The sequence below is a fragment of the Amorphus sp. MBR-141 genome, assembly GCF_053628695.1.
On sequence record NZ_JBRJGW010000017.1, the window covers coordinates 1 to 111305 of the forward strand.

The following is a 111305-nucleotide window of genomic DNA, read 5'->3' on the forward strand; positions in this document are numbered from 1 at the left end:
CGACCCGCGGAGAGACGGCCACCTGACCGCGTCGGGAGGCGTCGCCACGCCTCCCGACGCTCAATCAAACCACACAAATCAGACACAAGCGGAGAGTGGGGAAGCGCGCGAAAACCTACCGCCCGATCCAGGTCCCGTGCAGTCCTTGGGGGACTCTCTGGGGCATGCGGATGACGGCGACCGGTTCGCGGCTGGGGTCCGTGGCGTCGAGGAGGACGAGGTCGCTGGTCAGGGCGGCCGGGTCGGTGGCGAAGACGGCGAGGTAGCCGTCGTCCTCGGCCGCGGCGCCGGGCCTCGGGATGAACACCGGCTCGCCCGCGACCCGCTCGCCGAGATCGTGGGTGAGGGCGGCGCCGCTCCGGGTGTCCACCCTGGTGATGGCGTTGAAGGTGGCCGTGGGGTGCGGCCCGTGCGTCAGCGTGCCCGTCAGCTGCGGCACGTAGACGAAGCGCGTCGCCTGCGCCTCCTGCCGGTCGTTGATGCGGGGAAACTCGGTGGCGAAATCGGCAAGCGGCGCGTCGCTGATCCGCCGCGTTGCCGGATCGAGCACCAGCCGGTGCAGCTGCGGCGGACGGTCCGACCCGTCGGGGCCCAGGCTGAACCGGGCGTGGCGCACATAGTCGATGACGATGTCGCCGCCGCGCTCGAAGCCGTTGGCGAAGTGGTAGACGAAGAAGGGCTCCGCCTCGAACAGCGTCGGGGCGCCGCCGTCGAGGTCCATCACCGCGATGGTGGTGCCGAGCTCCGGCCGCCAGGCGAGAACCGGGCCGCCGCGCTGGGCCGCCTCGATGTCGAACACGGCGGGGCCGACGAGCAGGACGACGTGTTTTTCCGTCAGCACGAAGTCGTGGATCATGCTGGAGGCGGGAAGCGTCACGGCGAAATTGGCGGCGAGGCGCCCGGCGGGATCGATCCGGCGGACCTGAACCTCGGGGCTGCCGGGGTCGTAGGCGATGGCGAAGAGGTCGCCGGTGGTGGGATGGCGGCGATTGTGGGCGCCGATCGGCAGCGGGGCGTCGGTGCCGGCGGTCCATTCGCCGAGCGTCTCCAGCTCCATCGTCATCTCGTAGGCCGCTTCCGCCTCGCCGAGCGCCAGCAGGTGGCCGCCGTGTGCCAGCACGTTGATGAAGGCGCCGTTCTTGAAGGGCGAGCCGGCCTCGTCGGGCTCAAGCAGCGACGGGTCGATGGGCCTCGGCGCCATCAGCCCGCCCCAGACGGCGCGTCCGGCCCGCCGCTCGACGGCGAGTTCGCGCGTCTCGACGAAGCGGTTGCGGTAGCGGGCACGGCCGTTGTCGAACGTGACGGCATGGACCATGCCGTCGCCGTCGAGCGGATAGGTGTAGGAGAGCGGCTGGAACAGCGGGTTCGGGCCGTTGCGCATGTGGGCGCCGGACAGGTCCTCCGGGATGCGGCCCGCCACCACGGTGAGGTCGGCCACGTCGATCTCGCGCGCCACCGGGGTGAACACGCCGCTGAGGTGCGGGTCGTCGGAGTGCCAGGACGGATCCTCGGGGCGCGGCGCATCGGTCATCGGCGGGTCCTTCGACGGGAGGGACGGAACGCGTGCACGCTATCGATCTCAGGCGCGCCATAGCATACGCGGCCCTCGCGCGCCAAACGCGCCGCGACGAGACGGTCGACGCCAGACGGGACCGCCGAAGCGTACGGGGTCGGCGCACCCCACGCAATCTTCGATCGTGGCGGCTGCGGAATGCGCGGCCTATGGGCGGAGGCCGGTGCGCGGAGCGCCCTCGGCGTGAGCGGACCCAACCGGCCGCCCTCGCGGAGACATTGGCCGCAGGACGCGCAAGCTCCGGGCAAGTCTCGTGGCTCCAAGGTCCGGCTCCCTTCAAACTCCTTCAGGAATCGGGTCATGCGCCTCAACCTCAAGACCACCCTTCTCGGTCTCCTCGGCCTCCTCGTCGCGCTCATCATCGGGCAGGGGTGGCTTGCCCTGCAGAGCCTTCACGAGATCAATGAAAACGTGAAGAACGAAGCGACGAACTGGGTGCCCAGCATCGACCGCGTCAACAAGATCAACACCGGAACCTCCGATCTCCGCATCGAGCAGGCCGCCCACATCCTGTCCACCACGCCCGAGGAAATGCAGCGGGCCGAAAGCGAGATCGCGCGCATTCTGCAGACGCTGAACGAGGACCGGCAGGTCTACGAGAAGCTGATTTCCTCCGACGAGGAGAGGGCGCTCTACGATCGCTTCGCCGCCGAGTTCGATGCCTACATGGCGGAGCATCACCGGATGATCGATCTGTCCCGCAAGAACCAGAATGCGGAGGCGACGGACCTGTTCAAGGGCGAGATGAAGCGGCTTTTCATCGCGTATTCCGGCTTCCTGAGCCAGGACGTCGCGCTCAACAACGCCGGTGCCGCCGCCGACTACGCCAAATCGGTCGAGCGTTTCTCGCAGACCCGCCTGACCGTGTTCGCCGCGGTCATTCTCAGCACGCTCATCAGCCTCGTCGCCATGCTGTTCGCGGTGTTCGGCGTGTCGCGGCCGATCGGGCGCATCACCAGCGCCATGACCCAGGTGAGTGGCGGCGATCTGCAGGCCGACATCCCGTACACGCGCAACCGCAACGAAGTGGGCGAGATGGCGCAGGCGCTGGTCGTCTTCCGCGACAACCTCGCGGAGACCGAGCGGATGCGGGCGGAAAAGCTGGAAGCCGAAGAGCGCGCCGTTGTCGAGCAGAGGGCCGCCATGCACGCGCTCGCCGATCGCTTCGACGCAGAGGTCTCCACCATCGTCAGCACGGTCGCCTCGGCGGTGTCTCAGCTCCAGCAGAACGCCGGCAATCTGAGCGCGTCGGCCGACGAGACCTCGCGCCAGTCGACGGTCGTCGCCGCTGCCGCCGAACAGGCGACCTCCAACGTCCAGACCGTGGCGTCGGCGGCCGACGAGCTGGCTGCCTCGGTCCGCGAGATCGGCCAGCAGGTGGCGGTGTCGTCCAGGGTCGTCAGCGAAGCGACGGGCAAGGCCGAAAGCGCGGCCGGGGTCGTCCGCGAGCTGGCGGTGAGCGCCCAGCGCATCGGCGATGTCGTCAACCTGATTACCGACATCGCCTCGCAGACCAACCTGCTCGCCCTCAACGCCACCATCGAGGCGGCGCGGGCCGGCGAGGCCGGCAAGGGCTTCGCGGTTGTCGCCATGGAAGTGAAGACGCTCGCCGAGCAGACCTCCAAGGCGACCGGCGAGATCACCGCGCAGATCTCCACGGTCCAGGAGGCCACCAACGAGGTCGTCAAGGCGATCGAGGCCGTCTCGGCGACGATCCGCAAGGTGGACGAAATCTCCGCCGCCATCGCCTCCTCGGTCGAGGAGCAGGGCGCCGCCACCGGTGAGATCGCCCAGAACGTCCAGCAGGCCGCCCAGGGCACCCAGGAGGTCTCCACCAACATCGTGTCGGTCTCCTCGGCCGCCAACGACACCGGACGGGCATCGGCGGAGATCTCGACCGCCGCCACCGAGCTGTCCAGTCAGGCCGCCTCGCTGCGCGTGCAGGTCGATGCCTTCATCGACCGCATCCGGGCCGCCTGACGGCGTGCGAGCCGGCGACGGAAGCGCCGCCGGCTCCGGCGCGACTGCAGGACGATCCATCGACCCGGCCCGGGCGCTGCCCGGGGCCGGGTCGATCCCGTTTCCGCCGATCCGGCTGTGAGCCCCGCGCCATCGGAGCGCACGCGGAGGCGACGACCGTCGCGGTCTGTGCGACACTCGCGTCCGGATTCGCGCGCCTGTGCGAACCGTACCCTGGCCCCATCGCAGGACCCTTCCCATGGCCCGACGCCCGATCAATCCCCGCGACGCCGCCGAGGCGCTGTTCAAGCCGGCCCAGCCGAAGGCCGAGCCGGTCGCCCGCCCGGCGCCGGGCACGCTGCCGCCGGGGCGCGAGATGGTGTCGTTCCGCATCGACCGCGACGTGCTGGAGCATTTCCAGGAAGGCGGGCCGGGCTGGCAGGACCGCATGAACGCGGCGCTGCGCAAGGCCGCCGGGCTCTGATCCTGCGCCGCGGCCGGAGCCGGCCGCGGCGTCGGGAAGCGTTTTCGCACAGCCGTCATCGAGCCATGCCAGACTGGACAGCCGTGCTGGTGCAACCGGACCGGCGGTCCGCAGGCTGACGTGCGCCGCGGTCCCGGAACCGGTTGGCGGTCGGGTCCGGTGCGCGCGCCTGTCCGAAGGGGTCACGGGGATGGAGCTGGGATGAAGCGGATCGCGTTTCGCGCCTTCAAGTGGACGGTCTACGGCCTGCTGGCGCTGGACACGCTGCTCTTCCTGAGCGTCGCCGGAAAGGTCAACGCCTTCGTCGACAGCGCCGCCTGGCTCGTGCTGCTCGGCGTGATGGAATACGAATCCAGCACGCTGGGGGAGGGCTATTCCGGCCGCTGGGAGAAGGTCATCCTCACCGGCCTCAACCTGTTCGCCTACTCGATGATCCTCACCGCGCTGTACGGCTACGCGACCGCCGGGGAATGGCTGGACGCCGTCAATGCCGGCGCCTGGCTCGGCGTCTGCGCGGTGCTCGTCTACCAGATGTACGCGCCCGGCGAATACGAGGGCGCGGAGTACCGCGCGATCACCGCCATCAAGGTCGGGCTCTACCTGGTGCTGATCACCTGCGCGGTACTGTGGACCATCAGCAGCCACAAGACGCTGGACGCCACCGACGCCTGGCTCTGGCTGCTCTGCTTCGCGGTGATCGAGCTCAACGTCTTCGGCTTCGAGGCGCACGAAGAGGCGCTGGCCGAGGAACAGCCGCTGACGGAAACGGCACCGTCCTGACATCGGCCGACCGTCAGCCTTGTCCGCCGCCGCACAGGCGGGTGGAGCGCCACGGCACGGCAGCGGCGCCGGGGGGCACTGTCAGGTCGGGAGAGGGTCGGGGGAGAACCGGATCGGGGCGCCGTGCGGCGGGAACGCGGTGCGTCTCGCATCGGCCGGCGGACGGAAACGGGTCCACCCGGGCGGCGGTCGGCTACGCGCTCGGCCATGCGGCGTGCCGCAGCCCCTGCCGGTCGCAAGGGCGCGAGGATTTCGACGCCGGCCGAAGCCGGCGTCCGGGCGATCTGACCGCGGAGCGATTAGGCCGCGAGGCGGGCCGTCTCGTCGTGGGCGGCGGTGGCCGGCGCCAGGGTCTTGCTGCCCTCGATGGAGGTGAGCTCGACCGGGCGGCGGAGCGTGCCGGCAACGGCGGCGGGGATGTCGGAGCGGCTGAGGCCGATGTCGCGCAGCTCCTTGTCGGAGAGTCCGGTCAGCTCGCCGTAGACGCGCTGCATCTGGCGGGCTTCGGCGATGCTGGCGGCCAGCGTCCGGAAGCCGGACACGATGGAACGGCCGAAGGCGCGGGCGAGCCGGGCGGTCTCTTCGGCGCGCAGGATGCGGGCCTGGGCTTCGATGCGGGCGGTGTCGAGCGGCTGGGCAGTCGTGTTGGTCTTCATGGGGATCATCAGTCTTCGGTTCGGAGCGTCCGCGTCGGTGCGGACCGGATGGGGCGCGTGCCCCTCTGGAACAGGAGATAGTGCCGCTCCGAGCCATGCGGTACCGTGAATTGTTGCAATGCAGCAATGCGATGGAGGAGACGCTCCGGGGATGCATGGCCGGGTCGCGCCTGGTGCGTGACGCAGTGCAGCAGAAGCAAGCCCCGCACAGGCCTGGGCCCGGGCGGGGCCATCCTTGCGTGCGGGGGCGGGTCCGAGAGCGCCGTCGCCCGGCAGCGGGCAAGACACAAAAAGGGCCCAGGATGCGGGACCCTGAGCCTGTTGTCGTACTGAACGGACGGCTGAGGCGTCGTCCGTCTGCCTGGCGCGCCTCGGCGCGGGCTGGTCTTAGCGCTGGCGGGCCTTGCGAGCGGCGTATTTGGCGTCGCGCGCCGCCTTGCGGGCGGCCTCGTCCTCGACCACGCGGGTCAGGAGACGGTTCTTCTCCGCGAGCTTGGCCTGTTCCTCGGCTTCCTTCGCGGCGACGAGCGCCGCTTCTTCGGCAGCCTTTTCGGCGGCGAGGGCGGCCTCGCGGGCAGCTTCCTCCGCCTTGATCCGCTCCTGCTCTTCGCGCTTGGCCTTCTGGCGCTCTTCGCGTGCCGCCGCAATGGCGGCCCGCTCCTGGCGCTTTTCTTCAAGCGCCGGGTCGTTCAGCTTCGCCTTGGCCTTCTCCAGGAGAGCCGCCTTGGCGGCATTCGCGTTGCTGAGACGATCCTGGAAGTCGTTATTGTTGTGCTTCAAACCGTATTTCACCATGTCTGTAAGATGTGACCGGACCCCCGTCCGGCAATTGCCCACTGGAAATGGGCCTTGTTGAAGAAAAGGTCAATCCGCCCGAAGAGCGCGGCGGCGCTTCTGGGCGTTTTTGATGGTCCTATCCGCCCGCCCGCTGGGCCGTCTGTCCCGGTGGCTTGCGGGTGAGCGGCCAGATCAGCCGCCGCCAGGCAAGCGACAGGCCGGTCCAGACCAGGAACAGCGTCGCGAGGGAGGCGAGGCCGGCGACGGTCTGGCCGATGATGCCGTAGATCTCGCCGGTGTGGATGAAGCGCAGCCAGCCGCGGGCGCGGCGGCCGGCAGAGGACTGGTCGCCGCCGATGGTCGACACGATGCTGCCGTCGGCGCGGGAAATCGCCAGCTTGGTCTTTGCCGCCGGCTGGACGCCGTTCCCGGTGTCGACGGTGGCCGTCACCGTCGGCGCGCCGGCCGCCGGGAGCGCCAGCGCAATGGTCCGCCAGGCGGGATCGGCGGCGCGGGCGGTCGCGAACACCGCGTCGAGAGAGACGGGTTCGGCAAGGGTCGCGGCCCGGCCGGCGTCGGTCCGGCTCGCGCTGCCCTGGGCCTGCTGTGCCTGGCCGTTGCCGGGCGGCGGCGGACCGCCGGGTCCCTGCGGCGTCGCTTCGCCGTAGAGGGCGAACACCAGGCCGTTCGCCCAGGAATAGGAGAACACCACGCCCGAAACGACGATCAGCACCAGCGGCAGCAGCGCCCAGATCCCGAACACCTGGTGCCAGTTGTAGTCGCGGGCCTTGGCCGTCGGGAGGCCGCGGCGGAAGAGCAGCTTGGTCTTCAGCAACGGCCATCTCCAGCGCTTCGGCCACCAGAGGAACAGGCCCGAAGCGAGGATGAACAGGAAGAGCAGGTTCGCCGCGTCGATGATGAAGCGGCCGATCGTGCGGGCGTCGCCGGTCAACGCGAACCAGCGGTGGAGCTGTTCGGCGGTGCCGAAGAAGGTTTCGACGCCCTCGACGCCACTGCCGAGTGCGGCGCCGGTGTAGGGGTCGAGGAATACGCTGTCCCGGCGGCCGGCGGTTGCCTGGACCGGTCCCTCCGGATCGTTGGTGAGAACGAGCGATGCGCTGTCGCCGAGGGCGTCGCGGGCGTGCGCGGCGAGGGCGTCGAGGTCGAGGCGCGCGCGGCCGTCCGCCGCGACCGTGAACGTCTGCCGCTCGGCGAAGGCGACGATCTGCCGTTCGTAGGTGAGCGCGACGCCCGTTGCGGCCAGGAAGAAGACGACGAGGCCGACGACGGTACCGGCAACGAGGTGGGACCAGAAGACGATGCGCCGCAATGGCATGACGGACAAGCTCAACAGGGTGAAGGGCCGGACGGGTCCGTCTGGCGCGCAGGGCTGAGCCGCGTTTACGAAAATTGCGGCGCTGGAACCTTGATGAAACGCAAGGATCGCGCGTCGCCTACGCCGCCATCCACCTGCGCGGGTCGGTGTCCCGGGTGCCGCGCTCGCGGCCCAGCGCCTCGACCAGGTCGGCGATCGTGTCGAGCGAGTGGATGGAGCGGAACTCGTCGACGTGGGGCAGCATCGCGCGGATGCCGCGAGCCTTGGCCTCGAAGCGGTCGTAGCGCAGCAGCGGGTTCAGCCAGATCAGCCGCCGGCACGAGCGCTGCAGCCGGTCCATCTCGTGGGCGAGGTCCTCGTCGGAATCGCGCTCCAGCCCGTCGGTGACCAGCAGGACGATCGGCCCGCCGTGCATCACCCGGCGCGACCACAGCCGGTTGAAGTCGTGCAGCGCCGCCGCGATCCGCGTGCCGCCGGACCAGTCCTCCACCGAGCCCGCGCAGGCGGAAAGCGCCTCGTCGGGGTCCTTCATGCGCAGCTGGCGGCTGACGTTGGTGAGCCGCGTGCCGAACAGGAAGGTGGTCACCCGGCGCCGTTCGCCGAGCGCGTGCAGGAAGTGCAGGAGCAGGCGACTGTAGGGGCTCATGGAGCCGGAGATGTCGAACAGGGCGACGATCGGCGGGGCGATCTCGGCGCGCTTCTTGAAGGCGAGCGTCATCGACTGGCCGCCACCGCGCAGGCTCTGGCGGATCGAGCGGCGCATGTCGATGCGGCGGCCGTGCGCGGCGGTGACGAACCGGCGCGTCTTCACGGTGTCCAACGGCAGCACCAGGGAGCGCAGGGCGATCTTCGCGGCGGCGATCTCCGCCGCGGTCATCTGGGCGAAATCCTTCTGCTGCAGCACCTCGGAGCCCGAGACGGTGTGGCGGGCGTCGATCTCCACCTCGGGCCGCTCGGTCTCGGTGTTGCGCTCGCGGCCGGCGTTGAGCGCCTGGGCGACGCGCAGGGACCCGGCCTTCGCCTTCGGTGCCGACTGCCGGGGAGGGGCGACCGGCGAGAGCAGCTCGATCATCTTCTGCAGCAGCCCGCGGGCGCGCCAGAACTGCTCGAACGCCTCGTGGAAGACGACGTGGTGCTCGCGCTTGGAGACGAACACGGCGTGCAGCGCCCAGTAGAAGTCGTCGCGCCGGGTGATGCCGGCCGTCTCGACGGCCGCGACCGCATCGAGCACCCGCGCCGGGCCGACCGGCATGCCGGCGGCGCGCAGCAGGCGGGCGAAGTGGGTGATGTTGTCGAGCAGCCGGCCGCTCGGGTCGCCGTGCGCCGCTGCCTCGCGCACTTGCCGGAGGTCCTCTGCCGGCGTGTCGTCGGACGGTTCTGGCGGGCTCATAGGGTTGGCTGGGTCTCGTCCGGTTTCGTCTTGATCTGCTCCAGCAGCCGGGTCAGCTCGCTCGCCTGCACCCGGGCGATGTCGTCCTGGTATTTCAGCAGGACGCCGAGCGTGTCGGAGACGACCGCGGGGTCGAGGGCGATCTGGTCGAGCTCGCAGAGCGCGGTCGCCCAGTCCAGCGTCTCGGCGACGCCGGGCGCCTTGAAGAGGTCGTCCTGGGCGCGCAGCGCCTGGACGAAGGCGACGATCTCCCGCGACAGCGTCTCGCCGGCCTGGGGCGCCTTGAGGCGGACGATGTCGAGCTCGCGCTCGGCCGAGGGATAGTCGACCCAGTGATAGAGGCATCGGCGCTTCAGCGCGTCGTGGATCTCGCGGGTCCGGTTGGTGGTGATGATGACGATCGGCGGCTCGGCGGCCCGGATGGTGCCGATCTCGGGGATCGTCACCTGGCTGTCGGAGAGCACCTCCAGCAGAAACGCCTCGAACGCCTCGTCGGCGCGGTCGAGCTCGTCGATCAGCAGCACCGGCGGGCCGTTGAGGTCGGGCTCCAGCGCCTCCAGCACCGGCCGCTTCACCAGGAAGCGCTCGGAAAAGATGTCCGAGGCGAGCTCGGTGCGGTCGGTCTGGCCGGCGGCTTCGGCGATGCGGATCTCGACCATCTGGGCCGGATAGTTCCACTCGTAGACGGCGGTGGAGACGTCCAGGCCCTCGTAGCACTGGAGGCGGATCAGCTTGCGGTTCAGGCCGGAGGCGAGAACCTTGGCGATCTCGGTCTTGCCGACGCCGGCCTCGCCCTCGAGAAACAGCGGCCGCTGCATCTTGAGCGCCAGGTAGAGCACCGTCGCGAGCGAACGGTCGGCGACGTAGTTCGCCGTCTGCAGGAGCGCGAGCGTGTCGTCGATCGAGGCGGGGACGGGCGTGGTCGTCATACGCAAACTCCAAGCGAGGGCAGGTCGGCGCGAGGCGGCGCCGGCGGTCCGGGGCGGCGCGTCGGCGCAGGCGGATGTCTGCCCGGCTCTCGCCGGGCGGGGGCGGCCGGGCCGGGGACGCCGCCACCATGACGCTCCCGCGCGGACGCTTCAAGCACCCGGGACCCCGGAAAGCAATTCGGCCGCGGCGCATCTTTCCTCGGCGCCCGGCCCAGACTACGTTTCGCCGCTGCTGCTTTCCGGCCCGTTCCGTTCTCTTCCGTCCGCGAGGCTCGACCGATGACCACCATCACCACCGACGACGGCATTTCGCTGCATGTCCGCCGCGACGGCGATCCCGGCAAGCCGGCGGTGCTGCTGTCGAACTCGCTCGGCACCGACCTCACCATGTGGGACGACCAGATCGCGCCGCTCGTCGAGCACTTCCATGTGGTCCGCTACGACGTGCGCGGCCACGGCAGGAGCGACGCGCCGGACGGCGACTACACCATCGATCGGCTGGGCAAGGATGCAATCGCGGTGCTGAAGGGCTTCGGCATCGAGAAGGCGGCGTTCTGCGGCGTGTCGATGGGCGGCATGGTCGGCATGTGGCTCGGGGTCCACGCGCCCGGCCGGGTGACGCGGCTGGCGCTCTGCAACACGGCCGCGATGATGCCGCCGAAGGAGGCCTGGCAGCAGCGCATCGAGGCGGTCCTGTCCGGCGGCATGGAGGCGGTCGTCGACGCGGTCGTCGCCCGCTGGTTCACCCAGCCGTTCATCGAGAACGAGCCGGACAAGGTCGCCCGGGTCCGCGCCATGCTGCTGACGACGCCGCCCGCCGGATACGCCGGCTGCTGCGCGGCCATTCGCGACATGGATCAGCGTGCGGCGCTCTCCGGCATCGCGCGGCCGACGCTGGTGGTGGCCGGCGCCGACGATCCGGCGACGCCGCCGGAGCGCGGCGAGGAGATCGCCGCGGCGATCAAGGGGGCCGAACTGGAGATCCTGCCCGCCTGCGCCCACCTCTCCAACATCGAGCAGACCGAGCTCTTCAATCGGCGTGTGATCCCGTTCCTCGGCCAGCGCTGATCAGCTCTGCGAGAAACCTCATTCCAACATGGCGGATTGGGGAGTAGATGATTGCGTGAGAAGGGGCGATGTCGCCCGATTGCGCAATTGGATGCTCCAATGATCACTCTGGACCGCACCGACAAGAAAATCCTCGGCATTCTCCAGGAAGACTGCACGCTGCCCGTCGCCGAAATCGGCCGCAAGGTCGGCCTGTCCACCACGCCGTGCTGGCGCCGGATCCAGCGGCTGGAGGAGGAGGGCGTCGTCACCCGGCGGGTGGCGATCCTCGATCCGGCGAAGGTCAACGCGAAGGTCACCGCCTTCGTGGCGATCACCACCAACCAGCACACCGAGGACTGGCTGGACCGGTTCGCGAGCGCCATCAAGGCGCTGCCGGAAGTCGTCGAGTTCTACCGGATGGCCGGTTCAGTCGACTATCTGCTGCGCGTCGTCGTCGCCGACATCGAGGCCTACGACGCCTTCTACAAGAAGCTGATTTCCAAGATCGACGTGGCCGACGTGTCGACGACCTTCGCCATGGAGCGGATCAAGTCGACGACGGAGCTGCCGCTCGGCTTCATTCAGCTCGAGAAGGACAAGAACCGCCCGTCGGCGTGAGTCGGGAGGCGGGCCGCCGGCTCAGCCGAGCTTGCCGGGATCGTGGGTCACGTGGGCCGTCTCGGCGTTCGGCCGGCGCGGCAGCGGGCCTGCGGTCTCGGCCAGGTCGGCGCCGGCCTCGTCGCTGGTGGTGGCCGGCTTGGGGAACAGGAACGACAGCACGATCGCGCCGCCGATCAGGAACACCGTGACGCCCAGGCTCATCAGCGCCTCGGTCTCGCCGATGAAGGCGTCCCAGAGGATCTTGCCGCCGATGAAGATCAGCACGGCGGACAGCGCCGGCTTCAGGTAGCAGCAGCGCGCGACCAGGGCGTCGATCACGAAATACAGCGCCCGCAGGTTCAGGATCGCGAACACGTTCGAGGTGTAGACGATGAACGGGTCGCGGCTGATGGCCAGCACGGCCGGGATCGAATCGACCGCGAAGATCAGGTCGGAGATCTCCACGACGATCAGCGCGAACAGAAGCGGCGTGGCCACCAGGGCCATGCGGCCGGTGCCCGGCTGCTCTTCGCGCACCAGGAACCGTGCGCCGTGCATGCGGTGCGTCATCGGAATGTGGCGGGCGAGGAAGCGGAACAGCCGGTTGTTGGCGATGTCGATCGTCTCCTCCTGGTCATGCAGGAGGAGCTTGATGCCGGTGAAGATCAGCAGCGCGGAGAAGAACAGCAGCACCCATTCGAACTTGTGGAGCACCGCGGCGCCGGTTCCGATCAGGATGGCGCGGAAGACCATCGCGCCGAGAATGCCCCAGAACAGCACCCGGTGCCGATGTTCGCGGGGAATTCCGAAATAGACGAAGATCACCGACATCACGAACACGTTGTCGAAGGACAGGCTCTGTTCGACGATGTAGGCGGTGAAGAACTTGGCGCCGGCGTCCACCCCTGCGGTCAGCCAGACGCCGATGCCGAAGAGGACCGCGAGGCCGGCGTAACCCGAGGCGAGCAGCAGGCTCTCCTTCATGCCCACGACGTGGGCCCGCCGGTGCAGGACGCCCAGATCGACGATCAGGATGATCGCAACCAGCGAAAGGAAGACGGTCCAGAAGAGCGGGGACGCGCCGATCGTGTCTGATTCGGGAATCATGCGGGTTCGCTTTTACGCAGCCGGCGAAGGGGCGTGACCGTGACGCACGTCCTGCTTGGTGTGCTTCGGAAGATCGGTGCGCCGGGACCCATATGCAAGGGCCGGGGGCGACATCCCGCTGGATGATGCGTAGATTGGAATAGGATCGGATTCCGCTGCCGTTGGACGTGCCGTTTGGGCGCCGTCTGCGGGTCGGGGGCGATCCCGGGTAGGTTGGCGGTCCCGGCCGCCGTGCGTCACAATCGATGCCTGCTTGCCGCTCAAGGCCGAAAACCACCGCGTGATCCGATGAACAAGCCCGTCGTCCGCCGTTCCGCCTGTCCCCACGATTGCCCGTCCACGTGTGCCCTGGAAATCGATGTTCTCGATCCGCGGACGATCGGGCGGGTGCGCGGGGCGAAGTCGAACGACTACACGGCCGGGGTCATCTGCGCGAAGGTCGCGCGCTACGCCGAGCGCGTGCACAACCCGGACCGGCTGACGAAGCCGCTGCTGCGGACCGGGCCGAAGGGGTCCGGCCAGTTCGCCGAAATCGGCTGGGACGAGGCGCTCGACCGGGTGGCCGAGGCGTTCCTCGATGCCGAGGCCCGTCACGGCGCCGAGAGCGTCTATCCCTACTACTACGCCGGCACCATGGGGCTCGTGCAGCGCGACGGCATCCATCGGGTCCGCCACCTGAAGCGCTACTCGCGCCAGTTCGACACCATCTGCACCAATCCCGCCTGGACCGGCTACATCGCCGGCACCGGCAGGCTGGCCGGGCCCGACCCGCGCGAGATCGACAGGTCCGACTGCGTGGTCATCTGGGGCACCAACGCCGCCGCCACCCAGGTCAACGTGATGACCCACGCCATCGCCGCCCGGAAGGCCCGCGGCGCGACCATCGTGGCGATCGACGTCTACGAGACCGAGACCGTCCGCCAGGCCGATCTGAAGCTGGTGCTGCGGCCGGGAACCGATGCGGCGCTCGCCTGCGCCGTCATGCACGTGCTGTTCCGCGACAACCATGCCGACCGCGCCTACATGGCCCGCTTTGCCGACTGCCCGGACGAGCTCGAGGCGCACCTGGCCGACCGGTCGCCGGCCTGGGCGGCCGAGATCACCGGGCTCGCGGTGGAAGACATCGAGGCGTTCGCCCGGCTCGTCGGCACCACCCCGCGCACCTTCCTGCGGCTCGGATACGGCTTCACGCGCCAGCGCAACGGCGCGGTGGCCATGCACGCTGCCGCCTCGATCGCCACGGTGGCCGGCCTCTGGCAGCACGAGGGCGGCGGCGCCTTCCACAACAACGGCGCCATCTACCAGCTGAACACGTCGATGGTGACCGCGGCCGACGCGGTCGACCGGTCCACGCGGCGGCTCGACCAGTCGCGGCTGGGCGCGGTGCTGACCGGCGATCCGGACGTCCTGTTCGGCGGCCCGCCCGTCGCCGCGATGCTGATCCAGAACACCAATCCGGTGTCGGTCTGCCCGGACCAGGAGCGCGTCAAGCGCGGCTTCGCCCGCGACGACCTGTTCGTCTGCGTCCACGAGCAGGTGATGACCGAGACGGCCCGGATGGCCGACGTGGTGCTGCCGGCGACGATGTTCGTGGAGCACGACGACATCTACAAGGGCGGCGGCCACCAGTACCTGCTGTTCGGCCCAAAGCTGATCGACGGGCCGGACGGGTGCCGCTCCAACCACGAGGTGAACACCGCACTCGCGGCGCGTCTGGGCGTCCACCACAAGGGCGACGACATGAGCCCGCGCGAGCACATCGACTGGATGCTGCGCCACTCCGGGCACGGGACGCTCGCCGAGTTCGAGGAAAAGGGCTGGATCGACTGCCAGCCGCCGTTCGACGAGGCGCATTATCTGGATGGCTTCAACCATCCGGACGGCAAGTTCCGCTTCAAGCCGGACTGGACGAAGGTCAAGGCGAACAACAACGGCCCGATGGGTCCGTGGGAGGCGATCCCGGCGCTGCCCGACCACTGGGGCGTCATCGACGGCGCCACCGAGGCGTTCCCGTTTCGGCTGGTGACGGCGCCGGCGCGGTCGTTCCTGAATTCGACGTTCAACGAGACGCCCGGATCGATCGCCAAGGAGAAGCTGCCGACCGTGATGATCCATCCCGACGACGCCGTGGCGCTCGGCCTGGGGGAGGGCGGGCGCGTTCGCGTGTCGAACCGCCAGGGTGCGGTGGTGGTGGCGGCCCGGCTGTTTGCCGGGGTGCAGCGTGGCGTCGTCATCTCCGAGGGGCTGTGGCCGAACGCCGCCTTCGAGGACGGCCGCGGCATCAACACGCTCACCTCGTCCGAGCCGATCGCGCCCTATGGCGGTGCCGCCTTCCACGACACCCGCGTCGCCCTTGCCGCGGCGCACGCGCCGGCCGGCGCCAATCTCCAGGCGGTGGAACGCGCGTGATGGACGCAGGGTGATCCTGCCATCGACGGTCCGGACGGGGTCCTTTTGCTCGAAACCCCTTCGAACCGGCCGGAAAATGCTCTAAGTCGAACCCGCATCGAGACAGTGCGGGAGTGCGGGAATGGGTGAGGGGTACGTGAGGCGGGCCGGCCGGCTTCTGGCGGCCGGCGGGCTGCTGGCCGCGACGTTGGCGGCGACGCCGGCGATGGCGCAGAGCGGATCGGCAAACAGCGGCGCCCTGGCCCGCAAGCTTGTCGATGCCTGCGTCTACGATCAGTACCGGGTCCAGGGAAGCAGCGACGGCGTGCTGAAGCGCTGCCAGTGCGCGGCGCGCAAGGCGGGCCCTTCGATCAACGCCGACCAGGTCGCCAGGCTTCAGCTCGGCGCCCCCCTCACGGGCTCCGTCCGCGACGAAATCTACAAGGGCATTGCCGCCTGCCAGTGAGCGGTCAGCCGGACGCGGGCCAGATCAGCGGCGCCGCGGGCTCGGCAGCCGATGTGTACCGGACGCGTCCGTCGACCAGCCGCGCCGCGCCGCTGGCGAGCGCGGCGAGTGCGGCCGGATAGATCCAGTGCTCGCAGGCGAGCACCCGCGCCGCCAGCGTGTCGGCGGTGTCGCCGTCGAGCACCGGCACCGCGGCCTGCATCACCAGCGGGCCGGCATCGAGCTCGGCGCTGACGAGATGGACGCTGCAGCCGTGGATGCGCACGCCCTCGGCCAGTGCCCGTTCGTGGGTGTCGAGGCCCTTGAACGACGGCAGCAGCGACGGGTGGATGTTGAGGATGCGGTCGGCGAACCGGTCGACGAACGCGCCGCTCAGCACGCGCATGAAGCCCGCCAGGCAGACGAACTGCGCACCGCTGGCCTCGATGGCCTCCGCGACAGCCGCCTCGAAATCGGCCTTCGATGCGAACGCCTTGTGATCGATGACGGAGGTGGCGATGCCGGCGGCCGCAGCGGTGTCGAGCGCACCCGCGCCCGGCCGGTTGGAGATGACCAGCACGATCTCGGCCGGATAGTCGGGTGCCTTGGCGGCCTCGATCAGCGCCGCCATGTTGGAGCCGCGCCCCGACACGAGCACCGCAACGGGAGTCCGGCCCGTGTTCATCACAGGGCCAAATCGCCGCTGTAGACGACTTCGCCGTCCCCCTCGACCAGCTCGCCGAGCGGGAAGACGGTTTCGCCGGCGGCGCGCAGAAGTTCGGCCACCGCGTCCTCGTCCTCTGGCGCGACGATCACCACCATGCCGACGCCGCAGTTGAAGGTGCGCAGCATCTCGCCGGCTTCGACCGGGCCGGCGGACGCCAGCCACGCGAACACCGGCGGCACCGGGATGCGATCGAGGGTGATCGCCGCCGAGCAGGTCTTCGGCAGCACGCGCGGCACGTTTTCGGTGATCCCGCCGCCGGTGATGTGGGCAAGCGCCTTCACCGCGCCGGGGCGGTCCCTGAAGACCCGCTTGAGCGCCTCGACGTAGATCCGGGTCGGCTCGAGGAGGGCGGTGCCGAGCGGCTGCGATCCATCGAACGGGGCAGGGGCGTCGAGGGCGGCGCCCGCCTGCTCGACGATGCGCCGCACCAGGGAATAGCCGTTGGAGTGGACGCCGGAGGAGGCGAGGCCGAGAAGCCGGTCGCCGGCCGCCACGTCGCCGCGCGGTAGCACGCCGTCGCGTTCCACCGCGCCGACCGCGAAGCCCGCCAGGTCGTAGTCGCCGGGCGCGTACATGCCCGGCATTTCGGCCGTCTCGCCACCGATCAGCGCCGCACCGGCCTGCCGGCAGCCTTCGGCGATGCCGGCGACCACGTCGCGGGCGACCCCGACCTCGAGGCGGCCGCAGCCGAAATAGTCTAGGAACAGCAGCGGCTCGGCGCCCTGGACGACCAGGTCGTTCACGCACATCGCCACCAGGTCGATGCCGATCGTCGTGTGGATGCCGGTGTCGCCCGCCAGCTTGAGCTTGGTTCCGACGCCGTCGGTGGCGGCGACGAGGAGCGGATCGGTGAAGCCGGCCGCCTTCAGGTCGAACAGGCCGCCGAAGCCGCCGAGCGAGGCATCCGCGCCGGCGCGCGCCGTCGCCTTGGCGAGCGGTGCGATGGCGCGGACGAAGGCGTTGCCCGCGGAAATGTCCACGCCGGCATCGGCATAGGTGACGGACGGGCGGTCCGGGGTGCTGGTCATTGCGAGGGCAGGCTCCGTTGGGTTCGGCCGCATCCAATCCGGCCGGGGCGGCGAATGCAATCTGGTTTTCATGTTCGCGGTGCGACGATCCGCAGATGCGCGCGCCCCGGACGCATGTCATAAATCGCTCACAAAAACAGCAGCGAAGGCATGGTCGGTGTCGTGACGATCCCCAATCTCCTGACGGTTCTGCGCTTCCTGCTGGTTCCCGTGGTGGTCTGGGCCATCGCGGAAGGCCACCACATTCTGGCGTTCGCGGTCTTCGTCATCGCCGGACTGACCGATGGCCTGGACGGGTTCATCGCCAAGAAGTGGAACCTTTCCAGCAGCTTGGGGGCATATCTCGACCCTCTCGCCGACAAGGCGCTTCTGGTCTCCATCTTCGTTGCGCTCGGCGTGGTCGGCGCCCTTCCGATCTGGCTGGTGGCGGTGGTCGTGGCGCGCGACGCGCTGATCCTGGCGGCCGTGGTCGTCTCCGGCCTGATGGGGCGGACCTTGCCGATTCGCCCGCTGTTCGTGAGCAAGCTCAACACCGTCGCGCAGATTCTGCTGGCGGCGCTGGTGCTCGCCGACCTCGCTTTCAACTTCAACCTCAACCGCCCGATCGCGGTGATGGTGCTCGTCGTGGCTGCCTTGACGGCGGCGTCGGCCGGGGCCTATCTCGTCGCGTGGCTGCGGTACATGAGCGAGCGGACTGCCGCGCATTGAGCAGGAGAGGATCCCCCACCGTGAGCCTGGGTCGCCAGATCGCCTTCTGGGTAGCTGCCGCCATCGGCTTCCTCCTGCTGCTCCGGCTGTTCCAGGGTATCCTGCTGCCGTTCGTCGGCGGCATGTTCCTGGCCTATCTCCTCAATCCGATCGCCCGCTGGCTGCAGCGGCGTGGCCTCAACCGCATCATCGCGACCAGCCTCATCCTCATCGTCTTCCTGATCGTCGGCATCGTCGGCATGGTCGTCATCCTGCCTGCGGTGTTCAACCAGATCACCGGCTTCCTGGAACGGGTGCCGAGCTACATCGCGCATCTGCAGGCCTTCCTGAGCGAGCACGCGGAAACCAACCGCCTGGCGGACGCCATCGGCGTCGACGCCAGCGAGCTGCAGTCGGCGGTCACCAACCTCGTCAGCCAGGGTACGAGCTGGGCAGGTAGCGTGATGAAGTCGGTGTGGTCCGGCAGCCAGGCGCTGATCTCCATGCTGTCGCTCATCGTCGTCACGCCGGTGATCGCCTTCTACCTGCTGATCGACTGGGATCGGATGGTGAAGACGCTCGACAACCTGCTGCCGCGCGAGCATGCCGACACCATCCGCGAACTCTTCCGGGAGATGGACCGGGCGGTCTCCGGGTTCATCCACGGCCAGGTGTCGCTGTGCCTGATCCTCGGCCTGTTCTACGCGGTGGCGCTCGTGGCCGTCGGCCTCAATCACGGCCTGATCATCGGCCTGACGGCCGGCCTGATCTCGTTCGTCCCCTATCTCGGCTCGGGTCTCGGATTCGCCATTTCGGTGGGCGTCGCGTTCAACCAGTTCTGGCCCGACAGCATCATGGTGGGCATCGTCGTCGCCATCTTCCTGGTCGGCCAGTTCCTCGAAGGCAACGTCCTGCAGCCCAAGCTGGTGGGCGGGCGGGTCGGCCTGCACCCGGTGTGGCTGATCTTCGCGCTGTTCGCCTTCGGCTACCTGTTCGGCTTCGCGGGCATGCTGATCGCCGTGCCGGCCTCCGCGGCCGTCGGCGTCCTCGTCCGCTTCTTCGTGCGGCGCTACCGGGAAAGCCGGATCTACCAGGGGGAGGCTGACGACCCGCCCGAGGACCCGTCGCGGCCGGCCGTCGCCCTGTCGGGCGGCGCCGGCGACCGCCGGGACCTGGCCTATGGCCCCGCCGCGGCGCCGGCGGTCTCCGGCCGCCATCCGACCCGCGAAGGAGGGGCGTGATCGGCGGTCCGGACGAGCGCCCACGGCAGCTGCCGTTCTCTCTCGCGCTGGCGCCGTCCTTTCGACGCGAGGATTTTGTGGTCGGCGCCTCCAACGGCTCCGCCTGGGCGCTGGTCGAGCGCTGGCCCGACTGGCCGCACCGCGTCGCGCTCGTCGTCGGCGGCGAGGGCACCGGCAAGAGCCACCTGGCCAGCATCTGGGCGGAAGCGGCCGGCGCGGGCGTCGTTTCGGCCCATGATCTCGCCGACCGGGATCCGGTCTCGCTGGTGCACGCGGGCGCGCTCGTGGTCGAAGACTGCGACCGCTTCGCCCTCGACGAGGCGGCGCTGTTCCATCTCCTCAACGCGGGCCTTTCGGCCAACGGCTTCCTGCTGCTGTCGGCCCGGGTCCCGCCGTCTGAGTGGACCATCGCGACGCCCGATCTGGCCTCCCGGCTGCGGGCGATTCCGCCCACCTTCATCGGCGAACCCGAAGATGAGCTCCTGCAGAGGGTGCTGACGAAGCTGTTCCGGGACCGCCAGATCGCCGTCGATCCGACCGTGGTGGACTATCTGGTGCGGCGGATGGAGCGGTCGTTCCGGGCCGGGCTGCGGGTGGTCGAGGCCCTCGACCGGGAGGCGCTCGCCCGCGGCCGCGCCATCACCCGGCCGATGGCCGCGGAGGTCCTGTTTCGCGAGGGGCTGGGCGACGCCGATGGCGACGACGACGATCCGGCGGCGTGAGGGCCCATCGAACACCGGTGGAAAGGGAGCTTTCTTCGGGGCCGAGAGAAAATTCCGTCATACTCGCAGTGTAGGACCGCGCGATGAACCAGGGAGGGGCGTATGGACGCGACCACTGAACAGGCAGCGGCGACGGCCGAGAGCAACGTCGAGGGGATGACCGGCGAGGAGCTGCGCACCCAGCCGGAGCGTTTCGTCAATCGCGAGCTTTCCTGGCTGCAGTTCAACGTGCGCGTTCTGGAGGAATCGGAGAATGCGAACCACCCTCTGCTGGAGCGGCTGCGCTTCCTGTCGATCTCGGCGAACAATCTCGACGAGTTCTTCATGGTGCGCGTCGCCGGCCTGAAGGGGATGCAGCGCGAAGGCGTCGAGACCCGCAGCGACGACGGACTGACCCCCGGCGACCAGCTGGCGCGCATCGGCGATGCCGTCAGCAAGCTGCAGCGGGCCCAGCAGCGCCAGTGGGCGGAGCTGTCGCGCGAGCTCGAATCCTCCGACATCTACCTCTGCGAACCCGAGCGCCTGTCCCACGACGACCAGGAGTGGCTGGAGCGCCATTTCCTCAGCCACATCTTCCCGGTGCTGACGCCGCTGGCCATCGATCCGGCGCATCCGTTCCCGTTCATCCCGAACCTCGGCTTCACGCTGGTCTTCCATCTCGACGCCGAGGGCGCTGAGCCGATGATCGCGCTCATCCGCGTGCCGGCGCAGGTCGACCGCTTCATCCGCGTTCCCGCCGCCGCCGACGACAATTCGGCCCGCTTCGTGGCGCTGGAGAACGTCATTGCGCTGTTCATCGGGCGACTGTTCCCGGCCTATGAGGTGAGGGGCAAGGGAGCCTTCCGGGTGATCCGCGATTCCGATCTGGAAATCGAGGAAGAGGCCGAGGATCTGGTCCTCACCTTCGAGACCGCGCTGAAGCGCCGCCGCCGCGGGTCGGTGATCCGGCTGGAGATCGAATCGTCGACGCCGGAGACGCTGCGGCAGTTCGTGGCGTCGGCGCTGGGCGTCGCCGGCGACGAGATGTTCCTCGTCAACGGCCGGCTGGCGCTGAAGGATCTCTCCCAGCTGGTCGGCGTCGACCGGCCCGACCTCAAGTTCAAGCCCTACACGCCGCGCTTTCCCGAGCGCATCCGCGAACACGGCGGCGACTGCTTCGCGGCGATCCGCCAGAAGGACATCGTCGTCCACCATCCTTACGAATCGTTCGACGCCGTGGTGCAGTTCCTGTCCCAGGCCGCACGCGATCCGGACGTCGTCGCCATCAAGCAGACGCTCTACCGCACCTCCAACGACTCTCCGATCGTGAAGGCGCTGGGCGAGGCGGCGGAAGCCGGCAAGTCGGTGACCGCGCTGGTCGAGCTCAAGGCGCGGTTCGACGAGGAAGCCAACATCCGCTGGTCGCGCGACCTGGAGCGCGCCGGGGCCCAGGTGGTGTTCGGCTTCATCGAGCTGAAGACCCACTCGAAGCTGTCGATGGTGGTGCGCCGGGAAGGCGGCCAGCTGGCCACCTACTGCCACATCGGCACCGGCAACTATCACCCGATCACCGCCAAGATCTACACCGACCTGTCGTTCTTCACCGCCGACGCGGTGATCGCCCAGGACGTCGCCCGGATCTTCAACTTCATCACCGGTTATGCCCGCCCGGCCGAGCTGTCGCGCATGGCGGTGTCGCCGGTCAGCCTGCGCAACCGCCTGCTCGAGCACATCGAGGGCGAGATCGAGCACGCCCGGGCCGGCCGCCCGGCCCAGGTATGGATGAAGATGAACTCGCTGGTCGACGCGCGCATCATCGACGCGCTCTATGCGGCGAGCCAGGAAGGCGTCGAGGTCGACCTCGTCGTGCGCGGCATCTGCTGCCTGCGTCCGGGCGTTCCGGGGCTTTCCGACAACATCCGGGTGAAGTCGATCGTCGGCCGTTTCCTCGAGCACAGCCGCATATTCTGCTTCGGCAACGGCTTCGGCCTTCCGTCGCCCCAGGCGATCGTCTATATCGGCTCGGCCGACTTGATGCCGCGCAACCTCGATCGCCGGGTCGAGGCGATGGTGCCGATCGACAACCCCACGGTCCACGCCCAGATCCTCGATCAGATCATGGTTGCGAACATCACGGACAACCAGCAGAGCTGGGAGCTTCTGGCCAACGGCGGTCACCGCCGCATCATTCCGGCAGAGGGCGAAGAGCCCTTCAATGCGCACGAATACTTCATGACCAACCCGTCGCTGTCAGGCCGTGGACAATCCATTCAGACCGACTCCCCCCGTACCTTCGCCACTCCAATTCAGCGGCCCCACTGACATGAGCGATTCCGGTGATCCCCTCCGTCCGTATTCCTTGGAGGAGATCACCCCGGGGCGCCTGCCGGGCTACGGTCCGGTCGGCGTCATCGACATCGGCTCGAACTCCGTCCGTCTGGTGCTCTACGAGCGGCTGTCGCGCGCGCTGACCCCGCTGTTCAACGAGAAGGTCCTGGCCGGTCTCGGCAGGGGGCTTTCGGAAACCGGAAAGCTCGCCGACGAGTCCGTCGACAGCGCGCTCGCCGCCATCCGCCGCTTTCGCCAGCTCGCCAGCCAGAGCGGTGCGACCCGGCTGGACGTGATCGCCACCGCGGCCGTGCGCGATGCCGACAACGGTGCCCCGTTCATCGAGGCGGTGAAGGAGATCTGCGGCGGCGACCTGCAGGTGCTGACGGGCCAGGACGAGGCGAAGGTGTCGGCGCTCGGCGTCGCCTCCAGCTTCTGGAAGCCCGATGGCGTCGTCGGCGACCTCGGCGGTGGCAGCCTCGAACTCATCGATCTCAAGGGCGACCGGCTCGGCGTCGGCGAAACGTTTCCGCTCGGTGGCTTGCGCCTCTCGGAAGTGGCCAAGGGCTCCACGCGCAAGGCCGGCAAGATTGCCGCCGATGCGCTGGAACAGTCCGAGGGGCTGAAGGGCGCGGCCGGCCGGACCTTCTACGCCGTCGGCGGCACCTGGCGCGCGCTGGCCAGCCTGCACATGCACCGGACCAACTATCCGCTGCACATCATGCATCACTACGCGATCCCCGCCGACGAGGCGTTCGAGCTGTGCCGCATGGTGGTGCGCTCGGACGTGTCCGCCATCGAAGGGATCGACGTCGTCTCGCGCGCCCGCCGCCCGCTGCTGCCGTTTGGTGCGGCGGTGCTGGAGCAGGTCCTGAAGATCGGCCAGCCCGACGTGGTGCTCCTGTCGGCGCTGGGCCTGCGCGAAGGCCATCTCTACGAGAAGCTGTCGCCCGAGGCACGCGCCGAGGACCCGCTGATCGTCGCCTCCGCCGAGTTGGCCGACCTGCGGTCGCGCTCGCCGGGGCATTGCCGGGAGCTCGCGCCCTGGACGGCCGGCGTCTTCGAGGCGCTGGGCATCTCCGAGACCGAGGACGAAGCGCGCCTGCGCGTCGCCGCCTGCCTGCTGGCCGACATCGCCTGGCGCGCCCACCCGGACTACCGGGGCGACCAGGCCGTCGCGATGATCGCCAACGGCGCGTTCATCGGCGTCGACCACCCGGGGCGCGGCTATCTGGCGATGGCGATCTTCCACCGCTACGCTGGAACCGTCTCGGAATCCCAGCTGCCGCCGATCCAGCGCCTGATGTCGTCCCGCCTGAAGTTCCGGGCCCGCATCCTGGGAGCGGCGATGCGGCTCGCCTACGGCCTCTCGGCGGCGATGCCCGGCATCATCCCGCGCACGGAAGTGGTGCGGGAAGGCGAGCGGATCGTGCTGCACATCCCCCGCGATCTGCAGGCGCTCGATGGCGAGGCCATCCGCCGGCGCCTCGACCAGCTCGCCGACCTGGCGGACCAGGCGAGCACGGTGGTGGTCACCTAGAGCCTTTTCCGATCAGGTGGACTCACCTGATCGATCAGACATGGCTCCAGCATAAGACCCTCGAGCAGTTCCTTTTCGTTCAGATCGCTTCGATCCGAACGGAAGGAACGCTGTATCCGGCCAGCGGTCGGGGTGAGAGTTTCGGAACAACTGGCTGTCCCGAAACGACTTTCAGGATCAGTGTCGGCTTTCGGCCTGGCGTTCGGCGTCGATCGCGGCGGCCAGCGCCAGCAGCGTCCTGTCGGCGCCCGGCGCACCGATCAGCGACAGGCCGACGGGCGCACCGTTCGGCGCGGTGCCGAGCGGCATCGTCACCTGGGGCAGCCCGCCGATACCGGCCACGCAGGTCAGCGCGATCAGCTTGTTGCGGAAATCCTCCAGATCCTCGTCCCGGGTGGTGAGCAGGGGCGCCGCGGCCGGGGTGGTGGGCAGCACGAACACCGTGTCGGGTCCGATGCGGGCCCGCAGCTGGGACCGGATCGTTTCCCGGCGCTCCCGGTGGAACGCCACGTCGTCCGGCAGCAGGCTGCGCGCCCACTGCATGCGTTCGCGCACGCCCGGGCCGAACTCCGGCTTGCGGTCTTCCACCCACGGTCCCATCGCCGTCCAGATCTCGGCCCCCTGGCTGATCCGGAACGTCAGGCTCCAGTCTTCTTCGACCAGGAGGATGTCGGGGACGGAGAACACGCGCCGGAAGTGACGGGTGACGCGCCGCAGCGCCGCCGCAATGGTCGCGCGCGTCCGGGCCTCCACCAGGTCCAGCGTCGTCGTCAGCACGAGGCAGTGCGGCGCCGGCGGATGCGGGTCGTTGGCCAGCAGGACGTCGCCGACCGCCTCCAGCAGGGCGCCGGTGCGGGCGAACCATCCGACGGTGTCGTAGGAGGGAGCCAGGGGCATGCAGCCGTCGAGGGCGAGGCGGCCGTGGGTCGGCCGGATCCCGAACAGGCCGCAATAGCTGGCCGGAACGCGGACCGAGCCTCCCGTGTCCGTCCCGATCGCGAAATCGACCAGCCCCGCCGCAGTGGCGACGGCGGGCCCACTGGAGGAGCCGCCCGGCACCCGGTCGGGGGCGGCAGGATTGACGGGGGTGCCGTAGTGGGCGTTGCGGCCGTTCAGGCTGTAGGCGATCTCGTCGGTGACCGCCTTGCCGCCGAACGCGGCACCGGCCTCCAGGAGCGTGGTCACCACCGCGGCCGTGGCCAGGCTGGGGGCGTCGAGGCCCGGCCAGTTCGGATGCCCGCAGCCGGTCGGGTAGCCGGCCACGTCGAACAGGTCCTTGACCGCAAAGTCCATGCCGGCGAGCGGGCCGGACGTGGCGTGCGCCACGTCGACGGTGGGGTAGTCGCAGAAGCAGCGGAAGTCGCTTGGGTCGGCAGTCGTTGTGGAGGTCATTCCCGGTCGAACTCCCGTTCCCGCGCACGATGCGGGTACGCTCGGGTGTCAGGCGCCTTCAGCCGACGCCGGCCCCACCGGTCAGCGGCGTCTCTGAAGCGCAAGGCAGATGCGGGCGGAGTGCCCTCCCGCTTTCCGTCATCCGAACTCTCGTTCCGTGCTTAAACGCGCGTGATCAGCCTTTGGTTTCCGGCGGCGCTGCCGCCTCGGCCGTCTCCGCGTCGGCATTGTCGGCTCCGGGCTTGCGGCCCCGGCGGCGCGGCTTGCGCTTTTTCGCCGGCGAGGCGACGAACGGCGTGTCGGAATCGAGCGTGACGACCCGTCGTCCATCGAAGCTGAGCGCCAGCTTTCCTTCCTTGAGGGCCAGCGCCTTCTCGCCGAACAGTTCGCGCCGCCAGCCCGAAAGCGTCCCCAGTCCCTCGGTGTCGTCGCAGGCGAGGCGCTCCAGGTCGTCCGAGGTGGCGATGACCTTGGCGGCCACGCCGTTGGCTTCGGCCACCTGCTTCAGGAGCACCTTCAGCAGCTCCGTCGCCGCGCCCGCGCCGTCCGGCGCCTGGCGTGGCTTCGGCACTTCCGGCCACGTTTCCTTCGGGCTTGCCAGGGCCTCGACCACGATCGTCACGATGTCGCGGCCCGACTTCGACCGTTCGAAGCCGCGCGGGATTGTCCGCAGGCGGGACAGCGCCGCCTCGTCCTTCGGCTTCTGCGCGGCGATCTCGTAGATCGCGTCGTCCTTCAGCACCCGGCCGCGGGGGATGTCGCGGCTCTGCGCCTCGCGTTCGCGCCACGCGGCGATCGCGCGCAGCACCGCCAGGTCGCGCGGCTGGCGCACGCGAAGCTTGAGCCGGGTCCAGGCGAGCTCGGGCGCAAGCTGGTAGGTGTCGGGAGAGGTGAGGGTGGCCATCTCCTCCAGCACCCACTCGGTCCGCCCCTGGTCGGCGAGCGCCGTGTTCAGGTAGGCGTAGACCTCGCGCAAATGGGTCACGTCGGCGAGCGCGTAGTCCAGCTGATTGTCGGAGAGCGGGCGCCGCGCCCAGTCGGTGAAGCGGTGCGACTTGTCGATGGCGGCGCCGGTCACCCGCGCGACGAGCTGGTCGTAGGAGATGGAGTCGCCAAAGCCGCAGACCATCGCGGCCACCTGGGTGTCGAACACCGGGTGCGGCACCAGCCCGCCCAGATGGTGCACGATCTCGATGTCCTGGCGCGCGGCGTGAAAGACCTTGGTGACGCTCTCGTCGGCCATCAGCTTGAAGAACGGCGCGAGGTCCATGTCCTCGCCGGCGACCGGATCGATGATCACCGCCTCGTCGGGGCTGGCCAGCTGGATGAGGCAGAGCTTCGGCCAGAAGGTCGTCTCCCGCATGAACTCCGTATCGATGGCGACGAAGTCGGCGACGGCGAGCCGTTCGCAGGCGGCGGCAAGTTCGGCAGTGGTGGTGATCAGGTTCATCTGGGGGCGGGGACAGGGACGCGTTTCTGGGGACGGGCGCTGCGACGGTCGGGCTGGCGGGACCGCCTAGACCGTCGGATTGCTCGGATCGGAGGTGGTGGGTGCGGCATCTTCCATCGGTTGCGAGGGAAAGCCAAGCAGCGAACCGACCGGTTCGGCGTCGCGCTGGATCTCGACGGGGCTCGTCACGTACGCGGTCGCCAGTTCCGCGAGCGAACGCAGCGCGTGGAGATGGATGCGCTCGTAGCCGTGCGAGGCGTCCACGCCGAAGGTGATGAGGGCGGTGCGGACGTCGGCACCGGCCTCCAGGGCGGCGGCGCTGTCGGAGCGGTAGTAGCGGAAGACGTCCTTCTGGTAGCGGATGTCGTTCTCCTTGCAGAGCCGCACCAGCTTGTCGGTCAGATGCCAGTCGAACGGCCCGGTCTGGTCGGCCATCGCGACGGTCACGCCGAACTCGCTCGAGTTCTGGCCCGGCGCCGTGGTGCCGTTGTCGATCGTCACCATGGAGGCGATGTCGTGGGTGAGGATCGACGAGCCGCCGTAGCCGACCTCTTCGGCGATGGAAAACAGGAACACCGTATCGACGGCCAGTTCGGGCTTCTCGCGGACCAGCGCCTCGATGGTGGCGAACAGCACCGCCACGCCGGCCTTGTCGTCGAGATGGCGGGAGACGATGAAGCCGTTGTCGATGAATTCCGGCTGCGGGTCGATGGCGACGATGTCGCCCACGGAGAAGCCGAGCCTTTCCAGGTCACGCTTGCTGCTGGCCAGCGCGTCGACGCGCAGTTCCACGTAGCGCCAGCCGACCGGAAGCTCGTCGACCTCGTCGCCGAAGGTGTGGCCGGAGGCCTTCAGGGGCAGGATGGTGCCGCGGTAGGCGCCGCGCTCGGTGAAGATGGTGCAGCGTGCGCCTTCGGCGAACCGCGCGGACCAGTGGCCGATCGCCACCAGCTCCAGGCGGCCATTGTCCTGCAACGCCTTCACCTGGGCACCGAGCGTGTCGAGGTGGGCGATCATCGCGCGGGCCGGCTGCCGCTTCTTGCCGGGGATGCGGGCCCGGATGGCGCCGCGGCGGGTGATCTGCGTCTCCAGGCCCAGGCGGCGCAATTCGGTCACGGCGGCGCGGACAATGGTGTCGGTGTAGCCGCTCGGGCTGGCAATCGACAGAAACTCGGCGAGCATGTCCTTGAGGTACTCGGTGTCGATGGTCAGGCGGGGCACGGTTTCTCCGGTTCTGTTCGTTTGGCCTGTCGTGCAGCATGGGGGATCGAGAGCGGAAAGAGAAGGTCCACGAAGCGTTCCGCCGTCGGCTGCGGTTCGTGATTGGCAAGACCGGGCCGTTCGTTGGCCTCGATGAAGACGTAGTCCGGCTTCAGATGCGACTTCACGAGCAGGTCGATGCCGACCACCGGGATCTCGATCGCCCGCGCCGCCTTGACCGCCGCGTCGATGAGGGTGGGGTGAACGTGGTCGGTGACGTCGTGGATGGTGCCGCCGGTGTGCAGGTTGGCGGTCCGCCGCACGGCCACTTCCCGGCCGTCTTCGATCACGTCGTCGAGCGTGCAGCCGGCCTCGCGCAGGGCGCGCTCGGTCTCCGAATCGAGCGGGATCTTCGATTCGCCGCCGGTGGCGGCGGCCCGGCGGCGGCTCAGCCGCTCGATCAGCTCGCGCGCCGTCGACCGGCCGTCCCCGACGATGCGGGCAGGGCGGCGCACCGCCGCGGCCACCAGCCGGTAGTCGATGACGATGAGGCGCAGATCGTCCCCCTCGACGAACTCCTCCACCAGCACGCGGTCGGAAATCTGGCGCGCACGCTCGATCGCCCCCTCGACGTCGTCGTCGGCGGTCAGGCCCACGGCGACGCCGCGTCCCTGTTCGCCGCGCGCCGGCTTGATGACGATCGAGCCGTGCTCGGCGATGAACTCGGTCACGGCCTCGGCGCTGGTGGTTTCCATCTCGGCCGGCACCCGGACGCCGGCGCGCTCCACGGCCCGGCGCGTCACGGTCTTGTCGTCGCAGATCGACATCGCCACCGCCGACGTCATTTCGCTCAGCGATTCCCGGCACATCACCGAGCGTCCGCCATAGGTGAGCCGGAAGAAGCCGCCCTCGGCGTCCACCACCGTCACGTCGATGCCGCGGCGGCGGGCTTCCTCCACGATGATGCGGGCGTAGGGGTTCAGCTCGGACTCGGGGCCGGGGCCGGCAAACAGCCGCTCGTTGATCGGGTTCTTGCGCTTCAGCGCGTAGACCGGGATCTGGTAGAAGCCGAGCTTCTCGTAGAGCGCGATCGCCTGCTCGTTGTCGTGCAGGACCGACAGGTCGAGATAGGCGTTGCCGCGCGCCTGCAGCACTTCCGCCAGGCGCCGCACCAGCGCCTCGCCGATGCCCGGGTGGCGGGCCTGGGGGTCGACCGCCAGGCACCACAGCGAGGCGCCCCGGTCTGGATCGCCGAAGGCGCGGACGTGGTCGACGCCGGTGACGGTGCCCACCACGGCGCCGGACGCGTTGTCTTCCGCGATCAGGTAGACCAGCGCGCGATCCTTGCGGTGCCAGAAGAAGTCGGGCCGCACCGGCACCATGTTGCGCGACGCGTAGATGCGGTTCACCGCCTCCGCGTCGTCCTCGTTGGTCATCCGCCGGACCGTGAACCCCTGCAGCTTGCGGCGCGACGAGCGATACGTCGACAGTTCCAGCCGGTAGGTGTGGGAGGGGTCGAGAAACAGCTCCTGCGGCGCCGAGGCGAGCGCCACGTGCGGCTCGCTCACATAGAACGCGATGTCACGCCGGCCCGGGCCTTCCTTGCGCATTCGCTCGGCAAGGGCGCTCGGGCTCTCGAAGGTCTGCGCGAAGTGCAGGTTGCCCCATCCGCAATCGACGGAGATGCCGCTGTCGCCGTAGCGCTCGGACGAGGTATGCCCGTCGCGTCCGGGCAGCGGCTTCGTGCCCTGTTCGCGCATCCGTCGAAGGCGCTGGGAGTAGCCGCGTTCCCGGCGTGGATCCGGCGGGGTGCTCATGGAAAGTTTTCTCCGTCGTCGATCGGACGTCGTATCGCACGCGCTTCCCGTCGATGCGGGTCCCGCACGAGGTGGTGATCGGCCCGGACCCCGGCAATGCCGGAGCCCGCTCTACACGCCGTTCGTCTGCAGCCACATTTCCAGAACCGCGACCTGCCATAACTCGTTGCCCCGCAGCGGCGTGATGTGGGCGGACGGGTCGGCGAACAGGCTGTCAAGATAATCCTGCCGGAACAGGCCCCGTTCCCGCGCCCTGTCGGTGGACAGCACGTCGCGGCAGAGATCGAGGGCCGGGCCGGAGATGTATTTCAGGGCGGGCACGGGGAAGTAGCCCTTCTTGCGGTCGATCACCTCGGCCGGCACCACCAAGCGCGCCACGTCCTTCAGGATGCCCTTGCCGCCCTCGCGCAGCTTGTGGTCCGGCGGGATCTTGGCGGCGAGCTCCACGAGCTCGTGGTCGAGGAACGGCACGCGGGCCTCCAGCCCCCAGGCCATCGTCATCGAATCCACCCGCTTCACCGGGTCGTCGACCAGCATCACGGTGGAATCGATGCGCAGCGCCTTGTCGACCGGGTCGGGCGCGCCCGGCAGCGCGAAGTGGTCGCGCACGTAGGCGAAGCTCGGATCCTCGTCGAGCATGTAGTCCGGCGACAGGTGGCGGCCCATCTTGGCGTGGTCGCGGTCGAAGAACACCCGGGCATATTCGGCCAGCGGATCGTCGGTCTGGCCCATCGGCGGGTACCAGTGATAGCCGCCGAACACTTCGTCGGCGCCCTGGCCGGACTGGACCACCTTGATGTGCTTGGCCACCTCCTTCGACAGCAGGTAGAAGCCGACGTTGTCGTAGGAGACCATCGGCTCGTTCATCGCCGCCACGGTGCCGGGCAGCGCCTCCATCATGTTGGCGGAGGGCACGTGGATCTGGTGGTGGTCGGTCTCGAATTCCTTGGAGATGATGTCGGAATAGATGAACTCGTTGCCGACCTCGCCATGGGCGTCCTCGAAGCCGATCGAGAAGGTCTTCAGGTCCTTCTGGCCGGCCTGGGCGAGGAGCGCGACGATCAGGCTGGAATCGACGCCCCCCGACAACAGCACGCCGACCGGCACGTCGGCCACCATGCGCCGGTCCACCGACAGCCGCAGCGCCGCCAGCAGCCGTTCGCGCCACTCGTCGGCCGACATGTGGACGTCGGCGTCGGTGCGCTCGTAGTTCACCTTCCAGTAGACGTGGTCCTTCACGCCGCCGTCCGGCTCGATGACTCGGATGGTGGCCGGCGGCAGCTTCTTGACGCCCTTGAGGATCGTCCGCGGGGCGGGCACCACGGCATGGAACGACATGTAGTTGTGCAGGCCGACCCGGTCGATCTCGGTGTCGACACCGCCGCCGGCGATGAGGGCGGGCAGGGACGAGGCGAAGCGCAGCTTGCCGGGCGTCTCGGCGATGTAGAGCGGCTTGATGCCGAAGCGGTCACGGGCCAGCACGACGCGGCCGCTGTCGCGCTCGAGGATGGCGAAGGCGAACATGCCGTGGAAGCGCTCCACGCAGGTCGGCCCCCACGCGTGATACGCCTTCAGGATCACCTCGGTGTCGGAGTGCGCGAAGAACGAATAGCCCTGGGCTTCCAGCTGCTGGCGCAGTTCCGGATAGTTGTAGATGCAGCCGTTGAAGGCGATCGTCAGGCCGAGATTAGTGTCCACCATCGGCTGTTCGGCGCGCGGCGACAGATCGATGATCGACAGCCGCCGATGGCCGAACATCACCCGCCCACGCCCCACGATTCCCTCGGCATCGGGCCCGCGTGGCGCCATCGCTTCGGTCATGCGTGCAAGTGCGGCGGCGGACGCCATCGTCCCGTCGAAGGTCAATTCGCCGCAAATGCCACACATACGTCCGTCTCCTGATCATCCTTTGGGGGCGGATCTCAGGCCCGGCGGGCGGCTCGATCCAAGAGATGTTTACAACTCAAAAGATTTGAGTGCAAATAAGTTCCATGACCATCGGTTCCGGTGCCTTCCCTGCGGCGTCATTGCAAGGACGGGACCAGGGCCGGATGCCGGACCGGGATTTGTCGAGCGCCCGGCCGGTCGTGCTGGCCATTTCGCTCGACGGACTGGCGAGATGCAGACGGACAGCAAACACGGGCGGACGAACGACGAACCGGTCCAGGCCGGCGGCGACAGCCGCAGCCGGGCGGTGCTCATCGTCCTGCGCCGGATCATCCGGTCGGTGGACCTGCAGTCGCGACAGGTCGCCCGGACCGTCGGCCTGACCATCCCGCAGCTGATCGTGCTGCAGGCGGTGCGCGATCTCGGTGAGGTCACCTCGACGATGCTGTCGGCGCATGCGTCGCTCAGCCCGGCAACGGTCACGACCATCCTCGACAAGCTCGAGCTCCGCGGCCTCGTCGAGCGGTACCGCAGCGCCAACGACCGGCGGGTGGTCCACACGCGGCTCACCGCCGAGGGAGCCGGCGCGCTGTCGAAGGCGCCGCCGCTCCTCCAGGAGTCCTTCGTGCGCCGGTTCGACAGCCTCGACGTGACCCGGCAGGACGCGCTTCTGGCGGCGCTCGGCGACATCGCCGACATGATGGACACCGGCGAGGCGGAGGAGGCACCCTGGTTTGTCGAGGGCGATGGCGATCCCTGAACCGCCCGAATCTGTACACGCGTGACTGACGGCCGCTGTCGGCACTCGACAGATCGCTCGAGCGCGGCGAAAAGAGCGCTGCGGAGCGGGTCGCCATGAACAATGTCACCGCAGATTTGATGCTGCAGCTGATAGGCCCGACGATGTTGGGCCTGATCGTGCTGGTCTGCTTCGGCGCTTGGCTGCTGTTGGGGCGACGGCCCCATCTTCTCATCTTCGCGTCCGCTCCGCTCCTCGCCGCCGTTGCCGCCGTCCTGCAGATCGTCCCCGTGTTTCCGGTTCTCGGCGTGAACGTCGTTCTGTCGAACCTGTTCGTCATCGCGGCCTACCTCGCGGCGGCGGAAGGTGTGCTGGCCCGGTCGGGAAAGCGGATCGGGCTCATCTGGGACGCCGCGATCCTCGTCGGCCTGTTGGCGCTGATGGTGTATTTCTATTTCGTCGCGCCCAACTTTCACGCGCGGGTCTACCTTCAGAGCTCTCTGGCAAGCGCGATCCTTTTGGGCGCGGCCGCCCGGCTGAGACATCTGCTGCGCGGCCACATCGGCGAGCGCCTGCTGTTCGGGACGATGCTGGTCTACGGCGTCGCGCTGTTTCCCCTTGCTGTCGTCAGCACGCTGCATTCGTCGCCGCTGACCGCGAGCGGGTTTTCGGACCCGGCCTACTGGCAGATGCTGCAGCTGACCAACACGGTGCTCGGCGCCGCGTTCATCGTCTCGTTCATCGTCGCCGTCCTGATCGACTTCATCGACGACCTGCGGGTGGAGCGCGACCTGGACACGCTGACGGGGGTCTTCAACCGGCGCGGTTTCGAGGAGCGCACCGCGGCGGCGATGAAGCGCCCGGCGACATACCCGCTCACCCTCATCGTCTGCGACCTCGATCACTTCAAGCGCGTCAACGACACCTACGGCCACAGCACGGGCGACGAGGTGCTCACCCTCTTTGGCGGGGTGCTGAAGAGCATCGCGCGGGATCAGGACCTTGTCGGCCGCCTCGGCGGCGAGGAGTTCGCGATCGTCCTCCCGGACGGCGGACTGGCCGAGGCGGGCAGGTTCGTCACCGAGCTCCAGCGGAAGATCAGGGAGGCCAGCTTCCCGCTTCCCGACGCCGCCGAGCCCATCGCGGCCAGCCTCGGCGTGGCGGAGCGGCTGGGGGAGGAGAGCTATCAGGCGTGGTTCCAGCGGGCCGACGGCGCCCTCTACCGGGCGAAGGTCGAAGGCCGCAACCGGGCCGTCTTCGTCGGCGAGATCCCCCGTGGCGCCGCGGCCATCGCGCTCGCTACGGTGCGGACGTTCTAGAGCCTCTTCCGGTCAGGCGGAATCACCTGACAGACAAGAAATGGCTCCAGAATCAATACCTTGAGCATTTTCCGCTGATCCGGATACCGGTTCAGCGCAGGGAACCTGGCTGAGACAAACAGGCGCCCTACGACGTCCCCGCCATCAGCTTCTCGGCGTAGTCGTCCATGGTGATCGTGCCGCCTTCGGCTGCCGTCCTCTCGCGGTCGGCCGCGCCAAGCGCCCCCTGCACGATGTCGATCCGCTTCCACGAGGGATGGGGCTGGGCGCCGGACGCGTCGGGGACGTACGGGCTCGTCTCGACGCGGGTGTGCTTGTGGATGTAGCGCGCGCAGTTGAGGAAGCAGTGCTCCACCGCCACCCGGGCGACCAGCGATGCCCCCGGATAGCGACCCATGTCCGGATCGGTGTCGGACACCGTCACGCTGCCCTGAACCCGCACGCGGTTCGGCGTCACCATGTCGATGAACAGGAGCCCGACCTTGCCGGTGTCGACGGCATTGCCCATGCTCTTGAACATGCCGTTGCCGTCGTAGCTCGGAAACACTAGGGTCCGCTCGTCCACCACATGACAGACGCCCGGCGGGCCGCCCTTGTAGCTCACCGTCGGCCGACCCGCGCCGTCGACGGTTGCCAGGAAGAAGAAGTCCCGGCTTTCGATGAACCCGGCCGTCTGCGCGTCGATGGCATCCCAGACGATGGCATCGAAGACCGTCCTGGCGAGCGTCTCGGTGCCCTGAACCTCCTGCAGCCGCTGCTGGGCGGGCGTGTAGAAGGCGGTGGGGTCGAGGCTCATTCCGCCGCCTCGTCGGTTGCGACGGCGGGATGTTTTGCCGGCTTCGGGTTCGCCGCGACCGGGCCGGAGTACCCTTCCAGCACGTGGCGGGCGAGGTCGGGGCGGTAGTAGTGGCCGGCCGGGTCGGCGAACACCTTGGCGCCCTCGATCATGGCCAGGTCGATGTCGGCGATGGCGAACCCGTCGGTGAACTCGTCGATCGGGTCGGTCAGCCGGTAGCCATCGGGACCGAACACCGCCGCCGCGCCGCCGCCGGCGCTCACCAGCTGCCGGAGCCTCTCGTCCCCGAGCGTGATGGCGTCGAGGCTTTCCTCGGTGATGATCGAATTGGCCGCGAGCACGAAGCAACCGCCCTGCAGGGCGTAGCTCTGGCTCTCCATCAGGTTGGCCTCCGCCGACAGCGCGTAGGCCTGGCGGACGCCCTTGAACATGCCGAAGCTCGGCCAGGAGGCCACATGGATCTGCTCGCCGAGCTGGTACATGCCCTGCCGGTTGATGGGCTGGATGTTTTCCCAGCAGCACAGCGCCCCGATCCTGCCGAGCGGTGTGTCGGCCACCGTGATGTCGGTCACCGGGCCTTCGCCCCAGACGGTGCGCTCCATGTGGGTCGGGCGCAGCTTGCGCCGGCTCATGACGACCCTGCCGCGATCGTCGATCAAGACCTGGCTGCAGTAGATGCTGCCGCGGTCGCGCTCGGCGAAGCCCATGGCGACCCAGATGCCGGCCTTGGCGGCGGCCGCGCCGATGGCCCGCATCTCCGGTCCGTCGACGGTGATGGCGTTCATGCGGTGGGCCATCACCACGTCCATGGCCGCCATCGGCGCCGTCAGCCAGATGGTGAAGGGGTAGCCCGGCAGCCACACCTCGCCGAACGCCAGCAGTTCGATGTCCTGGCGGCCCGCGTCGGCGATCAGCGAGACCGTCTTGTCGAGGGTGCCCTGGGCATCCATCCACACCGGGGCGGCTTGTACGGCGGCGACCTTGACCATGAGACCTCTCCTCGCGTGATGATCGCAGAGGCTAGGGGCGGGTGAGGCGCGCCGAACAGTCCCCGTTCGGGGACCCTGCAGCGAAAACGCGGGCGGCGGAAGCGCGTCAGGCCACGCCGGCGCGCCACGCAGCCGCCATGGCCGTCCGGTTGGAGGTCCCGAAGGTCACGTTCAGGGCCTTGAGGTGCTTGCGCACCGACGCCTCGCCGGTGCCGAGCTCCTCGGCGATCTCGCGGTTGGCGAGCCCCTGGGCGGCGAGGCGGGCCACGGCGTTCTGGCGCGGGCTGAGACGCGGATGCCGGCGCGGCAGGCTTATGAGCTCCGTCGACACGCTGGTCGCATGCACGGTCATCTCGCACAGCCCGCCGGTCTCCAGGCGGGCCGCCGCCGCGCGGGTCATGGCGCCGAGGTAGAGCACGCCGGCCAGCACGGTGCCGCGATAGAGCGGCAGCGTGGCGAACCCGGTCAGGCCGAAGCGTCCAGACACCCGCCGGTAGAGCTCGCTGTCGGTCCAGCGGTCGCCCAGGCAGGTGACGGTGGAGCAGGGCGTTCCGCTGGTGCGCACCCGCGCCAGCACCGGATCGATCGGAATGCCGCTGATCTCGTAGGCCCGGACGAAGGCGTCCGGCATGCCGAGGATGATGCCGCGCTCGAAGCGCCGTGCTTCGTCGAAGGTGTAGAGGCCGACCGACTGCATTCCGGACGCGCGCAGCGCCCGTTCGGCAATCGGTGCAAGATCCCGGGCAAGTTCCATGTCGGCGGTTCCCGGTGGAGCCGTGACCGATCGGCACGAACCGTCTGGTCGAGATCGATGGCTCCCGGTTCGATGGGTCGCGTGCCGCTTCTCGCGCAGATCGGTGCGCCCTGAACGCTCCATCCCAGCGCGTATCCGCAAAGATTACGGCCGGTACGCTTGCTGGCGCAAGCACCGACGGACTCTGGAGAGGACGAAAGTCTGCTTGCCGGGACCCGAAATGTCGGAGCGGGGAGCCGGTGATTACTTTGTGGGCAACTTGCCGCGCCCGCCGGAGCGGTTTCCCACCGGCTGCACCGACTACGCCAGGCGTTTGCCGTCGCGCCGCGAGGCGGAGCAGACCCCCGAGTAGGAGCGGACCATCCGCCGCGTTTGGGCTCCGGCAAGGTTCGCGCAGGCACGGACGGATATGGCGCCCGGGGGCGGCATCCCGTAAAACCAACAGGATTCGTCGCCCGAGGGCGCCGATCGGGACAGAGTGACGGGATGCACGGGGACTTGCAGAACTGGACCTTGGACCTGATCGGGCCGGGGACCTTCCTTGTCTTTGCCGTTGCTTTCGTCTGGGCCTGGGTGATCTCGGCCGGGCGGCACTATCTGCTGCTAATCGCAGGCTGCTGCCTGCTGGCTTCGGCCGGAGGCGTCTTCCGGCTGGCCGTCGGCTGGCCGAGCGACGCCGGGATCAACATCCTGATTTCCAACATGTTCTACGTCGGGACGACGCTGGCCGGGTGCGAGGGCATCCTGCGCCGGTACGGGCATCGCATTGGCCTCGCCGCCGACCTGGCGATCCTGGCGGCGTCGGCCGGCCTGACGCTCTGCTTCGTCTACGTCGAACCCAGTTTCGTCATGCGCATCTATATCCAGAATTTCGTGCCGGGCACGATCTTCCTGGTCACCGGGCTGCGTCTGCGCCGGCTGGCGCGCGCCAGCCATGCCGAGCGGGTGATGTTCTGGGTCCTGATCGTCTTCGCGGTGCAGTTCTATCCGCGCACGATCCTGACGCTCGCGTTCGCCCCGGAGCCGGACCTGCTCGGGTTCGACCGGTCGGTGTTCTGGCAGGTCCTTCAGTTGACCAACGCGGTTATGGGAACGGCGCTGCTGCTGGCGGTTCTCGTCGCCGAACTGTCGACGATCATCAAGCGCCTGCAGGTCGAGCGCGACGTCGACCGGCTGACCGGCATTCTCAACCGGCGCGGCTTCGAGGACCGGGCCGAGGCGATCCTCGCCCAGGGGCCGCTTCGGGACTTCGCGCTGATCCTCTTCGACATCGACCACTTCAAGGGCGTCAACGACACGTTCGGACACGCCGCGGGCGACGAGGTGCTGCGCGCGCTCGGGGGGCTGCTGCGCGCGACCGTGCATCCGGACGAACCGATCGGGCGCATCGGCGGCGAGGAGTTCGCCCTGCTGCTGCCCGACGGCAACGCCGACAGCGCGCGAACCGCCGTCGTCCGGCTGCAGCGGGCGATCGAGAGGGCGGACTTCGCCTTGCCCGCCCATGCCGTGCCGATCGCTGCGAGCTTCGGCATTGCCGTGCGGCGTCCGGGCGAGCCCTATCTGGACTGGTTCAAGCGGGCCGATACGGCGCTCTACCGCGCCAAGTCCGAGGGACGGAAGAAGGCGGTCTTCGCGGCACGGTGAGCCCTCGAGACAAGCCTTGCGGCGCCCGGTTCCGCGCGCCCAGGCGCCCCGGCGGATCGGCAATCAGCAGGGGCGGGCGGGCCGAAATCTGGTGCGGACGGCGGGGATCGAACCCGCATAGCCAAAGGCCGAGGGATTTTCGTACCAGCTACGGCTTTCGCCGCCGCCTCGCGGCGTTTGTGGTCTGGACTATACCTTCACCGTAGCGGAGACGCCTTAGGTGCTGCCCGTCTAGTCTCTACACCTTCCCCGAGAGGGGCTTGGCTCGGGATCGCCATCTGACAGGTTTCCCCGAGTTTGAGCAGTTCTACGTCCGGCGTTTCCGCCGGCGCACTCAACTTTGGTTCAAGTCCCTTGTGTCTACCAATTCCACCACGTCCGCATGGGCTTTCCTGCTAGCAGGGAGGGGGGGCGCGCTCAAGCCGGTTGTCCGGTGGCGAGGGGAGCCGAGACCGCGCGCTGAACCGGCTCGCTTTGCGCCTCGAAAGCGCTGGCACAGGCAACGGGCACGTCCGGCTCCAAATCAAACGCCTGCCGGTCGGGGCTGCGGCCGCCGTACGGAGCCCGAACCGGAGCACGGGACTGTACACCCCGCGAACCTCCCCGGTCAGCCTGGTCGTTAGCCCCGGAGAGACCCTCGCGTTCAGGTTGCGGGCGTGGCGGATCTGGCGTAAATCACCGATTTCCCAGACTCAGGGGAAGGTCCGCACGCCCCCGCGTTGCCAGACTCCATCGGAGTGATCTACCTTAGATCGATCTCGCTCCGGCAGCCGCGATGGCCAAGGGGCTTGCCGCGCCCCGGCCTGGCCGGTGTGCAGCCTGGTTGTTCAGCGCGTCCGCGTCGATCAGGGAGCAATTGCGGTGATACAGACACACGGGGAAAACGGGGGCGCCATGCCGTCTGCGACGATGTGGCGATCGCGGGCGGCGGCCATCCGTGACAAGGGGCCGGAAGGTCGTTCGCTGGGATGGGTCGCGCCGTTTGCCGTGTTGCTCGACGATCGGAATGCAGACCGATGATCTCGGACACGGGTGCTCTGCTCCACAGGGGGCGCCATTGCCTCGTCCGGCCGGCGCTCGCGCGGCTGCTCGCGACGGGGCTCGGGGTGTTCGGATCCAGCGAGCCTGGCCTCGCGAACGGGTGTCCGCCCAACCCGGTCGACACCACCGGAGAGACGTTCAGTGGCGCTTGCGATTTTGGCAACTCTGACTTCACCGTTGGCGATTCCGCGACCGGCTCTTTGACCATCCAAGCCGGCGGGACCTTGGCAAACGGATATGGCGTCGTTGGCGACCAAGGCTCCGGGAACGGCACGGTGACCGTGACCGGCTCTGAATCGATCTGGACGATCAATTCATCCCTGACTATTGGTGACGAAGGATCGGGCACGCTTACGATTGCAGACGGCGGCAGTGTATCGGTCGGCAGTGGAAGCGGTACGGTGAGCGGTGCGGTGTTCTCGGGTGCGATCGGCACGCTGAACATCGGCGCCCGAGCGAGCGACGCTGCGGCGGCACCGGGCACGCTGGCGGCGGCGACGCTTGCATTCGGAGCGGGTGCCGGCACGCTGGTTTTCAACCACACCGGCACCGCCTATACGTTCGCGCCGGCGATAACGGGCGGGTCAGGGTCGACGGGGAGCGTCCGGCATTTTGCCGGCACGACGACGCTGAGCGGTGACAACTCGAGCTTCGCGGGACGGGTGAGCATTACCGGCGGAACGCTGGCGGTCTCGTCGGCGAGCAACCTCGGGACCGGCGATGTCGCGATTGCGGGCGGCACGCTCGCGACGACCGCTTCCTTCGAGATGCCCAACTCCGTCGGCTTGGGCGGTTCGGCAACCATCGACGTCGCCGACGACACCACGTTCGTCATCAGCGCTGAGCTGTCGAGTATCGCGTCGACCTCGACCCTGACGAAAAGTGGCGGCGGTACGCTCACCCTTTCCGGTGGGTATTCGGGTTCTGAAATCAGCACCGTCGTCAATGCCGGCGTCCTGAACCTGGACGGCAGAATTTCCGTCTCGGGTGATCTGTCGGTCGCCGCGACTGGCGAACTGAACATTTCGGGCGGGGCAGAGGTCGACGTCAGAGAAGCGACCCTGTCAGGACCCACCACGATCTCCCGATCCGGGTCGGCGCTTCTGCCCGTCTCCCTGAACGTGGCCGGTGGAACAACCACCGTCGAGGCTGGCGGCCAGGTCAGGACCACGTATTTTTCTGCGGCGGAGTTTTCGGGCGACGTGTCGGTCGTCACCGTCACAGGTAACGGGTCGCAGCTCACTGGCGTCGCTCTGGTGCGTGTTGGTAACAACACTGGCAACGGTACGCTGATTATCTCCGACAATGGGCAGGTGTCCGCAGGCGATGGTACCGGCACCGCAGGTACCGGTACCGCAATCCTCGCGCAGTCTTCCGGAAGCACAGGTCTTCTGGCGATCGGCGCTCAGCCATCATCCACGCCTGCCGCTCCGGGAACGCTTTCGGCTGCAGCGCTGAATTTCGCAGCGGGCGCCGGCACGCTGGTATTCAACCACACCGGCACGGCCTACACCTTCGCGCCCAGCATAACGGGGGGATCGGGCGTTTCGGCCACAATCAACCATTTGGCCGGGACGACGATGCTCACGGGCAGCAGTTCGACCTTTACCGGCGCGGCGACGGTGTCGGGCGGCACGCTTCTGGTGAACAACGCGTTTGGCAGCGGATCGTCGACGGTGACGGTCGCGTCCGGCGGGACGCTGGGCGGTACCGGCACGCTCGGTGGCACGGTGACGGTGCAGAGCGGCGGCACGCTGTCGCCGGGGGCGAGCCCGGGCACGCTGACGATCGACGGTGATCTGACGCTCGCATCCGGCTCGACGAGCCGGTTCGAACTGAACACGCCACAGGTGCCAGGCGGAGCGACGAACGATTTCGTCTCCATCGGCGGCAACCTGACGCTCGGCGGCACGCTGCAGGCCACCGTGGCCTCGGCCGGCTACTACAATCTCTACGACTATGGCGGGGCGCTCTCGGGCGCGTTCAATTCGGTGAACGTGAGCGGGCTTTCCGGCGGGATCGGTTCGACAACCACGGCGGTTGCGGGCGAGGTGAATCTGGTCGTCGGCAGCGATGGCCAGATCCTGGAGTTCTGGGACGGGTCGACCACCACTGCCAACGGAACCGTCGACGGCGGCGCCGGAACCTGGGACGGGACGAGCGCCAACTGGACCAATGCCACGGGGATCTCAAACGATCAGTGGCTGAAGTCCGTCGGCGTCTTCTCCGGAACCGCCGGCACGGTGACGGTGTCGGGGACGCAGGCCTTCGACACGCTGCAGTTCAAGACCGACGGCTATCAGGTGACGGGCGGAACCCTCGCGATGTCGCCGTTCACCGGCAGCGCCGGCACGGTCAACGTGGACGCTGGCGTGACGGCGACGATCGGCTCGGTGATCGCCAACGGCACCGCCACCCAGCTCTCCAAGCAGGGTTCGGGCATGCTGGTGCTCACCGGCGCCAACACCTACGCGGGCGGGACGACCATCGGAGCCGGCACGCTTCAGGTGGCGTCGGACGCGGCGCTGGGCGCTTCGTCGGGCACTCTGTCGCTTGCCGGCGGGACGCTGGCGACGACGACGTCGCTGACGACGGCGCGGGCGATTGCGCTGACGGGCACGACGGGCGGGTTCATGCCGTCGGCCGGCACGACGCTGACGGCGTCCGGCGTGATCTCGGGCTCCGGGGTGCTCGGCAAGTCCGGCGCCGGCATGCTGACGCTGACGGGATCGAACACCTACACGGGCGGGACGCAGGTGTCCGCCGGGCGTCTGGTGGGCGACGCCGGCTCGATCCGGGGCAATATCGCCAACGCGGGCACGGTGGAGTTCGCGCAAGGCGCGAACGGCACGTTCGCCGGTACCATCGGCGGCCTCTCCGGGACCAACGGCCAGATGGTCAAGTCGGGGGCGGGCACGCTGACGCTTGCCGGCGCGAGCAGCCTCGACTGGTCGATCCTCGGCGGGTCGCTGGTGTCGACCACGGCGCTGTTCACCGGCAACGCCATGGTGGCGGCCGGCACGTCGCTCGCCTTCGACCAGGGCTTCGACGGCGCCTATGGCGGGGCCATCACCGGCTCGGGCGACGTCTTCTACAGCGGCGGTGGCCTGGTGACGCTCACCGGTGACACGTCGGGCTATGCCGGCGAGACGACGGTGCAGAACGCCACCCTGACGCTGGGCGGCAACAGGCTCGGCGGCACACTGCTGCTCGGCTCCGGTGGGCGGCTGGCCGGCAACGGCACGGTGGGGCCGACCACGGTGCAGTCGGGCGGCACCATCGCGCCGGGCAATTCGATCGGCACCGTCACCGTGGCCGGCAACCTGACCTTCCTGCCCGGCTCAACCTACGAGGTGGAGACCCAGCCGGGCGGCACGGCGGCCGACCTGATCCACGCCACCGGCACGGCGACGCTCGCCGGCCGGGTGCTGCACATCGGCTTCGACGGCGCTGACGCGCCGACCTCCACCTACACGATCCTGACCGCCGACGGCGGCATCGCCGGCACCTTCGACGGCGTCTCCTCGACGCTCGCCTTCCTCGATCCGACGCTTGCCTACTCCGCCAACGCGGTGAGCCTGCAGCTCGTGCGCAACGACACCGGCTTCGCCGACGAGGCGGAGACGGCGAACCAGCGGGCGGCGGCGAATGGGATCGAGAGCCTCGGGATGGGCAACGCCGTCTACGACGCGGTGGTGGCCCTCGACGACGGCGCCGCGCCGGCGGCGTTCGACGCGCTGTCGGGCGAGATCCACGCCAGCCTGAAGACGGGCCTCGTTGAAGACAGCCGCATCGTGCGGGAGGCGGCGATGAGCCGGATCCAGGCGGCGTTCTCGTCGCTCGGCGGGCAGGGAGCCAAGACGGTGGCCTACTCGGGCAACGGCGCGCTGGCGGCGCCCGCGCCGGCCCTTGCGGCCCCCGTCTTCGCCGCCTGGGGCGAGGCGTTCGGCTCGTGGGGCTCCACCGACGGCACTGGCAACGCGGCGAAGCTCGACCGCGACACGGCGGGCTTCCTGGTCGGCGGCGACGCGGCGGTGGGCGGCACCGGCCGGCTCGGCTTCGTGGCGGGCTACCAGTCGTCGAGCTACGACGCCGACGGGCGGTCGTCGTCGGCCGACGCCGACACCTACCAGCTCGGCCTCTACGGCGGCACCGCCCGGCGCGGCCTCAACCTGCGCGCCGGCGCGACCTATGCGTGGTCGGACATCGAAACGCAGCGGATCGCCTCCTTCCCGGGTTTCTCCCAGTCGCTCACCGGATCCACCAACGCCGGCACGGCGCAGGTGTTCGGCGAGGCGGGCTACGAGGTGACGGCTGGCGCGCTGGCGCTGGAGCCGTTCGCGGGCCTCGCCTACGTGTCGCTGCACACCGACGGCTACACGGAGAGCGGCGGATCCGCGGCACTCACCGTCGACAGCGACACCACCGAGGTGACCTACACGACGCTGGGCATCCGCGCCGGCGCCGACCTGCCGCTTGGCTTCGTCCGGGCGCGGGCCAGCGGTCTTCTCGGCTGGCGCCACGCCCTCGGGTCCCTCGACCCCACCGCCACCAACGCGTTTGCGGGCGGCACGGCGTTCACGGTGGACGGCGTGCCCATCGCCGAGGACGTGGCGGTCGTCGGCGCGGGGCTGGCATTCGACCTCGGGCCGGTCAGGTCGATGGGCATCGCCTCGGCGACGCTGGGCGTCTCCTACGACGGCCAGTTCGGCGCCGACGCCCAGGACAATGCCGCCACGGGCAGGCTGACGCTCAGGTTCTGACGGAAGGGGCAGGACGGCGGGAGCACCCGAGCGCCGCCGGCCTGCCTGACCGCGTGGCCTCGCGGCGGAGTAGCGGGATCCGCGCGAACCCGCCAGCCCACGGTAGGTGCGCTTCTCGCCGGGGCCGATCGCCCCGCTCAGAATCCTGTGGAGCGTTCGAGTGTGCACCGCACACGCTCCAGGGCGATGTCCCGCACCCCTGATTTGTCAGGGACTGCGCAGGTGCGCGGGCGTTCGCCACCCTCCTGTACGGTGTAGTTGAACGGCCGCACCCTAACCCCTTGCCACGGCAGCGTGACCGGCCGGTCGGTCGAAACTGCCGGGGGGCGGATTGATTTGAGTCCGTTTTCGGATTTTGCTGTCGGTCAGGGCGCGGCAACGATCCGCGGCAACCAGAGGGAGAATTTGATGAAGCTCCAACATGGAATGAAGGCGGCCGTGCTGGCTGCCGGGCTTGCGGCCTTCGCCGGCGGGGCCCAGGCGAAGACGTTCGTCTACTGCTCGGAAGGCTCGCCGGAAGGCTTCGACCCGGCCCTCTACACCTCCGGCACGACCTTCGATGCGTCGTCCAAGAACGTCTTCAACCGGCTCGTCGAGTTCGAGCGCGGCACCACCAAGACCGTTCCCGGCGTGGCCGAGAGCTGGGACATCTCCGACGACGGGCTGGAGTACACCTTCCACCTGCGTCCGGGCGTGAAGTTCCACACCACCGACGACTTCACCCCGACGCGCGAGCTGAACGCCGACGACGTCATCTTCTCGTTCGAGCGCCAGCTCGACCCGGAGAACCCGTACCACCAGTACGTGGAAGGGGCCTCCTGGGAGTACTTCAATGGCATGTCGATGCCGGACCTGATCAAGTCGATCGAGAAGGTCGACGACATGACGGTCAAGTTCGTGCTCAACCGGCCGGAAGCGCCGATGATCGCCAACCTGGCCATGGATTTCGCCTCGATCCAGTCGAAGGAATACGCCGACCAGCTCGCCAAGGACGGCAACGTCCAGCAGCTGAACCAGAAGCCGGTCGGGTCGGGTCCGTTCCAGTTCGTCGCCTACCAGCCGGACGCCGTCATCCGCTACAAGGCCAACCCCGACTACTGGGCCGGCAAGGCGCCGATCGACGACCTGGTCTTCGCCATCACCACCGACCAGTCGGTGCGGCTGCAGAAGCTGAAGGCCGGCGAGTGCATGCTCGATCCCTATCCGAATCCGGCCGACCTGGATGAGATCAAGTCCACGGATGGGCTCGATCTCAAGCAGCAGGAAGGTCTGAACGTCGGCTATCTCGCCTACAACACCAAGGTGGCGCCGTTCGACGACCCGAAGGTCCGCAAGGCCCTCAACATGGCGTTCAACAAGGAGGCGATCCTCGACGCCGTGTTCCAGGGCGCCGGCAAGGTCGCCGTGGCGCCGATCCCGCCGACCATGTGGTCCTACAACGCCGACCTGAAGGACGATCCGTACGATCCGGACGCCGCCAAGAAGATGCTCGAGGAGGCCGGCGTCACCGATCTGTCCATGAAGATCTGGGCGATGCCGGTGCAGCGTCCGTACAACCCGAACGCCCGCCGCATGGCCGAGCTGATGCAGGCGGATCTCGCCAAGATCGGCGTCAAGGCCGAGATCGTCTCCTACGAGTGGGGCGAGTATCTGGAACGCTCCAAGGCCGAAGACCGCGACGGCGCGGTGCTGCTCGGCTGGACCGGCGACAACGGCGATCCGGACAACTTCCTCGCCGTGCTGCTCGGCTGCGACGCGGTCGGCGGCTCCAACCGTGCCCAGTGGTGCTACGAGCCGTTCAATGACCTGATCCAGAAGGCCAAGGTCGTCTCCGACCAGGACGAGCGGACCAAGCTCTACGAAGAGGCGCAGGTCGTCTTCAAGGAGCAGGCGCCGTGGGCGACCATCGCCCACTCGCTGGTGAGCGAAGCCATGAGCGACAAGGTCGAGAACTACAAGATCGACCCGTTCGGCGGCCACATCTTCTACGGCGTCGACATCGCCGACTAGAGCCAGCTCCGGTCGGGTCGATCGGCCTGATCGATCCGAATGGCTCCTGCTGCGCGGGGCCGCTGCTTTCCGCCCGGACCGGTAAGGTCCGGGCGGGGAGGGTTCCCGCAGTTGCACCGAAACGGCCGCGGCGGCCCTGCCGCCCCGCACGCGTCCGTCACGGGGAGGAGGCCGTCCGTCCCCTTTCCGTGGCGCGATCGTCAGAGGGACCATGTTCCGCTTTTTCCTGCATCGTTTCGGCGTCCTGATCCCCACCTTCATCGGGGTATCGATCGTCACCTTCGCCTTCATCCGGGTGCTGCCCGGCGATCCGATCCTGCTGCTGGCCGGCGAGCGCAGCGTCGATCCGGCGCGCTATCTGCAGCTCGAGCATCTGCTCGGCTTCGACCGGCCGCTGATCGTCCAGTACTGGGACTATCTCTGGGGCATCCTGCACGGCGACTTCGGCACCTCGCTGGTCACCAAGCGGCCGGTGCTGGAGGAGTTCCTGGCCCGCTTCCCGGCGACGCTGGAACTGTCGATCTGCGCGATGATCTTCGCCATCGTGCTCGGCATCCCGGCCGGGGTCTTCGCGGCGGTCCGGCGCGGCTCGGTCTACGACCAGTCGATCATGACGACGGCGCTGGTCGGCTATTCGATGCCGATCTTCTGGTGGGGCCTCCTGCTGATCATCCTGTTCTCGGTCACGCTCGGCTGGACGCCGGTCTCCGGCCGCATCTCGCTGATGTACTATTTCCCGCAGGTCACCGGCTTCATGCTCATCGATTCCCTGCTGTCCGGGCAGAAGGGGGCGTTCGCCTCGGCGGTGAGCCACCTGATCCTGCCCACGATCGTGCTGGGCACGATCCCGCTCGCCGTCATCGCCCGCCAGACGCGCTCCGCCATGCTGGAGGTGCTGGGCGAAGACTATGTGCGCACCGCGCGCGCCAAGGGGCTGTCGAGCGGCCGCATCATCGGCCTGCATGCGCTGCGCAACGCCCTCATTCCGGTCGTCACGGTGATCGGCCTCCAGGTGGGGGTGATGATGGCCGGCGCGATCCTCACCGAAACCATCTTCTCCTGGCCGGGCGTCGGCAAGTGGATGGTCGATTCCGTCTTCAAGCGCGACTACCCGGTCGTGCAGGGCGGGCTGCTGCTGATCGCCGCCATCGTGATGATCGTGAACCTGATCGTCGACGTGCTCTACGGCACCATCAATCCGCGTATCCGGCAGGGGTGAGACGATGACCGATCGACTGTCCGCCGACCCCGCCGAGACCCCGAAAGCCGCCGGCTCGCCGCGCCTCGCCATGTTGCGGGAGTTCTGGTTCTATTTCTCCGAGAACAAGGGAGCCGTGGCCGGCTTCGCCGTGTTCCTGGCGCTGATCCTGGTGGCGCTGTTCGCGCCGCTGCTGGCGCCGTACGCGCCCGACGTCCAGTTCCGCGATGCACTCCTCGTGCCGCCCGTCTGGGACGAGAACGGGCGCGCCGCCTATCTCCTCGGCACCGACGCGGTCGGCCGCGATCTCCTCTCGCGGTTGATCTACGGCTCCCGCTATTCGCTGTTCATCGGCGTCGTCGTGGTGACGCTTGCGCTGGTCAGCGGCATCCTGATGGGGCTGCTCGCCGGCTTCTTCCGGGGCTGGGTCGACACCGTGATCATGCGGGTGATGGACGTCATCCTGGCGTTCCCGTCGCTGCTGCTCGCCCTCGTGCTGGTGGCGATCCTGGGACCCGGGCTGTTGAACGCGATGATCGCCATCGCGCTGGTGCTGCAGCCGCATTTCGTCCGCCTGACACGAGCCTCGGTGCTGTCGGAGAAGAACAAGGAATACGTCATCTCGGCGCGGGTGGCCGGGGCGGGCAACATCCGGCTGATGGTCAAGACGATCCTGCCGAACTGCCTGGCGCCGCTGATCGTCCAGGCGACGCTGTCGTTCTCCACGGCGATCCTCGACGCCGCCGCCCTCGGCTTCCTCGGCATGGGCGCCCAGCCGCCGACGCCGGAGTGGGGCACCATGCTCGCCGACAGCCGCGAGTTCATCACCCGCGCGCCCTGGCTCGTCACCTTCCCTGGCGTCGCCATTCTGATCACGGTGCTGGCGATCAACCTCGTCGGCGACGGGCTGCGCGACACCCTCGACCCCAAGCTGAAGCGGAGCTGAGGATGCCTCTTCTCGACATCCGCGACCTGTCGGTCACCTTCGCCACGTCGTCCGGGCCGTTCAAGGCCGTCGATGGCGTCGACATCGCCGTCGATCCGGGCGAGGTGCTGTCCATCGTTGGCGAGTCCGGTTCGGGCAAGTCGGTGGCGATGCTGGCCGTCATGGGGCTGCTGCCGCCGAGCGCCACGGTCACCGCCGCGCACATGGAGTTCGACGGCGTCGACCTGCAGGCGCTGTCCACCCGCCGCCGCCGGCGGCTGATCGGGCGCGACGTGGCGATGATCTTCCAGGAGCCGATGTCGAGCCTCAACCCGTGCTTCACGGTGGGCTACCAGATCGGCGAGGCGCTCAAGACCCATCTCGGCATGGGCCGCGCCGAGCGCAAGCAGCGCACCATCGAGCTGTTGTCGCTGGTCGGCATTCCCGAGCCGGAGAAGCGCCTGTCGGCCTTTCCCCATCAGCTCTCCGGCGGCATGAGCCAGCGGGTGATGATCGCCATGGCGATCTCCTGCCAGCCGAAGCTGCTGATCGCCGACGAGCCGACCACGGCGCTCGACGTCACCATCCAGGCGCAGATCCTCGATCTTCTCGTCGAACTCCAGAAGGAAACCGGGATGGCGCTGGTGCTGATCACCCACGACATGGGGGTGGTGGCCGAGACCGCGCAGCGGGTCGTGGTGCAGTACGCCGGCAAGCAGGTCGAGCGGCAGGAGGTGATCGGGCTGTTCGACACGCCCCACCATCCCTACACGGCGGCGCTGCTCGACGCGCTGCCCGACCGCGCCACCGGCGACCGTCTGCCCGCCATTCCGGGCGTCGTGCCGGGGCAGGGCGACCGTCCGGACGGCTGCCTGTTCAATCCGCGCTGCACCTTCGCCGACCATCGCTGCCGCACCGTCGAGCCGCCGCGCCAGCCGCCCAGCCTCGGCGAGGCGCTGTGCCACTATCCGCGCCATGCCGGCGAGGCCGCGGCATGAGCGGGATCATCGAGGCGACCGACGTCACGCGTCACTACGAGATCGGACGGGGCCTGTTCGGAGGGACCGCGGTCGTGCGGGCGGTGGCCGGTGCGACCTTCTCCGTGAAGGCCGGCACGACGCTGGCGGTGGTGGGCGAATCCGGCTCCGGCAAGTCGACGCTTGCCCGGCTGATCACCATGATCGAACCGCCGACCTCGGGCCGGCTGGTGATCGATGGCCACGTCATCGGCGAGCACGCGCCTTCGACCCGGCAGGAACGGGCGACGCTGCGCAGCACGGTGCAGATCGTCTTCCAGAATCCCTACGGCTCGCTCAACCCGCGCCAGAAGATCGGCACGATCCTGGAGGAGCCGCTCGTCATCAACACGCAGCTTTCGTCGGCCGAGCGCCGGGAGAAGGCGCAGGCGATGCTCCAGCGGGTCGGTCTGCGCCCGGAACACTACACGCGCTACCCGCACATGTTCTCCGGTGGCCAGCGCCAGCGCATCGCCATCGCGCGTGCCCTCATGCTCGATCCGAAGATCCTGGTCCTCGACGAGCCGGTGTCGGCCCTCGACGTGTCGATCCAGGCCCAGGTGCTGAACCTGCTCGCCGACCTGCAGGACGAGTTCGGGCTGACCTATCTGTTCATCAGCCACGACCTGTCGGTGGTCCGCTTCGTCGCCGACGACGTGCTGGTGCTCTATCTTGGCCGGCCGGTGGAGATCACCACGTCGGAGGCGATCTTCGCGCGGCCGCTGCATCCCTATTCGCGGGCGCTTCTGTCGGCGACGCCGGTTGCCGATCCGCGCCGCAAGCGGCAGAACATCAAGCTCACCGGCGAAATCCCGTCGCCCATCAACCCTCCGTCGGGATGCGCCTTCCACCCGCGCTGCCCCTATGCCCGCGAGGTCTGCGTGGCCGAAGATCCGCCGCTCTACCCGTACGAGGGTGCACAGGTCGCCTGCCACGGCGTCGTCGAGGGCTGGGTCGACGTCGAGGCGGGCTGGGGCACGCGCACGGAGCCGGCGACCGCGCCCTGAAACGTTGCTTGACGGGGGTCGCGTTCCGGCCGATGCGATCGGAACGACTGCAATTGGCTCTGCTCCAGGGGTACAGATGAATCCGACGGCATTCGCCGAACTCACCGAATGGCTGATGCGCGCCGGTCTCGACGGCATCAGCGAACCGGACCTCCTGGAGGGCTTCTGCCAGCGTGCGGTGAACGCCGGGTTTCCGTTGTCGGAGGTCAACGTCATCATCGACACGCTGCATCCGGTCTACGAGGGCAGGGTGTTCCGCTGGCGTCGCGACGATCCGGAGGTGCCGGCCATCATCGAGTACGGTCGCAGCGGGCCGGGCGGCGAGGAGGACGAGCGCTGGACCCAGAGCACCTTCTACCACCTGGTCCAGACGGGAGAGACGCATCTCCGCCGCCGGCTCTCGACCGGCGGCAAGGCCGAGTTTCCGGTTCTGGAGGAACTCGCCGCGCGCGGACAGACCGACTACGTCGCCCTGATCCACCGGTTTGCCGCCGACGGCATCATCGGCGAGATGGACTGCATCTATTCCTCCTGGCTTACCGATGGCGCGGACGGCTTCTCCGACGAGGCGCTCTCGGGCATGAAGGTGATGATCCTGCCGCTCGCGGTGGCAATGAAGTCCGCCTCGCTGGCGCGCATCACCCGCACGCTGGTGGAGACCTATCTCGGCCGCAACACCGGCGGCCGCGTGCTCGCCGGCAACATCGCCCGCGGCGTCACCGAGAAGATCAACGCGGTGCTCTGGTTCAGCGATCTGCGCGGCTTCACCCGGATCACCGAGACGGCCGAGCCGACCGCCGTCATCCCGTTCCTCAATTCCTATTCCGACGCGGTGATCTCGTCGATCCACGAGGCCGGCGGCGAGGTTCTCAAGCTGATCGGCGACGGCACGCTGGCGATCTTCGACGCGGCCGACCCGGCGCGCGGCTGCGCCATGGCGCTGGCGGCGGAGAAGGCGCTGCGCGCCCGCCTTCCGGCGCTGGAGGCGGAGCACCGGGAAACGGCGCTGCCGGTCACCACGCCCTATATCGGGCTGCATATCGGCGAGGTGTTCTACGGCAATGTCGGCAGCCGCGACCGGCTTGACTTCACCGTCGTTGGCCCGGCCGTCAACGAGACGAGCCGGGTTGCGGCCATGTGCCGGTCGGCCGAGCGGGACCTGTTGATGTCGGAGGCATTCTGCGCGGCGGCATCCGACGAGGACCGGCGGCGGTTCGTCTCGGTCGGCCGCTATGCGCTGCGCGGCGTCGAGCGCCCGCAGGAGCTGTTCACCGTCGACCCGGACGCCTGAGCGCGGAGGGGGAGAGGCGAGAACATCTTCCGATCAGGTGGAATCACCTGATCGGAAATGGGTTCAGATTCAATGCTCTAGAATGCCGGCTGCGCCACCCGCGAGAGGACGGTCGAACTCAGCCAGGCGGCGGGCGCGTCGCGGGGCGGGTCGGCCCGTCGCAACAGGCGGTTCGCGGCGATCGCCTCCCACGACCGGGCGAACGCCCGGTAGCTGCGCAAGGCCGGCGACAGGTCCACGTGGTTGAATGCGCGGGGCGCCGCCCGGCCCAGCACCCGGCCGTCCGCGTCCACCACCTCCAGGACGGCGCCTTCCAGCAGCCGGCGCACGAAGCGGTTGCGCGCCGCCATCAGCGCGGCGGAGCGGAAGCTCCCGCTGTCCATGCGCTCCAGGCCGCGCGCGAAGTCGACGCGCAGGCAGCCGTCGCGGAAGTCCAGCTCCAGCACCACCGTGGCGTGGCGGTCGTCGGATTGGCAGTGCAGGAACAGCCGCCCGGGCCGGCTCGACACGGTGAGGACGCCCAGGGCCTCGAACGGCCGCTCGGCGATGCCGCGCAGCCGCACCGACAGGCGGCCGAGCCGGGCCGCCAGCGTCTCGGCGATCAGCGCGTCGTCCAGCGGCTCGCGCTCGGCTTCCGACAGCGCCTCGATCTGGGCGGGGTCGAGCGCCTCCCGGAAGCCGGAGAGGCCGAGAAAGTCGTCCGAGACGGCTTCGAGAAGGGGCATCGCGCCTCGCGCATGGTCGACGGGAAAACGCCCGCCTCGGGGGAACCGGAACCAGAATGGCATGCGGCGCCGGACGAGCGCAATTGCCGGCCCGGCCCGGCTCAGGGCTGGCCGGAGATCGGCGCCTGGAAGCTGAGCCCCAGGTCCCAGGGGAAATAGATCCAGGTGTCCTGCGACACCTCGGTGATGAAGGTGTCGACCAGCGGCCGTCCCTTCGGCTTGGCGTAGACGGTGGCGAAGTGCGCCTTCGGCAGGAAGGCGCGCACCACCTTGGCGGTGGCGCCGGTGTCGACCAGGTCGTCGACGATCAGGATGTGCTCGCCCTGGTCGCCGCCGACGTCGGCGAGCGTCTGGCTCACGCCCTTCAGGACCGTCATCTCACCCTGGTGCTTGAACTCGTGATAGGAGGCGATGCAGACGGTGTCGATCAGCCGGATGCCCAGCTCCCGCGCCACGATCGCCGCCGGCACCAGCCCGCCGCGGGTGATGCAGGCGATGCCCTTGAAGTCGCCCTGTCCGGCCAGCCGCCAGGCGAGCGCCCGGGCGTCCCGGTGAAACTGGTCCCAGGACACCGGAAACGCCTTGTCCGGCAATGCGGTCGGCTCGATCGCCATGGGGGCCCTCGCTGGAGCAATGGAAAGGGGAGCCGTTCCGCGATGGCGGGACCGCGACGGCCCTAGCTGGCTTGTTCGAGTTTGGCGATCGCCGCCTCGATGGCGGCGATCGTCGCGGCGATCCGTTCAGGGTCGCGGCTGCGCACGACCACCTGGGTCCGGTACTGCTTGCCGTCGAAATGCGGGTACGAGCCGATGGAGACGTCGGCGAAGGCGCGCGCGATCTCCGACAGCGGCTCGGCGATGCGGCCCTCCGGCATCAGCGCCTCGACGGTTTCGCTGAGGATGCGCTGGCCGGTGCGCAGCCGCGGCCCGGTGCGCTCCAGCATGCCCTGCATGATCTTCGGCACGCCGGCCATCACGAACACGTTGCCCAGCTGGAAGCCGGGGGCGCCGGACACCGGGTTCTCGATCAGCTCGGCGCCGTGGGGGATGCGCGCCATCCGCAGCCGGGCCGGCGTCATCTCCAGGTCCGGATAGCGCTGCCGCATCAGTTCCACCGCCCGCGGATCGATCTCGATGCCCACCCCGAACGCCGTGGCGATGGCGTCGGCGGTGATGTCGTCGTGGGTGGGGCCGATGCCGCCGGTGGTGAACACGTAGGTGTAGCGGGCCCTGAGCGTGTCGACCGCCTCGACGATCATCGACGTGACGTCCGGGACGATCCGGACCTCCCGCGCCTCGATGCCGATCTCGGTGAGGTACTCCGCGATGAAACCGGCGTTGGTGTCCTTGGTCCGCCCCGACAGGATCTCGTCGCCGATGACGACGATGCCGGCGGTCACGGAGCGGGTGGCGGAGGCTTCGGGCTGGTCGGCGTCGGTCATCGGCGGATGTCGCTGTCGCGCTGGAGGGGAAACCGGTTCGCTCGTCTACCCCGAGCCGGGGCGGACCTCAAGCCGGCGGGGTCGGCGGACGCCAGCCGTAGATGCGGTCCATCCGCTTGAGAAGCCTGGCCGGACCCAGTGCGGCGAGCGCCAGGTCGCGGCCGAGCGAGGCAGGATAGGGCAGATGGTAGATGCGGGCGAGCCGCTCCGCCTCGCGCCAGATCGCCACCACCCGCGGCTTGCGTCGGCGCTCGTAGGCGGCCAGCGCCGCCTCGGTCGGGCCGTGCATGCCGATCGTCGCCGCGAGCTCGGCCGCGTCCTCGATGGCCATCGCGCCGCCCTGGGCCAGGAACGGCAGCATGGCGTGGGCCGCGTCGCCCACCAGCGCGATGCGGCCGCGCGTCCAGCGGGCACCCGGGTCGACCGAGTAGAGCGGCCAGCGCGTCCAGGACGGCACCGCCTCGAGCAGTCGGCGCAGGCCCGGGTCGAGGCGGGCCAGCGGTGCGGCGGGCAGGGCGGTTTCCGCGTTCAGCCGGTCGGCCGGGTCGGCCGCCGCCGGATCGGCCATCACCACGACGAGGTTGGAACGTGCGCCACCGGCAATCGGATAGCGGACCACGTGCACGCGGAGCGCGAGCCAGAGGTCGGTCGTCGGGGGCGCCTCGCTCTCCGACGGTGGCCGGTCGACCACGGCGCGCCAGGCGGTCTGTCCCGTTGCCCGCGCCGTCACGCCATTGACGGCGGCGCGCAGCGTCGACCAGACGCCGTCGGCCACCACCAGCAGCGGCGCGCGGCGCGGACCCGACGCCAGCTCGAGGGTGACGCCGCCGTCCCGCTCCGATGCGGAGAGGATGGTCGCGCCGAGGGTCAGCGTGACGCGCGGCGAGGCAGCGACGGCGTCCACCAGCACCCGTTGCAGGTCGGCCCGGTGGATCACGCGGTAGGGCGCCCCGTAGCGCATGAGGGCGGCGTCGCCCAGCGGCACCCGGGCGATCGTCCGGCCGTCCCGGCCCGATCGCATCTGCACGGAATCCGGCTGCACTGCGTGCGCGTCGAGCGCCGCATCGAGGCCGAGCTGCGACAGCAGCCGGCCGACGTTCGGGGACAGCTGGATGCCCGCGCCCACCTCGCTCAGCGTCGTCGCCCGCTCGTACACGTCGACGTCGTGGCCGAGCCGGGCGAGCTGCAGCGCTGACGTCAGCCCGGCGATGCCGGCGCCCGCGACGGCGATCCTGCCTGGGTCATCCATCGACGGAAGGAGCGGTCAGGCCGCCGCTTCCTTGAACTCGCAGTCCGACGGCCTGGCGTCGTGGGGGGAGAGGGCGGGGTCGAGGATGTAATGGGTGGAGCAATAGGGGCAGACGATCTCGCCCTCGTTGCCCATGTCGAGAAACACGTGCGGATGGTCGAAGGGCGGCCGGGCGCCCACGCACATGAATTCCTTCGCGCCGATGTGGATCCGGTCGATGCCCGGATCGTTCTGGAAATGGGGAATGACATTGTCCGACATGGCCGGCGCTCCGCAAATCTCGTCGGTGAATTCGCGCGGACGATATCCCGCGTCCGGCCCGGATGCAAAGGGGCGCGGCGATCTGCGCCATGCGCCTGCGCCGCCGGGCCGGGCCGGCTGGGGCGGCCGCCGTCCGGATGCCCCGGATCGGACGCGTTCCGATCGTCCGCACGCGTCGGATCCAGAGCCGGTTCTTCCCCCGCGGGTGTTTCCCCCTGGTCGGAAAAGGCTCTAAGGTCCGCCGCGTCCCTGCTTGAAACCCTGCGAGTGAACGTGGCTTCTCCGTACCCGACCCAGACCTTCTCGTCCGACGGCATTTCCATCGCCTATTTCGACGTGGGCGAGGGCGAGCCGATCCTGCTGATCCACGGCTTCGCCTCCTCCAAGAGCATGAACTGGGTCACCCCCGGCTGGGTCGACACACTGCTGAAGGACGGCCGCCGCGTCATCGCCCTCGACAACCGCGGCCACGGCGAGAGCGAGAAGCTCTACGACAGCGACGCCTATCCGGCCGACGTGATGTCGGGCGACGCGGCGCGGCTGATCGACCATCTGGAGCTCGGGCGCGTCGACGTGATGGGCTACTCGATGGGCGCCCGGATCTCCGCGTTCCTGTCGCTCGCCCATCCCGAGAAGGTCCGCAGCGTCGTCTTCGGCGGGCTCGGCATCGGCATGATCCGCGGCGTCGGCGGCCAGGATCTCATCGTCGCGGCGCTGGAAGCGCCGTCGCTGGCCGAGGTCACGACGCCGCTCGGCCGCAAGTTCCGCCAGTTCGCCCAGCAGACCGGCAGCGACCTGAAGGCGCTCGCCGCCTGCATGCGCGCCTCCAGCAACCGGATCTCCGCCGACGCCATCGCGGGCCTCAAGCCGCCGGCGCTCGTTGCCGTCGGCACCACCGACGACATCGCCGGCTCCGCCGAGGAGCTCGCGGCGCTGATTCCCGGGTCGAAGGTCTGCGCCATCCCCGACCGCGACCACATGCTCGCCGTCGGCGACAAGGTCTACAAGGCCGGCGTGCTGGACTTCCTCGCCGCCCGTCCCTGACCGGGCGGCCCGGGTCCGGTGGGCGGTCGCCCGCCGTCCGGGGCCGCGGGTTTGACCTTCGCGGGGAATTCGGCCATGTCCCCGCATCGGTGATCGTGGTCTGCGGCGTGGCTTTGCCTCCGCCGTCCGAAGCACTATCTTCAAGGCTCGGATCGCGACCCACCAGGAAAGGACACGCGGCCATGTCTCCCATTACCGAGCGTGAGAGCGCCGAGCGCGGCAACGTCGCTCCGCTGGCCAGTCACGATCCTGTCTGGGAACGGATCCGCGAGGATGCCCGGCGGATCTCCCACAACGAGCCGGCGCTCGCCGGCTTCATCCACGCCACCATCCTCGACCAGTCGAGCCTGGAAGACGTCATCAGCCAGCGCATCGCCGACCGGCTGGGCGACGCCGCCGTCGGCCCGACCCATCTCCGGCACGCCTTCAACCAGGCCTTCGCCGCCCGCCCGGACCTTGCCGACATGCTGCGCGTCGACATCGTCTCGGTCTACGAGCGCGACCCGGCCTGTCACCGGCTCATCGATCCGGTGCTCTATTTCAAGGGCTTCCAGGCCATCCAGACCCACCGGCTGGCCAACTGGCTCTGGCACGAGGGGCGCCGCGACTTCGCCTACTATCTCCAGAGCCGGGCCTCGGCCGAGTTCCAGGTCGACATCCATCCGGCCGTGCCGATGGGGCGGGGCATCTTCATCGACCACGCCACCGGCGTCGTCGTCGGCGAGACCGTCGTCATCGAGGACGACGTCTCCATCCTGCAGGGCGTCACCCTCGGCGGCACCGGCAAGGAAGACGGCGACCGTCATCCGAAGATCCGCCGCGGCGTGCTCATCGGCGCGCACGCCGCGATTCTCGGCAACATCGAGGTCGGAAACTGCGCCCGTGTCGCCGCCGGATCGGTGGTGCTGAAGGCCGTCCCGCCGAACACCACGGTTGCGGGCGTGCCGGCGCGTGTGGTTGGAACGGCGGGCTGCGCCGAGCCGGCCCGGTCGATGGACCAGATCCTGGCCGATTTCGACGCGCGCGCCTGAGCGCGTTCGGACACTCGTGCGGGACGGCATCGCTGCCGTCGCGCGACTTCTCACACTCGTTACCTGACCGGAGGATTTCTTGGACAAGGCGGAAATCGCGAAACTTCAGAACTACATGCAGCGGAAATTCGGCAATCCGACGCTGACGCTGCGTGCGCGGCCGAAGAAGTCCGATTCCGCCGAGGTCTATCTCGGCGAAGAGTTCATCGGGGTGCTGTTCCGCGACGACGAGGACGAGGACCTGTCGTGGAACTTCACCATGGCCATCCTCGAGCTCGATCTGGAGGAGTAGGCACCGATGTCGCTGTACGCGCTCGACGGGGTCGGCCCCGATCTTCCCGGCGACGGGGCATTCTGGGTCGCGCCCACCGCCGTCCTCATCGGCAAGGTGCGCCTGCACGTCGATGCGAGCGTCTGGTGGGGCGCCGTCCTGCGCGGCGACAACGAATGGATCGAGATCGGCGAGCGGTCGAACGTCCAGGACGGCTCGGTCTTCCACACCGATCTCGATGCGCCGCTGACCATCGGCAAGGACTGCACCATCGGCCACAAGGCGATCCTGCACGGCTGCACCATCGGCGACAATTCGCTGGTCGGCATGGGCGCCACGGTGCTCAACCACGCCCGGATCGGCCGCAACTGCATCATCGGCGCGAATGCGCTCATCGCCGAGGGCAAGGAGATCCCCGACAACTCGCTGGTGGTCGGCATGCCGGGCAAGGTGGTGCGCACCCTCGACGAGGCGTCGGCCCGGGCGCTCACCGCCAGCGCCGCCCACTACGTGGCCAACTGGAAGCGCTACGCGAACGGGCTCGAGGCGCTGTAGCGCCGCGTTGCCGGCGGATCGTTAGTCCTGGGGGCGGGTGGTCTGGACGCTCGGCGCGCGGACCGAGCCGACGGCCTGCGTGGCGCGCGGATCCAGGACCCGGACCCAGGCCCGCGGATTGCGGATGCGCTGGCGCTTCACGTACGTGTACGGCCGATTGTTCCAGGGCAGGATCACGTCCGTGCGGTTGTCGAGGATCAGGTCGCCGCGATCGGTGCCGACGGTGAGCACGGCGTGGCCTTCGCCGTTCTCGTCGCGCACCACGGTGATCAGCAGCACGCTCGATGGCCAGCCCTTGCCGATCAGCCGGTGGCGTTTCAGCAGAACGTAGTCCTCGCAGTCGCCGGCCGTCTGGGGAAACGTCCAGAATTCCTCGCGGCCGTAGAATTCCTGGTCGGTGGTCGGACTGATCGTCCGGTTGACGCTGCGGTTGGTCTCCACGAGTTCCACCCAGCGGTCTTCGGTCAGCACCACGGCCCGGGACGGCTCGCCGTTCTCCTGGCAGTCGACGGGGAAACGGGTGCAGAAGTCGACGAAGCCGTCGGGGGCTTCGGTGTCGGCCGCCAGCGGCATGAACCGGTTGGTTTCGGCCTGAGACGGCGTCGGGGCGGCGAGAACCCATGCGAGACACGGGGCTGCGAGCCAGGCCAGGGCAATCCGGTTGATTGGCTTCATTGAGTTGGAACCCTGGACCGACTGGACGCTCGGCTCGATTGCCGATGGCGGAGCTTCGTCGGTCGGTCGCCGCGGTAGTTTTATGGAGGTCGCAACCGCGACAACCGACCGACTGTGGAAACAGTCTTGCCACGGATCGACTTGCCGCCCGATGAAACGGACGGCTTGCAATTGAATTGAACCGACACGAGCGGGGCTACGAATAAGTAACGATGTCAGGCCGCTGCACGCCATCGCTCACCTTGTCTCGCAGACACTGCGGCTCTATCACCACTGGAGCGTTGCGCCGGGATCTGCTTGGTTGGGCCGCGGGCGCGGCGCAGGTGTCGTGACCGCCCTGTCGTCGCCGTCGTTCCGATCGGACGGCTCCGTCTCCTGGACGCAGCTCCAGACCCACGCATCGAACCAGGCCCCCTCCGGACGTGTTCGTTCTGACCGGGGCAGGCCACTGGCGCGCTTGCGCCGCCCCCGACCGAAGGACCGGCCGCCGACCATGTTTGCAGAGCGCCCCGTTTCATGAGCCTGTCCGACCGCCCGCGCGGCGAACCCATGTTCACGATCCCGCAGACGGTGGTCTGGCTGACGGCGGTACTGGTCCTCGTCCACGTCGTCCGCACCGTGCTGCTCTCCTACGAGGCGGACGTCGGCGTGCTGCTGCTGTTTGCCTTCATCCCCGCGCGCTATGCCGGCGACATCTTTTCCTTCTACCTGCCGGCCGGTCCCGATGCCTACTGGTGGAGCCTCCTCAACCAGGGGGCCGCCGTCTGGTCGTTCCTCACCTACGCCTTCCTGCACGGCAACGTGACCCACCTTCTGGTCAACTGCCTGTGGCTGGTGGCGTTCGGCAGCGCGCTGGCCCGGCGGTTCGGGCCCGCCCGCTTCCTGGCTTTTTCGGCGGTCGGCGCGGTCGCCGGGGCGGCCATCCATCTGGCTCTGCATTTCGGCGACATGGTGCCGGTGATCGGCGCCTCCGCGGCGATTTCGGCCCAGATGGCGGCGGCCGCCCGCTTCGTGTTCCAGACCGGCGCGCCGCTCGGCGCCTTCCGGGTGCCCGACGACCGCGCCTACCGGGTTCCGGCGCTGACGCTGGCGCAGACGGTGCGCAGCCCCCGCCCGATGATCTTCGTGGGCGTGTGGTTCGGCATCAATCTGCTGGTCGGGCTGGGCTCGGCCTCGATCGTCGGCGGCGGCGAGGTCATCGCCTGGGAGGCCCACATCGGCGGCTTCATCGCAGGCCTGCTGCTGTTCCGCTTCTTCGATCCGGTCAAGCCGCTCCACCAGCCGCGCGCCGGCCGCTGGTCGGCCTGAAACCTCTTCCGATCGGGTGGCTCACCCGACCGATCGGAAGACGCTCCGGAATCAGGCCCTCGAGCAGGTCCTCTCCGTTCCGCCCGCGTGGGCTCCGAACGGGACTCGCCAGGGCATCGGACCGGAAACGGGAGCCGGTCTCGGCAAACGCCCGATGCCGGCATAAATCCATGGAATCGTTCACGTTTCGGTGCGACCGGCCGGCCAGGCCCGGTGCCGGGATGATTCCGTCTTGTCCGCGGTGATCTTCGTGCCATCATTCTAGGTCCTGATCGGCGGTTGCGGCCGACAGGCCAGCGCCGCGGCCGATCTCGAACCTTGCCGATCCTGTGGCGTCACACGATCGCCAGGGACTGCTCGGGACCGGCCCTGGAAAGAGGCGCGTCGAAAAGGGAGGCGACTATGACCGTGGCATCCATTCTGGCCGACAAGGGCCATGACATCGTCACCGCGACAGAGGCAGAGACGGTTGCCGACATCTGCCGGCGGCTGACCGAGCACAAGATCGGTGCGATTCTGGTGACCAGCCCCGACGGGGCGATCGTCGGGATCCTGTCGGAGCGCGACATCGTGAAGGCCTGCGCCGGGCATGGGCCGGCGGCGCTGGAGCGCTCCGCCGCGGACCTGATGACCCGCTCGGTGGTGACGGTCACCCCCGACGACACCATCGCGACGGTGATGGAACGCATGACCGCCGGCCGCTTCCGCCACATGCCGGTGCTCAAGGGCGGCCGCATCGTCGGCGTCATCTCCATCGGCGACGTGGTCAAGCACCGCATCGCCCAGGCCGAGCGCGAGGCCGAGGAAATGCGCAGCTACATCGCCACGGCCTGAGCAAATCCCAGGAAAAGTGCCCTTGCGGTTTTCCGTCCGGGATTGGCGGGAGACAGGCAAATCCCAGGAAAAGTGGGAACCGGTTTTCCGTCCGGGATTTGCGGGAAGAGAATCCATTCCCCTCACGCCGTGTTCGCTTGCGCTCACCGGCTCCGGGTGGGCGGCCTGACCGGCCGGCGCGCGGTCGCGCGCTGGCTTCGCAAATCCCAGGAAAAGTGCCCTTGCGGTTTTCCCCCGGCCGGGCGTCTACCGCAGGGTCTCGATCAGGTGGCGGATGTCGTCGAGGCCGCGCCGGGTGGCCTCGGCGCCGATCTCGATGGCCTCGTCGGCCCGGTGGAAATCGAACAGCCCGATGTCGCCCAGCCGCGGCCCGATGGCGTAGTCGGGCGGATCGCCGGCCATGCGCGAGCGGGTCAGCCGGTCCTGCATGATGTTGTAGGATTCCATCATCACCCCCATCAGGCCGGGCAGGTGGGCGTCGTCGTCGCCGAACAGCTGCATCCGCAGGCGTTCGCGCAGCGCGTGGAACAGGCCGTGGCCGTCGTGCGGCCCGGCTTCGGCGTCCTCGGCGTCCTGCGCGGCCCGGGCGGCCTCGGCCGCCTCCGGCAGCGCGTCGACCGGCCCCGGCGGCATCGCGTGCACCACCGTGGTGCCGCGGCCGAAGATGTCGGAGTGCAGGTTGATGGCGATCACCACCCGCGCCCCCAGCGCCCGGCAGGCCGACACCGGCACCGGGTTGACCAGCGCCCCGTCGACCAGCCAGCGGCCGCCGATCTGCACCGGCTGGAACACCCCGGGCAGCGCGAACGAGGCGCGCAGCGCCGGCACCAGCGCCCCCGAGCGCAGCCAGATCTCGTGGCCGGTGCCCAGTTCGGTGGCGACGCACAGGAACGCCCGCTCCATCTCCTCGATGCGGATGTCGCCGAGATCGCGCTTCAAGAGCCGCACCAGCCGCCGCCCGCCGATCAGCCCGCCGCTGCCGAACACCGGGTCGATCAGCCCGACCACGTTGCGGCGGGTGAGGGAGCGCGCGAAAGCCTCCAGCGCGTCGAGCTTGCCGGCCATGGCGGCGGCGCCGATCACCGCGCCGATCGACGTGCCGGTGACGATGTCGGCGCGGATCCCGGCCTCCTCCAGCACCCGGATGGCGCCGATGTGGGCCCAGCCGCGCGCCGCGCCGCCACCGAGCGCCAAGCCGATGCGCGGCGTGAACCCCTTCGACCACACCGGATCGGCGGAGGGAACCGGTGCGGGACGGGCGGCGGGGTCGGTGAGGGTCATGATCCGGGGGTCGCAAGGAGGGGCGGGGTGGCTCTCGTCGGCACGACCCTGACCGCACGGCGTCGCCAGGGCAAGCCGTGCGTGGCGCCGGCGCCGTGCCGCCGGCTCAGTCCTCGATGAACTGCAGCGTGCCGCGCGTCGCCGCGCCGGGCCCGAGCGGCACCCGGCGGTAGAAGCACGAGGTCCGGCCGGTGTGGCAGCTGGAGCCGTCGCCGGCCACGCGCACCCGGATCCACACGGCGTCCTGGTCGCAGTCCACCCGCATTTCGGCGACGCTCTGCACCGAGCCCGACGTATCGCCCTTGCGCCAGAGGCTGGCGCGCGAGCGGCTCCAGTAATGGGCGATGCCGGTCTCGATCGTCTTTTCCAGTGCCTCGGCGTTCATGTGGGCGACCATCAGCGGCAGCCCGGTGTCGGCGTCGGTGACGACGCAGGTCACCAGCCCGTCGGCGTCGAACTTCGGGCGGAACGCGGCCGCCTCGTCCTGGGCGGCCTTGTCGAGCGGCGGGGGGAACGGCGTCGTGCTGTCGGCCATGCTCAGCCCCGCACCATCGAGATGAACCGCGCCTGCTCGGCCGCATCGTCGCGCAGCAGGCCGGAGAAGCGCGTGGTGATGGTCAGCGCGCCGGCCTTGGCGATGCCGCGCATCGACATGCACAGGTGCTCCGCCTCGATCATCACCGCCACGCCGCGGGTGCCCAGCGCGGCGTCCATGGCGGCGACGATCTGCGCCGTCATCGTCTCCTGGGTCTGCAGGCGGCGGGCGTAGATGTCGACCAGCCGGGCGATCTTCGACAGCCCGACGACGCCGTTCGCCGGATAGTAGGCGACGTGCACCTTGCCGAAGAACGGCAGCATGTGGTGTTCGCAGTGGGAGTGGAAGGCGATGTCCTTCACCAGCACCATGTCGTCGTAGCCGGCGACGTCCTCGAACACCCGGTCGAGCACCAGCTGCGGGTCGGCGTCGTAGCCGGAGAACAGCTCGGCGAACGCCTTGGCGACCCGCGCCGGGGTTTCCAGAAGGCCTTCGCGCGAGGGATCGTCCCCCGCCCACGCGATCAGCGTCTTCACGGCGGCCTCCGCCTCGGCGCGCGTGGGACGGGTCGCGTCCTCGGGGCGGGCGGGGGTGTCGGCTATGGCATCCATCTCGAGACCTTCTCGCATGCGTCGGGCCGGACATGCCCGGGCGGGCGCGTCCGGACCGCCAGAGGTAGACCGGGTGCGCCTGGAGCGCGACCCCTTCATTGGAGAATCCGCCCAAGGGGCCATATAAGGAAAAACGCGCGCTTCGCCATGCGCGCCCACGACATTGCGCTCCCACATTGCGCCCGATGGATTCGCCATGCTCGACGACCTCTACAACGACCGGATCCTGGAATTCGCCGGCAACATCCCGCGGCTCGGTCGCCTCGATCATCCCGACGCCACCGCCACCGCCCATTCGCGGCTGTGCGGCTCGACCGTCACCGTCGACATCCAGCTCGCCGACGGCGTCGTCAGCGATTTCGCCCACGACGTGAAGGCCTGCGCGCTCGGGCAGGCGTCGTCGTCGATCATGGCGCGGACCGTCGTCGGCTCGACGCCGGAGGAGCTGCGCGGCGTCCGCGAGGCCGTCCGCAGAATGCTGAAGGAGAACGGTCCGCCGCCCGAGGGGCGCTGGGCCGATCTGCGCTATCTCGAGCCGGTGCGTGCCCACAAGGCCCGCCACGCCTCGACGATGCTGACGTTCGATGCGGTGGTCGACGCGCTCGACCAGATCGAGGCCCGCGCCGACCAGGCCGCCACCGCCTGAGGGCACGCGCATGTCCGCCGATCCGGCGCCGCATCCCGAACCGGTCGAAGGGCACCGCGGCTGCGGGCATGATCATTCGGCAGCCCCCGCGATCCCCGGCCGTCGCCGCGGTCCCGGCGTTCTCGTCGGCCGCGGCCTGATCCGCCTCTACCAGCTGACGCTGTCGCCGCTGGTCGGGCGCCACTGCCGCTATCTGCCCACGTGCTCGCAATATGCCGACGAGGCGATCGCCCGGCACGGCTTCTGGGCCGGAGGCTGGATGACGCTGGCGCGGATGGCCCGCTGCCAGCCGTTCGGGGCGTCGGGCTTCGATCCGGTCCCGGAGCGGGCCGGGCATTCGGGCGGCCGCTGGTACCGGCCGTGGGCCTATGGCTGCTGGACGGGGCGCCACATCGCCCCCAACACCCGCCTCGACCGCTGAGCCGATCTGCCGCAGGCGCGCTCCGCGCCCGTCGAGGTTGACCGGACGTCCGCGCGGCGCCAAAAGCTCGACGTCCGACTGTCGCGGCCACCGGTCCGGTCCGCGGCGAACGCCTGAACCAACAAGCTTACCTGCGATCGTTGGCAGTGAGTGAGCAAGGAGAACACCATGGTCGACCTGACTTTCCCCGATGGATCCGTGCGCGCGTTCGAGGACGGCACGACCGGCTTCGACGTCGCCGCCTCGATCTCCAAGTCGCTGTCCAAGAAGGCCGTGGCCGTCACGCTGGATGGTGAGCTGGCGGATCTCGCCGAGCCGATCCGCGCCGACGCGGCGATCGAGATCGTCACCCGCGACGACGACCGCGCCCTGGAGCTGATCCGCCACGACGCGGCCCACGTCATGGCCGAGGCGGTGCAGGAGCTCTATCCCGGCACCCAGGTGACCATCGGCCCGGTGATCGAGAACGGCTTCTATTACGATTTCGCGCGCAACGAGCCGTTCACGCCCGACGACCTGGAGGGCATCGAGGCGAAGATGCGCCAGATCATCGCTCGCGACGCCGCCTTCACGAAGGAAGTGTGGAGCCGCGACGAGGCGAAGCGCGTCTTCTCGGAGAAGGGCGAGGCCTACAAGGTCGAGCTCGTCGACGCGATCCCGGAAGACCAGGACGTCAAGATCTACAAGCAGGGCGACTGGTTCGACCTCTGCCGCGGTCCGCACATGCCGTCGACGGGTAAAGTCGGCGACGCCTTCAAGCTGATGAAGGTGGCCGGCGCCTACTGGCGCGGCGATTCCAACAACCCGATGCTGACGCGCATCTACGGCACCGCCTGGGCGTCGAAGCAGCAGCTGGCCGACTACCTCCACATGCTGGAGGAGGCGGAGAAGCGCGACCACCGCCGCCTCGGCCGGGAAATGGACCTGTTCCACTTCCAGGAGGAGGGGCCGGGCGTCGTGTTCTGGCACGCCAAGGGCTGGCGCATGTTCCAGTCGGTGGTCTCCTACATGCGCCGCCGCCTGGAGGGGACCTACGACGAGGTCAACGCGCCGCAGATCCTCGACAAGGCGCTCTGGGAGACCTCGGGCCACTGGGGCTGGTACCAGGAGAACATGTTCGCGGTGAAGTCGGCCTACGCCTTCACCCACCCGGACGACGAAGAGGCCGACCATCGCGTGTTCGCGATCAAGCCGATGAACTGTCCGGGCCACGTGCAGATCTTCAAGCACGGGCTGAAGAGCTACCGCGACCTGCCGATCCGCTACGCCGAGTTCGGCACCGTCCACCGCTACGAGCCCTCGGGCGCGCTGCACGGACTGATGCGCGTGCGCGGCTTCACCCAGGACGATGCCCACGTCTTCTGCACCGAGGAGCAGCTCGCCGCCGAGTGCCTCCGGATCAACGACCTGATCCTGTCGACCTATTCGGATTTCGGCTTCGACGAGATCACGGTGAAGCTGTCGACACGGCCGGAGAAGCGCGTCGGCCCGGACGAGAACTGGGACCACGCCGAGGCGATCATGGCGCGGGTCCTGGAGCAGATCGAGGCGGACTCGGGCGGCCGCATCAAGACCGGCATCCTGCCGGGCGAGGGCGCCTTCTACGGCCCGAAGTTCGAGTACACGCTGCGCGACGCCATCGGGCGCGAGTGGCAGTGCGGCACCACCCAGGTGGACTTCAACCTGCCGGAGCGCTTCGGCGCCTTCTACATCGACAGCAACTCGGAGAAGACCCAGCCGGTGATGATCCACCGGGCCATCTGCGGCTCGATGGAGCGCTTCCTCGGCATCCTGATCGAGAACCATTCCGGTCACATGCCGCTGTGGCTGGCGCCGGTGCAGGTGGTGGTCGCCACCATCACGTCGGACGCCGACGCCTATGCCACCGATGTCACGCGGAAGCTGAAGGCCGCCGGGCTGCAGGTGAACGCCGATCTGCGCAACGAGAAGATCAACTACAAGGTCCGCGAGCACAGCCACGCCAAGGTGCCGGTCATCCTCGTGGTCGGCCAGCGGGAGGCGGAGGGCGGATCGGTCAACGTGCGCCGTCTCGGCTCGCGCGACCAGACCGCCATGAGCCTCAAGGAGGCCGTGACCAGCCTCGTCGCCGAGGCGACCCCGCCCGACCTGAAGCGGGCGCTGGCGGCCGTCGAAGCCGCCTGATCCACCACGGCCGTCGACATCAAGCAGAGGGCCGCGTCCGCACCGGGCGCGGCCTTCTCGCATTTCAGCGTGAACTGTCCTGGCATTGCGGGCCGGCGGCCGCCGTGGATAACTCCTTGCGATGATCAGCCTCACCGACATCCAGGCGCTCGAGGAGCGGGCCTTCAACGCATGGCCGTCGCGGCGGACCGTGATGGCCGACGGTTGGCTCTACCGGCTCGGCGACGGCTACACCAACCGCGCCAACTCGGTGAACGCCTGCGTCCCGCATCCGTCGTTCAAGGGCGTGCTGGAGACGGCTGAGACTCTCTATCCGGCGTGCGGGCTCAAGCCCGTCTTCCGCCTGTCGCCGCTGGCGCCGCCCGAGGCCGACGCGGCGCTCCACGACGCGGGCTATGCGGTCTTCAGCCCCACGGTGGTGCTCACCGCTCCGCTCGCCCCTGCGGCGCCCAGTGACCCGCCCGCGGCCCGCTCGGTGCGGGTCGAGCCGGCTCCGTCGGACGGTTGGATGGAGGGCTTCGCGCGCCTGACCGGGCTGTCGGCATCCAGCGCCACCGCCCACGCGGCCATCGTCCAGGCGATCGCCGTGCCGGCGGGCTTCGCAACGGTGCTGGTCGACGACCGTGCGGTCGGATTCGGCCTTGCCGTTTATGAGCGGCAAGCCGTCGGCCTGTTCGACCTGGTGATTTCCGAAGACGCGCGGCGGCGGGGGCTCGGTTGCGCCCTCATCGAGGCGCTGCTGGCCTGGGGCAGGGGCCTCGGCGCCACGAGCGCCTATCTGCAGGTCGCGGTGGCCAACGACGGCGCCCTGCGCCTCTACGACCGTCTGGGCTTCGCTGAGGCCTACCGCTACCGCTACCGGATCAAGCCGCAATAGCGCTGGCCGCAAGGCCGGAAGCCGTGCGCATCGCGGATATCTTCGGGATCGTCAGCCGACGCACGAACGTTCGACGCCAGATCTAAAACTTAGCCAATCGTGAAAGTTTTCTTGACCGCGCGAGGCCCGCGCTGATACTTTCCGACATGGCTAAGTGTTTGACCGATCTGGACAGGGCTTTCTCCGCGCTCGGGGATCCGACGCGGCGGGCGATCGTCAGCCGTTTGTGCGATGGCCCGAAATCCGTCAGCGAGCTTTCCGAGCCGTTCGAGCTGGCGCTTCCATCGCTGCTCAAGCACGTGCGCGTGCTTGAAGAGAGCGGGCTGATCACCTCTCAGAAATCCGGGCGCGTTCGCACCTGCCGGATCGAGCCGCACGCCCTTCGGGCGACCGAAGCGTGGATCCACCAGCACATTTCCGCCTGGGAGGAACGCCTCGATCGCATGGAAGCCCACATCGAGCGCATGACGAGAAAGGGACCGGACCATGAATGACCCGACCAACGCCCCCAGCTCCCCCTGGCGAGACTGGCCTCTCGACCGCGAAATCGTTCTCGCCCGCGTGATCGATGCCCCCCGGAGCGTCGTCTACGCGGCCTGGGCGGACCCGGATCAGATCGGCGCGTGGTTCGGACCGGACGGCATGGCGATCGAAACCCGGGAGATCGACCTCACTCCGGGCGGGGTCTGGCGGTTCGACATGGTCGCCGCGGACGGCACCCGGTACACCAACCGGATGGTCTTCCTCCGCATGGAGGCCCCCGCGCTCATCGAGGTCGAGCACGGGGCCGATCAGGACAACGACCCCGGTCGGTTCAGGATGCTCGTCACCTTCGACGAACAGAGTGACGGCAAGACCGTCCTGACGCTCCGTCAGATGCATCCGTCGCGGGAGCGGCGCGAATGGGCGATCGGCTTCGGCGCGGTCGAATACGGAGGGCAGACGCTGGGGAAACTCGCCCGTCACGTGGCGAAGCTCAAGAACGGCTGAGTGAAGGAGGGTCGTTCCGGGAGCTGGCGTGCAGCTCGGGGGCGCTGCCCCAATCCAACCGTCGCCCGCCCTCTGCACGTCCGAACTGTCTACCGCGCAAAGGGCCTGGGTCGCTTCGTTCGGCCAGGTCGCGTCGAGTTGGACGCGGACGTCAGTTCACCGCGTTGTTGGCGACGACCTCGACCTCGCGGTCCTCGCCGGCATCGACTTTGAAGTTGCGGCTGTAGATCTGGTCGCGGTTCTTCGCCACCACCGAATAGTCGCCGTCGGCGAGCACGAAGGTGGGGAAGGCGCCGACGCTTTCCACCACGATGTCGCCGCCGGGCGTGTAGACGGTCCAGGCCGTGTCGGCCAGCGCCTCGCCGCCGGCTTCGCCGACCAGCTTCAGCGTCACCGTCGCCGCCCGGTGGCGCATGGTCGCCTCGATGACCTTGCCCGCCTTCACCTCCAGGTCGGCCCGGCGCACGGCGTTCACCGAGCCGTAGTGGCTGACCACGTGATAGGTGCCGACGGGAAGCGGGACCACCTCGTCGGGAGCGGCGTCGGCGATCAGGCGCCGCCCGTCCGGAAAGCCGTCGTTCGATTCGTAGATGGAGAACGACAGCGGCTCCTTGGGAACCTGGTCGTCGGCGCCGATGACCGCGCTGAGCTTCAGGCCGCCGGCGTTCAGCACGAACGATTCCGTCTGCACGTCGCGGAACAGGTCGATCCGCTTGGCCGCCGTCGCCCGTCCGAACGACGCGTGCACCAGGTAGCGGCCGGGCTTGAGCCGGAACTCGGCGTCGCCGCCCTCGCGCTCGGCGATCAGCGGCAGACGCCCGTCCGGATCCGGGATGACCGCGAAGACGCGCCAGTGAACGCCGGCGTCGAGCGGCCGGCCGTCGTCGGTCAGCTTGGCGACCAGGTAGAGCGCGGTGTCGACGTCCGACGGGGTGCCGGTGTCGATCTCCGACGGCGAGGCGTAGTTGGACAGCGTCGAGGTGAAGGCGGGGCTGCTCAGCACCGGGAAATTCGAGACGGTGGAAAAGTCCGGGATCTGCCGGTCGGACACCGCATTCGGGTCCGGCTTGGCCTGCGGCACGGGGACGTCCGCCGCGATCGCCGGGGCGCCCAGGGCCAGAAGGAGGGCCACGACCGCCATCAGTCGCCCGGTCGCCATCACCTTCATCCCGTCTGGTCCTCTTCGCTCGTCACGACCGTCTGCAGCCTGCGGGGCCGCCGGTCCTTTTCGCGTCGTTCGGATACCGTTAGATGCTGAATACGATGTCGATATCGTGGCCACAAGGCTTTCTCGCCCCGCATTTGCCCCCTTCGCGGCCCAAGGGGCACCCTTTCCCACTCCCGTTCCGCAAGGGATTCTGCAGTCGATGACGGATCTTCTCGAGCATCTGCGCACCCGCCGTTCCGTTCCCGCCGCCAGCCTGGCCGGCCCGGGGCCGGACGAAGAGACGCTGCGCGACATTCTCACCATCGCCGCCCGCGTGCCCGACCACGGCAAGCTGGCACCCTGGCGGTTCATCCTCTTCGAGGGTGATTCGCGGAGCCGATTCGGCGAACTGCTGGCCGATCTGGTGAAGAAGCGCGACCCTGACGCGGGCGAGGACCGCCTGGAGCTGGAGCGCCGCCGGTTCGACCGCGCCCCGCTCGTCGTCGCGGTGATCAGCTGTGCCGGATCGCATCCGAAGATCCCCGAGTGGGAGCAGATCCTGTCGGCGGGTGCGGCCTGCATGAACCTGGTCCACGCCGCCTGCGGCCACGGCTTCGCCGCCCAGTGGATCACCGAATGGTACGCCTACGATTCCGAAGCCCTCAAGCTGCTGGGCCTGGAGACCACCGAGCAGGTGGCCGGCTTCGTCCACATTGGCCGCGCCGACGGCGCCCCCATCGACCGGCCGCGGCCGGTGCTGGAGGCGATCACGCACCACTGGAAGCCGCGGGGCTGAGCGGGGCGGGCGGTCCCGCCCGACCGGTCGCCGCGTTGATTACCGGCACCTGGTCCGGATGGATCGCCAGCTTGCCGGTGAACCCGTCGCGGGCGGCGGCCTCCGCCTCCCGGGCGAGGCCCGCGAGGTCGCGGGCGTCGGGGTAGGCCGCGTCGATCGGCTGGGCGCCCGCCGCGACCGCGCCGGCCAGGCAGAGCGTTCGGGCCAGGCTCCAGGGATCGCTGAGGGCGCCCCCGGCATCGCGGGCGGCGGTCGACCCGAGGTCGGCGGCCAGGCCCGCTCCGTCCCAGGCGAGGCCGGTGAGGCGGCGGCTGGCGCCCCGGTAGGTGCCGAGCCCGAACAGCGCCTCGGCGCGCGCGGTGGCCTCGGCGACGATCCCGGTCGAGAGGTCCGGCAGGCCGAACTCGGCCTCGCAGACGGTGAGCATCGCGTCGAGCCGGGCGACGTCGCGTCCGCCATCGCAGTCCGTCAGGACGATGCCGTCGGGGGCCGTGCGCATGACCGCTGCGAGGTCGCTGCGCGCAGCCGCCGTGCGCAGGCCGTGAATGCGCACGAAAACGCGCGAATCGCGCGGAATCGCGCAGTTTGAGGCCATCAACGCGCACACCCGTTCGCGCGCGGCCGCCTGGGCCTCGGAGCCCACGGAATCCGCCAGATTCAGCACCAGAACGTCGGCGCCGGAGGCGCGTGCGCACTCCAGCGCGCGCGCGCTGTCGACGGGTACCAGCAACCAGGAGCGCATCGCCGACGTCTCCCCGTGACCGCCTGTCAGTAGCGGAACTGTTCCGTCAGGATCCGCTCGTCCCAGCTGTGGTCCGGGTCGAACATGACGAGGCTGCGCGAATGCTTGTCCTCGGCCACCTCGACCCGCACCACCGAGCGGATCTCGACGTGGTCCGCGGCGGCGGCGACCGGTCGCTTGGCGTGGTCGCAGACGTCGATGCGGACGGTGACGTGGTTCGGCAGCAGCGCGCCCCGCCAGTTGCGCGGCCGGAACGCGCTGATCGGCGTCAGCGCCAGCAACGGCGCGTAGATCGGCAGGATCGGGCCGTGGGCCGACAGGTTGTAGGCGGTGGAGCCGGCCGGCGTGGAGACCAGCACGCCATCGCAGATCAGTTCGTCCAGGCGCACGCGCTTGTCGATGGAGATCTTCAGCTTGGCGGCCTGGTGCGTCTGGCGCAGCAGCGACACCTCGTTGATGGCGCGCGCCGTGTGCTCGCTGCCGTGCGCGTCGGTGACCGTCATCAGCAGCGGCCGGATGGCGGTGGTGACGGCCCGGTCGATGCGCGCGTGCAGATCGTCGACGCCGTACTCGTTCATCAGGAAGCCGACCGACCCGCGGTTCATCCCGTAGATCGGCTTGCCGGTGTTCATGAAGCGGTGCAGCGTCGCCAGCATCAGCCCGTCGCCGCCGAGCGCGACGATGACGTCGGCTTCTTCGGGCGCGATGTCGCCGTACAGCCGAACGAGTTCGTCGCGCGCCCCCTCGGCCTCGTCGGACGGGCTCGCGACGAACGCGATCGCGGTCTGGGCGGAAGGGGTCATGGGCTGGGTCCGGCCGCGCGCCGCCGGCCGCCTGAGCGGCCTCATCATCGGCGTGGTTTCAGAGGATCGCGCTAAATTATTGAATTTTCGAAGTTTTTCCACTTCGCCGCGGGCGGTGCGACGCGGCTGTTTCATCTAGCATGCCCCATCCGGCCTGCCAACGGCAGTGCAGAGAGGTCACACCGCGCGCCGCGGGCGATGACGGGGGTTGGAATCGCGGCCGGTTCCGGTTTCCATGCCGGCGACATCTCCAGGCAAGCGGGAAGCGACCATGCGCGACGGCGATCTCACCCTGGTCTATGCGACCTTTCCCGACATCGGCGTCGCCGAGACGATCGGCGCGTCGCTGGTCCGCCAAAACCTGGTGGCCTGCGTGAACATCCTTCCCGGCATGATTTCCATCTACCGCTGGGAGGGGGCGATCGAGCGGGACGCCGAGGTGTCGATGCTCGCCAAGACACGCGCGGACCTTGTCGAGGCGGTCACCGCGGCGATCGTCGCCGAGCATCCTTACGAGACGCCGGCGGTGGTGGCGGTACCGGTTTCCGGGGGCTCGGGGCCGTTTCTCGACTGGATCCGTGCGGAGACCGGCAGCGCAGACGAATGACGCCGTGAGCCGCCTCGGCCGTCAGGCGCCCTCGGGAGGGGCGAGCAGCCGCTCGGCCTCGGCGAGGTCTTCGGGCGTGTTGACGTTGAAGAACGGATCGACGCGGCTGCCGCCGACGGACTGGGGCCCGAACGGCACGAGCCTTGGCTTGTGCCGTTCGATCCACGCCATCATCGAGCGGGGTCCTTCGCCGGCCAGGAAGCGGGCCGCGTCGTCCAGGAGATCGACCGAGAAGCGTCCGGCAACCGGGTGCACGCGGTCGCCCGAGGTGGCCACCGCAATGCGTGCGTCGGGCTCGGCGGAGAGGCGGGCGGTGAAATCGGCCGGCAGGAACGGCACGTCGACGGGGACGACGATGAGATGGGAGGCGCCATTGCCGCGGGCCCAGGCGAGACCGGCGGCGATGCCGGCCAGCGGACCGGGCCAGCCGATGGCGCTGTCGGGGATCACCGGCAGGCGGAAGCGGGAGAGGCGGCGATCGCCGTCGGGAGCGTTGATGGCGATGGCACCGGCCTGCGGCGTCAACCGGTCCAGCACCACGGCGAGGAGTGGCCGGCCGGAAAGCGTGCGGAAGGCCTTGTCTCCGCCAATCCGGCTCCCACGTCCTCCGCAGAGGACAACGGCCGGGATCGCGCTCAGGTCGGATCGGGACATGGGACTCCATTGGGGCTGGCCGAAGCGGACCACCGCTGCGTGCCTGTCGGACCGGCGAAGGCGCGCTTGCAGAGATGGTCTCGGGCCAGGCTATCAGACGAACGACCGGAAAGGGCACCGGTCTCAACGGCTTGATCCGATCCGCTTCCTTTAGACCAGTTCGATCTGCCCGGGAAATGCTCTAGGGATACGGACCTGACACCGCCAACGACGCCACAGACAAGATCGGGACATCGACAAATGGCAACGCCGACGAAGGAGATGGTGCGCGAGCAGCTCGCACGCGTGCCAGGACCGGACGGACAGGGTGACCTCGTCTCGCTCAACCTCGTGTCGGAGATCTATGTGTCGGACGGCCGGGTGGCCTTCTCCATCACCGTGCCGGCCGAGCGCGCCCACACGCTCGAACCGATGCGCAAGCGTGCCGAGGAGGCCGTGCGGGCGATCCCCGGCGTCGAGCGGGTCATGGTGGCGCTGACGGCGGAAAAGGCCGCGGGGCAGGCCCCGGCAGCAGCCGCAGCGCCGAGCCGACCGGCGCAACCGAAGCCCGGCCCGAAGGCCGCGCCGCCCCAGAGCGCGCGATCGGGCGCGATCGCCGGCATCAAGTCCGTCGTGGCAGTCGCCTCCGGCAAGGGCGGCGTCGGCAAGTCGACGACGGCGGTGAACCTGGCGTTCGCGCTGGCCGCGCAGGGCCTGGCGGTCGGCATCCTCGACGCCGACATCTACGGGCCGTCGATGCCGCGCCTGCTGGGGCTGACCCAGAAGCCCGAGACCGTCGGCGGCAACCGGCTGAAGCCGCTCGAGACGCATGGCGTGAAGGTGATGTCGATCGGCTTCCTGGTCGACCCGGAGGCGCCGATGATCTGGCGCGGCCCGATGGTCGTCTCGGCGCTCACCCAGATGCTGCGGGACGTCGAATGGGGCGAGCTCGACGTGCTGGTCGTCGACATGCCGCCCGGCACCGGCGACACCCAGCTGACGCTCGCCCAGAACGTTCCGCTGGCCGGGGCGGTGATCGTCTCGACGCCTCAGGACCTGGCGCTGATCGACGCCCGCAAGGGGCTCGCGATGTTCCAGAAGGTGGACGTGCCGATCCTCGGCATCGTGGAGAACATGAGCCACTTCGTCTGCCCGCACTGCGGCGAGCGCTCGGACATCTTCGGCACCGGCGGGGCCCGCGACGAGGCGGCGCGGGTGGGCGTGCGCTTCCTCGGCGAGATCCCGCTGCACATGTCGATCCGCGAGCACTCCGACGGCGGCTCGCCGATCGTGGTCGCGGCCCCGGAGAGCCCGCAGGCGCTGGCCTTCCTGCACGTGGCGGCGGGGGTCATCGACGGGCTGGGGCAGGCCGCCGCGGGTGCGCGGCCGCAGCCGAAGATCGTCATCGAGGACTGACGCGGGGCCGTCGCGGTGCGGCAGCCGGCTACTGCAGCAGCCGGCTCTTCGCGAAGAAGCCGAGGCACAGGGCCGAGACGCCGCCCAGGATCATCGGGATGAACATCGGCCACGGCGTGCCGGCGAGGGCGTCCGTGTCGAACAGGCGCCCGACTATGAGGGTGGCGATCGCCCCGCCACCCACCTGCAGCGCGCCGGCGACGCCCGAGGCGGCCCCGGCAAGCTCGGGCGCGACGCTGACGGCGCCGGCAATGGCGTTCGGCAGCGAGAAGCCGTTGCCGACGCCGGTGAGGATCATCGGTCCGAACAGCGCCAGCGGGTGGAGGAAGCCCAGCAGGTAGAGGCCGATCGAAATGAACAGGCCGAGCAGCGTCAGCACGTTGCCGATGCTGATCATCCGGCCGACGCCGATCGAGGCGCCGAACCGGCCGGTGACGAAGTTGCCGCAGATGTAGCCCAGCACCATCGGCATCAGATAGAAGCCGAATTCGCCGGGGCTGACGCCGAGGATCTTGATCGCCACATAGGGCGCGCCGGAGATCAGGGCGAAGAACATGGTGGAGAGAAGCATCAGGGTGCCGGCGAAGATCCAGAACGTGCGGAGGCTCAGAAGCCGCCCGCTGCTGGCCAGCCAGATGCGAAACGACGAGGCGGCGCCGGTCACCGGCCGCGTCTCACCCAGCGCCACGAAGGCGTAGGTGAGCACGATGCAGCCCATCGCGGTCATGAAGTTGAAGCTCGCCCGCCAGCCATAGGCCTGGTCGAGCAGCCCGCCGATGGCCGGCGCGAACACCGGCGCGATCGCCATGCCCATGTTGAGGTAGCCGATGCGGCCGGCCGCGGTGGCCGAACCCGACGTGTCGCGCACGATGGCGCGGGCGAGCGACAGGCCGGCGCAGGCGCCGATGGCCTGGAGCACCCGCGCCAGCAGCAGCGTGCCGATCGTCGTCGCGAGCGCGCAGGCGATGCTGCCGAGTACGAACAGGGCAAGCCCGCTGAGCAGTACCGGGCGGCGGCCGAACCGGTCGGAGAGCGGCCCCATGATGATCTGCCCGATGGCCGTGGCGATCAGGTAGACGGTGATGGTGAGCTGGATGCTGGTCGCGTCGGTCGACAGCGCGCGCTCCATTCCCGGCAGGGAGGGCACGTACATGTTGATGGCGACGGGCTGCAGCATCGACACCGCAACCAGCACCATCAGAACCGGCGGACGCGATCTCAGGGAAGCTGTCTTGCGGAGGATCATGCCATCGCTTTGGCAGCGGGGCGGCCCCTGTGGCAAGCACAATTGTCGGTAGCACGGGTTTTCGCGGGCGGTCCGGCCGGCAGCCGCGGCGATCCCCGGCGACGGCCGGCCGGCGCGATTGCCAGGCGGGCGGCCGAACCGGACGCCGCCGCCGGGGTCAACCGCCGGTGACCGACATGTGGCGGGTGAGGGCCGGAGCCTGGCCGCGCCGGTCGATCACGAAATCGTGGCCCTTCGGCTTGCGGGCGATGGCGCGCTCGATCTCGGCGTGGAGAAGGTCGTCGCCCTCGGACGCCCGGAGCGGGCCGCGCAGGTCGGCCGCGTCTTCCTGGCCCAGGCACATGTAGAGCGTGCCGGTGCAGGTGAGACGGACGCGGTTGCACGATTCGCAGAAATTGTGGGTCATCGGGGTGATGAAGCCGAGCCGCCCACCGGTCTCACGGACGCGCACGTAGCGCGCCGGGCCGCCGGTGCGGTCGGGCAGGGGCTCCAGCGTGTAGCGCGCTTCCAGCCGCCTGCGGACCTCCGAGAGCGCCAGGAACTGGTCGGTGCGGTCGCCATCGATGTCGCCGAGCGGCATCGTCTCGATGAGGGTGAGGTCGTGGCCGCGCTCGTGGCAGAAGCGCATCATCGGCTCGATCTCTTCGGCGTTGACGTCGCGCAGGGCCACCATGTTGATCTTCACGTGCAGGCCGGCTTCCTCCGCCGCGCGCAGGCCGTCCATGACCTTGCCGAGATCGCCCCAGCGGGTGATCGCCTTGAAGCGGTCGGGATCGAGGGTGTCGAGGGAGATGTTGACCCGGCGCACGCCGGCGGCGCGCAGTTCGTCGGCGAAGCGCGACAGCTGGGAGCCGTTGGTGGTCAGCGTCACCTCCTCCAGGCTGCCGTCGGCGAGATGGCGCGACAGCGAGCGGAACAGGTCGAGCACATTGCGCCGGACCAGCGGCTCGCCGCCGGTCAGCCGCAGCTTGCGCACGCCGCGCGCCACGAACGCCGAGCACAGCCGGTCGAGCTCCTCCAGCGTGAGCAGGTCGCGCTTGGGCAGGAACGTCATGTTTTCCGCCATGCAGTAGACGCAGCGGAAATCGCAGCGGTCGGTCACCGAGATCCGGAGATAGGTGATTTCGCGGCCGAACGGGTCGACCAGCTGCGGGCGCGCCGTGCCGGTCAGGTGCTGGATGTTCAGATCGCCCATGATCGGGACCGTTCCTCCATTCGCAGGTCGATAGGCACGCACGTCGATGCCCGAAGGCGCGAAACGCGGCGCCGGTGCCGCCGCCCGCACACCGTTCGCCCCAGGCGCTCGGGCCGTGGCCGTCGGATGGTGAGCGCGCCGGGACGCGGCGCATGGCCGTCGACACCGCCATATACAACCGAATATGACGGTCCGGGTTGCCTCCGACAAGGGCATCCATACCTATGGATGAGGCATCGAGCCGGGAGGGCGTGCTGTCCCTCCGCCGCATCGGCCGGTCAGGCCGGGGCATGGGGGCTCGCGGCAGCCCGGGCGCAGATGCAGAGGAGCCGAGGAGCCGGCATGACTTCAGAGACGACGCCATGGCCGCGCGAGATCCGCGTGAAGCGCGGGCGGCAGGTCCTCGCCATCAGCTGGGACGACGGCACCGAGAGCGAACTCGATGCGGAGTATCTGCGGGTCGAATCGCCCTCGGCCGAGGTGAAGGGCCACAGCGAGGCCGACCGCAAGACGGTGGGCGGCAAGCGTGCCGTGAAGCTCTCCGGCGCGGAGCCTGTGGGCAACTACGCTGTGCGCCTGACCTTCGACGACGGCCATTCGACCGGGATCTTCACCTACCGATACCTGAAGACGCTCGCCGCCGATCGCGAGCGGCTCTGGGCGGCGTACCTGGCCGAGCTCGACGCCAAGGGCCTGTCGCGCGACCGGCCCGGCCAGGCGTGAGGGCAACGGTCCACAGCCGCCGTCCACTTTTTTTGCCCCAGACGGTTCCCATCCGCGCGGTCTTGTTTTAGGAACGCGCTCTCGTTACATCCGGCGTGCGACGCGATCGTCCGAAGCGGTGCTTCGGACCGGCGCCGGTTCCCGGTGGGGGATAGTTTAACGGTAGAACAACGGACTCTGACTCCGTTGGTCCAGGTTCGAATCCTGGTCCCCCAGCCACCCCGCCTCTGGCGGCAGAGCGTTTCCGGATCGCCTCGAAACCGGATTTCCAGCCTCCGTCGCCCTTCGCCAGTGCCCGTTCGATCCCGTCCGCTCGCTTCGATCTGAGCGGCGCCGGGGCCCCGATCACGATGACGTCAGGTCGCGACGACCCGGCGAATGGGTCGGTGACCGATGCCGCAGTCCCTGACGGGTCACGGGCGGCAAAACGGCCGCCTTTCGGGCTCGGCCAAGGGGCGAGCGCCCTGAAAGCTTGCCTGCAGCCTCTTCCGATCGGATGGGCGCACCCGATCGCGTGGAAATGACCCCGGAATCAAGATCTTGAGCCGTTCCCCTTCGTTCAGATCGCTGCGATCCGGACGGGAAATGACCTGGCGCGGTCATGGCGCCGGCGAGGGCCGGGGGCCCGCTGCTTTTCGATGGTCAATTCCCGAGTTGCCATGTAGTCTCCATCTTTCCTGCTCTGTTGCGGAGCGGGCGTTCTTCTTGCCGTTCCTCTCGCGGGCGCGGGTTGCGCAGTGTTGGCGGGACTGCACGGTGCCGCGTTCGTCCGCTTTGGGCGGCCCGGCTCTCCGGCGACTGGACCGAAGCCTTTGCCGACCGGCTGTCGACAGCCGAACGGGAAGACATCGCTTGCAATTGACTGCCGCGAACACGCTTCGGCCGGCATGCCGTCCGGGGCGATCCGGGCGCGGTTGCCCGACGTAACTCCGACGACGCGCTCTGTCGTAACGACGACGACGCGACCTATCGTAAGAACACTGACTACAGGGCGGACGACGCGAGATGATTTCGACGAAGCACGGCGCGCGCCATGGGGAGATCCCGCCGGCGCAGGCCTCCCAGCTGCTTCCCCGCGACCTGCAGCTCGACTGGAGCGGGCAGGTCCGCGAAGCCGTGCGTCGCGACAAGCTGATCCCCCACTATCAGCCCATCGTCAACATGCGGACGGGCGACATCGTCGGCGTCGAGGCGCTGGCGCGCTGGATCCACCCGTCGGACGGCGCCATCGGTCCGGACCGCTTCATCCGCACGGCGGAGACCGGCGGCTTCATCGGCGACCTGTTCTTCCAGATCCTGCGTCGCGTCTGCGTCGACGCGCGGCGCTGGGACGAGCTGAAGGTGGCGGTCAACGTCTCGCCGCAGCAGTTCCACGATCCGTGCCTCGCCTCCAAGATCCTGTCGGTGCTGCGCGGCACCGGCTTCCCGGCACGGCGGCTGGAGATCGAGGTGACCGAGGGCATGCCGCTGCTCGACTGGGCACGGACGGCCGAGACGCTGCGCCAGCTGAAGGCGGAGGGCGTCCGCTTCGCCCTCGACGACTTCGGCACCGGCTACGCCAACCTGAGCCATCTGCGCGAGCTGCCGTTCGACTGCCTGAAGATCGACCGGTCGTTCGTCTCCGCCCTACCGGCGCGCGAGGAGAACCGCAAGATCGTCCGCTCGATCGTGACGCTTGCGGCCGATTTCGGCCTGACCACGGTCGCCGAGGGCATCGAGACGAAAGCGCAGCTCGACTGGCTGGGCGACGCCGGCTGCGACCTCGCCCAGGGCCACTACTTCTTCGTTCCCCAGCCGGCCTCCGAGATCGACGCGCTGCTTTAGAGCGGAGCTGAGGGGAGCTGGAAGGCGGCTTTCCGTCAGTCTCCCGCTCCCATGAACGGGCCCGGACTCGACCGCTTGAGCCGTTCCTTTTCGCTCGGATCGCTTCGGGCTCATCGGGGCGCTGCCCCAGGCACTTCAGGATATGTGCCCAAGCCTCAGACCCGGAAGCGAAATCCGGTTCGGATCTCCACTCAGACGTCGAGGGGCGTGCCCAGGCGGCCGGCGAGATCCTGAATATATTGCCAGGCGACGCGGCCGGAGCGGGCGCCGCGGGTGGTGGCCCATTCCAGCGATTCGGTGCGCAGCCGGTCGGGCGCCACCGCCAGGCCGAAATGGTCGGCATAGCCCGACACCATCGCCAGATATTCGTCCTGGTTGCACTTGTGGAAGCCCAGCCAAAGGCCGAAGCGGTCCGACAGCGACACCTTCTCCTCGATCGCCTCGCCCGGGTTGATCGCCGTCGCCCGCTCGTTGTCCATCATGTCGCGGGGCAGCAGGTGGCGCCTGTTCGAGGTGGCGTAGAACAGGACGTTGGCCGGCCGTCCCTCGATGCCGCCTTCCAGCACCGCCTTCAGCGACTTGTAGGAGGCATCGCCGCCGTCGAAGGAGAGGTCGTCGCAGAACACCAGGAACCGGTGCTCCGAGGCGCGCAGCAGCGCCATCAGGCCCGGCAGCGATTCGATGTCCTCCCGGTGGATCTCGATCAGCTTGAGGGGCATGTCCTGCGCCGCGTTGACGGCGGCGTGAGCGGCCTTCACCAGCGACGATTTGCCCATGCCGCGGGCCCCCCACAGGAGCACGTTGTTGGCCGGCAGGCCCCGGGCGAAGCGCTCGGTGTTGTCGACGAGCTGGTCGCGCATCCGGTCGACGCCCTTGAGCAGGCCGATCTCGACGCGGTTGACGCGCGGCACGGGCTCCAGCCGGCCGGGGCGCGGATGCCAGACGAAGGCGTCGGCGGCGTCGAACTCGGGCGCCTGCGCCACCGGCGGGACGGCCCGCTCGACGAGGGCGATCAGGCTGTCGAGCCGGGCGGCGAGGGCGGCGAACTCCGGATTGGACAAGGAAGGCCTCCTGCTGGCGCATTCTTCCCGCCCGGATCGAATCGATCCCCCGGGCGGCGAAACCGCCGTATCTATTGAACCCGCAGCCCTTTCCTGTCGACCGGATGTCGCCACCGGGCCGGTGGCCGCGGCGGCCTGGACGCGCCCTGGAGCGGCACTCCTGCGGCAGAATCGCGCCCGGCGCGGCGACGATCCGCGATCGGGGCCCAGGCGAGCAGACGGACCGGTGCGGCCAGGCGCGGCCGATGCCCGCGGAAACCGCGCACGCGGGAGGAATCGGAGCGGCTGGAGGCGCCGGACCAGGCGCTCCCGGAGCCGCCACGGGTTTCATTTGCAATGGCCCGCATGACAGCTATAGTCCGCGCCGTTTTCCAGGATCACAGCGGATGACCGGGGTGAGGGGAGATTTCCTCCGTCGCGGACCGTACAAACGGAGCTAAGAGCGGTACATGTTGGTGACACCAGCCTACGCCCAGGGATTTGGCGCCGGCGGCGGCAGCGAGCTTATCGTTTCGCTTCTTCCGTTCATCCTGATCTTCGTCATCATGTATTTTCTGGTCCTGCGTCCGCAGCGCCAGCGCATGAAGGCACATCAGGAGATGGTCTCTTCCCTGCGTCGCGGCGACAGCGTGGTGACCGCAGGCGGGCTGATCGGCAAGATCACCAAGGTGATCGACGACACCGAGGTTCAGGTCGAGATCGCCGATGGCGTGAGGGCCCGCCTCCTGCGCACCACGATCACGGAAGTCCGTTCCAAGGGCGAGCCGGTCAACGACAACGCCTGAGGCACTCGCGGCGGTCCCGCGCTGGACCCGGCCCGCATGATCACCGCGAGCCGGACGCTCGGCGCGTTCCGGCCGCGGTGAAGATCGATAGGCTCTAGATGCTGTATTTCGCCCGCTGGAAGATCACGCTGATACTCGGAGCCGTGCTGCTCGGGTTTCTGGCGGTCTTGCCGAACCTGTTTCCCAAGGCCACCGTCGATGCCTGGCCCTCGTGGCTTCCGCACCGGCAGATCGTGCTCGGCCTCGATCTCCAGGGCGGCGCGTACCTGCTCTACCAGGTCGACCGGGAGGACTACGTCAACAAGCGGCTGACCAGCCTCGTCGGCGAGATGCGCAACACGCTGCGCGAAGAGCCGCGGATCGGCTACACCGGTCTCGGCGTGTCCGACAGGGGCGCCCAGGTCCGCATCCGCGACCAGGCCGATTTCGAAGCGGCGCAGGAGCGGCTCGGCGAGCTCGTCAATCCGCTGCAGTCGACGGTGTTCGGGCAGGGCGAGGTGAACGAGTTCGAGATGACGACCGGCGACGACGGTCTCATCCGCTTCACCTTCACCGACGCCGGCCTCGCCCAGCGCGTGCGCTCGATCGTCCAGCAGTCGATCGAAGTGATCCGCCGCCGCGTCGACGAGCTCGGCACGACCGAACCGAACATCCAGCGCGAAGGCGAGGACCGCATCCTCGTGGAGGCACCGGGTCTCGACGATCCGGAGCGGCTGAAGTCGCTTGTCGGCCAGACCGCGCAGCTGACCTTCCATCTGGTCAACACCACCATCAACCCGCAGCAGGCGGTCGAGACGCGCGCGCCTCCGGGCGAGATGCTGCTCTATTCGATGGACGATCCGCCGCAGCCCTACGTGGTTGAGGAAGCGCCGCTGCTCACCGGCGAGGACCTCGTCGACGCGCGGGCGAGCTTCCAGCAGCAGACCAACGAGCCGGTGGTGACGTTCACCCTGTCGACGGGCGGCGCGCGCAAGTTCGCCAACGTGACCACCACGAACGTCGGCCGGCCGTTCGCCATCGTCCTCGACGACGAGGTGATATCGGCCCCGGTCATTCGCGAGCCGATCACCGGCGGACGGGGGCAGATCTCCGGAAACTTCTCCGTCCAGACCGCCAACGACCTGGCGATCCTGCTGAGGGCCGGCGCGCTGCCGGCCAAGCTGACGATCGTCGAGGAGCGCACGGTCGGGCCGGGCCTCGGAGAGGACTCCATCCGGGCGGGCGAGACGGCGGCGATCATCGCGGCCATCGGCGTGGCGCTGTCGATGCTGCTCGTCTACGGGCTGTTCGGCGTGTTCGCCAACATCGCGCTGTTCGTCAACATCGTGCTCATCCTGGCGCTGCTGTCGCTCCTGCAGGCGACGCTGACCTTGCCGGGCATCGCCGGCATCGTGCTGACCATGGGCATGGCGGTCGACGCGAACGTGCTGATCTACGAGCGAATACGCGAGGAATCGCGCGCCGGCCGATCGGCGATCACCGCGATCGACGCCGGCTTCTCGCGCGCGCTCGGCACGATCCTGGATGCCAACATCACGACCCTGATCGCTGCGGTGATCCTGTTCCAGCTCGGTTCCGGTCCCGTTCGCGGGTTCGCCGTCACGCTGGCGATCGGTATCATCACCACGGTTTTCTCGGCCTTCCTCTTCACCCGTTTCCTCGTCGCCACGTGGGTGAGGATGAAGCGGCCATCAGCCGTCCCGCTCTAGGGCGGGAACGGCGGAGCCTCGTTCATGCGACTTATCAAACTGCCCAGCGACACGAACTTCAGCTTCATGAAATACTGGAAGCTGGGATTCACCATCTCGACCGTGCTGTCGGTCGTGTCGGTGATCCTGTTCTTCGCCGTGGGCATGAATTACGGCATCGACTTCCAGGGCGGTACGCTGGTCGAGGTCCAGACCAAGGACGGTCCGGCCGACATCGCCGCCATCCGCAGCGACATCGGCGAGCTGAACCTGGGCGACGTCCAGATCCAGGAGTTCGGTGCGCCGGACGACGTGCTGATCCGCGTCGTGCGCCAGCCGGGCGGGGAGGACGCGCAGCAGCGCGCCGTCCAGCTGATCCGCGACATGTTCGGCGACACGGTCGAGTTCCGCCGGGTCGAGGTCGTCGGCCCGAGGGTCTCGGCCGAACTGGCCCAGGCCGGCGTCCTCGCGGTGATCGCCGCGCTCCTGGCCATCATGGTCTACATCTGGCTCCGCTTCGAATGGCACTTCGCCATCGGCGCGGTGATCACCACCGTCCACGACGTGCTGTTGACGATCGGGATATTCGCGGTGGTGCAGCTGGAGTTCAACCTGACCAGTATCGCGGCGGTGCTGACCATCGTCGGCTACTCGCTCAACGACACCGTGGTCGTCTACGACCGCCTGCGCGAGAACCTGCGGCGCTACAAGAAGATGCCGATGGCGGAGCTGATCGACCTGTCGATCAACCAGATGCTGTCGCGCACCGTCATGACCTCGCTGACCACGCTGATCGCCCTCATCGCGCTGTTCATCTTCGGCGGCGAGGTGATCCGCTCGTTCACCTTCGCGATGATCTGGGGCGTGGCGATCGGCACGTACTCGTCGATCTTCGTGGCCGCGCCGCTGCTCATCTGGTTCAACCTGCGGCCGGACAACAAGGCGGACGCCGACACGACCGAGGCGCCGGTGGCGGACGGGGCGGCATCCTGACATGAGCGAGCCCGGGGACGGCGATGCCGCGCCTCGGGGCATCGTCCTGAAGGAGGCGCACTATCCCGGACGGGCAGCCGTCGATGCCTACGGCAACGGCGGGTTCCGCTTCGCCGAAATGTCCCACAAGGGATCGATCCTGTGCGTGCCGTCGGGGATCTATGCGTGGGCGCCGACGGCGCCCGGCGGGATCGATGCCGCGGCGCTGGAGCGCGTGGTGGCGGAAGCCGAGGGCATCGAGCTCCTGCTGATCGGCATGGGGATGCTGCCGCGGCCGCTGGCCGAGCCGATGAAGGACATCCTGCGGACGGCCGGCATCCGCTTCGAGGTGATGGCGACGGGACCCGCGGTCCGGACCTTCAACGTCCTGCTGGGCGAAGGGCGGCCGGTGGCCGCGGGCTTCATCGCCGTCGACTGAGCGGACGCGCCGGCCACCAATCCCTTCGGTCCCCTTCGATCGGTGCGGCGTCCCGCCCTGCACGGATCGCAACCAGGCCCTATCTTTCCTTTCGCCATGAACGATTCCTTTTCAGAATGTCAGGCGATCGTGCGCCAGGGCGATCCGGACCGGTTCGCGGCGGCGCTCTACGCCGACGCGACGCACCGGCCGGGGGTGATGGCGCTCTACGCCTTCCATCTCGAACTCGCCCGGGTGCGCGAGCTGATCCATGATCCGCTGCCGGGCGAGATCCGCCTGCAGTGGTGGCGGGACCTGCTGGAAGGCGCCGGCCACGGCGACGTGCGCGGCCACCCGGTGGCCGATGCGCTGCTGCAGACCGTGGAGCGCTACCGGCTGCCGCGGGCGCCGCTGATCGCCATGACCGAGGCCCGGATCTTCGATCTCTACGACGATCCGATGCCGGATCAGGACACCTTCGAGGGCTACGCCGGCGAGACCCATGGCGCGCTGTTCCAGCTCGCCGCGCTGGTGCTGTGCGACGGTCGCGATCCGGGCACGGGGACGCTGGCCGGGCACGCGGGCGTCGCGGAGACCATCGCTGCGGTGCTGCGGGCGCTGCCGCATCACCTGCGGCGCGGCCAGGTGTTCCTGCCGGCGGATCTGCTGGCGCGGCACGGCACGACGCCGGAGCGCATCGTCGCCAGCCCGGGCGATGCGGGCGCCGTCGCCGCCGTGCGCGAACTGGCCGAGCACGGCCGCCACCATCTGGCCCGCTGCCGGCTCTACGGCGACACGGTGCCCGGGGCGGCGGCGCCGGCGTTCCTGACGCTGGCGCTGGTGCCCTCCGTGCTCGATGGGGTGGAGGCGGCCGGCTACGACCCGTACGGCACCGATCTCGCGGCGCCGCGGCTGCGCAGCCTCTGGCGGCTGTGGGGGGCGTCGCGCCGGATGCGGTCGGCGGCCGGCGGCGGCGCGGTGCCGGTGTCGGCCTGGCTCAGGGCGTGAGCGCCGCGTCCGGCGGCGCTCCTGCGCCTATTCGGCCGCGACGGCCTGGGCGTCGGCCAGCCAGGCCTCGAAATCGGCGCGGCCGCGGGCGGTCATCACCCGCTTCTTGGCGATGCCGCGCGCCGAGCCGGTGATCCGCTTGCCGTCGGCGTCGTGCTTCGGCGCCTCCATCGGCGGAAACAGGCCGAAATTCACGTTCATCGGCTGGAAGGAGCGGGCACCGCCCACCTCCTCGCCCTCCAGGTGGCCGCCGGTGATGTGGCCGAGCAGGGCGCCCATCGCCGTCGTCGCCGGCGGGCTGGCCAGCGGCCGACCGAGCCGCTCGGCGGCGGCGAACCGGCCGGCGAGCAGCCCGATCGAGGCGGATTCCACATAGCCCTCGCAGCCGGTGATCTGGCCGGCGAAGCGCAGCCGCGGCGCCGCCTTGAGGCGGAGCGTGTCGTCGAGAAGCTTCGGCGCGTTCAGGTAGGTGTTGCGGTGCAGGCCGCCGAGACGGGCGAACTGGGCGTTCTCCAGCCCCGGGATCATCCGGAAGATGCGCGCCTGCTCGCCGTAGACGAGCTTGGTCTGGAAGCCGACCATGTTGAACAGCGTGCCGAGCGCGTTGTCCTGGCGCAGCTGGACGATGGCATAGGCCTTGACGGTGGGGTTGTGGGCGTTGGTCAGGCCGACCGGCTTCATCGGGCCGTGGCGCAGCGTCTCGCGGCCGCGCTCCGCCATCACCTCGATCGGCAGGCAGCCGTCGAAATAGGGGGTGTCGAGCTCCCATTCCCGGAAGACCGTTTTCTCCGCGGAGATGAGGGCGTCGATGAAGGCGTCGTACTCGTCCTTCGACATCGCGCAGTTGAGATAGTCGGCGCCGGTGCCGCCGGGCCCGGGCTTGTCGTAGCGCGACTGGAACCAAGCCTTGTCCATGTCGACGGACTCGAGATGGACGATCGGCGCGATCGCGTCGAAGAAGGCGAGCGACGTCTCGCCGGTGAGCTCCAGAATGGCATTGGCGAGCGCCGGCGAGGTGAGCGGGCCGGTGGCGACGATCACCGAGCTCCAGTCCTCCGGCGGCAGGCCGCCGATCTCGCCGCGCGCGATGGTCACCAGCGGGTGCGCCTCGAGGGCCTTGGTGACGGTCTCGGAGAAGCCGTCGCGGTCCACCGCCAGCGCGCTGCCGGCGGGTACCTGGTGGCGGTCGGCCGAGCCGATGACCAGCGATCCGGCGCGCCGCATCTCGTGATGGAGCAGGCCGACGGCGTTGGTCTCCGCATCGTCGGAGCGGAACGAGTTGGAGCAGACGAGCTCGGCGAAGCCGTCCGTCTTGTGGACGGGCGTGCCGCGCTCCGGGCGCATCTCGTGAAGAATGACCGGGACGCCGGCCTCGGCAAGCTGCCAGGCGGCCTCGCTTCCCGCCAGACCGGCTCCGACGACATGTACGGGTTCCATGGGTTTCCTATGCAGGGCGGGCGGCCCGTCGGTCAACCGTCCGATGGGGCGATTCGGTCCCAGGGGCGCTCGGAGTGGCAGGGGCATTGCGAGCTGACGGCATCGTGATGCGGAGCATGGCGGCGGCGGGCGGACACGATGATGTGCCGTCCTGCGGCGCCGGGAAGCTCAGCGGGCGGTGCGGTCCCGCGGCGCAGCACGCAAACAGGCTGGTCATCGTTGCGGTGACAGGATACCGCATACCGATGCCACAAGGGGGAATCATCCGGGTGCTCGGTCGCGTTGCAGGCATATTGGTCGCAACCCTGACGATGGCCGGGTGCATGCAGCAGCAGGTTGGCCAGCCGGGGCTCTGGTACGCCGCCAACCAGGCGGTGCTCCCGACGGCGACCCGGGTGGTCGTGTGCCACGGCTTCGGCTGCGTGCGGCGGACGCCGGTCACCCTCAGCGCGAAGAATCTGCGGACCTACAAGACCATTCTGGCACGCGGGCGGAGCTCTCCGGCGGCCGAGCGCAAGGCCATCGCCGAGGCGATCGCGTGGATGGAGAAGACCGTCGCGCCGACCGTCGGCTCGGAAAACGACGTGGCCGGGCTCGACCTGCGCAACGCCGGCGTCGTCGGCCAGATGGACTGCATCGACGAATCGACCAACACCACCAGCTATCTGCTGCTCGCCGAGAAGCAGGGCTTCCTGGTCCACCACACGGTGGTGCGGCCGGTGGCGCGCGGCTTCTTCCTCGACGGCCGCTACCCGCACGCGACGGCGGTTGTCGACGAAATCGAGACCGGCCGCCCGTTCGCCATCGATTCCTGGCCGCACGCCAACGGCGAGCGCCCGGACGTCATGCCGCTGGAAGAGTGGTTCGCGGTCTATCCGCTGCTGGCGCGGTCGTGATCAGGGTCGGCGTGCACTCTAGCCGGCCGAGAAGGTGCGGTCCGACAGGTTGAGCCGGCGGGCGGCGATGGTGCGGGCCGCGTCGGCGGCGACCGGGTCCTTGTCGGCCGCGTCGAGATCGTCGAGCAGGTTGCGGGCGATCAGCGTCAGCAGGTCGCGACGCGGCTTGCCGGCCGGATCGGCGGGCAGCGCATCGACGATCTGCACCAGGTCGGGCGTGCCCGGTCCCTCCAGCGTCTCCCGGCACCAGGCCTGCAGGGCGGCCGGCTCCACCGGGCCTTGGGCCTCCACAAATGCGTAGAGCCCGGCGCCGTGGCGCGGATAGGGGTAGCTGGCGACGGCGGCGCGGCGGACCTCGGGATGGGCCTCCAGCCGCTCCTCGACCTTGGCACCGAAGTGCTTCAGCCGGTCGTGACCGCCTTCGCCGTCCGACCAGGAGAAGAGGCCGCGCGTCACCGTGTTGTAGACGCGCTTGCCGCTGGCCATCCACAGCCGCGTCGGCAGGCTCTTGGTGGCGAGGATTTTGCGCTCGCGCGCCGTCAGCGCCTCCGGGCAGTAGCGCTTCTTGTGCTTGAGCAGATGCCGCAGGTCCTCGTAGGCGAGGACGCGGTAGAGCTTGCCCTTGTGCGGATGGACGCTGGCCAGCTGGAAATCGATGAGCGCCGGTCCGCCGTCCGACAGCCGCAGCCAATTCTGCTGCTTGGCGAGGTCGTTGTGGACGACGCCGCGCCGGTGCAGCGCGTAGAGGCTCTGCTTGGCGGCGCGGAAGAAGGCCTCGTCGCCGTGCGGTTCGGCGATGTGGAGCGGCACGCCGGACAGCCACGACCGGTAGAGGCGGCGGCGGTCGCTGGCGACCAGCTCGGAAACGCCCGGAACGCCGCTGAGGCGGCGCAGCGCCCGGCGCTCGCGCCAGAACAGCACGTAGGCCAGCGGCTTCGACCACACCGGCGTCGGGCCCACGTCGCGCTCCACCACGACCGTGCTGCCGAGCCGCCCGAGGGTGACGCGGCTGAAGACGTCGCTCTTCAGGACGGTCTCCGCTTGGAAGGGCGGGCGCTTGGCGGGGGTGTCGGTCGTCAAAGGGCGAACTCTCCGGCTTCCCGGGGTCAAACGTCCGATCAGGCGGGCGGGCCCGACCGGTCGAAAGCGGCTCCAGGGTCAATCAGTCGCGCCCCCGTTCGGGTTCCGTCGGGCCGAACCGGGACGGGAGGCGCTCCGGGCCCCTGCATAGATCATTTTTGGGCCGGGGGGAGCCTCGTGTGCGCGGGAAATTGCGCCGCGCGGGCGGGCGCGCAAATGGAAAACGCCCGCCGGAGGGAGGAGCCGGCGGGCGTTCCATTTCACCGCGGCCCAAGGGGAGGGGATGGCCGCGGCTACCGAGCCGGACGGATGTGAGGGGCACATCCCGGCTCGTATTGGGTTGGCATCGGCCGCGACAGGCGCGGCAGCGCCGAATTCGGTCAGTTGGTGGGGCCGGCGCCTTTATGAGGCGGGCGGCCCGGAAACTCACGGGCGAGAAAGATCTCTGGAGCGACCGACGAGCTTCTCGATATCCAGCGAGGTGAGCCCGAGATCCATCTGCTGACGCGGCGACAAGCGACGGATGTCAGCGAGATTGCGGTTGTCCTTCCAGGACTGAAACGTCCGAACGAAAATGTCGAACATGGCGGCGCTCCACTAAACGCAATGAAGGTTGCCAAACCCCCATGCCGTGACGGTATGAAAAAGATCGTCGGGCAGCCGTGCCGCTCCGTCGACTGCCCCGTATATGGGCGAACGTGATCGCTTTGTAATCAGATAAAAAAGCATGTCAGGCCTGCGAAAGCTGCATTGCACAAAGGCAGCTTCGCGGCAGCTTGGAGGCAGGCCGGAGGCGGCTTTCCGCCCGGCGCCCCCGGCGCCTGGAAAGGCGCCGGATGGTGCGGTGCCGAAAGCGGCCGCCTCATTCGGCGGCAGTGGCTGCCTTTTGCTTGGGCCGCCGCGACAGGAGCTCGGAGAGGAACTGCCCGGTGTGGCTCTCGGGATTGGCGGCGATGTCCTCCGGCCGCCCCATGGCGACGACCCGGCCGCCGCCGTCGCCGCCCTCCGGGCCAAGGTCGATGACCCAGTCGGCGGTCTTGATGACCTCCAGGTTGTGCTCGATCACCACGACGGTGTTGCCGGTCTCGACGAGGCGCTGCAGCACCTCCAGCAGCTTGGCCACGTCGTGGAAGTGGAGGCCCGTCGTCGGCTCGTCGAGAATGTACAGGGTGCGGCCGGTGGCGCGCTTGGAGAGCTCCTTGGCGAGCTTCACCCGCTGCGCCTCGCCGCCGGAAAGCGTCGTCGCCTGCTGGCCGATCTTGATGTAGCTCAGCCCGACCTGCTTCAGGGTCTCCAGCTTGTCGCGCACCTGCGGCACCGCCTCGAAGAAGGTGCAGCCTTCCTCGACGGTCATGTCCAGCACGTCGGAGATCGACTTGTCGCGGAAGGTGATCTCCAGCGTCTCTCGGTTGTAGCGCTTGCCGTCGCAGACGTCGCAGGTGACGTAGACGTCCGGCAGGAAGTGCATCTCGATCTTGATGACGCCGTCGCCCTGGCACGCCTCGCAGCGGCCGCCCTTGACGTTGAAGGAGAAGCGACCGGGGCCATAGCCGCGCGCCTTGGACTCCGGCAGCCCGGTGAACCACTCGCGGATCGGCGTGAACGCGCCGGTGTAGGTGGCCGGGTTGGAGCGCGGCGTGCGGCCGATCGGCGACTGGTCGATGTCGATGATCTTGTCGATCTGCTCCAGCCCCTCGATGGAATCGTGGGGCGCCGGCACGTCGCGGGCGCCGTTCAGCCGCCGGGCCACCGCCTTGTAGAAGGTGTCGATCAGCAGCGTCGACTTGCCGCCGCCCGAGACGCCTGTCACCGCGGTGAAGGTGCCCAGGGGCAGCTCGAACGAGACGTTCTTGAGGTTGTTGCCGCGGGCGCCCGTGAGCTTGATGCTGCGGCCCTTCTTCGCCTTGCGCCGCTGGGCCGGCACCGGGATCTCGCGGGTGCCCGACAGGTACTGGCCGGTGAGCGAGGCCGGGTCGGCGACGATCTGGTCCGGGGTTCCCTCCGACACGATGCGGCCGCCGTGCACGCCGGCGCCGGGCCCCACGTCGACCACGTAGTCGGCCGCCAGGATGGCGTCCTCGTCGTGCTCGACCACGATTACCGTGTTGCCGAGGTCGCGCAGCCGCTTGAGCGTCTCCAGCAGCCGGGCGTTGTCGCGCTGGTGCAGGCCGATCGACGGCTCGTCGAGCACGTAGAGCACGCCGGTGAGCCCCGAGCCGATCTGGGAGGCGAGGCGGATGCGCTGGCTCTCGCCGCCCGACAGCGTGCCGGAATTGCGCGACAGCTGCAGGTAGTCGAGGCCGACGTCGACCAGGAAGCGCAGGCGCTCGCGGATCTCCTTGAGGATGCGGCTGGCGATCTCGTTCTGCTTGTCGGTCAGCCTGTCACCGAGTTCGCCGAACCACACGTGGGCCTCGCGGATCGACAGCTGGGAGGCCTGGCCGACATGGAATCCGGCGATCTTCACGGCCAGCGCCTCTGGCTTCAGCCGGTAGCCGCCGCAGGCCTCGCAGGGCTTGTCGGACTGGTAGCGCGACAGCTCTTCGCGCACCCACTGGGAATCCGTCTCGCGCCAGCGCCGCTCGATGTTGGTGACGACGCCCTCGAAGGACTTCTTCGTCTCGTAGCTGCGCAGGCCGTCGTCGTAGCGGAAGGGAATCTTCTCCCTCGTGCCGAACAGGATGGTGTCGCGCACGACCTGCGGCAGGTCGCGCCACGGCGTCGTCATGGCCACGTCGTAGTGCCGGGTGATCGCCTCCAGCGTCTGGGTGTAGTAGGGCGAGGTGTTGCCGGTGCGCGACCACGGCAGGATCGCGCCGCCGCGCAGCGTGAGCCCGTCGTCGGGGACGACCAGATCGGCCTCGAAGCTCAGCATGGTGCCGAGCCCGTCGCAGGTCGGACAGGCGCCGAACGGATTGTTGAACGAGAACAGCCGCGGTTCGATCTCGGGGATCGTGAAGCCCGACACCGGACAGGCGAACTTCTCCGAGAAGACCATCCGCTTCGGGGCGCCGGCCTCGTCCGTCTCGTCGGCGAACTCGGCGAACGCGATGCCGTCGGCAAGCCCCAGCGCCGTCTCCAGCGAATCCGCCAGCCGCGTGCCGATGTCGTCGCGCACGACCAGGCGGTCCACGACCACCTCGATGTCGTGCTTGATCTTCTTGTCGAGGGCGGGCGCCTCGGTGATCTCGTGGAAGGTGCCGTCGATCTTGACGCGCTGGAAGCCCTTCTTCTGCAGCTCGGCCAGCTCCTTGCGGTACTCGCCCTTGCGGCCGCGCACGATCGGCGCCAGCAGGAAGAGCCGCGTCTTCTCCGGCAGCGCCAGCACCCGGTCGACCATCTGGCTGACCGTCTGGCTTTCGATGGGCAGTCCGGTGGCCGGGGAGTAGGGCACGCCCACCCGCGCCCACAGGAGCCGCATGTAGTCGTAGATCTCGGTGACGGTGCCGACCGTCGAGCGCGGATTGCGCGAGGTCGTCTTCTGCTCGATCGAGATGGCCGGCGACAGCCCGTCGATCTGGTCGACGTCGGGCTTCTGCATCATCTCCAGGAACTGGCGGGCGTAGGCCGAGAGGCTCTCGACGTAGCGCCGCTGGCCCTCGGCGTAGATGGTGTCGAAGGCGAGCGACGACTTGCCGGAGCCCGACAGGCCGGTGAACACGACGAGCGAATCCCGCGGGATCTCCAGATCCACGTTCTTCAGGTTGTGCTCGCGCGCACCTTTGATGGAGATCGTCTTATGCATGGGAGCCAGGATGTCCGGTCTTGGGGGAGCTCGCCGGCGCGGCCGTCAGGTAGGCCTTCCGGGAGAGAGCGAAGAAGGCATGCGGGCGGCCGGCGTGATGCCGATCGGCAATATAGGGTAGACCGACCCGCCGGATAACCCTGAGCGAGCGGATATTGTCGGGGAGGGCGAAGGCCACGACGCGCTCCGGCCGGACGACGTGCATGGCATGGTCGAGAACGGCGCAGGCCCCCTCGGTGGCAAATCCCTGGCCCCAGAACCGGGGCAGGAGGTGCCAGCTGATTTCCGCGTCGTCGGCCGCGTCGCAGACGGGTTGCCGCTCCCAGAAGAACACCGCCGGATCGCGCATCAGCGCGGCCAGCCACGGCCGGTCTTCGGGTTGAAAGGGCCGCAGGGCCAGCCGCTCGGTCGCAAGTTCGGTCATCGTTGCCTGGAATCGCTGCCGTGATCAGCGGAGAGCTTGCCTTGATCGGCGAAAGAGAACAATATAGGAACATCATATTGCGGCGCACGCCCGGATGCAATGCGAAGATCCGGGCGACCATGTGGGCAAACAGGGTCGGTCGCATCGGGTTCCCCGCCGGTCTCCGGCCCGCACATCTGTGGACGGGGACCGCGGATGGGGAGACGCGCAGCCTGCGCCGCGCTATGGGTGCGGGGATCATGATCGTCTGGGAATGGAGAATGGGATGGCCGGCAGCGTCAACAAAGTGATCCTCGTCGGAAATCTCGGCGCAGATCCGGAAATCCGTCGCACCCAGGACGGCCGCCCCGTCGGCAACCTGCGCATCGCGACCTCCGACAGCTGGCGCGACAAGACGAGCGGCGAGCGGCGCGAGCGCACCGAGTGGCACCGCGTGGTGATCTTCAGCGAAGGCCTGTGCAAGATCGCCGAGCAGTATCTGCGCAAGGGGTCGAAGGTCTATCTCGAGGGCCAGCTGCAGACCCGCGAGTGGGAAGACCAGTCCGGCCAGAAGCGCTACACCACCGAGGTCGTGCTGCAGGGCTTCAACGCGACCCTGACCATGCTCGACGGCCGCAGCGAAGGCGGCGGTGGCGGCGGCGGCGCCTCCTACGGCGGCGGCAGTGGCGGCGGCGGCAGCTCGGGCGGCTTCGGCCAGTCCGGTCCGATGGACACCGGCGGCGGCAGCAGTGGCGGCGGTGGCGGCGGCTATGGCCGCGACCTCGACGACGAGATCCCGTTCTAACCCCGCTCCGGGCGTTGCCCCCGGCCGGGTCGTGCCTCCGGCCGACCGCGCGCCGTGTACCCGGGAGTGGCCCACCGTCCGGCGCCCGTCACACGGCGGTGCGACACTGTCTCCGCATCGATCCCGCTCTCCAGGAGCGGGATGCGAGGGCGCCTGTCAGAAGACGGAAGCGCGGTGACCGGCCTCCAGATCATCGATGAACTCTCGCGTCCCGGAAGCCCCTCGCGGCCCAATGAGGACGCGTACGGGACGGCGGGCGCGTTCGCCTGGGTGATCGACGGCGCCACCGGGATCGGCGATTTCGAGTGCCTGGAGGGGCCCAGCGATGCGGCCTGGCTGGCGGCCACGGCGAGCACGCTGCTCGCCGCGCGGATCGAGGCCGGAGAAACGGACCTCGTCGGCCTGCTCGACGGCACCATCGAGGAGCTTGCCCGCCGGTTCGAGCGGGAGCAGGTGCGCGCGCCCCAGGGCCGCTACCAGCGCCCGACGGCCTCCATCCTGATCGCCCGCTTCGACGCCGACGGCATCGACGTCGCCGAGCTCGGCGACTGCTGCCTGTTCGTGCGCGCCGGCAACGGCGCCGTCCTGACGGTGGGCAGTGACCGGGCCGGCCGGGCGGCCGAGCGGGACGCGGCGCGCCGCATGATCGCCCACAAGGCGACGCTCGAGACGCCGGAGGTGCGCCGGCTGATGCGCGACGGACGCTCCCGCCACAACACGCCCGACGGCTACTGGGTCCTCGGCCTCGACCGCGAGGCGGCCGTCCACGCCCGGCGGCGCCGGCTCGACGTGGAGGCGCCCTTCGCTGCGCTGCTCGCCACCGACGGGTTCGCGGCGCTGGTCGAGGACTACCGCCTCTACGACGCGCCGGGCCTGCTGAGCGCGGCCGGAACGGACGGGCTGTCGGCGCTCGCCGACGAACTGCGGTCGCTGGAGCAGGTCGAGGACCCCGACTGCCGGAGCTTTCCGCGCTTCAAGCCGTCCGACGATGCCACCGCGCTGCTGGTCCGCGCGGACCGGGGCCGGCGGTGACGCTCGCGCCGCTCATCGCGGCAAGTCCGGCCATCCAGCTTCATACGGTGGTGGCTCTCTCGGCATTTTTCCTTGGCCTCCTTCAGGTGGTGGGTCCCAAGGGCCGGATGATCCATCGCGCGCTCGGATGGATCTGGGTGGTGCTGATGGCCGTCGTGGCCGTCTCCGCCTTCTTCATCCACGAACTGCGCGTGTGGGGCGATTGGAGCCCGATCCACCTGCTGGCCGTGGTCGTGCTGGTAGCGCTGCCGTTCGGTGTGATGGCGGCGCGCCGGCACGACGTGAACCGCCACCGGCGCACGATGCTCGGCCTGTTCCTGGGGGCGCTGGTGATCGCTGGCGCGTTCACGTTTGCTCCCGGTCGGCTCATGCACGCGCTCGTCTTCGGCTGATTCGGGTCACACCGTCTTGGCCAGCGTGATGACGCCGTCGGCGACGAACTGGACGGCGAGCGCGGCCAGGATCACGCCGAGCAGCCGGGTCAGCACCGCGCGTCCGGTGGCGCCCAGGAAGCGGTCGACCGTCGGGGCGGCCAGGAAGATCGCCAGCGTGCTGCCGAGCACCAGCGCGATCGTTGCGATCATCGCGCCGAACGCGGCGTTCGACGGCGCGTGATCGGCCAGCAGGATCACCGCCGAGATGGCGCCCGGCCCGGCGATCAGCGGGATCGCCAGCGGGAACGCGGCAATGTCGGCGTGATCGTCCTCCGAGGCGCTTGCGGTCGCCGCCCCGGACCGCGCCGGGGCCGGGCCGTCGCCGCCCCCCTCACTGTCGCCGGCGTCCTCGCTGGTGGCTTCCTGGGCGAGCGTCGCCTTGCGCTCGGTGCGCTTGCCGAAGACCATCTCGGCGGCGATCCAGAACAAGAGCAGGCCGCCGGCGACCCGGAACGCCGACAGCGAGATGCCGAGGAAGCCGAGCAGCGCATTTCCGACCAGTGCGAAGGCGAGCAGGATGGCGAAGGCCACGGCGCTCGCCTTGATCGCCACCACCCGGCGCGCCGCCCGCGACCAGCCCGGCGTGAGCGCCAGGAAGATCGGCGCGAGGCCGATCGGGTCGACGGTGACGAACAGCGTCGTCAGCGCATTCAGCAGATAGTTGGTCATGCCGGCGTCCCCCCGATCGTGTTGCCGTCACCCGGCGCGCAGCGCATTGATACCGGGGCCGCGGCACCCCATTTCGACGAAATCGACACGGTCACGGCCCACGCAAATTTCAGGGCCCGAAATTCCAATCCTAAGCGATTGATTTGGTTTGGGTTATTGGTTCAGCTGCGGGCTCGGCGAAGTGGCCCCGCGGGCGGGAATCGGCTATAGACTTATCGATCGATCAAAGACGCGAGTGTGATTCCCTGTGAGTGACGACCAAGTTCCGCCGCCGGGCGACGAGCCGAAGGGCGTGCGCGGCATTTCCATCACCGACGAAATGGAGCGTTCCTATCTCGATTACGCCATGAGCGTGATCGTGAGCCGGGCGCTTCCGGACGTCAGGGATGGCCTGAAGCCGGTTCATCGACGCATCCTCTACACGATGCACGAGAACGGCTACGAGTGGAACAAGCCGTACAAGAAGTCGTCGCGCATCGTCGGCGACGTGATGGGTAAGTACCATCCGCACGGCGACCAGGCGATCTACGACGCGCTGGTGCGCATGGCGCAGGACTTCTCCATGCGCCTGCCACTGATCGACGGGCAGGGCAACTTCGGCTCCGTCGATGGCGATCCCCCGGCGGCCATGCGTTACACCGAGGTGCGGCTGGAGAAGGTCGCCAACCCGCTGCTAGAGGACATCGACAAGGCGACCGTCGATTTCCAGGACAACTACGACAATTCCGAGCGCGAGCCGGTGGTGCTGCCGGCGCGCTTCCCCAACCTGCTCGTCAACGGCGCCGGCGGCATCGCCGTCGGCATGGCGACGAACATCCCGCCGCACAATCTCGGCGAAGTGATCGACGCGACGATCGCGATGATCGACGACCCGACGCTCTCGGCGGAAGCGCTGTGGGAGTACATTCCGGGGCCCGATTTCCCCACCGGCGGCATCATCCTCGGCCGCGGCGGCATCCGCTCTGCCTACTCGACGGGGCGCGGGTCGGTGACCATGCGCGGCCGCGTCGAGATCGAGGCGGCGGGCAAGGACCGGGAAGCCTTGATCATCAAGGAAATCCCGTACCAGGTGAACAAGGCCTCGATGGTCGAGAAGATCGCGGAACTGGTCCGCGACAAGCGCGTCGAGGGCATTTCGGATCTGCGCGACGAGTCCGACCGCGACGGCATGCGGGTGGTCATCGAGCTGAAGCGCGATGCGGTCGCCGAGGTGGTGCTGAACCAGCTCTACCGGTTCTCGCCGCTGCAATCGACGTTCGGCTGCAACCTGGTGGCGCTCAACTACGGCCGCCCGGAGCTGATGCAGCTTCGCGATTTCCTCACCGCCTTCATCGGCTTCCGCGAGGAAGTCATCAACCGCCGCACCAAGTTCCTGCTGAACAAGGCCCGCGACCGGGCCCACGTGCTGGTCGGCCTGGCCATCGCGGTGGCCAACATCGACGAGGTCATCCGCCTCATCCGTACGTCGCCCGATCCGGCGACGGCACGCGCTGAACTCATGAGCCGCGACTGGCCGGCGCGGGACATGGTCCCGCTGGTCAAGCTGATCGACGATCCGCGCCACGCGGTGGCCGACGACGGCACCTGCCGCCTCTCCGAGGAACAGGCCCGCGCCATCCTCGACCTGCGCCTGCAGCGCCTGACCGCGCTTGGCCGCGACGAAATCGGCGACGAGCTGAACAGGCTCGCCGAGGAGATCAAGGACTACCTGGAGATCCTGCGCTCGCGGCTGCGGGTGTTCGAGATCATCAAGGACGAGCTCACCGCGGTGCGCGACGAGTTCGCCACGCCGCGCAAGACGGAGATCGTCGAGGGCGGGGCCGACCTCGAGGACGAGGACCTCATCCAGCGCGAGGACATGGTCGTCACGGTCAGCCATGCCGGCTACGTGAAGCGCGTGCCGCTGATCACCTACCGGGCCCAGCGCCGCGGCGGCAAGGGCCGCTCCGGCATGTCGACCCGCGAGGCGGACTTCGTCACCCGGCTGTTCGTGGCCAACACCCACACCCCGGTGCTGTTCTTCTCCTCGCGCGGCATCGTCTACAAGGAGAAGGTATGGCGGCTGCCGCTGGCGGCCCCCCAGGCGCGCGGCAAGGCGCTGATCAACATTCTGCCGCTGGAACAGGGCGAGGCGATCACCTCGATCCTGCCGCTCACCGACGACGAGGCGAGCTGGGCCGAGCTGGACGTGATGTTCGCGACCACCAAGGGCACCGTCCGCCGCAACAAGCTCTCCGACTTCGTGCAGGTGAACCGCGCCGGCAAGATCGCCATGAAGCTCGACGAGGGCGACGGCATCGTCGGCGTGCAGATCTGTTCGCCGAACGACGACGTGCTGCTGACGACGGCGACCGGTCAGGCGATCCGCTTCCCGGTCACCGACGTGCGTGTCTTCGCCGGACGCAACTCCACCGGCGTGCGCGGCATCACGCTGCCGGCCGACGACCGCATCATCTCCATGTCGATCCTGCGCCATGTGGATGCGTCGCCGGCCGAACGCACCGCGTACCTGAAGATGCGGCGCGCGGTGGCGGGCGAGGGCGATGCGCCGATCGAGGCCGAGCCCGATGAGGGCATGGCCGTCGAGCTGGGCTCGGAGCGCTACGCGGAGCTGAGTGCGGCCGAGCAGGTCATCCTCGCCATCTCCGAGAACGGCTACGGCAAGCGGACCTCAGCCTACGAGTACCGGGTCACCGGGCGCGGCGGCAAAGGCATCGTCGCCATGACCGTCAACGACCGCAACGGCGAGCTGGTGGCCACCTTCCCCGTGGAGGATGCCGACCAGATCATGCTGGTCACCAACGGCGGCCAGCTGATCCGCTGTCCGGTGGACGGCATCCGCCAGGCCGGCCGCAACACCCAGGGCGTCATCGTCTTTTCGACGGCCGAAGGCGAGAAGGTCGTGTCGGTCGAGCGGGTCTCCGAAGTCGACGACGAGGAGGACTTCGAGGCGGGCGAGAACGGCGCCGAGGGCGGCGAATCCGGCACGGACGGCGGCGCTGGCGAAGGCCCGGCCGACGATGGTGCGGGCGATCCGCCGACCGGCGAGTCCGATCAGGAGTAGGCGGCCTCCGGGGCGCCCACCCGTTCGCGCTGGACGGCATCACCCAGACGGGGGATGTCGCAGGCCCGCGAGCATGGCAGACTTCCTCCGTAGCACATCGTTTCCGATGGCATCGCGACGTGTCGATGCCGGCGGGCGGTCTGCGCCGCATACGGAGATCGCGCCTTGCTCAGTCGCGTCAGCCTCGCCGCCGTCCTGGCCGGCATGTCATCCGGACTGATCGGCCTGGCGCCGGCAGGCGCAGACGATCGATGGGAGCAGGCCGGCTCGGCGACGCTTCACACCATCGCCGACGGCGACGACGAACGGAACCGTGAGATGGCGGCCTATTTCCTCATATACCGGGGGATCAAGGGCTGTCAGAGCCTGGGGTCGGTGTTCAGCGAAGCGGACGTGGCGCTGGCGGAGGGCTACATTCAGGCCCGCTTCGCCGGATCCTCCCTGGCCGACCGCCAGAAGGCCTGGGCCTATGCCGAGACCCACGCGGGCGATTCCATCAACAAGCTGTATTTCATGCCCGAGGCGAAACGGGACGCGGAATGCCAGGAAGTTGCCGACGTTGCCGGCCAGTTCGGCGTCGATCTCCCGAGCCAGCGCTGACCTCTGGTGCGCCGCGCCGGGTTCCCGGGAACACCCTTTCCATTCAGCGGCATCGGACCAGACGTTCGTGCGGTAGCGCGCCTGGCCGATGGGCGCTCTCGCGGCGCGCCGGGCTGTGCGGCACAAAAAAATGCCCCGCAGCGGTAAACCGCTGCGGGGCTGACGTCGGATCGGCTTGGGGGGAAGCCGACCTGACGATCCAGTTGGCTTGGAGGACGCCCTAAAGCGCCAGTCGGTCAGTCGTCAGTCAGTCGGTCGGTCGGTCAGTCACAGTCAGGACCACCAGAATCTCCGCCAAACGAACGGTATTCATGAGCGGTGGTCGCATCTCGTCTGACGCCGGGAGGGGGCACAAACGCACACCCCGTCATCCCCGCGTCAGCAAGTCGTCACGCCTGCGGCTCAGCGCTGGGCCAGAACCGTTTCCGGGCTGCGGGCCAGCACGGTCACCGCATTGGCCTCGTCGGTCCGCGTCTCGGTCACGAAGCGCACCTTGCGGGGCGTGGTCGCCGCCGATTCCCAGGTGATGCAGGCGTTGGAAATGTTGGGCCAGTTCTGGTCCGCGCAGAGACGCTCCGCCACGGTGTCGAACCGGTCTGCCTTCGGCGTCGAAGAGAAGCCGACGGTGTTGACGCCCGCCGTAACGGCGATGGCGGTGATGGCGACGATGCCGGAAGCGGCAGCCATGCGGACGGAAAGGCGTTTTGCGAACATCATCCCTGACCCCTTGATCCCTTTGGAACGAGCAAACTGTCCTCGATGATGATGAGATGGTGAGAACTGGGCGGCACGCGAGTGATCCTCGTCACGGTTCATCGCATTGTTTACTTTCGCGCCGGAAGTCCGGGCGCCAGTCGCGTCCGCCGAAGCGGAGCGTTTTGCGTCGAGCCGGGTGTTGAGCTTCATCGTGTGTCGCATCGTTGCTGTCCTCCTGGCATCACAACGCAAGACTTGGCGAAGCGGTTCCACCGCGGTGAAGAAAGTGTAAAGAAAGGCGGTGGGGTTGCAGTCGTTCTGCGGGACGGCTAGACCAACCGGCCATCGGGCAAAAGCCGCAGGATCCGGCAGCGCGCGGCCCCTTTTGGAGCCTTTCCCTGCCGGTCCGACCGGAGCGATCCGGCCGGCCGGGACGGACCCGGGAAAATGAAACGGGAGTCATTTTTCTCGAGCGGGCGAGGGCGCCCGACCGGGAGGGGCTCGAGGGCGACGGCGGACCCATGCGAATAGCGCTCTATCCCGGCTCGTTCGATCCGGTCACCAACGGCCACCTCGACGTGCTCTCGCATGCGCTCGGCATCGCCGACCGGGTGGTGGTGGCGATCGGGGTGCATCCCGGCAAGGCCCCGATGTTCACGTTCGAAGAGCGGGTCGAGATGCTGCGCGACGTTGCGCGCGAGCTCCTTCCCGCCGACGAGCAGGATCGGCTGCAGGTGGTCTCCTTCACCAACCTGGTGATCGATGCGGCCGTCGACCATGGCGCGTCGCTGCTGATCCGCGGCCTGCGCGACGGCACCGACCTGGATTACGAGATGCAGATGGCGGGGATGAACCGCACGCTGCGCCCGCAGGTGCAGACGGTGTTTCTGCCCGCGTCGCCCGAAGTGCGTCACATCACAGCCACGCTTGTGCGGCAGATCGCGAAGATGGGCGGGCGCACCGCCGAATTCGTGCCTGCGGACGTCGCCCGGCGCCTGGCCGAGAAGTCCGACAGGAAAGACTGAGGCCCGTTCCCGGGCGGCGACGCGACGCCGGCAGGGTGCGGGTCCGACGCACATCCGATCCAACCGCATCCCGACCGCGCCGCGTGCGCCGGTAGCGCGGACTGCTCAAGAGGTCTCACATGTTCGCACGCCTTGCCGTTCTTTTCGCCTTCGCCCTTGCGGCCGCACTGCCGGCCGCCGCCCAGAAGACCCCCGACCCCGAGAACATCCTCGTGCTCGAGACCAACAAGGGCGCCGTCGAGATCGCGCTGCGCCCGGATCTGGCGCCGAAGCACGTCGCCCGCATCAAGGAACTCGCGCGCGAGGGCTTCTATGACGGTGTGGTGTTCCACCGGGTGATCGAGGGCTTCATGGCCCAGACCGGCGATCCGACCGGCACCGGCAGCGGCGGCTCCAAGCTGCCCGACCTCGAGGCGGAATTCACTTCCACCCCGTACGAGCGCGGCACCGTCGGCATGGCGCGTGCCCAGAGCCCCGACAGCGCCAATTCGCAGTTCTTCATCATGTTCAACCGCGTCTCGAGCCTCGACGGCAAGTACACCGTCTTCGGCGAAGTCATCGAGGGCATGGACGTGGTCGACACGATCAAGAAGGGCTCGCAGAGCGCCAATGGGCAGGTCTCGAATCCGGACAAGATCGTCAAGGCCTATATCAAGGCCGACAAATAGGCCGGACCACCGGTCCGACCGTCAGAACCGACACTGAGAAGGAGTAGAGCCTGTGGCCACCGATCCCGAGAACACCCTGGTGCTGGACACCACCCGCGGCCAAGTGACGATCGCGCTTCGGCCCGACGTCGCGCCGAACCACGTCGCCCGCATCAAGGAGCTCGTCCGCGACGGCTTCTATGACGGCATCGTCTTCCACCGGGTGATCGAGGGCTTCATGGCCCAGACCGGCTGCCCGAAGGGCAACGGCACCAGCGGTTCGGGCAAGAAGCTGAACCAGGAGTTCAACGACGCCCCGCACGAGCGCGGCACCGTGTCGATGGCGCGCACCCAGGACCCGAACTCCGGCGACAGCCAGTTCTTCATCTGCTTCGATCGGGCGCCGTTCCTCGACAAGCAGTACACCGTGTGGGGTCAGGTGACCGACGGCATGGACGCCGTCGACCAGATCAAGCGCGGCGAGCCGGTCGTCGATCCGGACCGGATCCAGAAGGCCTGGATCGCCGCCGACGCCGCGTGAGCTCCGCGACGCACACCGAGGAGGAGGCGGCGGTCCGCGCCGCCTCCGCCGCCGGCGACACGCTGGCGGATTACGATTTCGAGCTGCCCGCCGAGCGCATCGCGCTGAGGCCCGTCCGCCCGCGCGACTCTGCGCGGCTGCTGACGGTGCGCCCCGGCGCGGAGCCGCTGCTCGGCGACCGGATCGTTTCGGATCTTCCGGACCTTCTGGAGCCCGGCGACGTCCTCGTCTTCAACGACACCCGGGTCATCCCCGCCCAGCTGTTCGGCGTACGCATGCGCGGCGCGGCGGCTGCGCGCATTTCCGCGACGCTGCACAAGGATCTCGGCGACGGCCGCTGGCGGGCGTTCGTGCGCCCGGCGAAGCGGCTCGCCGTCGGCGAGACCATTCAATTCGCCGCAGGACCCGACGTGGAGCCGCAGCCGGGCGCCCTCGAGGCGACAGTGACGGCGCTCGACGGCGGCGAGGCGACGCTTGCCTTCACCACCGGTCCGGCCGGGCTCGACGCGGGGCTGGCCGTCGTCGGCCACATGCCGCTACCCCCCTATATCGCGCGCCGCCGTCCCGACGACGATGCCGACCGCGAGGACTACCAGACCGTCTATGCGCGCCTGCCGGGATCGGTGGCGGCCCCCACGGCGGGGCTGCATTTCACCGATGATCTGCTGGCCCGGCTGGCCGCCCGCGGCATCGGCACGGAATTCGTCACGCTGCACGTGGGGGCGGGCACGTTCCTGCCGGTGAAGGCGGAGGACCTCGCCGCCCACAAGATGCACGCCGAGTTCGGCACCGTGACGGCGCAAGCGGCGGCGCGGCTGAACGCGGTGCGCGCGGCGGGCGGACGGGTCGTCTCGGTCGGCACCACCAGCCTGCGGCTGCTGGAATCGGCGACCGACGAGGAGGGCCGGATCGGCGCGTTCTCCGACGAGACGTCGATCTTCATCCGGCCCGGCTATCGCTTCCGCGCGGTCGACGCGATGATGACCAACTTCCATCTGCCAAAGTCGACGCTGTTCATGCTGGTCTCGGCGTTCGCGGGGCGGGAAGCGATGCGCGCGGCCTATGCCCACGCGGTGGAAACCGGCTACCGCTTCTATTCCTACGGCGATGCCAGCCTTCTCTTTCCCGACAGGACCCGGTGACAGACCCTTTCGCGTTCTCTCTCCTCGCAACCGACGGCCAGGCCCGGCGCGGCCGGATCGCCACGGCCCACGGCCTCGTCGAGACCCCCGCCTTCATGCCGGTCGGCACCCAGGCGACGGTCAAGACGATGCTGCCCGAGCACGTTCGCGAGACCGGCGCCGATGTGGTGCTGGGCAACGTCTATCACCTGATGCTGCGCCCCGGCGCGGAGCGGGTGGCGCGGCTGGGCGGCCTGCACCGGTTCATGAACTGGCCGCACACCATCCTCACCGATTCCGGCGGCTTCCAGGTGATGTCGCTGGCGGCGCTCCGGAAGCTCGATGCCGACGGGGTGACCTTCAAGAGCCACATCGACGGCTCCACCCACCGGCTGACGCCGGAACGCTCGGTGGAGATCCAGGGACTGCTCGGTTCCGACATCCAGATGCAGCTCGACGAATGCGTGCGGCTGCCGGCGACGCGCGACGAGATCGAGCGCGGGATGCGCCTCAGCCTCGACTGGGCGGCGCGCTCGCGGGCCGAGTTCGAGCGCCTCGGCGGGCCGGCCAAGGGCCAGGCGCTGTTCGGCATCGTGCAGGGCGGCGACGACAAGCTTCTGCGCGAGCAGTCGGCCACCGCGCTGGCTGCGATGCCGTTCGAGGGCTACTCCATCGGCGGGCTGGCGGTGGGCGAGCCCCAGGAGGTGATGTTCGACATCACCGCCGCGACCACCGCCTTCCTGCCGGTCGACAAGCCGCGCTACCTGATGGGGGTGGGCACGCCCGATGACCTCATCGGCTCGGTGGCGCGCGGCGTCGACATGTTCGACTGCGTGATGCCGACCCGCGCCGGCCGCCACGGCGTCGCCTACACCCGCTTCGGCAAGCTCAACCTCAAGAACGCCCGCCACGCAGAGGATCCGGCACCCCTCGATCCCGACGGCCCGACCGAGATCTCGCGCATCTACAGCCGCGCCTACCTGCACCACCTGATCCGCGCCGGCGAGGCGCTGGGCGCGATCCTGCTGACCTGGAACAACATCGCCTACTACCAGGAGGTGATGCGCCGGCTCAGGACGGCGATCGAGGCCGGGCGGTTCGACGACGAGGCGGCCGACATCCGGGCCGGCTGGGCCCGTGGCGATGCGCCGGCCGCCTGAGCCTTTCGGCCAGCGCCTGCGAGGGGTGGCGTTTGTCGTCGCCGACCCCATCTCCCGAAAGAAGCTGAGCGAATGGGGCAATGACGATGCAGGAAACCGGGTTCGTTGACATGCGCACCGTCGAGACGGTCGACGCGATGGCCGTCCAGAACCTGAGCGACTGGATCGTCGAGGAAGGGCTGGCCCGCAACAATCTTGATGTGCTGATCCAGGGCTTCAGCGAGGGCGTCGCGGAACTCGGTATTCCGTTGGTGCGCATGCACGTCTCGATCGCCGCACTGCATCCCACGGTGAAGGGCTATGGCGGCTACTGGTGGCGGAATCGCGGTTTCATCGCGGAGGAATACGAGCGCGCCAGCCTGCCGCGCGTCGGCTGGGCGACCAGCCCGCTCCGGGTCATGCTCGAAAACGGCATATTGGCCATGCGCTACCGGCTCGACGGGAACGCGCCGCTGGAGTTCCCGGTTCTGGAGGAGTTCCGCGAGGAGGGCGGTACCGACTGGGTCGGCCGCCTGGTGCGCTTCGGCGAGGCGGGCACCCAATCGGGCCTTCCCGGAATGCTCCTGTCGTGGCTCGCCGACCGGCCCGGCGGCTTCAGCGACGCCGACATCGCCACGCTGGATCGGCTGGTGCCACGGCTCGGGCTCGCTTGCTACCGGATCGCCCTGAAGCGCGCCGCGGAGGATCTGCTCGACGCCTATGTGGGGACCGATGCCGGCCACCGTGTCCTGTCCGGCCAGATCGAACGCGGTGCGGCGACACGCCTCTATTCGGTGGTGATGGTCGCCGACCTGCGCGGGTTCACCAACTTCGCCGACGAGACGCTCGGCGAGGACGTGCTGGCCTCGCTCAACGAGACGCTCGGCGAACTTGCCGACATCGTCGATGCCCACAAGGGCGACGTCCTGAAGTTTCTGGGTGACGGGTTCCTGGCGATTTTCAGCCTGGAAGGTCGCGACCCGGCCGTGGTGTGCGCCGAGGCGCTTGGGGCGGCGGAGGAGATGCGCGCCGCCAATGGCCGGCTGAACATGGCGCGCGGTGCGGCCGGCAAGGCGCCGCTGGTCGTCGATGTGGCGCTGCATCTGGGCGAGATGATGTACGGCAATGTCGGGTCGAGCCGACGGCTCGACTTCACCGTGATCGGGCCGGCCGTGAACGAGGCGGCCCGCATCGAGGCTTTGTGCCAGCCGCTCGGCGAGCAGATCCTGGTGTCGGAGAGTTTCGCCGCCGCCTCTGTCGAAACGCTGCGCTCGGTTGGCACGCACCAGCTGCGCGGCGTGGCGCGCAGCCAGGAGCTGTTCACGCGCTAGAGCCTTTCCCGACTAGGTGGAATCACTTGATCGATTAGAAAAGGCTCTAGGCGCGCTGCGCCACTCCTGACGTGGCCTCGTCTAGATCCCCAGCAGCCGCTTCAGTTCGGCGTGGAACGGCGCGGCCAGGTCGTCGCGGTCGAGCGCGTAGGCGACGTTGGCGGCGAGGAAGCCGACCTTGGAGCCGCAGTCGTAGGTGTGGCCCTTGAAGCGCAGGCCGCTGAAGGGTTGCTCGGCCATCAGGGTCAGCATGGCGTCGGTGATCTGGATCTCGCCGCCCGCGCCCTTTTCCGTCGTCTCCAGCAGCTTGAAGATCTCCGGCTGCAGGATGTAGCGGCCGGTGATGATGAGGTTCGACGGCGCGGTGCCCTTCGGCGGCTTCTCCACCATGCCGGTGACCTTGAAGACGTCGCCGTCGCCCTCGATCTCGACGACGCCGTACTGGTGGGTCTGGTCGGCGGGGACTTCCTCGACGGCGATGACGTTGCCGCCGCCCTGGTGGTTGTAGACGTCGATCATCTGGGCGAGGCAGCCCGGGTCGGCGTGGACGAGCACGTCGGGCAGCAGCAGGGCGAATGGCTCGTTGCCGACGAGTTCGCGGGCGCACCAGACGGCGTGGCCGAGGCCGAGCGGCGCCTGCTGGCGGGTGAACGACACCGCGCCGGCCTCCGGCTGGGCGCTCTGCACCTCTTCGAGACGGTCCAGCTTGTCGCGCTCGCGCAGCGTCTGCTCGAGCTCGTAGGCGATGTCGAAATGGTCCTCGATGATCGCCTTGCCGCGCCCGGTGACGAAGATGAACTTTTCGACGCCCGCCGCCTTCGCCTCGTCGTAGACGTACTGGATCAGCGGCCGGTCCACGACGGTGAGCATCTCCTTCGGCATCGCCTTGGTGGCCGGCAGGAACCGGGTGCCAAGGCCTGCGACGGGAAACACGGCGGTGCGGATCGGGGCAGGGGCCATTTCGTCTCTCGCTGTTATCGGTCGTTGAACGGCAGGTGTTCGGAAAATGCGACCGGGCGCCTTTCGTTCGGATTTGTTAGCAAACGGTGGGGCGGCCTGCCATGGAATTCCCGCCCGGCCGGCGGGCGGCTGCCCGTTTCGGTTGCTCCGAGCGCGGTCTTTCGCCATCGCCGCCAGTCCGGGCGAATGCCCGTGCACCGAGAATTCGCGCGGCGGAGGCGCCTTCGCTGCATACTAAGGGTTCAAGCCGCTCAAAGGTTGGGCTATGGACGGGTCCGACGCTGCCGCGGCCGAGGCGGGCCTGCGGCGCGCAGATGCACCCTTGTCCCAGTTTTCCCGGAGATCCCAATGACCGCGATCATCGACATCATCGGCCGCGAGATCCTCGACAGTCGTGGCAACCCGACCGTCGAAGTCGATGTCCATCTCGAAGACGGCTCGATGGGCCGCGCGGCGGTTCCCTCCGGCGCCTCCACCGGCGCCCACGAGGCGGTCGAACTGCGCGACGGCGGCTCCCGCTATCAGGGCAAGGGCGTGCAGGAGGCCGTCGCTTCGGTGAACGGCGAGATCTTCGATGCCATCGGCGGCCTCGAGGCGGAGGACCAGGTCCACATCGACGAGATGCTGATCGCCCTCGACGGCACCGACAACAAGGGCCGGCTCGGCGCCAACGCGATCCTCGGCGTGTCGCTGGCCACCGCGAAGGCGGCGGCGATCGCCTCCAACCTGCCGCTCTACCGCTATGTCGGCGGCGTCTCGGCCCGCGAACTGCCGGTGCCGATGATGAACATCATGAACGGCGGCGCCCACGCCGACAATCCGATCGACTTCCAGGAATTCATGATCATGCCGGTCGGCGCGCCGACCTTCTCCGAGGCGCTGCGCGCCGGTGCGGAGATCTTCCACACGCTGAAGGGGCAGCTGAAGAAGGCCGGCCACTCGACCAACGTCGGAGACGAGGGCGGCTTCGCGCCGAATCTGCCGTCGGCCAAGGCGGCGCTGGACTTCATCATGACCGCCATCGAGACGGCCGGCTACAAGCCGGGCGAGGACATCTGCCTGGCGCTCGACTGCGCGGCGACCGAGTTCTTCAAGGACGGCAAGTACGCGCTGGACGGCGAGAACCGCAGCCTCGATGGCGCCGGGCTGGCCGACTATCTCGCCGAGCTCGCCGACGCCTATCCGATCGTCTCCATCGAGGACGGCATGAGCGAGGACGACTGGGACGGCTGGGCGGCGCTCACCGAGCGCGTCGGCGACCGCTGCCAGCTCGTCGGCGATGACTTGTTCGTGACCAACACCGAGCGCCTGGCGAGCGGCATCGAGCAGCGCATCGCCAACGCGATCCTCATCAAGGTGAACCAGATCGGCACGCTGACCGAGACGCTCGAAGCGGTGACCATGGCCCACAAAGCGGGCTACCGGGCCGTCATGTCGCATCGCTCCGGCGAGACCGAGGACACAACCATCGCGCATCTGGCGGTGGCGACCTCGTGCGGCCAGATCAAGACCGGCTCGCTCGCCCGCTCCGACCGGCTGGCGAAGTACAACGAGCTGCTGCGCATCGAGGAGGAGCTCGGCCCGCAGGCGGTCTATCCGGGCCGTGCGGCGCTGAAGCTCGGCTGACGCCGGGCGCGCGCAGGGACAGCCGGGCAGGGCCGGTCCGTCCGTCGGGACGGGCCGACTTTCCAAAGCGGGCGATGCGAGCAACCCATCGTTAAGAGGCTGCTGGCATAAAGGGCGCGGGTATCTTGTTCCTGCGTTTCGAGTATTGGCCCCACATGGCTACCCGCCACCGTCGATCGACCATCCTTTCCCGTCTCCCGGCGCCCGTGCTGATGATCGCGATGATCGTCTATTTCGGATGGCATGGGGTGCACGGCGACTACGGAATCCGGGCCCGGCTGCAGTTCGAGACCGAAATCGGCCGGCTGGTCGAGCAGCGCGATGCGATCGTCGCACGGCGGAAGGAGCTGGAGAGCCGGGTGGCGCTGCTTCAATCCGCCGCCATCGACGCCGACATGCTGGACGAGCGCGCCCGCGCGAATCTCAATCTGGCCCATCCCGACGAGATCATCATCTACACGTCCCCGGCGCTCAGCTCCGGCGGCACGCGCGGCCTGCCCGAGACGCTTGCCCAGGCCGGCTCGCTCTCCCTCCAGTAGCCCGCTCCCCGGGCCCGGCAGGGCAGCCTCCCGAAATCTGCAGTCCAAATTGACCCATTCCTGTGGCTAGTGTGCGCCATCCGTTGCCGCCAACCCTTTGACGGCACTGGATTTGGGTGCGCCGGCTTACGCTGCACCGCAATATTGAAACCCCGCCGCCGGTGCGGCCTTTCACACGAGCCGCCCCTTCGCTAATGTCCGTCCGACCCGCCGCGAACGAACGCCGGAGAGAGCCCTGATGGCCGAGAAGAAACCGACCACGAGCCGCAAGCGATCCTCGGGACCGAGTGGATCCACGGGCGCGTCCGGCAACGGCGACGACGCCAAGAAGCCCGCCGCCCGCGCCAAGTCCTCCACGTCCCGCGCGACGAAGTCGACGCCCTCCCGCTCCAGCGCCAAGTCCGGCGGTCCGAAGACCAGCACGGCCAAGTCGGCGACCGGCGAGACGGTCCGCTTCACCAAGGACGACGATCTCTACGCCTACCGCGAGATGCTGCTCGTCCGCCGCTTCGAGGAAAAGGCCGGCCAGCTCTACGGCATGGGCCTGATCGGCGGCTTCTGCCACCTCTACATCGGCCAGGAGGCCGTGGTGGTGGGCATGCAGATGGCGCTGAAGGAAGGCGACGAGATCATCACCGGCTACCGCGACCATGGCCACATGATCGCCTGCGGCATGGAAGCCAAGGGCGTGATGGCCGAGCTGACCGGCCGCCGCTCGGGCTACTCCAAGGGCAAGGGCGGCTCGATGCACATGTTCTCGGTGGAGAAGAACTTCTACGGCGGCCACGGCATCGTCGGCGCCCAGGTGCCGCTCGGCACCGGCCTGGCGTTCTCCAACAAGTACCGCGAGAACGGCGCCGTCTCGATCACCTATTTCGGCGACGGCGCGGCCAACCAGGGCCAGGTCTACGAGAGCTTCAACATGGCGAAGCTGTGGAGCCTGCCGGTCGTCTACGTCATCGAGAACAACAAGTACGGCATGGGCACCTCCGTCGAGCGCGCCTCGTCGACGACCAACCTGTCGCATCGCGGCGCCTCCTTCGAGATCCCCGGCGAGCAGGTCGACGGCATGGAGGTCCATGCGGTGCGGGCCGCCGGCGAGCGCGCCATCGCCCATGCCCGCGACGGCAAGGGCCCGTACATCCTGGAAATGCTGACCTACCGCTATCGCGGCCACTCGATGTCGGATCCGGCCAAGTACCGGACCCGCGACGAGGTCAACAAGATGCGCACCGATCACGATCCGATCGAGCATCTGCGGGCGCGGCTGATCGACGAGCACGGCATCTCCGAGGACGACGTCAAGAAGATCGACAAGGAGGTCCGCGACATCGTCAACGAGGCCGCCGAGTTCGCCCAGTCGGATCCCGAGCCGGATCCGGCGGAGCTGTGGACCGACATCGTCCGATGAGCACGTGTCCCCGCGCCTGCGCCGACCATTGCGTACGACCCCAGACGATTCCTGCTGACGGGAGCCAGTAATGCCGACCGAAATTCTGATGCCGGCGCTCTCGCCCACGATGGAAGAGGGCAAACTCGCCAAGTGGGTGAAAAAGGAAGGCGACAGCGTTGCGGCAGGCGACGTCATCGCGGAGATCGAGACCGACAAGGCCACGATGGAAGTCGAGGCGGTCGACGAAGGCACGCTCGGCAAGATCCTCGTCGAGGAGGGGACCGAGGGCGTGAAGGTGAACACGCCGATCGCCCTGCTGCTCGCCGAGGGCGAGGACGAGAGCGCGCTCGAGGGTGGTGCCGCGTCGAAGTCGGACGGCGGTGAGAAGGCCGAAGCGCCGGCTCCGGCGGCCGAGGCCGACGAGAAGAAAGACGACGGCAAGGACGACGGCGAAGGCGCCCTCGGCGCCAAGGCGACCAAGGTGCCGCCGGCGCCGTCGGTCGGTCCCGCGCCGGCCGAAAAGACCTGGACCGGCGGCGATCCGGAAATCCCGGAAGGCACCAAGATGGTGTCGATCACGGTGCGCGAGGCGCTCCGCGACGCCATGGCCGAGGAGATGCGCCGCGACGGCGACGTCTTCGTCATGGGCGAGGAGGTCGCGGAGTACCAGGGCGCCTACAAGATCACCCAGGGCCTGCTGGCCGAGTTCGGCGCCCGCCGGGTGGTCGACACGCCGATCACCGAGCACGGCTTTGCCGGCCTCGGCATCGGCGCCGGCTTCGGCGGCCTGAAGCCGATCGTCGAGTTCATGACCTTCAACTTCGCCATGCAGGCGATGGACCAGATCATCAACTCCGCCGCCAAGACCCACTACATGTCCGGCGGGCTGATCGGCTGCTCGATCGTGTTCCGGGGCCCCAACGGCGCGGCCGCCCGCGTCGCCGCCCAGCATTCCCAGGACTACGCCTCCTGGTACGCCCACATCCCGGGCCTCCGGGTGATCCAGCCCTATTCGGCGGCGGACGCGAAGGGCCTGCTGAAGGCCGCCATCCGCGACCCGAACCCGGTGGTGTTCCTGGAGAACGAGATCCTCTACGGCCACACCTTCGAGGTGCCGGACATGGAGGACTTCGTCGTGCCGATCGGCAAGGCGAAGATCGAGCGCAAGGGCACTGA

The 111305-nt window shown here is 68.9% G+C and carries 101 protein-coding genes, 1 tRNA gene and 1 pseudogene (1 of these 103 running past the window's edge); 62 read left to right on the forward strand and 41 right to left on the reverse strand.

The annotated features are described in order from the left end of the window. Positions 1-115: 115 nt before the first annotated feature. Positions 116-1531: a carotenoid oxygenase family protein gene (locus ACSSVZ_RS20085; protein ID WP_453972523.1), complete on the reverse strand. Its 1416-nt coding sequence runs from the start codon at positions 1529-1531 to the stop codon at positions 116-118. A gap of 342 nt (positions 1532-1873) precedes the next feature. On the opposite strand from ACSSVZ_RS20085, the gene ACSSVZ_RS20090 reads away from it, so the two are divergent. The 3 genes from ACSSVZ_RS20090 to ACSSVZ_RS20100 all read left to right on the forward strand — a co-directional run bounded on the left by ACSSVZ_RS20090 (position 1874) and on the right by ACSSVZ_RS20100 (position 4796). After that, positions 1874-3553 carry a methyl-accepting chemotaxis protein gene (locus ACSSVZ_RS20090; RefSeq protein ID WP_453972524.1) on the forward strand — a complete coding sequence of 560 codons (1680 nt, stop codon included), beginning with the start codon at positions 1874-1876 and terminating at the stop codon, positions 3551-3553. Between the two features lie 238 nt (positions 3554-3791). Further along, positions 3792-4016 carry a BrnA antitoxin family protein gene (locus ACSSVZ_RS20095; RefSeq protein ID WP_453972525.1) on the forward strand — a complete coding sequence of 75 codons (225 nt, stop codon included), beginning with the start codon at positions 3792-3794 and terminating at the stop codon, positions 4014-4016. A gap of 201 nt (positions 4017-4217) precedes the next feature. Further along, the gene (locus ACSSVZ_RS20100; protein ID WP_453972526.1) at positions 4218-4796 is read left to right on the forward strand and encodes a hypothetical protein; all 579 of its coding nucleotides are present in this window, start codon (positions 4218-4220) and stop codon (positions 4794-4796) included. A gap of 299 nt (positions 4797-5095) precedes the next feature. Here ACSSVZ_RS20100 and ACSSVZ_RS20105 read toward each other — a convergent pair whose 3' ends face one another. The 5 genes from ACSSVZ_RS20105 to ACSSVZ_RS20125 form a co-directional block, all read right to left on the reverse strand. Then, on the reverse strand, positions 5096-5461 hold the full coding sequence (locus ACSSVZ_RS20105) for an RSP_7527 family protein (protein ID WP_453972527.1): 366 nt from the start codon (positions 5459-5461) through the stop codon (positions 5096-5098). Positions 5462-5839: 378 nt separating this feature from the next. Further along, positions 5840-6289 (reverse strand): DUF6481 family protein, encoded by a 450-nt coding sequence (locus ACSSVZ_RS20110; protein WP_453972528.1) that lies wholly within the window; start codon positions 6287-6289, stop codon positions 5840-5842. A gap of 76 nt (positions 6290-6365) precedes the next feature. Continuing rightward, on the reverse strand, positions 6366-7565 hold the full coding sequence (locus ACSSVZ_RS20115) for a PepSY-associated TM helix domain-containing protein (RefSeq protein WP_453972529.1): 1200 nt from the start codon (positions 7563-7565) through the stop codon (positions 6366-6368). A gap of 118 nt (positions 7566-7683) precedes the next feature. After that, a complete protein-coding gene (locus ACSSVZ_RS20120; protein ID WP_453972530.1) occupies positions 7684-8955 on the reverse strand; it encodes a vWA domain-containing protein in 1272 nt (423 codons plus the stop codon). Then, positions 8952-9884, reverse strand: coding sequence for an AAA family ATPase (locus ACSSVZ_RS20125; RefSeq protein ID WP_453972531.1), 933 nt, complete (start codon positions 9882-9884; stop codon positions 8952-8954). Before ACSSVZ_RS20125 ends, ACSSVZ_RS20120 begins: the two co-directional genes overlap by 4 nt. Before the next feature lie 279 nt (positions 9885-10163). Between ACSSVZ_RS20125 and pcaD the strand changes: the two genes are divergently transcribed. Together pcaD and ACSSVZ_RS20135 are read left to right on the forward strand one after the other, a co-directional pair. Next, entirely contained in the window at positions 10164-10952 is a 789-nt protein-coding gene (gene pcaD, locus ACSSVZ_RS20130) for a 3-oxoadipate enol-lactonase (protein WP_453972532.1), read from the forward strand. 99 nt (positions 10953-11051) lie between these two features. Beyond that, positions 11052-11552, forward strand: coding sequence for an Lrp/AsnC family transcriptional regulator (locus ACSSVZ_RS20135; RefSeq protein WP_453972533.1), 501 nt, complete (start codon positions 11052-11054; stop codon positions 11550-11552). Positions 11553-11573: 21 nt separating this feature from the next. Here the strand turns inward: ACSSVZ_RS20135 and ACSSVZ_RS20140 are convergent, their stop codons facing one another. Continuing rightward, the gene (locus ACSSVZ_RS20140; protein ID WP_453972534.1) at positions 11574-12641 is read right to left on the reverse strand and encodes a TerC family protein; all 1068 of its coding nucleotides are present in this window, start codon (positions 12639-12641) and stop codon (positions 11574-11576) included. Positions 12642-12929: 288 nt separating this feature from the next. On the opposite strand from ACSSVZ_RS20140, the gene ACSSVZ_RS20145 reads away from it, so the two are divergent. Further along, positions 12930-15050 carry a molybdopterin-containing oxidoreductase family protein gene (locus ACSSVZ_RS20145; RefSeq protein WP_453972535.1) on the forward strand — a complete coding sequence of 707 codons (2121 nt, stop codon included), beginning with the start codon at positions 12930-12932 and terminating at the stop codon, positions 15048-15050. Positions 15051-15171: 121 nt separating this feature from the next. Beyond that, a complete protein-coding gene (locus ACSSVZ_RS20150; RefSeq protein ID WP_453972536.1) occupies positions 15172-15495 on the forward strand; it encodes a hypothetical protein in 324 nt (107 codons plus the stop codon). Positions 15496-15499: 4 nt separating this feature from the next. Here the strand turns inward: ACSSVZ_RS20150 and purN are convergent, their stop codons facing one another. Continuing rightward, the gene (gene purN / locus ACSSVZ_RS20155) at positions 15500-16159 is read right to left on the reverse strand and encodes a phosphoribosylglycinamide formyltransferase (RefSeq protein ID WP_453972537.1); all 660 of its coding nucleotides are present in this window, start codon (positions 16157-16159) and stop codon (positions 15500-15502) included. Continuing rightward, positions 16159-17229: a phosphoribosylformylglycinamidine cyclo-ligase gene (purM, locus tag ACSSVZ_RS20160; protein ID WP_453972538.1), complete on the reverse strand. Its 1071-nt coding sequence runs from the start codon at positions 17227-17229 to the stop codon at positions 16159-16161. The genes purN and purM overlap by 1 nt, the downstream gene beginning before the upstream one ends. Before the next feature lie 150 nt (positions 17230-17379). Here purM and ACSSVZ_RS20165 point away from each other — a divergent pair, with 150 nt between their 5' ends. The 5 genes from ACSSVZ_RS20165 to ACSSVZ_RS20185 all read left to right on the forward strand — a co-directional run bounded on the left by ACSSVZ_RS20165 (position 17380) and on the right by ACSSVZ_RS20185 (position 23726). After that, the gene (locus ACSSVZ_RS20165) at positions 17380-17937 is read left to right on the forward strand and encodes a CDP-alcohol phosphatidyltransferase family protein (protein ID WP_453972539.1); all 558 of its coding nucleotides are present in this window, start codon (positions 17380-17382) and stop codon (positions 17935-17937) included. 20 nt (positions 17938-17957) lie between these two features. After that, the gene (locus tag ACSSVZ_RS20170; RefSeq protein WP_453972540.1) at positions 17958-19157 is read left to right on the forward strand and encodes an AI-2E family transporter; all 1200 of its coding nucleotides are present in this window, start codon (positions 17958-17960) and stop codon (positions 19155-19157) included. Further along, positions 19154-19879 carry an HdaA/DnaA family protein gene (locus ACSSVZ_RS20175; RefSeq protein WP_453972541.1) on the forward strand — a complete coding sequence of 242 codons (726 nt, stop codon included), beginning with the start codon at positions 19154-19156 and terminating at the stop codon, positions 19877-19879. Before ACSSVZ_RS20170 ends, ACSSVZ_RS20175 begins: the two co-directional genes overlap by 4 nt. 102 nt (positions 19880-19981) lie before the next feature. Next, the gene (locus ACSSVZ_RS20180; protein WP_453972542.1) at positions 19982-22180 is read left to right on the forward strand and encodes an RNA degradosome polyphosphate kinase; all 2199 of its coding nucleotides are present in this window, start codon (positions 19982-19984) and stop codon (positions 22178-22180) included. A gap of 1 nt (position 22181) precedes the next feature. Next, complete coding sequence (locus ACSSVZ_RS20185; RefSeq protein ID WP_453972543.1) at positions 22182-23726, forward strand: Ppx/GppA family phosphatase; 1545 nt, start codon at positions 22182-22184, stop codon at positions 23724-23726. Positions 23727-23903: 177 nt separating this feature from the next. Here the strand turns inward: ACSSVZ_RS20185 and ACSSVZ_RS20190 are convergent, their stop codons facing one another. The 5 genes from ACSSVZ_RS20190 to ACSSVZ_RS20210 form a co-directional block, all read right to left on the reverse strand. Further along, positions 23904-25118: an amidase gene (locus tag ACSSVZ_RS20190; protein WP_453972544.1), complete on the reverse strand. Its 1215-nt coding sequence runs from the start codon at positions 25116-25118 to the stop codon at positions 23904-23906. 175 nt (positions 25119-25293) lie between these two features. Then, entirely contained in the window at positions 25294-26568 is a 1275-nt protein-coding gene (gene rnd, locus ACSSVZ_RS20195) for a ribonuclease D (protein ID WP_453972545.1), read from the reverse strand. A 66-nt stretch (positions 26569-26634) separates the two neighbouring features. Further along, positions 26635-27789, reverse strand: a complete 1155-nt coding sequence (locus ACSSVZ_RS20200; RefSeq protein WP_453972546.1) for an osmoprotectant NAGGN system M42 family peptidase — start codon at positions 27787-27789, stop codon at positions 26635-26637. Continuing rightward, positions 27777-29585, reverse strand: a complete 1809-nt coding sequence (gene ngg / locus ACSSVZ_RS20205) for an N-acetylglutaminylglutamine synthetase (protein WP_453972547.1) — start codon at positions 29583-29585, stop codon at positions 27777-27779. The genes ACSSVZ_RS20200 and ngg overlap by 13 nt, the downstream gene beginning before the upstream one ends. Before the next feature lie 111 nt (positions 29586-29696). After that, complete coding sequence (locus ACSSVZ_RS20210) at positions 29697-31472, reverse strand: N-acetylglutaminylglutamine amidotransferase (protein WP_453972548.1); 1776 nt, start codon at positions 31470-31472, stop codon at positions 29697-29699. Between the two features lie 232 nt (positions 31473-31704). On the opposite strand from ACSSVZ_RS20210, the gene ACSSVZ_RS20215 reads away from it, so the two are divergent. Next, a complete protein-coding gene (locus tag ACSSVZ_RS20215; RefSeq protein ID WP_453972549.1) occupies positions 31705-32232 on the forward strand; it encodes a MarR family winged helix-turn-helix transcriptional regulator in 528 nt (175 codons plus the stop codon). Between the two features lie 95 nt (positions 32233-32327). Next, on the forward strand, positions 32328-33530 hold the full coding sequence (locus ACSSVZ_RS20220; protein WP_453972550.1) for a diguanylate cyclase: 1203 nt from the start codon (positions 32328-32330) through the stop codon (positions 33528-33530). Positions 33531-33657: 127 nt separating this feature from the next. Here the strand turns inward: ACSSVZ_RS20220 and ACSSVZ_RS20225 are convergent, their stop codons facing one another. The 3 genes from ACSSVZ_RS20225 to ACSSVZ_RS20235 form a co-directional block, all read right to left on the reverse strand. Then, positions 33658-34326 (reverse strand): pyridoxamine 5'-phosphate oxidase family protein, encoded by a 669-nt coding sequence (locus ACSSVZ_RS20225; RefSeq protein ID WP_453972551.1) that lies wholly within the window; start codon positions 34324-34326, stop codon positions 33658-33660. Next, entirely contained in the window at positions 34323-35315 is a 993-nt protein-coding gene (locus ACSSVZ_RS20230; RefSeq protein WP_453972552.1) for a carbon-nitrogen hydrolase family protein, read from the reverse strand. Before ACSSVZ_RS20230 ends, ACSSVZ_RS20225 begins: the two co-directional genes overlap by 4 nt. Before the next feature lie 106 nt (positions 35316-35421). Further along, positions 35422-36069, reverse strand: a complete 648-nt coding sequence (locus ACSSVZ_RS20235) for a response regulator transcription factor (RefSeq protein ID WP_453972553.1) — start codon at positions 36067-36069, stop codon at positions 35422-35424. Positions 36070-36567: 498 nt separating this feature from the next. Here ACSSVZ_RS20235 and ACSSVZ_RS20240 point away from each other — a divergent pair, with 498 nt between their 5' ends. From ACSSVZ_RS20240 to ACSSVZ_RS20280, 9 genes and pseudogenes are all read left to right on the forward strand, one after another. Continuing rightward, on the forward strand, positions 36568-37713 hold the full coding sequence (locus ACSSVZ_RS20240) for a GGDEF domain-containing protein (RefSeq protein WP_453972554.1): 1146 nt from the start codon (positions 36568-36570) through the stop codon (positions 37711-37713). A gap of 1016 nt (positions 37714-38729) precedes the next feature. Beyond that, a pseudogene (locus ACSSVZ_RS20245) lies at positions 38730-39122 on the forward strand (hypothetical protein); the annotation flags it as partial. Between the two features lie 33 nt (positions 39123-39155). Then, positions 39156-43517: an autotransporter domain-containing protein gene (locus tag ACSSVZ_RS20250; RefSeq protein WP_453972644.1), complete on the forward strand. Its 4362-nt coding sequence runs from the start codon at positions 39156-39158 to the stop codon at positions 43515-43517. A 408-nt stretch (positions 43518-43925) separates the two neighbouring features. Next, entirely contained in the window at positions 43926-45527 is a 1602-nt protein-coding gene (locus tag ACSSVZ_RS20255; protein WP_453972555.1) for an ABC transporter substrate-binding protein, read from the forward strand. A 211-nt stretch (positions 45528-45738) separates the two neighbouring features. Beyond that, complete coding sequence (locus ACSSVZ_RS20260) at positions 45739-46746, forward strand: ABC transporter permease subunit (RefSeq protein WP_453972556.1); 1008 nt, start codon at positions 45739-45741, stop codon at positions 46744-46746. 4 nt (positions 46747-46750) lie between these two features. Further along, complete coding sequence (locus ACSSVZ_RS20265) at positions 46751-47671, forward strand: ABC transporter permease subunit (protein ID WP_453972557.1); 921 nt, start codon at positions 46751-46753, stop codon at positions 47669-47671. 2 nt (positions 47672-47673) lie between these two features. Next, positions 47674-48648 (forward strand): ABC transporter ATP-binding protein, encoded by a 975-nt coding sequence (locus ACSSVZ_RS20270; RefSeq protein ID WP_453972558.1) that lies wholly within the window; start codon positions 47674-47676, stop codon positions 48646-48648. Then, entirely contained in the window at positions 48645-49673 is a 1029-nt protein-coding gene (locus ACSSVZ_RS20275; protein ID WP_453972559.1) for a dipeptide ABC transporter ATP-binding protein, read from the forward strand. The genes ACSSVZ_RS20270 and ACSSVZ_RS20275 overlap by 4 nt, the downstream gene beginning before the upstream one ends. 76 nt (positions 49674-49749) lie before the next feature. Then, a complete protein-coding gene (locus ACSSVZ_RS20280) occupies positions 49750-50964 on the forward strand; it encodes an adenylate/guanylate cyclase domain-containing protein (RefSeq protein ID WP_453972560.1) in 1215 nt (404 codons plus the stop codon). Between the two features lie 77 nt (positions 50965-51041). Here ACSSVZ_RS20280 and ACSSVZ_RS20285 read toward each other — a convergent pair whose 3' ends face one another. From ACSSVZ_RS20285 to ACSSVZ_RS20305, 5 genes are all read right to left on the reverse strand, one after another. Continuing rightward, complete coding sequence (locus tag ACSSVZ_RS20285) at positions 51042-51689, reverse strand: hypothetical protein (protein WP_453972561.1); 648 nt, start codon at positions 51687-51689, stop codon at positions 51042-51044. A gap of 101 nt (positions 51690-51790) precedes the next feature. Next, positions 51791-52303 carry a xanthine phosphoribosyltransferase gene (gene gpt / locus ACSSVZ_RS20290; protein WP_453972562.1) on the reverse strand — a complete coding sequence of 171 codons (513 nt, stop codon included), beginning with the start codon at positions 52301-52303 and terminating at the stop codon, positions 51791-51793. 62 nt (positions 52304-52365) lie between these two features. Continuing rightward, positions 52366-53130: a competence/damage-inducible protein A gene (locus tag ACSSVZ_RS20295; RefSeq protein ID WP_453972563.1), complete on the reverse strand. Its 765-nt coding sequence runs from the start codon at positions 53128-53130 to the stop codon at positions 52366-52368. A gap of 67 nt (positions 53131-53197) precedes the next feature. Then, a complete protein-coding gene (locus ACSSVZ_RS20300) occupies positions 53198-54379 on the reverse strand; it encodes an FAD-dependent monooxygenase (RefSeq protein WP_453972564.1) in 1182 nt (393 codons plus the stop codon). Positions 54380-54394: 15 nt separating this feature from the next. Beyond that, a complete protein-coding gene (locus ACSSVZ_RS20305) occupies positions 54395-54640 on the reverse strand; it encodes a zinc-finger domain-containing protein (RefSeq protein ID WP_453972565.1) in 246 nt (81 codons plus the stop codon). A 267-nt stretch (positions 54641-54907) separates the two neighbouring features. On the opposite strand from ACSSVZ_RS20305, the gene ACSSVZ_RS20310 reads away from it, so the two are divergent. The 4 genes from ACSSVZ_RS20310 (at position 54908) to ACSSVZ_RS20325 (ending at position 57541) form a co-directional block, all read left to right on the forward strand. Next, positions 54908-55684, forward strand: a complete 777-nt coding sequence (locus ACSSVZ_RS20310; protein WP_453972566.1) for an alpha/beta fold hydrolase — start codon at positions 54908-54910, stop codon at positions 55682-55684. Between the two features lie 182 nt (positions 55685-55866). Continuing rightward, positions 55867-56715 (forward strand): serine O-acetyltransferase, encoded by an 849-nt coding sequence (gene cysE / locus ACSSVZ_RS20315; RefSeq protein WP_453972567.1) that lies wholly within the window; start codon positions 55867-55869, stop codon positions 56713-56715. A gap of 79 nt (positions 56716-56794) precedes the next feature. Beyond that, on the forward strand, positions 56795-57007 hold the full coding sequence (locus ACSSVZ_RS20320; RefSeq protein WP_453972568.1) for a DUF3126 family protein: 213 nt from the start codon (positions 56795-56797) through the stop codon (positions 57005-57007). Positions 57008-57013: 6 nt separating this feature from the next. Continuing rightward, entirely contained in the window at positions 57014-57541 is a 528-nt protein-coding gene (locus tag ACSSVZ_RS20325) for a gamma carbonic anhydrase family protein (protein WP_453972569.1), read from the forward strand. A gap of 21 nt (positions 57542-57562) precedes the next feature. Here the strand turns inward: ACSSVZ_RS20325 and ACSSVZ_RS20330 are convergent, their stop codons facing one another. Then, positions 57563-58216, reverse strand: coding sequence for a transglutaminase-like cysteine peptidase (locus ACSSVZ_RS20330; protein WP_453972570.1), 654 nt, complete (start codon positions 58214-58216; stop codon positions 57563-57565). A 516-nt stretch (positions 58217-58732) separates the two neighbouring features. Here ACSSVZ_RS20330 and ACSSVZ_RS20335 point away from each other — a divergent pair. Both ACSSVZ_RS20335 and ACSSVZ_RS20340 read left to right on the forward strand, forming a co-directional pair. After that, positions 58733-59524, forward strand: coding sequence for a rhomboid family intramembrane serine protease (locus ACSSVZ_RS20335; protein ID WP_453972571.1), 792 nt, complete (start codon positions 58733-58735; stop codon positions 59522-59524). Between the two features lie 402 nt (positions 59525-59926). Continuing rightward, positions 59927-60358, forward strand: coding sequence for a CBS domain-containing protein (locus ACSSVZ_RS20340; protein WP_453972572.1), 432 nt, complete (start codon positions 59927-59929; stop codon positions 60356-60358). A gap of 246 nt (positions 60359-60604) precedes the next feature. Here ACSSVZ_RS20340 and ACSSVZ_RS20345 read toward each other — a convergent pair whose 3' ends face one another. From ACSSVZ_RS20345 to folE, 3 genes are all read right to left on the reverse strand, one after another. Beyond that, on the reverse strand, positions 60605-61639 hold the full coding sequence (locus ACSSVZ_RS20345; protein ID WP_453972573.1) for a patatin-like phospholipase family protein: 1035 nt from the start codon (positions 61637-61639) through the stop codon (positions 60605-60607). A 106-nt stretch (positions 61640-61745) separates the two neighbouring features. Then, positions 61746-62174, reverse strand: coding sequence for a phosphoribosyl-AMP cyclohydrolase (gene hisI, locus ACSSVZ_RS20350; RefSeq protein WP_453972574.1), 429 nt, complete (start codon positions 62172-62174; stop codon positions 61746-61748). 2 nt (positions 62175-62176) lie between these two features. Then, the gene (gene folE, locus ACSSVZ_RS20355; protein WP_453972575.1) at positions 62177-62785 is read right to left on the reverse strand and encodes a GTP cyclohydrolase I FolE; all 609 of its coding nucleotides are present in this window, start codon (positions 62783-62785) and stop codon (positions 62177-62179) included. A 196-nt stretch (positions 62786-62981) separates the two neighbouring features. Here folE and ACSSVZ_RS20360 point away from each other — a divergent pair, with 196 nt between their 5' ends. The 6 genes from ACSSVZ_RS20360 to ACSSVZ_RS20385 all read left to right on the forward strand — a co-directional run bounded on the left by ACSSVZ_RS20360 (position 62982) and on the right by ACSSVZ_RS20385 (position 67882). After that, a complete protein-coding gene (locus ACSSVZ_RS20360) occupies positions 62982-63431 on the forward strand; it encodes an iron-sulfur cluster assembly scaffold protein (protein WP_453972576.1) in 450 nt (149 codons plus the stop codon). Between the two features lie 10 nt (positions 63432-63441). Next, positions 63442-63852, forward strand: coding sequence for a membrane protein insertion efficiency factor YidD (gene yidD, locus ACSSVZ_RS20365; RefSeq protein WP_453972577.1), 411 nt, complete (start codon positions 63442-63444; stop codon positions 63850-63852). Positions 63853-64020: 168 nt separating this feature from the next. After that, positions 64021-66015, forward strand: coding sequence for a threonine--tRNA ligase (thrS, locus tag ACSSVZ_RS20370; RefSeq protein WP_453972578.1), 1995 nt, complete (start codon positions 64021-64023; stop codon positions 66013-66015). A 121-nt stretch (positions 66016-66136) separates the two neighbouring features. After that, a complete protein-coding gene (locus ACSSVZ_RS20375; RefSeq protein WP_453972579.1) occupies positions 66137-66892 on the forward strand; it encodes a GNAT family N-acetyltransferase in 756 nt (251 codons plus the stop codon). Positions 66893-67050: 158 nt separating this feature from the next. After that, complete coding sequence (locus tag ACSSVZ_RS20380; RefSeq protein WP_453972580.1) at positions 67051-67386, forward strand: ArsR/SmtB family transcription factor; 336 nt, start codon at positions 67051-67053, stop codon at positions 67384-67386. Then, positions 67379-67882, forward strand: a complete 504-nt coding sequence (locus tag ACSSVZ_RS20385; RefSeq protein ID WP_453972581.1) for an SRPBCC family protein — start codon at positions 67379-67381, stop codon at positions 67880-67882. Before ACSSVZ_RS20380 ends, ACSSVZ_RS20385 begins: the two co-directional genes overlap by 8 nt. Before the next feature lie 151 nt (positions 67883-68033). Here the strand turns inward: ACSSVZ_RS20385 and ACSSVZ_RS20390 are convergent, their stop codons facing one another. Continuing rightward, positions 68034-69041 (reverse strand): hypothetical protein, encoded by a 1008-nt coding sequence (locus ACSSVZ_RS20390; protein ID WP_453972582.1) that lies wholly within the window; start codon positions 69039-69041, stop codon positions 68034-68036. Between the two features lie 208 nt (positions 69042-69249). On the opposite strand from ACSSVZ_RS20390, the gene ACSSVZ_RS20395 reads away from it, so the two are divergent. Further along, positions 69250-69825, forward strand: a complete 576-nt coding sequence (locus ACSSVZ_RS20395) for a nitroreductase family protein (RefSeq protein ID WP_453972583.1) — start codon at positions 69250-69252, stop codon at positions 69823-69825. Here ACSSVZ_RS20395 and ACSSVZ_RS20400 read toward each other — a convergent pair. Next, the gene (locus ACSSVZ_RS20400; RefSeq protein WP_453972584.1) at positions 69797-70567 is read right to left on the reverse strand and encodes an HpcH/HpaI aldolase/citrate lyase family protein; all 771 of its coding nucleotides are present in this window, start codon (positions 70565-70567) and stop codon (positions 69797-69799) included. The two genes, ACSSVZ_RS20395 and ACSSVZ_RS20400, sit on opposite strands and share 29 nt — an antisense overlap. A gap of 26 nt (positions 70568-70593) precedes the next feature. Further along, positions 70594-71370, reverse strand: a complete 777-nt coding sequence (locus ACSSVZ_RS20405; protein WP_453972585.1) for an NAD kinase — start codon at positions 71368-71370, stop codon at positions 70594-70596. A 271-nt stretch (positions 71371-71641) separates the two neighbouring features. On the opposite strand from ACSSVZ_RS20405, the gene cutA reads away from it, so the two are divergent. After that, on the forward strand, positions 71642-71977 hold the full coding sequence (gene cutA / locus ACSSVZ_RS20410; RefSeq protein ID WP_453972586.1) for a divalent-cation tolerance protein CutA: 336 nt from the start codon (positions 71642-71644) through the stop codon (positions 71975-71977). Between the two features lie 21 nt (positions 71978-71998). Here the strand turns inward: cutA and mobA are convergent, their stop codons facing one another. Continuing rightward, complete coding sequence (gene mobA / locus ACSSVZ_RS20415; protein WP_453972587.1) at positions 71999-72631, reverse strand: molybdenum cofactor guanylyltransferase MobA; 633 nt, start codon at positions 72629-72631, stop codon at positions 71999-72001. 240 nt (positions 72632-72871) lie between these two features. On the opposite strand from mobA, the gene apbC reads away from it, so the two are divergent. Further along, positions 72872-74026, forward strand: coding sequence for an iron-sulfur cluster carrier protein ApbC (apbC, locus tag ACSSVZ_RS20420; RefSeq protein WP_453972588.1), 1155 nt, complete (start codon positions 72872-72874; stop codon positions 74024-74026). Between the two features lie 28 nt (positions 74027-74054). Here the strand turns inward: apbC and ACSSVZ_RS20425 are convergent, their stop codons facing one another. Continuing rightward, positions 74055-75272 (reverse strand): multidrug effflux MFS transporter, encoded by a 1218-nt coding sequence (locus ACSSVZ_RS20425; protein WP_453972589.1) that lies wholly within the window; start codon positions 75270-75272, stop codon positions 74055-74057. A gap of 157 nt (positions 75273-75429) precedes the next feature. Next, positions 75430-76467 (reverse strand): GTP 3',8-cyclase MoaA, encoded by a 1038-nt coding sequence (gene moaA / locus ACSSVZ_RS20430; protein WP_453972590.1) that lies wholly within the window; start codon positions 76465-76467, stop codon positions 75430-75432. Between the two features lie 342 nt (positions 76468-76809). On the opposite strand from moaA, the gene ACSSVZ_RS20435 reads away from it, so the two are divergent. The 3 genes from ACSSVZ_RS20435 (at position 76810) to ACSSVZ_RS20445 (ending at position 79014) form a co-directional block, all read left to right on the forward strand. Next, a complete protein-coding gene (locus ACSSVZ_RS20435) occupies positions 76810-77190 on the forward strand; it encodes a gamma-butyrobetaine hydroxylase-like domain-containing protein (protein WP_453972591.1) in 381 nt (126 codons plus the stop codon). A gap of 145 nt (positions 77191-77335) precedes the next feature. Beyond that, positions 77336-77409, forward strand: a tRNA-Gln gene (locus ACSSVZ_RS20440). Positions 77410-78195: 786 nt separating this feature from the next. Continuing rightward, positions 78196-79014 (forward strand): putative bifunctional diguanylate cyclase/phosphodiesterase, encoded by an 819-nt coding sequence (locus ACSSVZ_RS20445; RefSeq protein ID WP_453972592.1) that lies wholly within the window; start codon positions 78196-78198, stop codon positions 79012-79014. A 191-nt stretch (positions 79015-79205) separates the two neighbouring features. On the opposite strand, the gene ACSSVZ_RS20450 is transcribed toward ACSSVZ_RS20445, so the two are convergent. Further along, on the reverse strand, positions 79206-80030 hold the full coding sequence (locus ACSSVZ_RS20450; protein WP_453972645.1) for an ATP-binding protein: 825 nt from the start codon (positions 80028-80030) through the stop codon (positions 79206-79208). Positions 80031-80524: 494 nt separating this feature from the next. On the opposite strand from ACSSVZ_RS20450, the gene yajC reads away from it, so the two are divergent. The 5 genes from yajC to ACSSVZ_RS20475 all read left to right on the forward strand — a co-directional run bounded on the left by yajC (position 80525) and on the right by ACSSVZ_RS20475 (position 84946). Next, positions 80525-80860, forward strand: a complete 336-nt coding sequence (yajC, locus tag ACSSVZ_RS20455) for a preprotein translocase subunit YajC (protein ID WP_453972593.1) — start codon at positions 80525-80527, stop codon at positions 80858-80860. Between the two features lie 98 nt (positions 80861-80958). Further along, a complete protein-coding gene (gene secD, locus ACSSVZ_RS20460; protein WP_453972594.1) occupies positions 80959-82569 on the forward strand; it encodes a protein translocase subunit SecD in 1611 nt (536 codons plus the stop codon). Positions 82570-82593: 24 nt separating this feature from the next. Beyond that, on the forward strand, positions 82594-83541 hold the full coding sequence (secF, locus tag ACSSVZ_RS20465; RefSeq protein ID WP_453972595.1) for a protein translocase subunit SecF: 948 nt from the start codon (positions 82594-82596) through the stop codon (positions 83539-83541). 1 nt (position 83542) lies between these two features. After that, on the forward strand, positions 83543-83959 hold the full coding sequence (locus tag ACSSVZ_RS20470) for an Mth938-like domain-containing protein (RefSeq protein ID WP_453972596.1): 417 nt from the start codon (positions 83543-83545) through the stop codon (positions 83957-83959). Positions 83960-84088: 129 nt separating this feature from the next. Further along, positions 84089-84946, forward strand: coding sequence for a phytoene/squalene synthase family protein (locus ACSSVZ_RS20475; RefSeq protein WP_453972597.1), 858 nt, complete (start codon positions 84089-84091; stop codon positions 84944-84946). A 27-nt stretch (positions 84947-84973) separates the two neighbouring features. Here ACSSVZ_RS20475 and trmFO read toward each other — a convergent pair whose 3' ends face one another. Next, positions 84974-86383, reverse strand: a complete 1410-nt coding sequence (gene trmFO / locus ACSSVZ_RS20480) for a methylenetetrahydrofolate--tRNA-(uracil(54)-C(5))-methyltransferase (FADH(2)-oxidizing) TrmFO (RefSeq protein ID WP_453972598.1) — start codon at positions 86381-86383, stop codon at positions 84974-84976. A gap of 323 nt (positions 86384-86706) precedes the next feature. On the opposite strand from trmFO, the gene ACSSVZ_RS20485 reads away from it, so the two are divergent. Continuing rightward, positions 86707-87279, forward strand: a complete 573-nt coding sequence (locus ACSSVZ_RS20485) for a hypothetical protein (protein WP_453972599.1) — start codon at positions 86707-86709, stop codon at positions 87277-87279. A gap of 18 nt (positions 87280-87297) precedes the next feature. On the opposite strand, the gene ACSSVZ_RS20490 is transcribed toward ACSSVZ_RS20485, so the two are convergent. The 4 genes from ACSSVZ_RS20490 to ACSSVZ_RS20505 form a co-directional block, all read right to left on the reverse strand. Beyond that, complete coding sequence (locus tag ACSSVZ_RS20490) at positions 87298-88359, reverse strand: AMP-binding enzyme (RefSeq protein WP_453972600.1); 1062 nt, start codon at positions 88357-88359, stop codon at positions 87298-87300. 426 nt (positions 88360-88785) lie between these two features. After that, complete coding sequence (locus ACSSVZ_RS20495) at positions 88786-88944, reverse strand: hypothetical protein (protein WP_453972601.1); 159 nt, start codon at positions 88942-88944, stop codon at positions 88786-88788. Positions 88945-89221: 277 nt separating this feature from the next. Beyond that, positions 89222-92104, reverse strand: a complete 2883-nt coding sequence (gene uvrA / locus ACSSVZ_RS20500) for an excinuclease ABC subunit UvrA (protein ID WP_453972602.1) — start codon at positions 92102-92104, stop codon at positions 89222-89224. Further along, positions 92097-92528, reverse strand: coding sequence for a GNAT family N-acetyltransferase (locus tag ACSSVZ_RS20505; RefSeq protein ID WP_453972603.1), 432 nt, complete (start codon positions 92526-92528; stop codon positions 92097-92099). Before ACSSVZ_RS20505 ends, uvrA begins: the two co-directional genes overlap by 8 nt. A 265-nt stretch (positions 92529-92793) precedes the next feature. Between ACSSVZ_RS20505 and ACSSVZ_RS20510 the strand changes: the two genes are divergently transcribed. The 3 genes from ACSSVZ_RS20510 to ACSSVZ_RS20520 all read left to right on the forward strand — a co-directional run bounded on the left by ACSSVZ_RS20510 (position 92794) and on the right by ACSSVZ_RS20520 (position 94736). Further along, positions 92794-93312 carry a single-stranded DNA-binding protein gene (locus ACSSVZ_RS20510; protein ID WP_453972604.1) on the forward strand — a complete coding sequence of 173 codons (519 nt, stop codon included), beginning with the start codon at positions 92794-92796 and terminating at the stop codon, positions 93310-93312. A 174-nt stretch (positions 93313-93486) separates the two neighbouring features. Continuing rightward, positions 93487-94344, forward strand: coding sequence for a protein phosphatase 2C domain-containing protein (locus ACSSVZ_RS20515; protein ID WP_453972605.1), 858 nt, complete (start codon positions 93487-93489; stop codon positions 94342-94344). After that, on the forward strand, positions 94341-94736 hold the full coding sequence (locus ACSSVZ_RS20520; RefSeq protein ID WP_453972606.1) for a DUF2306 domain-containing protein: 396 nt from the start codon (positions 94341-94343) through the stop codon (positions 94734-94736). Before ACSSVZ_RS20515 ends, ACSSVZ_RS20520 begins: the two co-directional genes overlap by 4 nt. 6 nt (positions 94737-94742) lie before the next feature. Here the strand turns inward: ACSSVZ_RS20520 and ACSSVZ_RS20525 are convergent, their stop codons facing one another. Further along, positions 94743-95447 (reverse strand): MarC family protein, encoded by a 705-nt coding sequence (locus ACSSVZ_RS20525; protein WP_453972607.1) that lies wholly within the window; start codon positions 95445-95447, stop codon positions 94743-94745. 319 nt (positions 95448-95766) lie between these two features. Here ACSSVZ_RS20525 and gyrA point away from each other — a divergent pair, with 319 nt between their 5' ends. Then, positions 95767-98511, forward strand: a complete 2745-nt coding sequence (gyrA, locus tag ACSSVZ_RS20530; protein ID WP_453972646.1) for a DNA gyrase subunit A — start codon at positions 95767-95769, stop codon at positions 98509-98511. 165 nt (positions 98512-98676) lie between these two features. Then, complete coding sequence (locus ACSSVZ_RS20535; protein ID WP_453972608.1) at positions 98677-99111, forward strand: hypothetical protein; 435 nt, start codon at positions 98677-98679, stop codon at positions 99109-99111. Between the two features lie 402 nt (positions 99112-99513). On the opposite strand, the gene ACSSVZ_RS20540 is transcribed toward ACSSVZ_RS20535, so the two are convergent. After that, positions 99514-100017 carry a hypothetical protein gene (locus ACSSVZ_RS20540; protein WP_453972609.1) on the reverse strand — a complete coding sequence of 168 codons (504 nt, stop codon included), beginning with the start codon at positions 100015-100017 and terminating at the stop codon, positions 99514-99516. A gap of 311 nt (positions 100018-100328) precedes the next feature. Here ACSSVZ_RS20540 and coaD point away from each other — a divergent pair, with 311 nt between their 5' ends. The 6 genes from coaD to ACSSVZ_RS20570 all read left to right on the forward strand — a co-directional run bounded on the left by coaD (position 100329) and on the right by ACSSVZ_RS20570 (position 105611). Further along, a complete protein-coding gene (gene coaD / locus ACSSVZ_RS20545; RefSeq protein ID WP_453972610.1) occupies positions 100329-100832 on the forward strand; it encodes a pantetheine-phosphate adenylyltransferase in 504 nt (167 codons plus the stop codon). Between the two features lie 119 nt (positions 100833-100951). Beyond that, the gene (locus tag ACSSVZ_RS20550) at positions 100952-101500 is read left to right on the forward strand and encodes a peptidylprolyl isomerase (RefSeq protein ID WP_453972611.1); all 549 of its coding nucleotides are present in this window, start codon (positions 100952-100954) and stop codon (positions 101498-101500) included. A gap of 52 nt (positions 101501-101552) precedes the next feature. Continuing rightward, a complete protein-coding gene (locus ACSSVZ_RS20555; protein WP_453972612.1) occupies positions 101553-102020 on the forward strand; it encodes a peptidylprolyl isomerase in 468 nt (155 codons plus the stop codon). Positions 102021-102082: 62 nt separating this feature from the next. Further along, a complete protein-coding gene (gene queA, locus ACSSVZ_RS20560; protein WP_453972647.1) occupies positions 102083-103162 on the forward strand; it encodes a tRNA preQ1(34) S-adenosylmethionine ribosyltransferase-isomerase QueA in 1080 nt (359 codons plus the stop codon). Beyond that, complete coding sequence (gene tgt / locus ACSSVZ_RS20565; protein WP_453972613.1) at positions 103159-104301, forward strand: tRNA guanosine(34) transglycosylase Tgt; 1143 nt, start codon at positions 103159-103161, stop codon at positions 104299-104301. Before queA ends, tgt begins: the two co-directional genes overlap by 4 nt. Before the next feature lie 80 nt (positions 104302-104381). Beyond that, entirely contained in the window at positions 104382-105611 is a 1230-nt protein-coding gene (locus ACSSVZ_RS20570) for an adenylate/guanylate cyclase domain-containing protein (RefSeq protein ID WP_453972614.1), read from the forward strand. A gap of 81 nt (positions 105612-105692) precedes the next feature. Here the strand turns inward: ACSSVZ_RS20570 and galU are convergent, their stop codons facing one another. Then, entirely contained in the window at positions 105693-106571 is an 879-nt protein-coding gene (gene galU, locus ACSSVZ_RS20575; protein ID WP_453972615.1) for a UTP--glucose-1-phosphate uridylyltransferase GalU, read from the reverse strand. Positions 106572-106919: 348 nt separating this feature from the next. Between galU and eno the strand changes: the two genes are divergently transcribed. The 4 genes from eno to ACSSVZ_RS20595 all read left to right on the forward strand — a co-directional run. After that, complete coding sequence (eno, locus tag ACSSVZ_RS20580; RefSeq protein WP_453972616.1) at positions 106920-108197, forward strand: phosphopyruvate hydratase; 1278 nt, start codon at positions 106920-106922, stop codon at positions 108195-108197. A 155-nt stretch (positions 108198-108352) separates the two neighbouring features. Beyond that, positions 108353-108736 (forward strand): FtsB family cell division protein, encoded by a 384-nt coding sequence (locus ACSSVZ_RS20585; RefSeq protein ID WP_453972617.1) that lies wholly within the window; start codon positions 108353-108355, stop codon positions 108734-108736. 238 nt (positions 108737-108974) lie between these two features. Continuing rightward, complete coding sequence (gene pdhA, locus ACSSVZ_RS20590) at positions 108975-110147, forward strand: pyruvate dehydrogenase (acetyl-transferring) E1 component subunit alpha (RefSeq protein ID WP_453972618.1); 1173 nt, start codon at positions 108975-108977, stop codon at positions 110145-110147. Positions 110148-110217: 70 nt separating this feature from the next. Then, positions 110218-111305 carry the 5' portion of a pyruvate dehydrogenase complex E1 component subunit beta gene (locus ACSSVZ_RS20595; RefSeq protein ID WP_453972619.1) on the forward strand. Its footprint extends 373 nt past the window's final position, so 1088 of the gene's 1461 nt are visible here — the first part of the coding sequence; its start codon is at positions 110218-110220; its stop codon lies off the right edge, out of view.

What these genes read in the sequence shown, in the direction of transcription:
- ACSSVZ_RS20085 (WP_453972523.1), bottom strand. Translation starts at nt 1,531, where the DNA reads ATGACCGATGCGCCGCGCCCCGAGGATCCGTCCTGGCACTCCGACGAC.
- ACSSVZ_RS20090 (WP_453972524.1), top strand. Translation starts at nt 1,874, where the DNA reads ATGCGCCTCAACCTCAAGACCACCCTTCTCGGTCTCCTCGGCCTCCTC.
- ACSSVZ_RS20095 (WP_453972525.1), top strand. Translation starts at nt 3,792, where the DNA reads ATGGCCCGACGCCCGATCAATCCCCGCGACGCCGCCGAGGCGCTGTTC.
- ACSSVZ_RS20100 (WP_453972526.1), top strand. Translation starts at nt 4,218, where the DNA reads ATGAAGCGGATCGCGTTTCGCGCCTTCAAGTGGACGGTCTACGGCCTG.
- ACSSVZ_RS20105 (WP_453972527.1), bottom strand. Translation starts at nt 5,461, where the DNA reads ATGATCCCCATGAAGACCAACACGACTGCCCAGCCGCTCGACACCGCC.
- ACSSVZ_RS20115 (WP_453972529.1), bottom strand. Translation starts at nt 7,565, where the DNA reads ATGCCATTGCGGCGCATCGTCTTCTGGTCCCACCTCGTTGCCGGTACC.
- ACSSVZ_RS20120 (WP_453972530.1), bottom strand. Translation starts at nt 8,955, where the DNA reads ATGAGCCCGCCAGAACCGTCCGACGACACGCCGGCAGAGGACCTCCGG.
- ACSSVZ_RS20125 (WP_453972531.1), bottom strand. Translation starts at nt 9,884, where the DNA reads ATGACGACCACGCCCGTCCCCGCCTCGATCGACGACACGCTCGCGCTC.
- pcaD (WP_453972532.1), top strand. Translation starts at nt 10,164, where the DNA reads ATGACCACCATCACCACCGACGACGGCATTTCGCTGCATGTCCGCCGC.
- ACSSVZ_RS20135 (WP_453972533.1), top strand. Translation starts at nt 11,052, where the DNA reads ATGATCACTCTGGACCGCACCGACAAGAAAATCCTCGGCATTCTCCAG.
- ACSSVZ_RS20140 (WP_453972534.1), bottom strand. Translation starts at nt 12,641, where the DNA reads ATGATTCCCGAATCAGACACGATCGGCGCGTCCCCGCTCTTCTGGACC.
- ACSSVZ_RS20145 (WP_453972535.1), top strand. Translation starts at nt 12,930, where the DNA reads ATGAACAAGCCCGTCGTCCGCCGTTCCGCCTGTCCCCACGATTGCCCG.
- ACSSVZ_RS20150 (WP_453972536.1), top strand. Translation starts at nt 15,172, where the DNA reads ATGGGTGAGGGGTACGTGAGGCGGGCCGGCCGGCTTCTGGCGGCCGGC.
- purN (WP_453972537.1), bottom strand. Translation starts at nt 16,159, where the DNA reads ATGAACACGGGCCGGACTCCCGTTGCGGTGCTCGTGTCGGGGCGCGGC.
- purM (WP_453972538.1), bottom strand. Translation starts at nt 17,229, where the DNA reads ATGACCAGCACCCCGGACCGCCCGTCCGTCACCTATGCCGATGCCGGC.
- ACSSVZ_RS20165 (WP_453972539.1), top strand. Translation starts at nt 17,380, where the DNA reads ATGGTCGGTGTCGTGACGATCCCCAATCTCCTGACGGTTCTGCGCTTC.
- ACSSVZ_RS20180 (WP_453972542.1), top strand. Translation starts at nt 19,982, where the DNA reads ATGGACGCGACCACTGAACAGGCAGCGGCGACGGCCGAGAGCAACGTC.
- ACSSVZ_RS20185 (WP_453972543.1), top strand. Translation starts at nt 22,182, where the DNA reads ATGAGCGATTCCGGTGATCCCCTCCGTCCGTATTCCTTGGAGGAGATC.
- ACSSVZ_RS20190 (WP_453972544.1), bottom strand. Translation starts at nt 25,118, where the DNA reads ATGACCTCCACAACGACTGCCGACCCAAGCGACTTCCGCTGCTTCTGC.
- rnd (WP_453972545.1), bottom strand. Translation starts at nt 26,568, where the DNA reads ATGAACCTGATCACCACCACTGCCGAACTTGCCGCCGCCTGCGAACGG.
- ngg (WP_453972547.1), bottom strand. Translation starts at nt 29,585, where the DNA reads ATGAGCACCCCGCCGGATCCACGCCGGGAACGCGGCTACTCCCAGCGC.
- ACSSVZ_RS20210 (WP_453972548.1), bottom strand. Translation starts at nt 31,472, where the DNA reads ATGTGTGGCATTTGCGGCGAATTGACCTTCGACGGGACGATGGCGTCC.
- ACSSVZ_RS20215 (WP_453972549.1), top strand. Translation starts at nt 31,705, where the DNA reads ATGCAGACGGACAGCAAACACGGGCGGACGAACGACGAACCGGTCCAG.
- ACSSVZ_RS20220 (WP_453972550.1), top strand. Translation starts at nt 32,328, where the DNA reads ATGAACAATGTCACCGCAGATTTGATGCTGCAGCTGATAGGCCCGACG.
- ACSSVZ_RS20225 (WP_453972551.1), bottom strand. Translation starts at nt 34,326, where the DNA reads ATGAGCCTCGACCCCACCGCCTTCTACACGCCCGCCCAGCAGCGGCTG.
- ACSSVZ_RS20230 (WP_453972552.1), bottom strand. Translation starts at nt 35,315, where the DNA reads ATGGTCAAGGTCGCCGCCGTACAAGCCGCCCCGGTGTGGATGGATGCC.
- ACSSVZ_RS20235 (WP_453972553.1), bottom strand. Translation starts at nt 36,069, where the DNA reads ATGGAACTTGCCCGGGATCTTGCACCGATTGCCGAACGGGCGCTGCGC.
- ACSSVZ_RS20255 (WP_453972555.1), top strand. Translation starts at nt 43,926, where the DNA reads ATGAAGCTCCAACATGGAATGAAGGCGGCCGTGCTGGCTGCCGGGCTT.
- ACSSVZ_RS20260 (WP_453972556.1), top strand. Translation starts at nt 45,739, where the DNA reads ATGTTCCGCTTTTTCCTGCATCGTTTCGGCGTCCTGATCCCCACCTTC.
- ACSSVZ_RS20265 (WP_453972557.1), top strand. Translation starts at nt 46,751, where the DNA reads ATGACCGATCGACTGTCCGCCGACCCCGCCGAGACCCCGAAAGCCGCC.
- ACSSVZ_RS20270 (WP_453972558.1), top strand. Translation starts at nt 47,674, where the DNA reads ATGCCTCTTCTCGACATCCGCGACCTGTCGGTCACCTTCGCCACGTCG.
- ACSSVZ_RS20275 (WP_453972559.1), top strand. Translation starts at nt 48,645, where the DNA reads ATGAGCGGGATCATCGAGGCGACCGACGTCACGCGTCACTACGAGATC.
- ACSSVZ_RS20280 (WP_453972560.1), top strand. Translation starts at nt 49,750, where the DNA reads ATGAATCCGACGGCATTCGCCGAACTCACCGAATGGCTGATGCGCGCC.
- ACSSVZ_RS20285 (WP_453972561.1), bottom strand. Translation starts at nt 51,689, where the DNA reads ATGCCCCTTCTCGAAGCCGTCTCGGACGACTTTCTCGGCCTCTCCGGC.
- gpt (WP_453972562.1), bottom strand. Translation starts at nt 52,303, where the DNA reads ATGGCGATCGAGCCGACCGCATTGCCGGACAAGGCGTTTCCGGTGTCC.
- ACSSVZ_RS20295 (WP_453972563.1), bottom strand. Translation starts at nt 53,130, where the DNA reads ATGACCGACGCCGACCAGCCCGAAGCCTCCGCCACCCGCTCCGTGACC.
- ACSSVZ_RS20300 (WP_453972564.1), bottom strand. Translation starts at nt 54,379, where the DNA reads ATGGATGACCCAGGCAGGATCGCCGTCGCGGGCGCCGGCATCGCCGGG.
- ACSSVZ_RS20305 (WP_453972565.1), bottom strand. Translation starts at nt 54,640, where the DNA reads ATGTCGGACAATGTCATTCCCCATTTCCAGAACGATCCGGGCATCGAC.
- cysE (WP_453972567.1), top strand. Translation starts at nt 55,867, where the DNA reads ATGTCTCCCATTACCGAGCGTGAGAGCGCCGAGCGCGGCAACGTCGCT.
- ACSSVZ_RS20325 (WP_453972569.1), top strand. Translation starts at nt 57,014, where the DNA reads ATGTCGCTGTACGCGCTCGACGGGGTCGGCCCCGATCTTCCCGGCGAC.
- ACSSVZ_RS20330 (WP_453972570.1), bottom strand. Translation starts at nt 58,216, where the DNA reads ATGAAGCCAATCAACCGGATTGCCCTGGCCTGGCTCGCAGCCCCGTGT.
- ACSSVZ_RS20335 (WP_453972571.1), top strand. Translation starts at nt 58,733, where the DNA reads ATGAGCCTGTCCGACCGCCCGCGCGGCGAACCCATGTTCACGATCCCG.
- ACSSVZ_RS20340 (WP_453972572.1), top strand. Translation starts at nt 59,927, where the DNA reads ATGACCGTGGCATCCATTCTGGCCGACAAGGGCCATGACATCGTCACC.
- ACSSVZ_RS20345 (WP_453972573.1), bottom strand. Translation starts at nt 61,639, where the DNA reads ATGACCCTCACCGACCCCGCCGCCCGTCCCGCACCGGTTCCCTCCGCC.
- hisI (WP_453972574.1), bottom strand. Translation starts at nt 62,174, where the DNA reads ATGGCCGACAGCACGACGCCGTTCCCCCCGCCGCTCGACAAGGCCGCC.
- folE (WP_453972575.1), bottom strand. Translation starts at nt 62,785, where the DNA reads ATGGATGCCATAGCCGACACCCCCGCCCGCCCCGAGGACGCGACCCGT.
- ACSSVZ_RS20360 (WP_453972576.1), top strand. Translation starts at nt 62,982, where the DNA reads ATGCTCGACGACCTCTACAACGACCGGATCCTGGAATTCGCCGGCAAC.
- yidD (WP_453972577.1), top strand. Translation starts at nt 63,442, where the DNA reads ATGTCCGCCGATCCGGCGCCGCATCCCGAACCGGTCGAAGGGCACCGC.
- thrS (WP_453972578.1), top strand. Translation starts at nt 64,021, where the DNA reads ATGGTCGACCTGACTTTCCCCGATGGATCCGTGCGCGCGTTCGAGGAC.
- ACSSVZ_RS20375 (WP_453972579.1), top strand. Translation starts at nt 66,137, where the DNA reads ATGATCAGCCTCACCGACATCCAGGCGCTCGAGGAGCGGGCCTTCAAC.
- ACSSVZ_RS20385 (WP_453972581.1), top strand. Translation starts at nt 67,379, where the DNA reads ATGAATGACCCGACCAACGCCCCCAGCTCCCCCTGGCGAGACTGGCCT.
- ACSSVZ_RS20390 (WP_453972582.1), bottom strand. Translation starts at nt 69,041, where the DNA reads ATGGCGACCGGGCGACTGATGGCGGTCGTGGCCCTCCTTCTGGCCCTG.
- ACSSVZ_RS20395 (WP_453972583.1), top strand. Translation starts at nt 69,250, where the DNA reads ATGACGGATCTTCTCGAGCATCTGCGCACCCGCCGTTCCGTTCCCGCC.
- ACSSVZ_RS20400 (WP_453972584.1), bottom strand. Translation starts at nt 70,567, where the DNA reads ATGCGCTCCTGGTTGCTGGTACCCGTCGACAGCGCGCGCGCGCTGGAG.
- ACSSVZ_RS20405 (WP_453972585.1), bottom strand. Translation starts at nt 71,370, where the DNA reads ATGACCCCTTCCGCCCAGACCGCGATCGCGTTCGTCGCGAGCCCGTCC.
- cutA (WP_453972586.1), top strand. Translation starts at nt 71,642, where the DNA reads ATGCGCGACGGCGATCTCACCCTGGTCTATGCGACCTTTCCCGACATC.
- mobA (WP_453972587.1), bottom strand. Translation starts at nt 72,631, where the DNA reads ATGTCCCGATCCGACCTGAGCGCGATCCCGGCCGTTGTCCTCTGCGGA.
- apbC (WP_453972588.1), top strand. Translation starts at nt 72,872, where the DNA reads ATGGCAACGCCGACGAAGGAGATGGTGCGCGAGCAGCTCGCACGCGTG.
- ACSSVZ_RS20425 (WP_453972589.1), bottom strand. Translation starts at nt 75,272, where the DNA reads ATGATCCTCCGCAAGACAGCTTCCCTGAGATCGCGTCCGCCGGTTCTG.
- moaA (WP_453972590.1), bottom strand. Translation starts at nt 76,467, where the DNA reads ATGGGCGATCTGAACATCCAGCACCTGACCGGCACGGCGCGCCCGCAG.
- ACSSVZ_RS20435 (WP_453972591.1), top strand. Translation starts at nt 76,810, where the DNA reads ATGACTTCAGAGACGACGCCATGGCCGCGCGAGATCCGCGTGAAGCGC.
- ACSSVZ_RS20445 (WP_453972592.1), top strand. Translation starts at nt 78,196, where the DNA reads ATGATTTCGACGAAGCACGGCGCGCGCCATGGGGAGATCCCGCCGGCG.
- yajC (WP_453972593.1), top strand. Translation starts at nt 80,525, where the DNA reads ATGTTGGTGACACCAGCCTACGCCCAGGGATTTGGCGCCGGCGGCGGC.
- secD (WP_453972594.1), top strand. Translation starts at nt 80,959, where the DNA reads ATGCTGTATTTCGCCCGCTGGAAGATCACGCTGATACTCGGAGCCGTG.
- secF (WP_453972595.1), top strand. Translation starts at nt 82,594, where the DNA reads ATGCGACTTATCAAACTGCCCAGCGACACGAACTTCAGCTTCATGAAA.
- ACSSVZ_RS20470 (WP_453972596.1), top strand. Translation starts at nt 83,543, where the DNA reads ATGAGCGAGCCCGGGGACGGCGATGCCGCGCCTCGGGGCATCGTCCTG.
- trmFO (WP_453972598.1), bottom strand. Translation starts at nt 86,383, where the DNA reads ATGGAACCCGTACATGTCGTCGGAGCCGGTCTGGCGGGAAGCGAGGCC.
- ACSSVZ_RS20485 (WP_453972599.1), top strand. Translation starts at nt 86,707, where the DNA reads ATGCAGCAGCAGGTTGGCCAGCCGGGGCTCTGGTACGCCGCCAACCAG.
- ACSSVZ_RS20495 (WP_453972601.1), bottom strand. Translation starts at nt 88,944, where the DNA reads ATGTTCGACATTTTCGTTCGGACGTTTCAGTCCTGGAAGGACAACCGC.
- uvrA (WP_453972602.1), bottom strand. Translation starts at nt 92,104, where the DNA reads ATGCATAAGACGATCTCCATCAAAGGTGCGCGCGAGCACAACCTGAAG.
- ACSSVZ_RS20505 (WP_453972603.1), bottom strand. Translation starts at nt 92,528, where the DNA reads ATGACCGAACTTGCGACCGAGCGGCTGGCCCTGCGGCCCTTTCAACCC.
- ACSSVZ_RS20510 (WP_453972604.1), top strand. Translation starts at nt 92,794, where the DNA reads ATGGCCGGCAGCGTCAACAAAGTGATCCTCGTCGGAAATCTCGGCGCA.
- ACSSVZ_RS20525 (WP_453972607.1), bottom strand. Translation starts at nt 95,447, where the DNA reads ATGACCAACTATCTGCTGAATGCGCTGACGACGCTGTTCGTCACCGTC.
- gyrA (WP_453972646.1), top strand. Translation starts at nt 95,767, where the DNA reads ATGGAGCGTTCCTATCTCGATTACGCCATGAGCGTGATCGTGAGCCGG.
- ACSSVZ_RS20540 (WP_453972609.1), bottom strand. Translation starts at nt 100,017, where the DNA reads ATGAAGCTCAACACCCGGCTCGACGCAAAACGCTCCGCTTCGGCGGAC.
- coaD (WP_453972610.1), top strand. Translation starts at nt 100,329, where the DNA reads ATGCGAATAGCGCTCTATCCCGGCTCGTTCGATCCGGTCACCAACGGC.
- ACSSVZ_RS20550 (WP_453972611.1), top strand. Translation starts at nt 100,952, where the DNA reads ATGTTCGCACGCCTTGCCGTTCTTTTCGCCTTCGCCCTTGCGGCCGCA.
- ACSSVZ_RS20570 (WP_453972614.1), top strand. Translation starts at nt 104,382, where the DNA reads ATGACGATGCAGGAAACCGGGTTCGTTGACATGCGCACCGTCGAGACG.
- galU (WP_453972615.1), bottom strand. Translation starts at nt 106,571, where the DNA reads ATGGCCCCTGCCCCGATCCGCACCGCCGTGTTTCCCGTCGCAGGCCTT.
- eno (WP_453972616.1), top strand. Translation starts at nt 106,920, where the DNA reads ATGACCGCGATCATCGACATCATCGGCCGCGAGATCCTCGACAGTCGT.
- ACSSVZ_RS20585 (WP_453972617.1), top strand. Translation starts at nt 108,353, where the DNA reads ATGGCTACCCGCCACCGTCGATCGACCATCCTTTCCCGTCTCCCGGCG.
- pdhA (WP_453972618.1), top strand. Translation starts at nt 108,975, where the DNA reads ATGGCCGAGAAGAAACCGACCACGAGCCGCAAGCGATCCTCGGGACCG.